The organism is Citrobacter sp. B72, assembly GCF_016894305.1.
Lineage (GTDB): Bacteria > Pseudomonadota > Gammaproteobacteria > Enterobacterales > Enterobacteriaceae > Citrobacter > Citrobacter portucalensis.
Map to the genome: position 1 here is coordinate 4829198 of NZ_CP069801.1, position 114171 is coordinate 4943368.

Here is a 114171-nt window from a genome sequence, read left to right on the forward strand (position 1 = left end):
GGAAACAACAGCCAGTTTGTCACCTTTCAGAACCAGCCACGCCCAGCCGGAGCCAAAGCGTGTTGCCGCTGCTTTTTCAAATTCAGCTTTGAAGTTGTCAACGGAGCCGAAGTCACGTTCGATAGCCGCTTTCAGGTCGCCCTGCAGCGTAGTACCGGTTTTCAGGCCTTTCCAGAACAGGCTGTGGTTAGCGTGACCGCCCGCGTTGTTACGCAGTACGGTTTTCTTGTCTGCTGGCAGTTGATCCAGTTTGGTGATCAACTCTTCAACGGACAGGCTGGCGAATTCAGGCAGGCTTTCCAGCGCAGCGTTGGCGTTATTTACGTAAGCCTGGTGGTGTTTGGTGTGGTGGATTTCCATCGTCTGCTTATCGAAGTGCGGTTCAAGGGCATCATAAGCGTACGGCAGGGATGGCAGTGTATAACTCATAATCATCTCCAGTATTGTCGGGCGGCCAGTGTTAACGCCGCGTAAGCAGTTGGGTCATTATAGTTAATTAAATGATATTGAAAATGATTATCAATGCCGTACTTTTTACAGGGTCTTCATGAATCAAAACCATTGTTAAAGATGTGAGCCGAATCACCCACTTAACGTGATGATTGCCAACATGCGCAAAAGGACGGCAATCGTTAAAAGGTTAACCACCTGCGTAATTTTTAAACTCGTTAGGTCGGAGGGGTCATTACCGACGATAAAAAATAACGAGGATTAAGTCATGAGTAACGCGATTACGATGGGTATCTTTTGGCATTTGATAGGGGCAGCCAGTGCCGCCTGTTTCTATGCCCCGTTCAAGCAAGTCAAACATTGGTCATGGGAAACGATGTGGTCGGTTGGCGGGATCGTCTCCTGGATAATCCTGCCGTGGACCATCAGCGCCATGTTACTTCCCGATTTCTGGGCCTACTTCAGCTCCTTCAGCCTCTCCACACTGGCGCCGGTATTTCTGTTTGGTGCAATGTGGGGGATTGGCAATATCAACTATGGCCTGACCATGCGCTATCTCGGTATGTCGATGGGTATCGGGATTGCGATAGGTATTACGCTGATTGTCGGCACGCTGATGACCCCGATTATCAACGGCAATTTTGATGTACTGATCAATACCTCTGGTGGCCGCATGACGCTGCTTGGCGTACTGGTCGCGCTGATTGGCGTGGGCATTGTTACCCGTGCCGGTCAGTTAAAAGAACGAAAAATGGGCATCAAAGCGGAAGATTTCAACCTGAAAAAAGGTCTGGTTCTGGCCGTCATGTGCGGTATTTTCTCCGCCGGGATGTCCTTTGCGATGAACGCGGCGAAACCGATGCACGATGCCGCCGCCGCGTTGGGCGTCGATCCGCTGTATGTCGCCCTGCCTAGCTATGTGGTCATTATGGGCGGTGGCGCGCTTGTTAACCTGGGCTTCTGCTTCATTCGTCTGGCAAAAGTGAAGAACTTGTCGATAAAAGCCGACTTCTCGTTAGCCAAACCGCTGATTATCACCAACGTGCTGCTCTCTGCGCTTGGTGGCTTGATGTGGTATCTACAATTCTTCTTCTACGCCTGGGGCCACGCACGTATTCCGGCGCAGTATGACTATGTAAGCTGGATGCTGCACATGAGCTTCTATGTTTTGTGCGGCGGGATTGTCGGTCTGGTATTGAAAGAGTGGAAAAACGCGGGTCGTCGTCCGGTCAGCGTGTTAAGCCTCGGCTGCGTAGTGATCATTGTCGCGGCAAACATTGTCGGTCTGGGAATGGCCAGCTAAGCATGCTGAGTACTGAGATGACGCCACTGGCTCGGCGTCATCCCGGTTTCCCGCGTAAATACCACCGAAAAGTAGTTACTGTCCTCAAAGCCGCAGCGCATGGAAATCTCGCTAATCATCAACCGACTATGTTTGAGCAGATACTGCGCATGGCAAACCCGCACCTGGCGGAGATACTGGTTGATGGTCATCCCGGTCTGGCTGCGAAACTGCTGGCGCAAAACGCGCTCGCTGCATTGTTCGCGCTCGCAAAACGTATCCAGTTCAAACGCATGCTCATGGCTACCGGCTAACGCGGTGATCAGTTTATCCAGCAGCGTTTCACTGGAGGTCGCCGGTAGCGTATCCGTGGCATAACGATGCCGCTTAAGGTGTGTCACCAGTTGCCCGAACAGCAGTTCAGCCATGGTAAAAGCCTGTGCATCACGTTGATTGCTTTCATGCTCAAGCTGGCTTATCACCTGTCGGGCCTGGGTCATGCCAACGCTACCGAGTCGCCAGTGCGGCTGCCTCGGCGTACCGTCAAATCCGGGGATCGCCCCTTGCCAGTCAACATTCAGCGTCAACCGCTCCGGGCAGTAGATGATATTTTGCAACACCAGGTCGTTCACGGAGGTGTAGGAGTGTTTATCTTCGGCGCGAATGTAAAACAGATCGCCACGGGTTATCCGGTACGGGCGATCGTTAAGGACATGCAGACCATTACCGCGCCAGACCATGACCAGCTCGCAAAACTCGTGGGTATGCTCAGCAAAGACATCCTGCGGATAACGGTCAGCCACGGCCACAGCCTGCTGCTCATGCGCAAAGAAGTCTGATTTCAGAAGAACCAGATGATTCGCCATCACAATATTCCCTGTCGGATGGCGGCTACGCCTTATCCGACCTACAGATTACGTGACACGTAGGCCGGATAAGGCGTAGCCACCATCCGGCGTTAAGGGACATGATTATCTGAGATTCGGCGGTAAAAAACGTTGATAGCTTTCGCGTTACTGGAGGCGGCTTGCCACAACGAGATCGCGCCCCTGACGAATATCGCGTGGTGACCACTTGAACTCACGACGAAAAAGCGTCGAAAAGTGGTTACTGTCGCCGAATCCGCAGAGATAAGCGATGTCTGTCACGCTGTCATCACTGTGGCGAAGCAGATGCCGGGCCTTGATCAGCCGCAAGCGGTTAAGGTAGCGCTGCGGCGTCAATCCGGTTTGCTGTTTGAGCTGGCGATGCAGAGTGCGCAAAGAGAGGGAAAACTTCTCGGCCAGCGCCTCCCAACACACCTCGTCAGCAAAGTTATCTTCCAGCCACGCCATCAGGAGGTTAAGCCGCGCGTCGTTATCGGTCGCTGCTTCCATCAGGCTGCTTTTACGCAGCAGTACCAGCAACTGCATAAACAGGATCTCGCGATTTGCCGCCGTTGGTGTATCCATCCCCTCACCGAGCGCTTCCATCTGCCCCACCAGTTGTCGAACCTGCTGCAACACCCCCTGATTCACCCGCCAGTGGGAGGGATACTGCCCATTCTGTTCCTGAGGTAAAAGCTGATTCAGCCCAGCCAGAAATTGAAACGCATCCGGGGAGCGATACAACACATTGGTCAGGCACAGATTGTCAGTATGTTCATATAAATGCCGGTCATGATCGCGAACGAAACACACCGTACCGCCGCTGATTGTGAAAGGCTGCCCGTTGAACACATGGATCCCCGTTCCATGTTCGACCACCACAATTTCATGAAAATCATGATGATGCTCTGGAAACGCAGGTTGAGGAAGCCGCGGTTCAATAGCCACTGGCGCTTTACCTGTCGGAAAAAAATCCACGCAATGCAATACCGTCATGATGACATCCTTCCCGATCAAATGAACATGGCTGAATAGTAATTAAGGGTTATCACCCTCACCTTAAATTTTTGACGCCAAAGTGCGTAAACACGGTTAATTCTTCAAGAAATGGCGGGAAAGATCGGGAATTGCGGAAGGCGTCACATCCGCTAAAACAGGTCCTATTAATAGAAATTGTGAACAGCGTCACGTTCACCTTTGCCATGTTGCCAGCCGCTAATTGTGGCTGTCACTGTCAAGAAGGTACGCGTTATCTGGGGTTCTTAGACTGAGTGCAATAAAACTCAGAAGGACCTCGCTATGACTTTTCGCCATTGTGTCGCAGTCGATCTCGGCGCATCCAGTGGGCGCGTAATGCTGGCGCGTTACGACAGTGAACACCGCTCCCTGACGCTACGTGAAATCCACCGCTTCATGAACTGCCTGCAAAAAACAGACGGTTTTGACACCTGGGACATCGACAGCCTGGAAAACGATATTCGTCTTGGCCTGAAAAAAGTCTGCGATGAAGGCATTCGGATAGACAGCATCGGCATTGATACCTGGGGCGTGGATTACGTTCTGATCGATAACGTCGGTCAACGTGTCGGTCTGCCGGTCTCTTACCGTGACAGCCGCACGACCGGCATTATGGCGCAGGCGATGGAACAGCCGGGTAAAGGTGAAATTTACCGCCGTAGCGGCATTCAGTTTCTGCCCTTTAACACCCTGTATCAACTGCGTGCACTGGTTGAACAGCAGCCAGAACTGCTCCCGCAGGTGGCCCATGCCCTGCTGATCCCCGACTACTTCAGCTTTCGCCTGACCGGCAAAATGAACTGGGAATACACCAACGCCACCACCACCCAGCTAGTCAATATCAATACCGACGACTGGGATGACACACTGCTGGCGTGGACCGGGGCAGACAAAGCCTGGTTTGGTCGCCCGATGCATCCTGGGAACGTGATCGGCCACTGGATTTGCCCGCAGAAAAACCAAATTCCGGTTGTCGCCGTCGCCAGTCACGACACGGCCAGCGCGGTCATTGCTTCTCCGCTGGCCGACAAAAACAGCGCCTATCTCTCTTCCGGGACCTGGTCGCTGATGGGCTTTGAGAGCAGAACACCTTATACCAACGATGCGGCGCTGGCAGCGAATATCACCAATGAAGGCGGCGCGGAAGGACGCTACCGTGTCCTGAAAAATATCATGGGGCTGTGGCTGCTCCAGCGCGTATTAAAAGAGCGCCAGATTACCGACCTGCCAACGCTTATCAGCCAAACGCAAGCGCTGCCGGCCTGCCAGTTCCTGATAAACCCGAACGACGATCGCTTTATCAACCCCGACGATATGAGTGCAGAAATTCAGGCAGCATGCCGTGAATCAGGCCAACCCGTTCCTCTGCAAAACACCGAACTGGCGCGCTGTATCTTCGACAGCCTGGCGTTGCTGTACGCCGACATCCTGCAAGAACTGGCACAACTGCGTGGTGCAGCATTTAGCCAACTGCACATTGTCGGTGGCGGCTGCCAGAACACCTTACTGAACCAGCTATGTGCGGATGCCTGCGGCATTCGCGTGATGTCCGGGCCGATTGAGGCTTCCACGCTCGGCAATATTGGCATCCAGCTGATGACGCTGGACGAGCTGAACAACGTCGATGATTTCCGTCAGGTGGTGCGCGCCAACTACGAACTGACCACCTTCATTCCCAATCCTGAAAGTGAAATTGCCCGCTACCAGGCGCAGTTTCAATCACTACGACAGACAAAGGAGCTTTGCGCATGACCACTCAACTTGAACAAGCCTGGGAACTGGCAAAACTGCGTTTCGCCGCGGTAGGCATTGATGTCGAGGCGGCCTTACGCCAGCTCGATCGTCTGCCGGTCTCCATGCACTGCTGGCAGGGCGATGATGTCGCCGGTTTCGAAAATCCGGAAGGCTCGCTCACTGGCGGTATTCAGGCTACCGGTAACTATCCGGGTAAAGCGCGTAACGCCACCGAACTGCGGGCCGATCTGGAGCAGGCGCTGAGCCTGATTCCTGGTCCAAAACGTCTGAATTTGCACGCGATCTATCTGGAATCTGATACGCCGGTTGCCCGCGACCAAATCAAACCTGAGCACTTTAAAAACTGGGTGGAGTGGGCGAAAGCGAACCAGTTAGGGCTGGATTTCAACCCATCCTGCTTCTCACACCCGCTGAGCGCCGACGGTTTCACTCTGGCGCACGCCGACGACACCATTCGCCAGTTCTGGATCGATCACTGCAAAGCCAGCCGTCGCGTCTCGGCGTATTTTGGCGAGCAGTTGGGTACACCATCGGTGATGAACATCTGGATCCCGGATGGCATGAAAGACATCACCGTTGACCGTTTAGCGCCGCGCCAGCGTCTGCTGGACGCACTGGACGAAGTGATCAGCGAGAAACTCGACCCGGCGCACCATATCGATGCCGTCGAAAGCAAGCTGTTTGGCATCGGTGCGGAAAGCTACACCGTGGGCTCTAACGAGTTCTACATGGGTTACGCCACCAGCCGCCAGACCGCACTGTGTCTGGATGCGGGCCACTTCCATCCGACTGAAGTGATCTCCGACAAAATTTCCGCCGCCATGCTGTATGTACCGCGCCTGCTGCTGCACGTCAGTCGTCCGGTGCGTTGGGACAGCGATCACGTGGTGCTGCTGGATGATGAAACTCAGGCGATTGCCAGCGAGATCGTTCGCCACAACCTGTTCGACCGCGTACACATTGGCCTCGACTTCTTCGACGCCTCCATTAACCGCATCGCCGCGTGGGTGATCGGCACTCGCAATATGAAAAAAGCCCTGCTGCGCGCGCTGTTAGAACCCACCGAGCAACTCCGTCAGCTCGAAGCCAGCGGCGACTACACCGCACGCCTGGCCCTGCTGGAAGAGCAAAAATCGCTGCCGTGGCAGGCCGTCTGGGAGATGTATTGCCAGCGCCATGACACGCCTGCGGGCAGCCAGTGGCTGGACAGCGTGCGCGCTTATGAAAAAGAGATTTTGAGCAAACGTAGCTAACCGTGACGCCAGGCTTGTAGGCCGGATAAGACGCCCCGCGTCGCCATCCGGCAAAAAATGAAACACGATTGCCGGATGGCGCTTCGCTTATCCGGCCTACGTAAAACCCGATAACGTTCGGGCAATAAACAGGAACACCGAACATGCAAAAAATTACGACTTCCTGGTTCGTCCAGGGGATGATCAAAGCCACTTCTGATGCGTGGCTGAAAGGCTGGGACGAGCGTAATGGCGGCAACCTGACGTTGCGTCTTGATGAAGCAGATATCGCGCCGTTTAGCGCCGATTTCCACGAAAAACCACGCTATATTGCGCTAAGTCAGCCGATACCGCTGCTGGCAAACACACCGTTTATCGTCACCGGTTCCGGTAAGTTTTTCCGTAACGTCCAGCTCGATCCCGCGGCAAACTTGGGCGTGGTACAAATAGACAGCGACGGTGCGGGCTACCACATCCTCTGGGGCCTGACCCACGAGGCCGTGCCGACCTCTGAACTGCCGGCTCACTTCCTCTCTCACTGCGAACGCATTAAAGCGACGAACGGTAAAGACCGCGTGATCATGCACTGCCATGCCACCAACCTGATCGCTCTGACCTACGTACTGGAAAACAACACAGCGCTGATTACCCGCAAGCTGTGGGAAGGCAGCACCGAGTGCCTGGTGGTGTTCCCGGATGGCGTTGGCATTCTCCCGTGGATGGTGCCGGGTACAGATGAAATTGGTCAGGCTACAGCCGAGGAAATGCAGAAACACTCGCTGGTACTTTGGCCGTTCCACGGCGTGTTCGGAAGCGGACCTACCCTAGACGAAGCGTTCGGTTTGATAGATACCGCAGAGAAATCCGCCGAAGTTCTGGTCAAAATCTTTTCGATGGGCGGTATGAAGCAGACCATCTCACGTGAAGAGCTGGTCGCACTTGGCAAACGCTTTGGTGTTACGCCGCTGGCAAGCGCCATAGAGCTGTACTGATACCTCCCAACTCAACGCCGGATGCGGCTTCGCTTTATCCGGCCTACAGGATTTTATTATTAAGGAGAATAATGATGAGCTTTATGTTGGCACTGCCAAAAATTAGCCTGCATGGCGCCGGCGCAATTGCCGATATGGTGAATCTCGTGGCGAATAAACAATGGGGCAAAGCGCTGATCGTCACCGATGGTCAACTGGTAAAACTGGGCCTGCTGGATAGCCTGTTTGCCGCGCTGGATAAACATCAAATGTCTTACCACTTGTTTGATGAAGTATTCCCGAACCCGACAGAAGAGCTGGTACAGAAAGGGTTTGCGGCCTATCAGGGCGCAGAATGTAACTACATCATCGCCTTCGGTGGCGGCAGCCCGATCGATACCGCCAAAGCAGTGAAAATCCTGACAGCCAACCCTGGCCCTTCTACCGCCTACTCCGGCGTGGGCAAAGTGAAAAATGCTGGCGTCCCGCTGGTCGCCATCAACACTACCGCCGGTACGGCAGCAGAGATGACCAGCAACGCGGTCATTATCGACTCTGCCCGTAAGGTCAAAGAGGTGATCATCGACCCGAATATCATCCCGGACATCGCTGTGGATGATGCCAGCGTCATGCTGGAAATCCCGGCCTCCGTCACCGCCGCAACCGGTATGGACGCCCTGACCCACGCGGTGGAAGCCTATGTTTCCGTTGGTGCTCATCCGCTCACCGACGCTAACGCACTGGAAGCGATTCGCCTGATCAACCTGTGGCTACCAAAAGCGGTCGACGACGGTCATAACCTCGAAGCTCGTGAGCAAATGGCGTTTGGTCAGTATCTGGCGGGGATGGCATTTAACAGCGCTGGTCTGGGTCTGGTGCATGCGCTGGCGCACCAGCCGGGCGCAACCCATAATCTGCCACACGGCGTCTGCAACGCCATCCTGCTGCCGGTAATCGAAAACTTTAACCGTCCGAACGCCGTGGCGCGCTTTGCCCGCGTGGCGCAGGCAATGGGCGTCGATACCCGTGACATGAGCGATGAAGCGGCAAGTATGGAGGCCATCAACGCGATTAGTGCACTCAGCAAGCGTGTTGGTATTCCTGCGGGCTTTAGTTCCCTTGGCGTGACGAAAGAGGATATTGAAGGCTGGCTGGATAAAGCGTTGGCCGATCCGTGTGCGCCATGCAACCCGCGCACCGCCAGCCGCGACGAGGTCCGAGAGCTGTATCTGGAGGCGTTATGATCCGCAAGGCCTTTGTTATGCAGGTGAATGCCGACGCGCACGTTGAATATCAACGTCGGCACAATCCCATCTGGCCAGAGCTGGAAGCGGTGCTGAAAGAGCACGGTGCCCATCACTACGCGATTTATCTCGATCAGGCGCGCAATCTGCTGTTCGCCACCGTTGAGATTGAGTCCGAAGAACGCTGGAATGCCGTTGCCAGCACCGACGTTTGCCAACGTTGGTGGAAGCATATGCGTGACGTAATGCCAGCAAACCCGGACAACAGCCCGGTTAGCGCAGAGCTAAAAGAAGTGTTTTATTTGCAATAGACTTGTAGGCCGGATAAGGCGCTAACGCGCCGCATCCGGCACAACGCAACAGAACAGTTAGTTCTGCTCAGAAACCAGAATCGCCTGGGTGTCAGGCTCCAGCGCTTTAAAAATATGCGCCCGATCGGCGGGGTAACAAATATAGTCCCCCTCGCCTAACTCCTCCGGGGCTTCCGTCAATCCTACCATCGCCTTACCCTGCGTCACGATGATGTGTTCAACCGATCCCGGTGGATGCGGCTGTGAAATACGATCCGCGCCAGGCTGCGTCAGCAGCAGATAGATATCCCGCCGCGCCCCCGGTGGGCAGGCGGCCAGTAAAATGGCCTGATAGTGGGCCTGCTCAGCCACCACCTTTGTTCCTTCGCCGCGGCGAATCACCTGCGTTTTTTGTTCCTGCGGCTCCAGCAGGCGAGCAAAGGGAATATCTAACGCCACACACAGCGACCAGAGCGTTTCCAGGCTAGGATTGCCATTGCCCGCTTCCAATTGCGAGAGTGTCGATTTTGCAATCCCTGCGCGACGGGCAATCTCTGCCAATGACAAACCGGTGCGCTGACGTTCACGCACAAGGCTTTTCGCGATCATACTGATGGGCTGGGTCATTCACGACTCCATGTTCTCTATATCGAACGATTCGTTCGACTTGTAATATTAACTGGTCGCGTTCATTATAATGGAAATTCGTTCGATATGGCTAAAACGGTATGAAACATTATTTTTCCAGTCTCAAAGGCGACACGATAAAAGCAATATTTTTAGTCTGTCTGGCCGTCGGCGTAGTCGGCATGTCATACGGCTCGTTGGCGATGGCCTACGGCTTCCCGCTGTGGGTGCCGTTTGTGCTTTCGATTACGGTACTGGCGGGTGCGTCCGAGTTTATGTTTATCGGCATCGTCGCCAGTGGCGGTAACCCACTGGCGGCTGCGGCTGCCGGCTTACTGGTCAACGCACGACACGTGCCGTTTGGCGTCACGGTGCGCGATCTGGTGGGCTCGCGGGCTGCGAGTTTCCTCGGCTGTCATATCATGAACGACGAAAGCGTAGTCTTTGGCCTGTCGCAAAAAACGCCCGAACAACGTAAAGCCGCCTTCTGGCTGTGCGGTCTGGGCGTCGCGCTTTTCTGGCCTGTTGGCACACTGATCGGCGCGGGCGTCGGCAAACTGCTCCCCGCCCCGGAAACCATCGGTCTGGATGCCGTCTTCCCTGCAATTTTATTAGCCTTAGTGGTCCCGGCCTTTAAAAACCGCACCACGCTGATTCGCGCCTGTAGCGGCGCCGGGTTGTCGCTTGCCGCCATCCCCTTTGCGCCGGTCGGTTTACCTGTTTTGCTCTCACTGTTTGGCTTACTGACGAGGAAAAAATAATGGGCAACATGACGCTGTTTATCGTCGGTATCGCCATGTTATCTCTGGGAACATATTTAATGCGTTTAGGAGGAGCGAAGCTTGGGAGCCGTTTAGCGTTCTCGGAACGCTCGCAGGCGCTGCTTTCCGACGCCGCAACGGTATTACTGTTCTCCGTTGCGCTGGCGACTACCTTTTACGAAGGCGAACACTTCGCTGGCATGGCGCGCGTGCTGGGCGTGGCTTTTGCGGTATTTCTCGCATGGCGCAAGATGCCGCTAATCGTGGTGATCGTCGCTGCCGCAGTGGTGACCGCATTGCTGCGAATGGCGGGTATAAACTAAAAAAGCGCCTCAAGGGCGCTCTTTCGACAGTACTAAGGTATCTTATTTCAGCAGTTCGGCGGTCATGTGCACGCGGTTACCGGTGTATGCCTGAGTGATTTTGTAATCGCTGGCGCCTGCACGTTCAGCCTGAGCGGCGATTTTTGCTTCAGCGCTTTCCAGCGTAGAACCGGTTGCGGTCACTGTCTGAGCAGCGAAAGAACCGAAAGAAGTAGCCAGAGCGATAACTGCGACAAAAGTTTTGATGCTTTTCATGATATAAACCCTTTAACTTAGTTGTTTGAGTAAGGCACCGTGCCTTGATGTGATAAATAATAGGCTGATACCCGAACAACTGAAAGCGGAAGGATTTGCCAGTCTTATTCAAATTATTTGAGAGATAAGATGTTACGTAATCAGGAATCACAATGGCTTGCTGGCAGCCGTAGAAAAACGCAACTGGCGGGTAATTGGTTACTTCGTCAGGGTGAACCACAAAGTAAAATTCATCTTTTACATCATGGTGTGGCTCGTGCGGTTTATCACGCGGACAACGGCGTTGAAAGGGTTAAAGAGTTCTACTTTGCCGGGGAATACTGCTTTCTGTACCTGAACTGGCTAACTAACACACCTGCCGATTACAGCCTACAAATGATCGCCGCGGGAGAAACCACTGAAATACCCTTGGCTTTGCTTGATGCGCCGGAAAATCAGGATATTAAGACTCAGCTACTGGTCCAGCAATTGATCTACAAAGAGAAAAAAGAGCAAATGCTGCTGCTCAATACCCCTGAGCAACGCTATCAGTACGTACAAACACACTTCCCGGACTGGGAGTCACAGCTCACCCAGCGCGATCTTGCCAGCTATATCGGCATTACCCCCGTTAGCCTGTCCCGTATTCGCCAGCGTCTTAACAAAGGTTAACGCCTTACGGTGATGCGTCGATTATTGTCCCGTCACTCTTTAATAGATGGCGACCACAATGAACGCATTTCTTCTTTCTCAGATGCTGGCTGGCATCAGCTTCTTACTGGATATTTCCGCTTTTCATTTTCAACGCCGGGCTATCACTTTAACGCTGCTCACCAGTTCTACGTCTCTGTTAGCTATCCATTTCTATCTTTTGGATCAACACGCTGCGGCTGGGTTAATGATCATTGCCGCATGCCGCTACGCGACAGCCATCGTCACCTTTCACCGCTGGGTGATGTGGGGATTTATGCTGGGGTCGCTGCTGTGTAGCATTTATCTTTGGCAAAATCTGTCGAGTATTTTGCCGCTGATGGGAAGCCTGCTGATGACCTTTGCGTCATTTCAAAAACGCAGCGGAAAATTACGGGGATACACCTTGTGCGGCAGCCTGTGTTGGCTGCTGAACAATGTGATTGTTGGCTCGCCAGTTGCCGTAATCATGGAACTGGCATTTTCCGGCAGTATTCTGGCCGCCTGGTGGCGTCACAGCGCGACCAGACGTTGCGGATGCGTATAGATCGTCGCCCTGCCCGGTTTGCAAAAACCCACCAGCGTCAGGTTACAACGTTCGGCAACTTCCACGGCGAGCGTTGTCGCCGCAGAAACAGCAAACAGGATCTCCACACCGCACATCGCCGATTTCTGCACCATCTCATAACTGGCACGGCTGGAGACTAATACCGCGCCCTGTTGCCAGGTATCCCCTTCGATTGCACGTCGTCCCAGCAGTTTATCCAACGCAACATGACGTCCAACATCTTCATGCCCGCCCGCCAGATGACCTGACGGCTGTACCCAGGCAGCCGCGTGCGTGCAGCCTGTCAGTTGCCCCACGGGTTGAAAATCGTTGAGATGTCGTAAAGCGTTATCAAGATTCGCCAGATCGAATGTCTGGGTAAACGGCAGCGGCTGGACCGGCTTGCCAATGTCATTGAGCTGCTCCACGCCACAAACGCCGCAACCGGTGCGACCGGCCAGCGCGCGACGACGCTCCTTCAGCCCCATAAAGCGACGGCTGGACAGTTCAACCTGCACTTCCAATCCGTTGCAGGAAGGCACTACGTCCATTCCGTAGATATCCTGCGGGGACTCAATAATGCCTTCAGAAAGTGAAAAACCCACCGCGAAGTGCTCAAGATCTTTCGGTGATGCCATCATCACCACGTGCGAAATCCCGTTGTATACCAGCGCAACAGGCACTTCTTCAGCTACCTCATCAGGCTGAGGATGTTGCAAATCCTCGCGCTTCCAGAGGGTCAACTGGCGCGATCCTGTCAGAGATGTCACATTCTTGATGTTTTCTTGAATAATCTTATTCACTTTCTTTTAACCATATTGGAACACGCATACCAACATTGTGGTATTCTTTACAAATCCCTCCTGGACGGAGGGAAATTCACCCAATTCTGGACCTTTGCGGTCCCGTCCGCAAAGAAAAATAACAACCACTTCCCTCGCGTTCGCGTTACAGAAAAGCGAAGGGAACGTGACAATGTCGAAACAAGGAGCGAACCATGCAGGTCAGCAGAAGGCAGTTCTTTAAGATCTGCGCTGGCGGTATGGCAGGCACCACGGCAGCGGCACTGGGCTTTGCACCCGGCGTAGCGCTCGCGGAAACACGGCAATATAAACTGCTGCGCACCCGCGAAACCCGTAACACCTGCACTTACTGTTCCGTTGGCTGTGGACTGTTAATGTACAGCCTCGGTGACGGCGCAAAAAACGCCAAAGCATCCATCTTCCATATCGAAGGGGACCCGGATCACCCGGTGAACCGTGGCGCATTGTGCCCGAAAGGGGCAGGACTTGTGGACTTCATCCACTCCGAAAGCCGCCTGAAATTCCCGGAATATCGCGCACCAGGCTCAGATAAGTGGCAACAGATTAGCTGGGATGAGGCATTTGACCGCATCGCTAAGCTGATGAAAGAAGACCGCGACGCTAACTACGTTGCACAAAACGCTGAAGGCGTAACCGTTAACCGCTGGCTTTCCACCGGAATGCTGTGTGCTTCCGCTTCCAGTAACGAAACCGGCTATTTAACGCAAAAATTCTCCCGCGCGCTCGGTATGCTCGCGGTCGACAACCAGGCACGCGTCTGACACGGACCAACGGTAGCAAGTCTTGCTCCAACATTTGGTCGCGGTGCGATGACCAACCACTGGGTCGACATTAAAAACGCCAACCTCGTCGTGGTGATGGGCGGTAACGCCGCTGAAGCTCACCCGGTCGGATTCCGCTGGGCGATGGAAGCCAAAATCCACAACGGCGCGAAGCTGATTGTTATCGATCCACGCTTTACGCGAACCGCTGCGGTGGCTGATTTCTATGCGCCGATTCGTTCCGGTACTGACATTGCTTTCCTGTCAGGCGTTTTGCTGTACCTGCTGAACAACGAAAAATTCAACCGCGAATATACTGAGGCCTATACCAACGCCAGCCTGATCGTGCGTGAGGATTACGGTTTCGAAGATGGCCTGTTCACCGGCTACGACGCGGACAAACGCAAGTATGACAAAACCAGCTGGAACTACGAGCTGGATGAAAAAGGCTTCGCCAAACGCGATGTCACCCTGCAACATCCGCGCTGCGTGTGGAACCTGCTGAAACAGCACGTCTCCCGCTACACGCCGGACGTCGTAGAAAACATCTGCGGTACGCCGAAGGCCGATTTCCTGAAGGTCTGTGAGTACATTGCAGAAACCAGTGCCAAAGATAAAACCGCGTCGTTCCTGTACGCCCTGGGCTGGACACAACACTCCGTGGGTGCGCAGAACATCCGTACCATGGCGATGATCCAGTTGCTGCTTGGCAACATGGGGATGGCCGGTGGTGGCGTTAACGCCCTGCGCGGTCACTCCAACATTCAGGGCCTGACCGACTTAGGCCTGCTGTCACAAAGCCTGCCAGGCTATATGACGCTGCCAAGCGAGAAACAGACTGACCTGCAAACCTACCTTGCCGCCAACACGCCAAAACCGTTGCTGGAAGGTCAGGTGAACTACTGGGGCAACTACCCGAAATTCTTCGTTTCGATGATGAAAGCCTTCTTTGGCGATAAAGCGACAGCGGAAAACAGCTGGGGCTTCGACTGGCTGCCGAAGTGGGATAAAGGGTACGACGTCCTGCAGTACTTCGAGATGATGAATCAGGGCAAAGTGAATGGCTATATCTGCCAGGGCTTTAACCCGGTCGCGTCATTCCCGAACAAAAACAAAGTTGTGGCTTCACTGTCCAAACTGAAGTTTCTGGTCACTATCGACCCGCTCAACACCGAGACCTCCACTTTCTGGCAGAACCACGGTGAGTCAAACGATGTTGATCCGTCGAAAATCCAGACCGAAGTATTCCGTCTGCCGTCCACCTGCTTCGCCGAAGAGAACGGTTCTATCGTTAACTCCGGTCGCTGGCTGCAGTGGCACTGGAAAGGCGCGGATGCCCCGGGGATTGCCGTTACCGATGGCGAAATCCTCGCCGGTATCTTCCTGCGTCTGCGCAAGATGTATGCCGAGCAAGGTGGCGCGAACCCGGAACAGGTGCTGAGCATGACCTGGAACTACTCCACCCCGCACGAACCGGCTTCGGAAGAAGTGGCGATGGAGAGTAACGGTAAAGCGCTGGCCGACATTACCGACCCGGCAACCGGTGCGGTTATCGTCAAGAAAGGCCAACAGCTTAGCTCGTTCGCCCAACTGCGTGACGATGGCACGACCTCCAGCGGCTGCTGGATTTTTGCCGGTAGCTGGACGCCGGAAGGCAACCAGATGGCACGTCGCGATAACGCCGACCCGTCAGGCCTTGGTAATACGCTGGGCTGGGCCTGGGCATGGCCGCTTAACCGACGCATTCTGTATAACCGCGCCTCCGCTGATCCGCAGGGGAATCCGTGGGATCCAAAACGTCAGATCCTGAAATGGGATGGGGCGAAGTGGAGCGGGATGGATATTCCGGACTACAGTGCCGCCGCACCTGGCAGCAACGTAGGGCCGTTCATCATGCAGCCGGAAGGGATGGGACGCCTGTTTGCTATCGATAAGATGGCGGAAGGTCCGTTCCCGGAACACTACGAGCCGTTTGAAACACCGCTGGGGACTAACCCGCTGCACCCGAACGTAATCTCTAACCCTGCCGCGCGCATCTTTAAAGGTGACGAAGAAGCACTGGGTAAAGCAGATAAGTTCCCGTACGTCGGTACAACCTACCGTCTGACCGAGCACTTCCACTACTGGACCAAGCATGCGCTGCTGAATGCCATCGCTCAGCCGGAACAGTTTGTGGAAATTGGCGAGAAGCTGGCGAATAAGCTCGGTATCTCCCACGGCGATACCGTCAAAGTCTCCTCTAATCGCGGCTACATTAAGGCCAAGGCGGTGGTGACCAAACGTATTCGCACGCTGAAGGCTAACGGTAAGGATATCGACACTATCGGTATTCCGATTCACTGGGGCTACGAAGGTGTGGCGAAAAAAGGCTTTATCGCTAACACGTTAACGCCATTCGTCGGTGATGCGAACACGCAGACGCCGGAATTTAAGTCCTTCCTCGTGAACGTGGAAAAGGTGTAACGGAGACGACCTATGGCTTATCAATCGCAAGACATCATTCGTCGTTCCGCCACTAACGGTTTCACCCCCGCGCCTCAGGCGCGGGACCATCAGGAAGAAGTGGCGAAGCTTATCGACGTCACCACCTGTATCGGCTGTAAAGCGTGTCAGGTGGCGTGTTCTGAATGGAACGACATCCGTGATGAAGTGGGCAACAACGTTGGGGTGTACGACAACCCGGCCGATTTGACCGCCAAATCCTGGACGGTGATGCGCTTCTCGGAAGTGGAACAAAACGACAAACTGGAATGGCTTATCCGCAAGGATGGCTGTATGCACTGCGCCGATCCGGGCTGCCTGAAGGCGTGTCCGGCTGAAGGCGCAATCATTCAGTATGCCAACGGTATCGTCGACTTCCAGTCTGAGCAGTGCATCGGCTGTGGCTACTGCATCGCGGGCTGCCCGTTCGACGTGCCGCGCCTCAATCCGGAAGACAACCGCGTCTACAAATGTACGTTGTGCGTTGACCGTGTTGTGGTCGGGCAAGAACCGGCCTGCGTGAAAACCTGCCCAACCGGTGCCATTCATTTCGGCACCAAAGAGTCGATGAAAACCCTGGCAGGCGAACGCGTGGCGGAGCTGAAAACGCGTGGTTACGAAAACGCGGGTCTGTACGATCCGGCGGGTGTTGGCGGTACGCACGTAATGTACGTATTGCACCATGCGGACAAGCCAAATCTGTATCACGGCCTGCCGGAGAACCCGGAGATCAGCGCTACCGTTAAGTTCTGGAAAGGCATCTGGAAACCCCTCGCAGCCGTCGGCTTTGCAGCGACATTTGCGGCCAGCATCTTCCACTACGTCGGCGTAGGCCCGAACCGTGCGGAAGAGGAAGAAGACAATCTGCATGAAAAAGACGACGAGGTGCGCAAATGAAACGACGTGACACCATCGTGCGCTACACGGCGCCGGAACGCATCAACCACTGGATCACCGCCTTCTGCTTCATTCTGGCGGCGGTGAGCGGGATGGGCTTTCTCTTCCCGTCTTTTAACTGGCTGATGCACATCATGGGCACTCCACAACTGGCGCGAATTGTGCACCCGTTTGTCGGCGTGATCATGTTTGCCTCGTTTATCATCATGTTTTTCCGTTACTGGCACCACAATCTAATCAATCGGGATGATATCTTTTGGGCGAAGAATATTCGTAAGATTGTCGTCAACGAGGAAGTAGGTGACACGGGACGTTATAACTTCGGCCAGAAATGCGTATTCTGGGCGGCGATTATCTTCCTGGTCCTGTTGCTGGTGAGCGGAGTGGTCATCTGGCGTCCGTATTTTGCGCCTGCTTTCTCAATCCCGGTGATCCGATTCGCGTTAATGCTGCATTCATTTGCCGCAGTAGCGTTAATTGTGGTTATCATGGTGCACATTTACGCCGCCCTTTGGGTGAAAGGCACCATTACCGCGATGGTGGAAGGATGGGTTACCAGTTCATGGGCGAAGAAACATCACCCGCGCTGGTACCGTGAAGTCCGCCAGAAACAGGAAAAGTCATCTGAATGAGTATTCGCATAATCCCGCAAGATGAGCTGGAGAAGAGCGAGAAACGCACGGCGGATATGATTCCGCCGTTATTATTCCCCAGACTCAAAAATTTGTATAACCGCCGCGCTGAGCGCCTGCGCGAGTTGGCCGAGAACAACCCGCTGGGCGACTACCTGCGCTTTGCCGCGCTGATCGCCCACGCGCAGGAAGTGGTGTTGTACGACCATCCGCTGCAGATGGATCTGACCGCTCGCATCAAAGAAGCGAACGATCAGGGCAAACCGCCGCTGGATATCCACGTCCTGCCGCGCGACAAGCACTGGCAAAAACTGCTGCAATCGTTAATTGCTGAGCTGAAACCAGAAATGAGCGGCCCTGCGCTTGCCGTGATCGAAAATCTGGAAAAAGCCTCAGAGCAGGAACTGGAGCTGATGGCCAGCGCGCTGTTTGCCTCTGATTTCGCCTCCGTCAGCAGCGATAAAGCGCCGTTCATTTGGGCTGCCCTATCGCTCTACTGGGCGCAGATGGCAAGCCTGATCCCCGGCAAAGCCCGTGCGGAATACGGTGAACAGCGTCAGTACTGCCCGGTGTGTGGTTCAATGCCGGTCTCCAGCATGGTGCAAATCGGTACCACTCAGGGGCTGCGCTATCTGCACTGCAACCTGTGCGAAACCGAGTGGCACGTGGTGCGCGTGAAATGCAGCAACTGCGAGCAAAGCCGTGATTTGAACTACTGGTCGCTGGATAACGAACAGGCGGCAATTAAAGCTGAAAGCTGCGGCGACTGTGGGACTTATCTGAAGATTCTCTATCAGGAAAAGGACCCTAAAGTTGAAGCCGTGGCTGACGATCTCGCTTCACTGATGCTGGACGCGCACATGGAGCAAGAGGGCTTTGCCCGCAGCTCTATCAACCCGTTCCTGTTCCCAGGTGAAGGGGAGTAAGTACTCCGCACCACCGGGCGGCGTAAGTCGCCCGGGTTATAACGTATACGGCGTGACCACGCCTGATATGCCTGCAAAATCCTTGGTATTTCGCGTAACCAGTGTAAGACGATGAATCTGCGCAGTGGCCAAAATAATGGCATCCGGCAATTTCATCCCATGCTCCTGCCTGATACTCACGCTTCGTTCAGCAATATCCTGTGAAACGCCGATCACGTTAAAAGCGCCTAGCGCAACGCGAGTACGGGCTTCCTGATGGTATTTTTTTGCGCCCACCATCACCTCCATCCATGTAATGAGGCTGATTGCATTCTGCGGCGGCCATGTTTCTATCGCTAGTTTTGCTTCATTTCTACCGCTAAACAGATCGATGAGGATGTTGGTATCAAAAAGCGCTGATCCTTTGACCATTACCATTCCTCACGGAGTTTACGCTGGTATTCAACACCATCTTCCTCACAGCCTTGCCACAGCCCAAGAGCGCGTGAAATTGTTGTTTCAGCCTGATCCTGCCTCTCAAGATACTGTTCAACGGCCTCCCGTAAGAGTTCTGCTCGCGGCAGATTGCGCTGAACCTTGAGGTCATCAAGACGTTTAATCACCTCATCTGATAAATCGAGTAAAATTCTGCCCATATCCATCCCAACCATCATACTCACATATACCTCCAGTATATCATCGGCGATTAATTTCCACACAACATACACCTGAGAAAAGCGGGAAAGTAGCCTTCACACGAGCGATTTTTACTTTTGCGAGCCACTTTCCAGAATCATAACCACCCCCATTTTTCCCATTTTCATTCTTAGTTATCCAGGTTATAACCCTGTATATCCATACAGATAAGAAGATGTGAAAATGGCACTGGAAAGCGGGATTGCACAGCTGGTTGAGGCATTTATCGCGGCGGGACGCCCTTCTTCGCGCGAGCAGAATATTGATGACCGGAGAGCAGGCTATATCGCCAGCACGGTCCTGGCCGGAGACACTGAAACCCGCGTACAAGTTGAAGATATTGAACTCGATGCCATGATGTTTCGCGTAGTTTCGCCGCGGGGCTGCACGGGAAATCTCCCCTGCGTTATCTATTATCACGGCGGCTGCTTTGTCAGCGGCGGATTTACCACTCATGATAACCAGCTAAGGCAACTCGCCTGGTACAGCGGCTGTCGGGTCATTGCGGTGCAGTATCGCCTCGCACCAGAGCACATCTTCCCGGCAGCACATAACGATGCTGAATCGGGGGCCAATATTATCTGGAAGTATGCCAAGAAACTGGGAGTAGACCGGGACAACATTACGCTGGCTGGCGACAGCGCTGGCGGGCATCTGGCGCTGGTCACCGCACTACGCCTGAAAGCTACCAGGCAATGGCAACCTGCGCAGCTTATGCTGATCTACCCGATGCTGGATGCAACCGCCAGCTTTGCGAGCTATGACCATAATGGACAGGATTACATTATCACCCGCGACACACTGCTGTCGGGCTACGAGATGTATATGCCGCAAACCGATCCATTGCATCCCGAAGTCAGCCCGCTCTGGCGCGAAGACTTCAACGGTTTACCGCCCACGCACATCATTACAGCTGAATTCGACCCACTGCGAGATGAAGGTGAGGCCCTGTATCAACGGTTTCAGGAGCAGGGCGTGGATTGCACCTGCCAACGCTATCTCGGTGTTATCCACGGATTTTTCCAGCTAGCAGGGGTGAGTCAGGCGGCACGAAGCGCAATGCGGGATGTTGCCTGGCGCGCCATAAATTCTACAGCAGTAAGACATGCTTAATTAATATAGTGTTTTCATCTTGTAAACTTAATTGCGTTGCGTTATTTTGTTTACAGGTTGAAAACCTTGTAATGGAACTACACCGTGCATGTTATCAGCCGAAAACCTTTTAACGAGGCAATGCTCATGTATCCAAATCATCAGCTTGCTCTCGCTGATTTACTGAATGTTTTGGAGAAAAAAACATTCATTCAGCCTGAAGAGATGAAGCAGTATATTCCTTCACTGGATAATTTTAAGTACAGAGATAAATGGTGGGTGATTGATGTTTCTGGTAACAGCCTAAGACTCATCTCCTACATAGATTTCAGGTCACATAAGATATTTGTCAAACATATCGTTTCCCATGCCGAATATGACAAACTGACAGCATATTATCGGGGTAATAAAGAATGAGAACGCATCGTCATATGGATGCAGCCAGCGCAAAAAAGATTGTTGATACCTTCAGCGATGCGGTAAAAACCATCCCACTGTTGGGGGAAGACCGAAATGACACTGAGTATCGCAGGGCACTTGCGCTAGTGGAGTATCTGGTCGACCACGACGATCTTGAAAACCCACTATTTGAATTGCTCTGTGCCCGAATCAGTAAATATGAAAAACATGCGCCGGAATTCAAAGCACTCAACCAACACCTGGAGAAAACACCCTCTGGCGTTTCAGTATTGCGTACGCTCATGGACCAATACAGTCTCAAAGCAGCAGACCTTGCCAACGAACTCGGTTCAAAATCGAACGTCAGCAACATCTTAAATGGTCGCAGAGCACTGACTGTAAGCCATATTAAAGCGCTTGCAGAACGCTTTAATCTTCCGGCAGACGCATTCATCGAGTAGAGAAGATACCCTCTGACCTACTCTTCCTCGTTCCCACCTTCTTCATATGCGCCAAACGGTTTTGCGGGTAGCACAATGTAGGTGCCTTCGAACACCACGCCCGGCGTGTCGTCGCCAAATACCCCGACCTGCATCTGAACGCGCGCCTTACGACCTCTTGCCAGACGGTCCAGGTCTCCGCTCAGCGAGCCCAGATCGGCGATAGCGGTAGGTTTCCCGGTGATCGGCCTGCTGTACCGTATATGCGCGTCAGCAAGGATTATCGTCCCGCCCAGATGACGCTCACGCAGCATCAGCCAGATAAGTCCCCAGCCCGTTAGCGTCGCCAGGGAAAACAAGCTACCGGCAAACAGCGTATGGTGCGGGTTCTGATTGCCCGTCTCGGGCATCGTGGTGATAAACTTCTGCCCGGTATATTGCTGAATGCGCACACCCATTTTCTCGCTTAATGGAATATGTTCGTACCAGGCTTGCTGTAGCTGTCCGCACCAGTCCCCGCGATGGAGAATGTCGTCCAGAGTCGCGATGGGTTTAATCATCAAAAAGTGACGCACCGGCGTGGTTTGCGGCGTAGTGATTTCTCCCTGGCTCACAAACCCGAGTTTGGCGAAAAATTCAACCGCATCTTCACGGGCGCTACAGGTTACGCGCTTTACCCCTTCCTGACGCGCCACAGACTCCAGGGTCATCGCCATCAGCGTGCCCAACCCTTTCTCCTGCACGGAGGGGTCAACGGCCATAAAGCGTATGGAGGCTTCGTTATCCGCATTGATATACAGACGTCCTACCGCGACCAGATTCCCCTCTTCGTCCACCACCATCTGGTGATGCGCCATCGCATCCCAGGCATCCCGTTCGGAGCCTTTAGGCTGGTGCAAAGGTTTACGCAGCATCTCCCAGCGAAACTGGTAGTAACGCTCCAATTCTTCTTCTGTTTGCGGTACTCGAAGGTGATACATCGTCGTATTCTCTCTTGTTGTCCGCGGCCACACCGGTAGCTGGTTCATACTTGTAACCAGAACGTCACGGGGCCATCATTAACTAGTGAAACCTGCATATCCGCAGCGAATCGACCGGTTTGCGTATTCATTTCCTGTTGGCGGCAACGCTCAACAAAGTACTCATACAGCGCCTCTGCACGATCGGGCGCAGCCCCTTTTGAAAACCCCGGGCGCATGCCGCGTTCGGTATCTGCCGCCAGCGTGAACTGTGAAACTACCAGCACGCTGCCCCCTGACTGCTGCACGTTAAGGTTCATTTTGCCTTCGGCATCGCTAAAGATTCGATAGCCGAGTACGCGCTCGCACAGGCGGTTCGCTTTCTGTTCGTCATCATCCCTTTCGACACCTAACAGGACCAAAAGTCCTGGGCCAATTTCACCCGTCACCTCGCCCTCCACGGTGACGCTGGCACGGGTTACGCGCTGAATTAATGCAATCATGGTTGCTCTGCTTCTTCTTGTTCTGCGGCTTGTTTAAGTTTGCGGTATTCCCCGAGAGTGACAGTTATTTCCGCGCCTAGCAAGACGATACACCAGGTCCAGTATACCCAGACGAATAAAATGGGGATCACCGCCAGGACACCGTAAATGAGCTGATAAGACGGGAACATCGTGATATAGAGCGCAAATCCTTTCTTTCCGGTTTCGAACAACACAGCGGCCACAAAGGCACCAATAACCGCATCACGGTTAGGTACACGTGTGGTCGGTACGATGCTGTAAAGCAGCCAGAAAGAGAGCCAGGAAAGCACCAGCGGGAAAATACGCAGGACGTTATCGATCACCGTGTTGAGATCGCTGGCCCAGCGCAATGACAACAGATAAGAGCTGATCGCCAGACTGGCCCCCGCCAGCAGTGGCCCCAGCGTTAAAATCATCCAGTAAACGGCGAAAGAGTAAACTTTAGGCCGAGTACGCTTGCTGCGCCAGATAGTATTCAGTGCATTATCAATGGAATACATCAGTAATAGCGCTGTCACAATCAGCCCGCACGCCCCAACGGCGGTCATTTTGTTCGAGTTGGCGACGAACTGTTCGATATAACGCTGAATGACATCTCCCGTCGCCGGGATAAAGTTTGCGAAAATGAAATGACGCAGCTGGACGCTGACGTCAGAAAACATCGGAAATGCGGCGAAAAGCGCAAAAACTACGGCAATAAGCGGCACTAATGAGAGCAATGAGACATAGGCAAGATTCCCTGCCAGCGTCGTCATGTTGTCCTCATCAATCCGCTGCCATAGTAGCTTCAGCCAGGCCCGAACAGGACGCGTATGGTGCCTGGCTTGTTGCTGAACATTTTTTAGCATAGCAACTTCGCGAAATAGTCCGGAATGGTCGTTTTATCGACAACCTGGATGCTGGTAATCCCTAACCGATTAGCCCCTTCAATATTATCGGCGTTGTCGTCGAAAAATACCGCCTCATGCGCAGAAAAACCTTCAGACTGCAGGACATGCTGGTAAATCCGCGCTTCTGGTTTACGCATGCCCAGATCCTGGGAAAGGTAAATATGGTCAGCAGCCTGACGGATTTCGGGGTATTCGTCCGGCCAAAACGTCGTGTGCAGACGGTTAGTATTCGACAAGACGACCACCCGATGCCCCTGCTCACGCAGCTTTTGCATGATGTCGATGACTTCAGGACGCAAGGCAACAAAAACAGCCTGCCAGCCGTGGGAGAACTGCTCATAGCTTAGCGGTAGCGCCATGTCATGACATAGCGCTTCGGCAAAGGCTTCATCCGTTATTTCACCTCGCTCGTGCTGGTGAAAAGCCTCTCCCATGGTGAAACTTTGCTTTAACGAAGCCAGCGGTACACGGCTCAGATCGCTCCAAGTACCTAACACGCGATTGAAGTCGATATCGACAATCACATTACCCAAATCAAAGATATAGAGCATGCCCTTCTCCTTATTCGCCGTGGATGAATAACTGTAGCGGGAAAGGAGAAGTTTGACTATGAGTCCCTGTCGGGATTATTGGCTAAGCCATCAGAATTCCTGTGTAAATTGCCAGCGCGACTCAATCACCAACGGAAGACCTGCACTGACAAACTGCGGTGTCCTATTTATCGCATTTGGCGCCTGAGTAAGCGGATTGACACATGTTGCGTCGGGCTGTTTGTCAAAAACGACCAGGCTTTGCGCACTCGATGTCATCGTCATACTCAGCTTACCTGGCCACTGTAATCTGACATTGAGACCATCATTAAAACCAAAGCAGTCATCCCACGGGCCTGATTGTGGGGGGATTTTATTACCTGTTGGTAACTCATTATTCCCGGCTTCTTCCTGCCAGTCGGCCTTAAAACATACCAGTAATTCATCTTCTTCATTCTGCTGGCCCAGTTGTTTTGCAAACCAAGGGTGCCATCCAGCAGATGCCGGAAAAGTTTCAGACATGGTGTGAATTTCAAGTCGCAGAATTAACGCATCGTCTTCAAGAGTCATCGTCTGCAGGACCTCTCCTTCCCAGGGCCAAGGAGCGCCCAGTGGCATGCGCAGTTTCAAGGTATCCGCTTTATGTTCGACAATTTCCCATGATGAATAACAGGCCATACCATGTAGAGCATGAGGCGGTTTGTTAGCAGGTAATACGTACTGTTTCTCCCCCACGGTCAATGTTGCATCGCCAAGGCGGCCTGCCCAAGGAACCATAGGAAAGCAGCCATACTGAAATGCTTTACGCTGTGGCTCCCATTGACGTAACACTTCAAAACCAAACGCCTGAACCGAGGTGATTCTGGCACCATCGCGCGGAAAAATTTGCAGACGTAGATGTCCTTTTTCCAGAAAAATAGGTTGGCCGATCGGTCCCGGCCAGGCGGTATCAAAAGCACGTTGTAATGCTTGATAATGCTCAGTATTCAATTCATTGTTCATGTTATTGCTCTCTGATATTTCGGTAAGAAGTTAAATGTTATTAGCGTCATTTTTATTGTCTGAATGTGGCTCGATAAGCCAGACGCAACTGAATGAAAGTATTGAGATAACAAACAGAAACAGTGCTACATACCACGGTTTCCCGCCTCCCAGCGCCAACAAGCTGGAGGCAATGAGCGGGCTTAACCCACCCAGAATTGCTGAAAACTGATAGGCAAAGGAAAGACCCGTATAGCGCACTCGTGTTCCGAACATACGAGTAAATAAGGTGGGTTGTACTGCAAACATCATCGTTGGCCCCAGGTTATAGCCAAGGATCATGCAGCACCAGATGATAAGTGTGCTTTTCGTATCCAGCAGCAGGAAGAATGGGAATGCAAAAAGGATGCAAAAACCAGCGCCAAATAAATACATCTTCCGTTGCCCAACGCGGTCAGAGATCCAACCAATTAATGGACAACACACAATGCCAATTGCTGAGGCGATTAGCATGCCGTTGAGTGGAATATCCCTTGATAATGCCAACTGGCTGGAAATATAGACAATACCAAAGGCATTAATGATGTTCGACGAAACGCTCTCCGCCAGCCTGGCCCCTAGCGCTAACAGAATATTCCGTGGATGCTTACGGAAAAGTTCAATCAACGGTGGTGCTGATTGTTCCTGTGAGACAGCCGTTTTTTGTTTTTTAAAATCCAGTGTTTCTTCAGTATGTAACCGTATAAACATCCCAACAATTAACATGATGGCAGATAGCCAAAAAGGGATACGCCATCCCCAGGCCAGAAACTCTTCCTGAGTCAGGAAGTGATTGCATAATGCAAACACCCCTGTCGCCAGCATTATCCCAACTGAGGCTGCCGTTTGTGGGAGCGAACCTAAAAACCCGCGCTTCGCCTCAGGCGCAGATTCAATAGTCATCAATGCAGCCCCGCCATATTCCCCACCCAGACCGAACCCCTGAACCAGGCGCAGAACCATCAATATAATCGGGGCCCAGATACCAATATCCTGGTATGTTGGAATGAAACCGATTAAAAACGTTGAGGAGCCAACTATCGCTAACGTCCAAATCAACGTTATTTTGCGACCGACTTTATCGCCAAAGTGGCCAAAAACAATGCCTCCAAGCGGACGTGACAGAAAACCCACACCAAAGGTGGCGAATGCGGCGATTAAACCAATAAAAGGATCGCTATCAGGGAAAAACAGGGGAGCAAAGACTAGCCCTGCCGCCGTTCCGAAAATAAAAAAATCGTACCATTCCATCAACGCGCCAGCGAAACTGCCCATGACAACGCGTCTCATGGCTTTGCCGGATAGCTCTTTCCCTGGTACATGTTCTATTTCAGCCATAATTTTCCTCTCCGGGTCGGCGAGAAATCTGCGCAATAAAATCACTTAAAAAGCGGCGGATTTATACGAAAAAGCGCGTCGACATGTTGCGACGCGCTTGCTTGTTATTTATCCAACTCAGCCAGTACCTCAGCGTCTTCAGCGTCAACGTTTGCACCAAGTGGTTCCCACTTAATCAACACGCATGTCAGGAAGCCGAGAAAAGGAACAATTGCCAGCCAATAGAACGCTTCTGTCTTTAATGCACCCCACAACATAGGCCAGAAAATAAGTCCGGCAATCGCCCCAGTACGCATAATTGCACGAGCAAATCCTACGCCTGTCGGGCGAATAGATGGCGGATAAGAAAGTGTGGCAATGGTCATTCCCAGGCCGCCCGGACCCGCTGAATGGAAGAAAATGATTGCGCCCAACAAACCTAAAGAAAGCCATGGGTTGGTGGTTGCTAATGCACCTAAAGCCAGTAATGCAACCGTTACGACGGCGAAACCATACATCGACTGAAGGCGAGTTCCCAAACGCTGGAGGATAAGAGAACCAATCAATCCACCTGTAATGCCACACAGGGCATTCACTACCGCAGAACCGCTAAGAGCCCCGGTTAATCCACCGCTCAGTATTCCCGCCAAAGTCAGCGGTAAATAAACACCCACGGCGTTATATTGCCAGGCTTGCATCGTCGCCACAACGCAGCCGAGAATAGTGCGTTTGCGATAACGTGAGTTAAATAAAATCCCATAGCCGCCATGAAACTTACTTTCTGTTTTTTCAGCAGAAAAATCATCGTTTTTTGGTTTGGCAGCAACGCGAGCATGAACCCCATAGCGTTTAGCCAGAATATCGCAGGCTTTATCATAACGTCCGACTCGTGCGGCCCACATTGCAGACTCACCGATGAAGAAATAACGCAGAATCATGATAATGACGGCAAAAATAGCACCAATGAAAATACCATAGCGCCATAATTGCTCTTCCGCGATACCCGACAACAACAGTGGAAGCAGCACAAGATAGACGACCGTAGTTGATACATACCAGGCCATTTGCCAGAGATTAACTGACGAACCGGTTTTCTTAGATGTTGAGCCGCGTAGTTCTGCCACCGCATTTGTTGCCAGCGGGAAATCAATACCCAAGCCAAATCCCATGATTACGCGACACACCAGCACCCACCAGATGTTCGGGGCTATCGCGACAGCTGCGGCACCTATTGTGCACAGGCCCATTCCGATGATAAATGCACGCTTTTGACCAAAGCGGTTAATCACACGGTTCGCCAGTAATCCACCAATCAGGGCGGCGACTAAAACAGAGGCGTTAACCGTCGCCGCCAGCCCCGGTGAAATACCAAATTGCAATGCGATATATTTATTACCAAAACCCACCATCGCCGCCTGATAGGCATCAATTAGAATGCCACCAAGAGCGATAAAAATGACGCCGACACTGGTGTTTACTGCTGAATGTTTATTAACAATATCAATCACGTCCTGGGGACGACCGATCGAGTAAGGTGTAGGACTGGTGATGTGACTCATCGCAGCATCCTTTTTCATTGTTGTAGGATGGCGCTACCCTTAAGCAGCGCCAGACAGAGGGTTACAGCATCAAACCTCAGCAAATTGCAGCATGACTTTTATAGAGTCATTTTGCTGCGCACGTTCAAACGCCTTATCCGCATCTTCGACAGGGAAGAGATCGGTCACCAGTTCGCTGGTGTCAAACCGCCCATCCGCAAGCCATTCAATCACGGCATCGAAGTCTTCCGGGATGTACATGCCGGAATTCAACAAATCGCGTTCAAAGCGCTGCATCATCGGAAGAGGAATTTCACGTGGGCCACTCGGTACCCCCATGCACACTACCGTTCCGCCAGCATAAACATGGGTAAATGCATCATTCAGCGTGGCCTGGGCGGCAACAACATCAATTGCCCCCGTAAAACGGACCTGTGCATCCAATTCCCCCGGAGCCCAGACTTCCGTGGCACCTAGCTTTAACGACAACGCGCGCTTGGCGGCATCAGGCTCGATGACGGTGATCTTTCCCGCGCCCATGATGCGCAATGCTTGAACGATGGATAAACCAATTGTCCCTGCACCAATCACTAATACACTTTCCAATGACGCTTTCGGCATACGGCTCACGCAATGACGCGCGCAGGCTGCGGGCTCAGCGAAAGCCAGTGCTTTTAGTGGTAACGAAGCAGGTGCAACATGGCAGTTTCGTGCAGGTACAATGTGCTGCGAGCGGGCAAAACCCGGCGCCCGGAAGCCAGCAACCTGTGGCGGCTCACACAGATTAAAGCGACCCGCTTTACAAGCACGACACTCCATGCAGGCCATAATTGGGTCGACTACGACATGATCGCCCGGCTTAACATTCGTTACTTCACTGCCCACTTCAGTTACGCGTGCCGCAATTTCATGTCCAGGCACAACCGGAGGTTTTGCAAATGGGTGTCCTCCTTTCAGTACATGCAGATCAGAGCCACATATTCCATAAAACACCGGAGCAATGCGGACTTCTTGCGGTTTAAGTTCCTGGTGCGGCAGCTCAACATATTGGGTGGTCACCTTCCCAATATCAGAAAATAGAACTTGGGTAATCTTATCCATGGTTCTTCTCCAGATTCGTTAAAATGGGTGATTAACGCTGAGAAATCCCTTCATCGACGATTTCTGCCAGGCGTTGTAAGCGTGGAACCGACACATCACGCAACATTGTTTGCGGATCTTGAGCACCAACAACCGATGCCCAAACGGCACGCCCTGCCAGGAATCCGGAAGCTCCACCCTTCATGGCGATACGGACCGCACGGCCAAAAATATCCGCATCAACACCAGAAGAGAGAATGACCCACGGCATTTTCATTTGTTCATGCAACTTTTGACACGCAGCAAGTAGGGTCTGTTCATCACCTTTGCCGCCTAATGGCATTTCAGCTTTATAGAGGTCAGCATCGGTGCAGCCGAGTTCAGCCGCTGCGGCAACGATGGCGCTTTCCCGGTCAAATTCCCAGCCACGACGAGGAGGACGAACGACCGGCTCAATGATGCTGACCAGCCCTGCGCTACGACAGCGTTGAACAAACTCAGCCACCATAGCCAAACGTTCTTCTGCGGGTTCATCTTCACGCCACAGCACTAACAACTTCATGGCTTTTGCACCCATTTCGCGGGCTTTATGCGGATCAATTGCTCTGTCAATTTCGACACTATCAACCGGAATACCATTACCCGGAACAAAATGGTCAGCCGCCACAATCAGTCCACATGAATCAGCGACTGCACCTTGAGAGACAATCTGATCGAGACAAAATTGTTTATCTGCCAGAACCGCTGAAGCGTAGGGAGACAGAATTTGTGTTGCTGCAACTTTAAAATCAGTCAATACGCTGTCGGCAACAGGTTTAGGATGTCCAGACGCTGCAAACATCAGACGCATTGCTTCACGCTGATCAACGGCCAGCATGGCAAATCCACCGCCAGGGCGAGAAATATCTTTCAGCGTGTATGGGGTATTGTGGGAAGACATAATAACTCCTGTAACTGTTTAAAATTTAGAGTGAATCTGGTCGGCCAGCCTGCTGACGAACCTGAGATAACAGCGCACTCCAGTCCTGACGGCCTCGACCGTTCTCGCTGGCACGGGTGTAATAGGTTTCTGCTGCAATGCCCATATTGAGCGGCGCACCGGTCTGACTAGCGACATCGACGGCAATACGCAGGTCTTTCAACGCGAGGTCCACCATGAATGCCGGAGAAAGGTCTCCTTTAAGTACCTTGCCAGGCCAGGTTGTCGTAAAGTGCCCCTTGCCTGCGGCAGTACCGCTCATGACCTTAATGGCCACATCAAGGCTCAAACCCAATGACTCGCAAAGAACAGCGGCTTCCGCTGACAAGGCGTTCAGCGCAATACTCATATAGTTATTGATGAGCTTTACGCGGATCCCCATACCGGGACCGCCAGCTTCCACCAGCTCATTCCCCATACACATCAGCACAGGGCGAGCACGTTCAACCTGTTCAGGCGTTCCGCCAGCAAGAATCAGCAGCGTGCCGTCAATCGCGTTAACTGACGTCCTGCCCACAGGAGCATCCATCATGCTGATGCCTTTCTCTTTCATCTCATGAATCAACTCATCGGTCTGCAATGGATGAATCGTGGACATGTCAATAACCAATGCATTGGGGGACAGGCCTTCGCTGACGCCATCTTTACCCAGCAGAACTTGCCGAACGATGTCGCCATTTGGCAGCATAGTGATTATGAATTCGGCACCTTTAGCGGCTTCAGCGGGTGTTTGAGCAGCAGTCGCACCTTTTTGTACTAATTCATTGACTGCCTGTTGGTTTACGTCGAACACACGCAAAGCATGTCCCTTTTGCAACAGATTATTAGCCATTGGGCTGCCCATCTGGCCCAAGCCCAAAAATGCAACGGTTGTCATGAATGCTCTCCTGTGTCAGGTTGACAAAATAATTACAATTAAAAACTCGTTTTCGTCTGTTTTTGAGCATATTTGTAATTTATGACTAAAAACAAGACACACGTCACTAATTTGATCATTTATGTCATTAAAATGAACAAAAGAAGACAAGATCACACAGGACTAACCAAATATGACCAGAATTGCATGTGTTGGAATCACCGTTCAGGACCGTATTTATTCTCTGAACAACCTGCCCGATGGCGGGGGGAAATATCAGTCAAATCAATATCTGGAGACAGGTGGCGGCCCGGCGGCAACAGCAGCTGTCGCCATTGCCCGGCTTGGTATTGACGTTGATTTTATAGGCCGTGTAGGCGATGACAGTTGTGGGAATACCTTGCTTAACGAGCTTCAGAGCTGGGGGGTCAATACGGCGTTCTGCCGGCAATACCCGAACTCCCGTTCATCCCAGTCCGCAATTTTGGTCGACCAGCATGGCGAACGCATTATCGTGAATTATCCAAGCCCGGATCTCGATACGGATGCAAGGTGGCTGGAGTCGATTGATTTTTCCCGTTATGACATCGTTCTGGCCGATGTACGTTGGCATGAAGGGACGTTGAAATCCTTCGAACTGGCACGTGCCGCCGGAGTTCCAACGCTGTTGGATGCCGATATGACACCACAAGATATAACCCCATTGGTGGCGCTTGCCGATCATGCCGTTTTTTCAACTCCAGGTCTGAAGAGAATGACCGGGCAAGATGATGCACAACAGGCACTTAAACTGGCCGCTGAGCAGACTAATGGTAAAGTGTACGTTACGCTTGGCGGCGAAGGGTCACTATGGATCGAAAATGGTCATATGTGTCAACAGACTGCATTTTCTGTCAATGTTGTGGATACAACCGGTGCAGGCGATGTTTTCCATGGTGCAATGGCAGCAGCTCTTGCAGAGCAAATGCCGACTGACCAGGCGATTCGCTTCGCAAGTGCGGTGGCGGCGATGAAATGCACTCAGGCGGGCGGACGAGCCGGAATTCCTAATCGTGCGCAAACCGAATCATTTTTGTCACTTTATGCGTAAAATAGCCAACAATTACGGGGAAGAAGTCCAGGAGTATTCATGAGCATCATTGAAGTCACCGGTAATCCGCGACACGATCAACTTGTTCATTACATTACAGAACGCGGCTATATGAATATCGAAGAGCTCGCACAATTGCTGGACGTGTCCACGCAAACCGTGCGCCGGGATATTCGTAAGTTAAGCGAACAGGGCTTGATCACCAGACATCATGGTGGAGCCGGACGTGTATCCAGCGTCATGAATACCGCCTTTGAACAGCGAGAGTTGTCCCTTACCCAGGAAAAAGAAGCGATTGCGGAAGCGGTTGCTGATTACCTTCCTGAACGCTGTACGGTATTTATTACCATTGGTACAACGGTGGAAGCCGTCGCACGAGCTTTGCTGAACCGTCGGGATCTTCGCATCATTACTAACAGTCTTCGTGTTGCGCAGATCTTATATAAGAATCAAGATCTTGAGGTTATGGTGCCCGGTGGAACGTTACGTGCTCATAATGGCGGTATTGTTGGCCCAGGAGCAGTGAACTTTATTGAAGGATTTAGAGCCGACTATTTGATTACCAGTATTGGTGCCATCGAGGAAGACGGCACACTATTGGAATTTGACGTTAACGAAGCGCTTGTCGCCAAAACGATGATTAAGCATGCACGTAATACGCTGTTAGTTGCTGATCATACTAAGTTTACCGCCTCAGCCGCTGTATCCATCGGTAATATGCGTAAAATTCGGGCATTTTTTACCGATTCCCAGCCACCAAATTCATTCAAGCAATTGCTTGATTTAGAAAATATTGAGCTAGTCATTGCAGAGCAGGAAACGACCTGATCTTTTAGATAAAAAAAGCCGCTGATAATCAGCGGCTTTTTTGTGCTTACCTGAAAAAGAGTGTTAATTACTCTTCTTTCGCGCCACGCATTGCACGGCGACGATCGTTTTCAGTCAGGTGACGCTTACGGATACGGATAGAGGTTGGTGTTACTTCTACCAGTTCGTCGTCATCGATGAATTCCAGAGCCTGCTCCAGAGTCATCTTAACCGGCGGAACCAGAACCGTTGCTTCGTCAGTACCAGACGCACGCATGTTAGTCAGTTTCTTACCGGTCAGGCAGTTTACAGTCAGGTCGTTAGAGCGGCTGTGAATACCGATGATCTGGCCTTCGTAAACTTCAGCACCGTGACCCAGGAACAGCTTACCGCGGTCCTGCAGGCTGAACAGTGCGAACGCAACTGCTTTACCCTGGCCGTTGGAGATCAGTACGCCGTTCTGACGCTGACCCACATCACCCGCACGAACATCGTCGTAGTGGCTGAAGGTGGAGTACAGCAGACCGGTACCGGAAGTCATGGTCATGAATTCTGAACGGAAGCCGATCAGACCACGGCTTGGGATCACGTAGTCAAGACGTACGCGGCCTTTGCCATCTGGATTCATGTTTTTCAGGTCGCCTTTACGCTCACCCAGAGCTTGCATCACAGAACCCTGATGCTGCTCTTCAACGTCCAGCGTTACGTTTTCGAACGGCTCTTGTTTACGGCCATCGATTTCGCGGAAGATTACTTTCGGACGGGAAACCGCCATTTCGAAACCTTCACGACGCATGTTTTCGATCAGAACAGATAGGTGCAGCTCACCACGACCGGATACACGGAACGCATCCGCATCTTCGGTTTCTTCAACGCGCAGCGCAACGTTGTGCACCAGCTCTTTGTTCAGGCGGTCAAGGATCTGACGAGAGGTAACATATTTACCTTCTTTACCGCAGAACGGAGAGGTGTTTACGCAGAAGAACATGGTAACGGTCGGTTCATCAACGGACAGAGCTGGCAGCGCTTCAACATTCTGCGGATCGCAGATGGTGTCGGAGATGTTCAGTTCGCCCAGACCGGTGATCGCGATGATATCGCCTGCTTCGGCAATATCACTCTCGATACGTTCCAGACCCAGATGAGTCAGAACTTTACCGACTTTACCGTTACGGGTTTTGCCTTCGCTATCAATGATAGTGATCTGCTGGTTCGGTTTAACTTTACCGCGTTTGATGCGGCCGATACCGATTACGCCAACGTAGTTGTTGTAGTCCAGCTGAGAGATTTGCATCTGCAGCGGGCCATCAAGATCTACGCTCGGAGCCGGTACACGATCAACGATAGTCTGATACAGCGGAGTCATGTCTTCAGCCATGTCTTCGTGATCCAGACCCGCGATACCGTTCAGCGCAGAAGCGTAAACGATCGGGAAGTCCAGCTGCTCGTCGGTAGCGTCGAGGTTAACGAACAGGTCAAATACCTGATCAACAACCCAGTCAGGACGCGCGCCAGGACGGTCAACTTTGTTGATAACAACAATTGGCTTCAGGCCATGGGCAAAGGCTTTTTTGGTCACGAAGCGCGTCTGCGGCATCGGACCGTCCATTGCATCCACCACCAGCAGCACAGAGTCGACCATGGACATTACACGTTCAACTTCACCACCGAAGTCGGCGTGCCCCGGGGTATCAACGATGTTGATACGGTAGTCATTCCATTTGATAGCGGTGTTTTTAGCGAGGATGGTAATCCCACGCTCTTTCTCCAAATCGTTGGAGTCCATCACGCGCTCTTGGGTTTCAGCACGTGCATCGAACGTACCGGATTGTTGGAGCAGCTTGTCTACCAGGGTCGTTTTACCATGGTCTACGTGCGCGATGATGGCGATGTTACGCAAATTTTCGATCACAACTTTGCCTCAGGCATTTTAGAAATAGCGCGTTATTGTACACGGATTAATCGCAGTACAAAACAGGATCACAAACATCCTCCGCAAACAAGTATTGCAGAGTTTCTTTGTGATCACATTCACGGAGCGTTAAAAGGGGTAATCTGACATGCTTTGCACCAATATGGTGCTTAATGTTCACATTAAAGCACTATAATGGTGCAATACAACCTTCATGGTGCAGCCCCTTTGCACGATGGTGCGCATGATAACGCCTTTTAGGGGCAATTTAAAAGTTGGCACAGATTTCGCTTTATATTTTTTATGGCGACACGGCCAATTTTTGCAGAATTGAAGACTTCGTTACCACGACGACAATGACCAATCCGGGAGAGTAAGTATGTCCGCTGAACACGTTTTGACGATGCTGAACGAACACGAAGTGAAGTTTGTTGATTTACGCTTCACTGATACCAAAGGTAAAGAACAGCACGTCACTATTCCTGCTCATCAGGTAAATGCCGAATTCTTTGAAGAAGGCAAAATGTTTGACGGCTCCTCAATCGGTGGCTGGAAAGGCATTAACGAATCAGACATGGTTCTGATGCCAGATGCGTCTACTGCTCTCATCGACCCGTTCTTTGAAGAGTCTACCCTGATCATCCGTTGCGATATCCTGGAACCAGGTACGCTGCAGGGCTACGACCGTGACCCGCGCTCCATTGCTAAACGTGCTGAAGAGTATCTGCGTTCTACCGGCATCGCAGACACCGTTCTGTTCGGACCAGAGCCAGAATTCTTCCTGTTTGACGACATCCGTTTCGGCGCAACTATTTCCGGTTCCCACGTGGCTATCGATGACATCGAAGGCGCATGGAACTCCTCCACCAAATACGAAGGTGGTAACAAAGGTCACCGTCCAGGCGTGAAAGGCGGTTACTTCCCGGTTCCTCCGGTAGATTCTTCTCAGGATATCCGTTCTACCATGTGTCTGATCATGGAAGAAATGGGCCTGGTTGTTGAAGCGCATCACCACGAAGTGGCGACTGCCGGTCAGAACGAAATCGCGACCCGCTTTAACACCATGACCAAAAAAGCGGACGAAATTCAGATCTACAAATATGTCGTTCACAACGTCGCTCACCGTTTCGGTAAAACCGCAACCTTTATGCCAAAACCAATGTTTGGCGATAACGGTTCCGGCATGCACTGCCACATGTCCCTGTCCAAGAACGGCGTAAACCTGTTCTCCGGTGACAAATATGCGGGTCTCTCTGAGCAGGCGCTGTACTACATCGGTGGCGTAATCAAGCACGCTAAAGCGATCAACGCCCTGGCTAACCCGACCACCAACTCCTACAAACGTCTGGTCCCGGGTTACGAAGCACCGGTAATGCTGGCTTACTCTGCCCGTAACCGTTCTGCGTCTATCCGTATCCCGGTAGTTGCTTCTCCGAAAGCGCGTCGTATCGAAGTGCGTTTCCCGGACCCGGCTGCTAACCCATACCTGTGCTTCGCAGCGCTGCTGATGGCTGGTCTTGACGGTATTAAGAACAAGATCCACCCGGGCGAAGCAATGGACAAAAACCTGTACGACCTGCCGCCGGAAGAAGCGAAAGAGATCCCACAGGTTGCTGGTTCTCTGGAAGAAGCACTGAAAGAACTGGATCTGGACCGCGAGTTCCTGACCGCAGGCGGCGTGTTCACCAATGAAGCGATCGATGCGTACATTGCGCTGCGTCGCGAAGAAGATGACCGCGTGCGTATGACTCCGCACCCGGTAGAGTTTGAGCTGTACTACAGCGTTTAATCGTTTGAGTTGCCGTGGAACTTTTAGCCTGCTCAGGCAGGCTTGAGATCGATGGTGAATGATAGGACGCCTGATGGCGCAAACTTATCAGGCCTGGAGGGTAACATTACCTTGTAGGCCGGATAAGGCAAAGCCGCCATCCGGCATCTATGTTTGCCAGTCATCTGTAGCCCATCCCCGGATGGGCTTTTTTCTCCACTAACAACCTGCTTTTTCGCTCTTTTTTGATGTAAAAAGCTATAATGCACTAAATTGGTGCAACACTTTTCAGGAGACTGCTGAATGGCAACCGGCACGCTGCCCGATGCTGGGCAGATCCTCAATTCTTTAATCAACAGCATCTTACTCGTCGACGATGAGCTGGCTGTACATTACGCCAACCCGGCGGCACAGCAGTTGCTCGCCCAAAGCTCTCGCAAACTGTTTGGTACACCGCTTCCCGATCTGTTGAGTTATTTCTCCTTAAACATCGGACTGATGCGAGAGAGCCTGGAAGCAGGCCAGGGCTTTACGGATAACGAAGTGACGCTTGTGATAGACAGCCACTCACATATCCTCTCTGTGACCGCTCAGAGGCTGCCTGATGGCCTTATCTTGCTGGAGATGGCCCCTATGGATAACCAGCGCCGTCTGAGTCAGGAACAGCTCCAGCACGCCCAGCAGATTGCCGCTCGCGATCTGGTGCGTGGTCTGGCACATGAAATTAAAAACCCGCTGGGCGGATTACGCGGTGCGGCGCAACTTCTCAGTAAAGCGCTTCCGGACCCGGCGCTGACCGAATATACCAAAGTCATTATTGAACAGGCGGACCGCCTGCGTAATCTGGTCGACCGTCTGCTGGGGCCACAACAGCCCGGCATGCACATCACGGAAAGTATTCACAAAGTGGCGGAACGCGTGGTGGCGCTGGTCTCGATGGAGCTGCCGGAAAACGTCACGCTAATCCGGGATTACGACCCAAGTCTGCCCGAATTACTGCACGACCCGGACCAGATCGAGCAGGTTTTGCTGAACATCGTACGCAATGCTTTGCAGGCGCTGGGACCGGAAGGCGGCGAGATCATTCTGCGCACCCGCACCGCGTTTCAGCTCACGCTACACGGCATGCGTTACCGTCTGGCGGCACGAATTGATGTAGAGGATAACGGTCCAGGTATTCCCTCGCATTTGCAGGATACGCTGTTCTACCCAATGGTTAGCGGTCGCGAAGGCGGTACCGGCCTTGGATTATCTATCGCCCGTAATTTGATTGATCAACATTCCGGCAAAATTGAATTTACCAGTTGGCCGGGTCATACCGAGTTCTCGGTTTACCTGCCTATCAGGAAATAAGGTGACGTTTATGCAACGAGGAATAGTCTGGGTCGTTGATGACGATAGTTCCATCCGTTGGGTGCTTGAACGTGCGCTCGCAGGGGCAGGGCTAAGCTGTACCACATTTGAAAGTGGTAAAGAGGTACTGGACGCGCTGGCCAGCAAAACGCCGGACGTGCTGTTGTCGGATATCCGCATGCCGGGTATGGACGGCCTGACGCTGTTAAAACAGATTAAACAGCGGCATCCGATGCTTCCGGTCATCATAATGACCGCGCACTCCGATCTGGATGCTGCCGTCAGCGCCTATCAGCAAGGAGCGTTTGATTATCTGCCCAAACCTTTTGATATTGATGAAGCGGTGGCGCTGGTCGAGCGCGCCATCAGTCACTATCAGGAACAGCAGCAGCCGCGCAATGTTCAGATTAACGGCCCCACAACCGACATCATCGGCGAAGCGCCAGCAATGCAGGACGTCTTTCGCATTATTGGTCGCCTGTCCCGGTCTTCAATCAGCGTATTGATTAATGGGGAGTCAGGAACCGGTAAAGAGCTGGTCGCCCATGCGTTGCACCGTCATAGCCCGCGCGTCAAAGCGCCATTTATCGCGCTGAACATGGCGGCAATCCCGAAAGATTTGATCGAATCTGAGCTGTTTGGCCACGAGAAAGGCGCGTTTACCGGGGCGAATACCATTCGTCAGGGGCGCTTTGAACAGGCAGACGGCGGTACGCTGTTCCTCGATGAAATCGGCGATATGCCGCTGGACGTACAAACGCGTTTACTGCGCGTATTAGCCGATGGACAGTTTTACCGTGTGGGCGGTTATGCGCCTGTGAAAGTAGATGTTCGCATCATCGCCGCCACGCATCAGAATCTTGAACTACGCGTACAGGAAGGTAAATTCCGTGAGGACTTATTCCATCGCTTGAACGTCATCCGGGTACATCTGCCGCCACTGCGCGAACGTCGGGAAGATATCCCCCGCCTGGCGCGTCATTTCCTGCAGGAGGCAGCCCGCGAACTGGGGGTGGAAGCCAAACAATTACACCCGGAAACCGAGGCTGCGCTCACCCGTCTGGCCTGGCCAGGTAACGTGCGTCAGCTTGAGAACACCTGCCGCTGGTTAACCGTCATGGCCGCCGGGCAGGAAGTACTGATTCAGGACTTACCAACCGAGCTGTTTGAAACCTCTGTGCCAGACGCACCGTCCCATATGCAGCCGGATAGTTGGGCAACGCTATTGGCACAGTGGGCGGATCGGGCATTACGCTCCGGTCATCAAAACTTGCTTTCTGAGGCCCAACCAGAGATGGAGCGTACGCTATTGACTACCGCGCTACGTCATACCCAGGGGCATAAACAGGAAGCGGCACGCTTGCTCGGTTGGGGTCGTAATACCTTGACGCGTAAGCTAAAAGAACTCGGAATGGAGTGATATATCGTCACTGTGTAAAGATTAATAATTGAGCGCAAATAGCTGCTATTTTGCGCTTTACTGTTCCGATGAGTTAAGTATGATCGTGCCCGACTAACGGGGGGAAGTCATCATGCTGGAATCAATCATTAATCTGCTGTCGAGCGGTGCGGTCGAAAGCCATACGCCACAAACTGCGGTCGCCGCAGTATTGTGCGCAGCGCTGGTTGGGCTGTTCAGCTAGCGGGTTCGCCGGGTGGCGCTTCGCTTACCCGACCTACGTATTGAGATTTTCGTAGGCACGATAAGCGAAGCGCCACCCGGAAAAGCGTTAAATCACCCGCGAGAATTGCTGCATCCGTGCTTTCTGGCGCAGATACGCATCGAAGCACATGCAAATATTACGGATCAGCAGACGGCCCTTCGGCGTGACCTGAATCCCCTTCTCATCGACATCCACCAGCCCATCCTTCGCCAGCGGTGCCAGCAGTTTCAGGTCTTCGGCAAAATAGTCAGCGAAGTTCAGATCCCATTGCTGTTCCACAGTGGCATAGTCGAGGCGGAAGTTGCAGATCAGGAGCTTAATAACATCTCGACGAATGCAGTCGTCACGGGTCAGTGCAATTCCGCGCCACAGCGCGTCCCCCTGCTCGTCTACCTGCTGATAATAGCGCTTCAGCTCTTTCTGGTTCTGCGCGTAGTTGTCACCAATCATACTGATGGCTGACACGCCCATTCCCAGCAGATCGGTATCACCCTGGGTGGTATAACCCTGGAAATTACGATGCAGCACACCCTTGCGTTGAGCAATGGCCAGTTCGTCATCCGGACGGGCAAAGTGATCCATGCCAATGAACTGATAGCCAGTTTCGGTCAGTGAAGAGATGGTTTCCTGCAGGATATCCAGCTTCTGCTGCGCGCTGGGCAGGTCGGCATCTTTAATTTTGCGCTGAGCGGCAAACAGCGTCGGCAGGTGCGCGTAGTTAAAGACACTCAGTCGATCTGGATTCAGCTCAGCAACGCGTTTCAGGGTGAAGGCGAAACTTTCTGGCGTCTGTTTTGGCAAACCATAAATCAGATCGATATTCGTTGAAGTAAAACCGATCTCACGCGCATGATTCAGCAGCGCAAAGATAAACTCCTCATCCTGCTCACGGTTCACCAGGCGCTGAACTTCTTTGTTGAAGTCCTGTACCCCCATGCTCAGGCGGTTAAAACCTTCAGCACGTAAATGATCGAGCACATCCAGCTCAATTTCACGCGGATCCACTTCGATCGAAATTTCGGCGTCGTCGTTAAAGTTAAAGTTGCTACGCAGCAGCGACATCAAACGACTGATTTGCGCTTTATTCAGATACGTTGGCGTGCCGCCGCCCCAGTGCAGCTGACTGACATGACGTCCGGCGAACAGCGGTGCGCGATGAATAATTTCTTGTTCTAAGACATCGAGGTATTGATCGGCTTTATGCTGCTGGCGAGTCACGACCTTGTTACAGCCGCAGAAGTAGCACAGCTTGTGGCAGAACGGGATGTGAACGTACAGCGAGAGAGGACGCTCAGGATAACGCGCCACGGCCTTTAGAAATGCTTCAGTGCCGTAGTCTTCAGAAAACTCCAGCGCGGTCGGGTACGAGGTATATCGTGGCCCGGAATAGTTATATTTCTGGATCAGGGCCAGGTCCCAGTCTATTAACTGCTCTGACATGCTCACTCCTTCCGATGGCGTCTCTGGCGGGTACGGCGTACCGACTTAACCCCAGTACGGGTGATAAGTCGGTTGCGCAGCCACTTCTGTCGCCGCGACAACCGCTGTAGTTTAACGAATAACCACACCAGATAACATATAACCGGAAGGGTTATAAGCAGGACGGGAAGACCCACGGTGTAAAACCGTTAGTTGCCGCCTTTCAGCAGGCGCATCATGTCTTCCTGCTTTTCTTCTTCTTCCTCTTCTTCCTCGTCATCGTAAGAAAGACCCAGCTTTTGCATCAGCTCATCGATGCGATCCAGCTTGGCATCAACCCAGGACTGATCTTCCGCGCTCAGGGTTTCTCCTGCTTCAAGACGCTCCAGCAGCGCATCCAGGCGCTCATCCGTTTCCAGTAAATCCAACTCAGCCTGTGGTGAAAGCATAGGTTTCTCACTCTTCGGTTTGTGCTGTTTGGTGACTTTTTCGGTCACGCCCAATGGAATGGGGGTTTTGCTGCCAATACGAGGATCTTTTTGCTTATTTTGGTTTCCGCCACCAGATGCGCCTTCGCTACCGGACGCACGGCTACCTGCCGCATGACCACGGTGTTTTTTCTGGCGCTTACGGTCGCGAGCTTCCTGGTTAATTTCTTCGCGTGTTTTACGACGCGCTTTTGCAGGACCTTTACCGTGTGGTGTAGAAGTTGGTTTCATCATGATTCGTCTTTGGCTGTTTTTATTCAGTATATAATTGCGCCGGAATCTAGCAGAAATAAAGAAAAAAGGCGACAGAGTAATCTGTCGCCTTTTTTCCTGACTCTCAACCCTTACGGGCTCTACAATCCCTGTTGGCTATCAACACACCCTGTTTTTCCCTTAGCCTCTAACATTCCGTGTTGTTTCCATTTCCTTTTACTAACGTCTCCGGACGTTTGTCTTCCTGACAATCCTGTGTCTTCGCCTCCTGGCGCTCCTGACCCTCATCCTGAGTCGTCTATCCTGTCAGCTTCCTCGCTATGGACGCTACTTTACCGTTTTGGTTTAAACGTACAAGTAACCTGGGTAACAATTTCTGATTTTAAGAATAGCGCCCAAATGTAACCATATGATTTATTTTAGTTCTGTCATTTTTTACTCTGTCATCTCGTATAGAAACTGTCGGCAATGTCTCACAAAGCGCGAGGTTTTTACTTACACAGCCCACTCGTCGAAAAACCAGCCTTTTGCTGGGGTTCAGGTATAATCGCTGCAAAGCCCTGATTGATGGAGAGGACTGCTTTGACTAACTTGAATTATCAACAGACGCACTTTGTGATGAGTGCGCCTGATATTCGCCACTTACCTTCCGATACCGGTATCGAAGTGGCTTTTGCTGGCCGTTCCAACGCAGGCAAATCCAGTGCGCTAAATACCCTGACGAATCAAAAAGGTCTGGCGCGTACATCTAAAACGCCGGGTCGTACTCAGCTCATCAACCTGTTTGAAGTCGTTGACGGCAAACGCCTGGTCGATTTGCCAGGATACGGTTATGCCGAAGTTCCAGAAGAAATGAAGCGTAAATGGCAACGCGCGCTGGCTGAATATCTGGAAAAGCGTCAGAGCCTGCAAGGTCTGGTAGTGCTGATGGATATTCGTCATCCGTTAAAAGATCTCGATCAACAGATGATCTTGTGGGCGGTTGAGAGCAACGTTCAGGTTCTGGTACTGCTGACTAAAGCAGATAAGCTGGCCAGCGGTGCACGCAAAGCGCAGTTGAATATGGTACGTGAAGCCGTACTGGCATTTAACGGTGATGTGCAGGTAGAAGCATTTTCATCGCTGAAAAAACTGGGTGTGGACAAACTGCGGCAAAAACTGGATAGCTGGTTTAGTGAACTGGCACCGGTTGAAGAGGTGCAGGAAGGGGAATAACCCACCGATATGCCGGATGACGCCGCTGCGCGTCTTATCCGGCCTACAGCATGTGCAAAACTTTTCTTTCGCACAATAAAAAACGCCCCAGTCATTACTGACTGGGGCTGCTAAAATATTCAGCCAAATCCGATTACGTGAAGTAAAAGGTCTGAAAGATAGAACATCTTACCTCTGTACCCTACGAGAATAACTTTACTCTTTTTTGAGCAGCTCAGAAAGCACTTTTTGTAATTTTTTTTCATTCCTTACATAGGGAATTCTAATGGACATCACAAAAAGCTCTCTCTTATGTTGCTTAGTTACGAAAAAGGCGCGTTATTAAGTAAACCCTTAGTGCGCCTGATCCCAGTTTTCACCACTCCCGACTTCCACCAGCAACGGCACGTCAATCTGAGTCTCGTTTTCCATCAGTTGGTGGATCTTTTTGGAGACGCTTTCCAGATCATCTTTGTGCACTTCAAACACCAGTTCATCGTGTACCTGCATGATCATGCGCACGCGCGGTTGCTCGGTTTGCAGCCATCCATCCACGGCAATCATGGCTCGTTTGATAATGTCTGCGGCAGTTCCCTGCATCGGGGCGTTAATAGCCGCACGTTCAGCACCAGCGCGACGAGCACCATTACTGGATTTAATATCCGGTAAATAGAGACGGCGACCTTCCAGCGTTTCTACATAGCCTTGCTCTTTCGCCTGCGCGCGGGTGCGTTCCATGTATTCCAACACACCAGGGTAGCGTTCAAAGTAGAGATCCATGTACTTCTGTGCTTCTTTGCGCGGAATATTCAACTGGCGCGCCAAACCAAAGGCGCTCATCCCGTAGATCAAACCGAAGTTAATGGCTTTAGCGCTGCGACGTTGCTCGCTGGTCACAGAATCAAGCGGTAAACCAAAGACTTCTGCCGCCGTTGCGCGGTGAATGTCTTTCCCTTCGGCAAACGCGGTAAGCAGACCTTTATCACGTGAAAGGTGCGCCATGATACGCAGTTCAATCTGTGAGTAGTCCGCAGAGACAATCACGTAGTCTTCTGGCGCAATGAACGCCTGACGAATACGACGACCTTCGTCATTACGTACCGGGATGTTTTGCAGGTTTGGATCCGTTGAAGACAAGCGCCCGGTGGCGGTAACCGCCTGATGGTAGGAGGTGTGCACGCGCCCGGTTTTCTTGTTAATCATCAACGGAAGCTTATCCGTATAGGTCGACTTCAGTTTTGCTAAACCACGATATTCCAGGATCACTTTCGGTAACGGATAATCCAGCGCGAGCTCTTCCAGTACCTCTTCCGACGTTGATGGCGCGCCGCCAGGGGTTTTCTTCAACGGCTTAATACCCTGCTTTTCAAACAGGATAGTTTGCAGTTGCTTAGTGGAAGAGAGGTTAAACGCTTCTCCGGCGATCTCGTGCGCTTTTTGCTCCAGCTCATTCAAACGCAGCGTCAGCTCTTCTGAATGCTTGTGCAGAACAGCCGGATCGATTTTCACACCGTTGCGCTCAACGCGAGACAAAACCGGCACCAGCGGCATATCGATATTTTCAAAGACGTTCAACGGCCCTTTATGCTGCTGCAATTCTGGCCACATCTTCAGATGCAGCTGTAGCGTAACGTCGGCGTCTTCCGCAGCGTAACGACCAGCCTCTTCCAGTGCTATCTGGTTAAAGGTCAGCTGGTTTTTGCCTTTTCCGGCGATCTCTTCAAAGGTGATGGTTTTATGTTTCAGCCAGCGGTCCGACAGGCTGTCCATATCGTGTCGTCCAGCGACGCTGTTAAGAATGTAGGATTCGAGCATGGTGTCAAAGGTGATGCCGCGCAGCTCGATGCCATAGTTCGCCAGGATGCCGCGATCGTACTTCAGGTTTTGCCCGACTTTGTGCGCGTTCTCATCTTCCAGCAGCGGCTTTAGCAGCTCCAGCGCACGGTCGCGCGCGATCTGGTCAGGGGCATCCAGGTAATCGTGGGCAACAGGAACATACGCCGCCACACCCGGTTCAATGGCAAAAGACAGGCCAACCAGATTCGCGGAAATGTTGTCCAGGCTGTCAGTTTCAGTATCGAAGGCAAAGACTGGTGCTTTTTTCAGCTTAGCGATCCACGCTTCCAGCGTCGCTTCGTCCAGAATCGTCACATAGTTTTCATACGAAAGAACCGTGGCCGGCTCCTCAGGCGTTTCATTGACGACAATAGTTTCTTGCGGTTTTGCCGCCGGCTTCGTCCCTTTCGCCTGTAGCCATTTACCCGCTTCAACGTCGGTAACCCAACGTTTAAATTCATACTGTTTAAACAGGCCAAGCAGTTCTTCTGCAGCGGGCTGACGCACTTCAAGCTGCTCACAGGTCAATTCCAGCTCAACATCCGTTTTGATGGTAGCCAATTGATAAGAGAGGTACGCCACCTCTTTGTTCTGCTCAAGTTTGCCTGCCATGGTTTTCGCACCACGGAAGGTCAGCCCCGCTATTTTGTCTGATTCGGCATAGAGGGTATCCAGTCCACCCAGCCCCTGCAGTAGTGCCTGAGCGGTTTTTTCGCCTACGCCTGGAACGCCAGGAATGTTATCTGAGGAATCCCCCATCAGCGCCAGGAAATCGATGATCAGTTCCGGCGGGACGCCGTACTTATTCACCACTTCCTCCGGGCCGAGGATCGTATTGGTCATGGTGTTGATTAGGGTGATATTCGGCGTCACCAACTGAGCCATATCTTTATCACCGGTACTAATCAGCACCGGGCGACCGATCTTCTCTGCTTCCCGCGCCAGCGTACCGATAACATCGTCCGCCTCCACGCCAGAAACAGCCAACAGTGGCAACCCCATCGCCTTTACCATCGCATGCAGAGGTTCAATCTGCGCACGCAGATCGTCCGGCATCGGTGGGCGGTGAGACTTATAATGTTCGAATAATTCATCACGGAAGGTTTTACCCTTGGCGTCGAATACCACCGCTGCATGGGTTGGTTGATATTGCAGAATCAAGCTACGCAGCATGTTGAGGACACCGTACATCGCGCCCGTAGGTTCTCCTGCGCTGTTAGTCAGCGGTGGGAACGCGTGGTATGCGCGATACAGGTAAGATGAGCCATCTACAAGGATAAGTGGGTTTTCTGGGATCTGAACCATAATGTCCGTGCCTGTTTATCAGATTATGGGTAAAGGATGCCACAGACAGGATGAAAACATGAGTTTTTCGCCGCATTTGTCGAAAAACTTTTGCAGATCTTCTGCTTTGCTCGCAAAGACAGCTGTGGATAACTTTGTGAATAAATAATTTTCAGCTCTTTAAATATAGCAAGGCAATTAATGCTCCATTTTATTTATACAACAATTTCAATTGGTTAAATAAACTCACGGCATTTTATTCCATTTTTACAGCTTATATCCTGATGTGGATAGATATTCTCTTTTTTTCTATTCAGGGAAGATCCATCATTTGGTTCGTTTTCTGATAAAATCAGCCCCTTGCGCCTCTTTCGCGCACTGTCTATGGCTAACCTTTTGAATAATTTAATTATGACGAGAATACTCGCTGCGATAACGCTGTTGCTGAGTATCGTATTGACCATATTGGTCACGATTTTTTGTTCTGTGCCGATCATCCTTGCCGGGGTTGTGAAACTCCTTTTGCCCATTCCTGTCGTCTGGCGCAAGGTTTCTGTCTTCTGTAATTTCATGATGTACTGCTGGTGTGAAGGTCTTGCGCTACTGCTGCACCTTAATCCACGGCTGAAGTGGGATGTTGAAGGACTGGAAGGTCTTAGCAAGAAAAACTGGTATCTGCTCATTTGTAATCATTACAGCTGGGCCGATATCGTTGTGCTTTGCGTTCTGTTCCGTAAGCACATCCCGATGAATAAATATTTCCTCAAGCAACAGCTGGCCTGGGTGCCCTTTATTGGCCTGGCTTGCTGGGCGCTGGATATGCCGTTTATGAAACGCTATTCACGTGGCTATCTGCTTCGCCATCCGGAACGCCGTGGTAAAGATGTCGAAACAACCCGTCGTTCCTGCGAGAAGTTTCGCGTACACCCGACAACCATTGTGAATTTTGTCGAAGGTTCGCGCTTTACCAAAGATAAACGTGAGCAAACCCGCTCACCCTATCAAAACCTGCTCCCACCCAAGGCGGCAGGTATTGCGATGGCATTAAACGTACTGGGGTCACAGTTCGATAAAATGTTGAACGTCACGTTATGCTATCCGGAAAACAGCAGTCGGCCTTTCTACGACATGCTGAGCGGTAAGCTAACGAGGATTGTCGTGCGGGTGAATCTGGAGCCAATCCATGAAGAGTTACACGGTGATTACGTGAACGATAAGGCATTCAAGCGCCGCTTTCAGCTGTGGTTGAATACGCTGTGGAGTGAGAAAGACGCGCAGCTCGACGCGATTAAAGCTGCAAATAAAAAAGCCGGTCAGTGACCGGCTTTTACTTTTACTTCTGACCGACCAGGTATTTCACGGTATCCGCATACTGTTGTACAAAGATATCCATGCTGCTGGTATCCATGCCCTGCGGGTTGACCTGATATTTGCCATTCACGAACATCGCCGGAACGCCCTGCAGCTGTAAATCAGCCGCTGCTTTTTCCTGCTGTGCCACGAGAGATTTCACTACGAAGCTGTTCCATGCCGCATCATAGTCTTCGCCTTTAATACCCGCATCGACAAACACTTTACGGATATCAGCAACAGACTGAACGGTCTGGGTTTTCTGAACCCCTTCAAACAGCGGAACAGTGACCTGATCTTCAACGCCCAGCGCCATTGCAACCGCCCATGCCTGCGTCAGATCTTTGCCCAACGGCCCGAGAAACTCGACGTGGTACTTGGTCATCTTGGTGCCTTCCGGCAGTTTTTTCTTCACGTTATCAGATACATGAAGCACTTCTTCAAACTGATAGCAGTGCGGGCAGTAGAAGGAGAAGAACTCCAACACTTGCGGTTCACCCGCAACAGGCTTCTCCAGGGTGATGTATTGTTTACCATCCTGGAACTGCGCTGCAGATGCGCTAAAAGCTAAGACCATACCAGCCAGCGCCAGCCATATTTTTTTCATGTTCAAGTTTCTCCGATTAATACATTGGCGTTAATTGTAAGGGGGGCTCTTGCAGAATTTTTGCCTGCTCAATAAAGGTCGCGGTCTGACGATGCCAGTAATCTTCCCCGGTTAACCACGGGAAGTTTTTTGGGAACGCAGGGTCAGCCCAACGTCGAATCAGCCAGGCAAGATAATAAACTAAACGCATAGCGCGTAAAGGTTCTATCAGTCCGATTTCAGAGATGTCGAACTCACTAAACTCTTCATAAGCCTCGATAATGGTTTCTAGCTGCATGCGTTGTTCAGCTTTATCACCATTGAGAAGCATCCATAAATCCTGAATAGCCGGACCATTGCGGGCATCATCTAAATCGACAAACATCGGGCCATCGCGCCACAGAATATTACCGGCATGACAATCACCGTGCAGGCGTAACGTAGTAAAACGAGTATGCCAGCGTTCGGTAACCACCGCGATAAGCGCATCCGTTGCCTTCAGGAAAGCCGCTTTTTGCCCTGATGGGATAAGCTGTGCGTGTTCAAAAACTTTACGCGGCTCAGTCAGGTATTCTTCAAGGCCAATCGTCGGTCGGAAGGTAAAAGTACGCTTGCATCCGGTCTGGTGCATACGCCCGAGATAGCGCCCCACCGCCTCCATCTGATCGATGTTGTCAGCTTCAAACTGTCGTCCACCGACGCTGGGGAAGATCGCATAATGGAAACCCTGATGGCTTAACAGCGTTTGGCCGTTCAGTACCAACGGCGCAGCTACCGGGACTTCATCGCTTACCAGTTCCTGAGCAAACTGGTGCTCTTCCTGGATCTGATCGACAGACCAGCGTTCAGGGCGATAAAACTTAACAACAAAGCGTCGACGGTCTTCGTCCTGGAATTGATAGACACGGTTTTCATAGCTGTTAAGCGGGGTAAGCCCGGAGTCCACCCGGATCCCCTGCTCAAACAGTGCATCCATGATGGTATCCGGGTGTAGCGTCTGGAAATTAAAAGCGTTGTCGTTCATCCCATCATCCGGAAAATACTACGAATGATTCAGGATATCATTTCGCAGCGCTTTCGGTGGCGGCGATTACAAGCTTTTACTCTTTAATTACACCACGAGCGCGGAGTAGTGCGGTTTTAAAATCTTCTTCATAATCTTTCTGAATACCTGGGATGACAGCATCCTTCGCTGAGTCTCGCATTTTCAGGTGATAGATCAGAATGTCATCAGTTAAATCCGCCAGTTCGCCGTCAAAACCTGACTCTTGCGCCAGTTTCTGCAAAAATTGCATCAGGTTAAGATCGGGTTCCTTCTGCCAGGCAGGCTGGAGGAGTTCAATAACTTCATTCAGACGTTTACATTTCATGGTTGTGCTCCTTAGGCTCAATACAGATACGTTAGCAGGGTCAATCCCACATTAAAAGAGGCGATATCAGTGATTCTGGATAGTGCAATAACAGGGGTTGTGCTGGCTGGCGGTAAGGCCAGACGGATGGGTGGAACCGATAAAGGTCTGCTTGAACTGGACGGTAAACCTCTTTGGCGGCATGTGGCCGACATTCTCGCTTTGCAGGTCGAAATCGTGGTGGTTAATGCCAATCGCCACCGGGATATATACCAGCAAAGCGGCCTGAAAGTTATTCCCGATTCCTTGGCCGATTTCCCTGGCCCACTGGCCGGGATGCTATCGGTATTCCTGCAGCAAACGGGGGAGTGGTTTCTGTTTTGCCCGTGCGATATGCCCTATATTCCTCACAATCTGGTCGCTCGTTTAAAAGAACAACGCAAAGCTGCACCGGTTGTCTGGGTGCATGATGGGGAAAGAGATCACCCAACCATTGCGTTGATGCACCGCTCGATGCAGCCTTTGCTGCAGGATTATCTTCAGTCCGGTGAACGACGTGTCATGGTCTTTATGCGTCTGGCTGGTGGTCATGCTGTCGATTTCAGCGATCATAAAGATGCGTTCGTAAACGTGAACACCCCCGAAGAGCTTGCAAAATGGCAGGATAAATCATGATCCCATTACTCGCCATTGCGGCATGGAGCGGCACGGGAAAAACCACGCTGCTCAAAAAGTTGATCCCGGAGCTACGTGCCAGAGGTATACGTCCCGGATTGATTAAACATACTCATCACAATATGGATGTCGACAAGCCCGGTAAAGATAGTTATGAACTGCGCAAAGCCGGTGCAGCACAAACGCTGGTCGCCAGCCAGCAACGTTGGGCGTTAATGGTAGAGACGCCGGAAGAGCCCGAACTGGATTTAGCGTACTTGGTAAGCAGGATGGATGCTTCAACGTTGGATATGGTGTTGGTTGAGGGTTTTAAGCATGAGCCTGTTGCTAAGATCGTGCTTTTTCGCGACGGTTGCGGGCATAGCCCTGAAGAATTGGCGATAGACGAATATGTTATCGCGGTTGCCAGTGATGTTCCGCTGGCGGTAGATGTTCCATTATTAGATATCAACGACATACAGCAACTTGCTGATTTTGTTACGCAATGGATAAGATGGTAACCGTGTTGTTATGATGTGCCTGATGCGCTGCGCTTATCAGGCCTACAAAATACGTTCAGCCCGGCCCCTGCAGGCCGGATAAGGCGGTACGCCGCATCCGGCGGTTTTCATCCCGCACAGACGCAAAAAAGCCCATCCGTCAGGATGGGCTTCTTCACTTTAATTAATGCCTGGCAGTTTATGGCGGGCGCCCTGCCCGCCACCCTCCGGGCCGTTGCTGCGCAACGTTTAAATCCGCTCCCGGCGGATTTGTCCTGGGCAGGAGAGCGCTCACCGACAGACAACAGATAAAACAAAAGGCCCAGTCTTTCGACTGAGCCTTTCGTTTTTATTTGATGCCTGGCAGTTCCCTACTCTCGCATGGGGAGACCCCACACTACCATCGGCGCTACGGCGTTTCACTTCTGAGTTCGGCATGGGGTCAGGTGGGACCACCGCGCTACAGCCGCCAGGCAAATTCTGTTTATCAACACACCTCCTGGGCATGTCGATGTTATCTGTATCAGGCTGAAAATATCTCTCTTCGCCAAAACATCTTCGGCGTTGTAAGGTTAAGCCTCACGGTTCATTAGTATCGGTTAGCTCAATGTATCGCTACACTTACACACCCGACCTATCAACGTCGTCGTCTTCAACGTTCCTTCAGGACCCTTAAAGGGTCAGGGAGAACTCATCTCGGGGCAAGTTTCGTGCTTAGATGCTTTCAGCACTTATCTCTTCCGCATTTAGCTACCGGGCAATGCCATTGGCATGACAACCCGAACACCAGTGATGCGTCCACTCCGGTCCTCTCGTACTAGGAGCAGCCCCCCTCAATTCTCCAGCGCCCACGGCAGATAGGGACCGAACTGTCTCACGACGTTCTAAACCCAGCTCGCGTACCACTTTAAATGGCGAACAGCCATACCCTTGGGACCTACTTCAGCCCCAGGATGTGATGAGCCGACATCGAGGTGCCAAACACCGCCGTCGATATGAACTCTTGGGCGGTATCAGCCTGTTATCCCCGGAGTACCTTTTATCCGTTGAGCGATGGCCCTTCCATTCAGAACCACCGGATCACTAAGACCTGCTTTCGCACCTGCTCGAGCCGTCACTCTCGCAGTCAAGCTAGCTTATGCCTTTGCACTAACCTCCTGATGTCCGACCAGGATTAGCTAACCTTCGTGCTCCTCCGTTACTCTTTAGGAGGAGACCGCCCCAGTCAAACTACCCACCAGACACTGTCCGCAACCCGGATTACGGGTCTACGTTAGAACACCAGCCATTAAAGGGTGGTATTTCAAGGATGGCTCCATGCAGACTGGCGTCCACACTTCAAAGCCTCCCACCTATCCTACACATCAAGGACCAGTGTTCAGTGTCAAGCTATAGTAAAGGTTCACGGGGTCTTTCCGTCTTGCCGCGGGTACACTGCATCTTCACAGCGAGTTCAATTTCACTGAGTCTCGGGTGGAGACAGCCTGGCCATCATTACGCCATTCGTGCAGGTCGGAACTTACCCGACAAGGAATTTCGCTACCTTAGGACCGTTATAGTTACGGCCGCCGTTTACCGGGGCTTCGATCAAGAGCTTCTCCTTACGGATAACCCCATCAATTAACCTTCCGGCACCGGGCAGGCGTCACACCGTATACGTCCACTTTCGTGTTTGCACAGTGCTGTGTTTTTAATAAACAGTTGCAGCCAGCTGGTATCTTCGACTGATTTCAGCTCCATGGGTAAACCACTTCACCTACATATCAGCGTGCCTTCTCCCGAAGTTACGGCACCATTTTGCCTAGTTCCTTCACCCGAGTTCTCTCAAGCGCCTTGGTATTCTCTACCTGACCACCTGTGTCGGTTTGGGGTACGATTTCGTGTTACCTGATGCTTAGAGGCTTTTCCTGGAAGCAGGGCATTTGTTACTTCAGCACCGTAGTGCCTCGTCATCACACCTCAGCGTTAATAAGGTACCGGATTTACCTGGAACCTCCGCCTACATGCTTAAACCGGGACAACCGTCGCCCGGCTAACATAGCCTTCTCCGTCCCCCCTTCGCAGTAACACCAAGTACAGGAATATTAACCTGTTTCCCATCGACTACGCCTTTCGGCCTCGCCTTAGGGGTCGACTCACCCTGCCCCGATTAACGTTGGACAGGAACCCTTGGTCTTCCGGCGTGCGGGTTTTTCACCCGCATTATCGTTACTTATGTCAGCATTCGCACTTCTGATACCTCCAGCATGCCTCACGACACACCTTCAACGGCTTACAGAACGCTCCCCTACCCAACAACACATAGTGTCGCTGCCGCAGCTTCGGTGCATGGTTTAGCCCCGTTACATCTTCCGCGCAGGCCGACTCGACCAGTGAGCTATTACGCTTTCTTTAAATGATGGCTGCTTCTAAGCCAACATCCTGGCTGTCTGTGCCTTCCCACATCGTTTCCCACTTAACCATGACTTTGGGACCTTAGCTGGCGGTCTGGGTTGTTTCCCTCTTCACGACGGACGTTAGCACCCGCCGTGTGTCTCCCGTGATAACATTCTTCGGTATTCGCAGTTTGCATCGGGTTGGTAAGTCGGGATGACCCCCTAGCCGAAACAGTGCTCTACCCCCGAAGATGAATTCACGAGGCGCTACCTAAATAGCTTTCGGGGAGAACCAGCTATCTCCCGGTTTGATTGGCCTTTCACCCCCAGCCACAAGTCATCCGCTAATTTTTCAACATTAGTCGGTTCGGTCCTCCAGTTAGTGTTACCCAACCTTCAACCTGCCCATGGCTAGATCACCGGGTTTCGGGTCTATACCCTGCAACTTAACGCCCAGTTAAGACTCGGTTTCCCTTCGGCTCCCCTATTCGGTTAACCTTGCTACAGAATATAAGTCGCTGACCCATTATACAAAAGGTACGCAGTCACACCCCAAAGGGTGCTCCCACTGCTTGTACGTACACGGTTTCAGGTTCTTTTTCACTCCCCTCGCCGGGGTTCTTTTCGCCTTTCCCTCACGGTACTGGTTCACTATCGGTCAGTCAGGAGTATTTAGCCTTGGAGGATGGTCCCCCCATATTCAGACAGGATACCACGTGTCCCGCCCTACTCTTCGAGTTCACAACACATGCACTTTTGTGTACGGGACTTTCACCCTGTATCGTGCGACTTTCCAGACGCTTCCACTAACACACATGCTGATTCAGACTCTGGGCTGCTCCCCGTTCGCTCGCCGCTACTGGGGGAATCTCGGTTGATTTCTTTTCCTCGGGGTACTTAGATGTTTCAGTTCCCCCGGTTCGCTTCATTACGCTATGTATTCACGTAATGATAGTGTGTCGAAACACACTGGGTTTCCCCATTCGGAAATCGCCGGTTATAACGGTTCATATCACCTTACCGACGCTTATCGCAGATTAGCACGTCCTTCATCGCCTCTGACTGCCAGGGCATCCACCGTGTACGCTTAGTCGCTTAACCTCACAACCCGAAGATGTTTCTTTCGATTCATCATCGACTTGCAAAAATTTGAGAGACTCGAACACACCATTTTTCATTTCTTATTACGGAGAAATGAAACAGTGTGTCGTTTCAATTTTCAGCTTGATCCAGATTTTTAAAGAGCAAAACTTCGCAGTGAACCTTTTCAGGTACACTCTGAAGTTTTCTTGTGTTTTTGCAGTAAGAGATGGTGGAGCTATGCGGGATCGAACCGCAGACCTCCTGCGTGCAAGGCAGGCGCTCTCCCAGCTGAGCTATAACCCCATCGTAGAATGCTAATCTCTGTACCCTAATTCGTTTCCGGGCAAGGCGCGGTGGTGCGAAGCATACTGAAGTATGCGAGCATCGCCGTAACACAGCACGGAGGCGAATTTGGTAGGCCTGAGTGGACTTGAACCACCGACCTCACCCTTATCAGGGGTGCGCTCTAACCACCTGAGCTACAAGCCTGCAGAGATTTTCTTACTGCTAATTTTCATCAGACAATCTGTGTGAGCACTGCAAAGGTCGGTTCTTTAAGGTAAGGAGGTGATCCAACCGCAGGTTCCCCTACGGTTACCTTGTTACGACTTCACCCCAGTCATGAATCACAAAGTGGTAAGCGCCCTCCCGAAGGTTAAGCTACCTACTTCTTTTGCAACCCACTCCCATGGTGTGACGGGCGGTGTGTACAAGGCCCGGGAACGTATTCACCGTGGCATTCTGATCCACGATTACTAGCGATTCCGACTTCATGGAGTCGAGTTGCAGACTCCAATCCGGACTACGACATACTTTATGAGGTCCGCTTGCTCTCGCGAGGTCGCTTCTCTTTGTATATGCCATTGTAGCACGTGTGTAGCCCTACTCGTAAGGGCCATGATGACTTGACGTCATCCCCACCTTCCTCCAGTTTATCACTGGCAGTCTCCTTTGAGTTCCCGGCCTAACCGCTGGCAACAAAGGATAAGGGTTGCGCTCGTTGCGGGACTTAACCCAACATTTCACAACACGAGCTGACGACAGCCATGCAGCACCTGTCTCAGAGTTCCCGAAGGCACCAAAGCATCTCTGCTAAGTTCTCTGGATGTCAAGAGTAGGTAAGGTTCTTCGCGTTGCATCGAATTAAACCACATGCTCCACCGCTTGTGCGGGCCCCCGTCAATTCATTTGAGTTTTAACCTTGCGGCCGTACTCCCCAGGCGGTCGACTTAACGCGTTAGCTCCGGAAGCCACGCCTCAAGGGCACAACCTCCAAGTCGACATCGTTTACGGCGTGGACTACCAGGGTATCTAATCCTGTTTGCTCCCCACGCTTTCGCACCTGAGCGTCAGTCTTTGTCCAGGGGGCCGCCTTCGCCACCGGTATTCCTCCAGATCTCTACGCATTTCACCGCTACACCTGGAATTCTACCCCCCTCTACAAGACTCTAGCCTGCCAGTTTCGGATGCAGTTCCCAGGTTGAGCCCGGGGATTTCACATCCGACTTGACAGACCGCCTGCGTGCGCTTTACGCCCAGTAATTCCGATTAACGCTTGCACCCTCCGTATTACCGCGGCTGCTGGCACGGAGTTAGCCGGTGCTTCTTCTGCGAGTAACGTCAATCGCTGCGGTTATTAACCACAACGCCTTCCTCCTCGCTGAAAGTACTTTACAACCCGAAGGCCTTCTTCATACACGCGGCATGGCTGCATCAGGCTTGCGCCCATTGTGCAATATTCCCCACTGCTGCCTCCCGTAGGAGTCTGGACCGTGTCTCAGTTCCAGTGTGGCTGGTCATCCTCTCAGACCAGCTAGGGATCGTCGCCTAGGTGAGCCGTTACCCCACCTACTAGCTAATCCCATCTGGGCACATCCGATGGCAAGAGGCCCGAAGGTCCCCCTCTTTGGTCTTGCGACGTTATGCGGTATTAGCTACCGTTTCCAGTAGTTATCCCCCTCCATCGGGCAGTTTCCCAGACATTACTCACCCGTCCGCCACTCGTCACCCAAGGAGCAAGCTCCTCTGTGCTACCGTTCGACTTGCATGTGTTAGGCCTGCCGCCAGCGTTCAATCTGAGCCATGATCAAACTCTTCAATTTAAAAGTTTGATGCTCAATGAATTAAACTTCGTAATGAATTACGTGTTCACTCGTTGAGACTTGGTATTCATTTTTCGTCTTGCGACGTTAAGAATCCGTATCTTCGAGTGCCCACACAGATTGTCTGATAAATTGTTAAAGAGCAGTGCCGCTTCGCTTTTTCTCAGCGGCGCGGGGTGTGCATATTACGCCATCCCGCTACGAAGTCAAGCATTTAATTTCGCTTTCTTCGCCGGAGTTCTCAGTGGAACTCCGCTGACCCGGCGGCTTGTAATCCGTTGTTCCGTGTCAGTGGAGGCGCATTATAGGGAGTTATTTCAGGCTGACAAGGGGAAATTTAAAATAATCTTCCGAGTGCGTATTTTTTATTCTTTGCGCTTATTTTAACAACGCTTTGTTGGTTAATTGGGCTATTTCTCGCGCGAATCTCGCAACCTGTTCCCAATCGGTATACACCACTTCTTTATTCGTATCCGTTTCACCGCCTGACATCTTCATTATCAGTTGGATCATAACGCGGTCATACCAGCGATAGCGTGGATACAGCAAAGCACCCGCAATGACTGCGCTGTGGTCTGGTCGCCACGGCGAACTCATCAAGAACTTACGCGCATAGCTGTTGGTTTGCGGCGTACGTTTCTCCGGTTTACGGGCAACCAGGTTTACGGAGTAGAACGCGCTCGGCATCGAATTCAGCCGTGTGGCATTCTTTTTCACAAACTCCTGAAAAGCAGCATGGTAATGACCGTAGCGAATCGAGGCGCCAATTACCACGCTGTCATAATTTTGCCAGTCCGGCTCCGCGGTACGATGCAAATTAACAACATCTGCCCAAACGCCCAGCTCTTTGAGTTCAGAAGCCAGATACTCAGCGATTTCACGCGTTTGTCCGTCCCGGGAAGAAAAAAGAATCAGTGTTTTCACGTGTTACTCCATTATTCACGCCAGAAGGTAGGGGTAAAGAGCACCAGCAGAGTAAAGACCTCCAGACGACCAAACAGCATATTGGCAATCAGGATCCACTTCGCCACAGGGTTCATACTGGCAAAGTTGTCGGCGACAACCCCCAGTCCAGGCCCCAGGTTATTCAACGTTGCCACAACAGAGGCAAACGCGGAGAAGTCATCAACACCGGTCGCAATAATCGCCAGCATACTGATAATAAAGACCAGCGCATAGGCAGAGAAGAATCCCCATACGGCTTCAAGAATTCGCTCCGGCAACGCACGGTTACCCAGTTTGATACTGTAAACCGCATTCGGATGGACCAGTCGTTTCAATTCGCGGTTACCCTGCTTAAACAGCAGCAGGATACGAATCACCTTCAAGCCACCGCCCGTCGACCCGGCACAGCCGCCGATAAAAGCAGAACACAGCAACAGCACTGGCAGGAACAGGGGCCAGCGGGCAATACTGTCCGTGGTAAATCCGGCGGTCGTCGCCATCGATACCACCTGGAAAAAGGCCTGGTTGATCGTCGTGAGCGCCGAGCCATAGGTATTGTGTATCCATAGCACCAGCGTACAGACAGCCACCAGCGTCAACTGCACGCCGATAAACATGCGGAATTCCGGATCCCGCCAGTAGACCTTCAGACTACGCCCACTTAATAAAGAGAAGTGCAGACCATAGTTACAACCGGAGATCAGCAAGAAGATAGCAATGATGGTGTTAATCGTGGGACTGTCGAAATACCCCACGCTGGCATCGTGTGTGGAAAAACCACCGATGGCGATTGTGGCAAAACTGTGCCCAATGGCGTCAAACGCGGGCATCCCGGCAAACCATAGCGCCAGCGCGCACGCCACCGTCAGTAATACATAGATTAGCCACAGCGTTTTCGCCGTTTCGGCAATACGCGGGCGCATTTTATTATCTTTCAGCGGCCCCGGCATTTCTGCACGATAGAGCTGCATCCCACCAACACCAAGAATAGGCAGGATAGCCACCGCCAGCACGATGATCCCCATCCCACCGAACCATTGCAGCATCTGGCGATAAAAGAGAATCGCGTGTGGCAATGAATCCAGCCCCACCAGCGTCGTCGCACCTGTAGTGGTTAATCCGGAAAAGGATTCAAAAAAAGCGTCGGTTATCGTCAGGTTAGGGCTTTCAGCAAAGATGAACGGTAGCGCACCCACACTGCCCAGAACGGTCCAGAACAAAACGACAATCAGAAATCCTTCACGCGATTTCAGCTCACCCTTCTCTTTACGGTTTGGCCACCACAGCATGGAGCCGATCGCCAGAGCAACGAAGAAAGTTTGGGTGAATGCACGCCCAGCCCCATCGCGGTAGATGAGCGCTACCAGTCCGGGGATAATCATTGTCCCCGAGAATAAGATGACCAGTAGTCCAACGATTCGGGTGATGGCGCGAAAATGCATCTCTGCCGCTTCCTTAGTTCTTTAAAATGAGGTGGGGATTATTCTTCAATCGCTAACAATTGCAATGAACCACGACTAAAATCCGCCAGTTTTGCCGAAAACTCATCCACTTTGGCAAAAGGAAGCGCCACCCTGAGCCGAACAAAAGCCTGGTAATCACTGGCAACGACTTTACCGTCAAACTGCCCCAGCAAGGCTTCAATGCCTGCCAGCTGACCGTACTCACACTGCAAAGTATATTCGGTTAATGGCGTCTTGCGCTGTGTCGTTAACTGGCGCAACGCCTGATTCACACCGCCACCGTAGGCTTTTACCAACCCTCCAGTACCGAGAAGGATACCGCCGTAGTAGCGCACGACTACAGCGGTAATCTCACCGACGCCGCTCCCCATCAGCTGCGCGAGCATCGGTTTACCTGCCGTACCCGCCGGTTCGCCATCGTCTGAAAATCCCAGCTGCTGCGAGTCATTGGGCGCACCCGCCACCCATGCCACACAATGGTGTCGGGCGTCCGGGTGTTCCGCTTTGACTGACTCAACAAACGCTTTTGCCGCTTCTACGCCGTCCGTATGGGCGAGCAGCGTAATGAAGCGGCTTTTTTTGATCTCTTCGACGACGCTAACCGGCGCCGCAGGGATTAACCAACTGTCCATTACGCCAGTTTCAAATCCCGCGTCATGTTTTCGATATTGTTTTCGTGGACCACCACGTTGTCTTCAATACGAATACCGCCGAACGGTTTCAGTGCTTCAATTTTCTGCCAGTTGAAGTGCTTGCTGAACTGCCCTTCACGCCACGGCGCCAGCAGAGATTCAATGAAGTAAATGCCCGGTTCGATGGTCAGAACCATGCCCGGTTGCAGTACGCGGGTGCAACGCAGGTAAGGATATTTCGACGGTGCGGCCAGATGAGTACCGCTGTCGTCCTGCATAAAGCCAGCGACATCATGTACCTGCAGACCCAGCGGGTGACCGATACCGTGCGGCATAAACGGCCCGGTAAGATCGTTTTCCACCATCGCCTCTTCACTCATATCGGTGATGATTTGATGCTTACGCAGCAGCTTCGCGATGCGCTGATGGAACTGAATGTGATAATCCACGTAGCTGGTGCCTGCTTTCATGGTGGCAATCAGCGCCAGCTCTTCGTCGTTAACGTCTTTCACCAGATGCGCATAGTCATTGTCGCTTTTCGCCGACCAGGTACGCGTCAGATCTGCCGCATAACCGTTGTATTCCGCACCAGCATCGAGCAGGAAGCTGCGGATTTCAGACGGTGCCTGATGATCCAGCTTGGTGTAATGAAGAACCGAAGCATGCTCGTTAAGCGCCACGATGTTGCTATATGGCACGTCTGTGTCGCGGTGACCGGTGGCAGTCAGGTAAGCGAGGTTGATGTCAAACTCGCTCATTCCGGAACGGAACGCTTCTTCTGCGGCACGGTGTCCATTTACCGCCATTTTCTGCGCTTCGCGCATACAGGCCAGTTCGTAATCCGTTTTATAGGCGCGGTAATAATGCAGGTAGTCGATCACCCCTTTCGGGTTGATGTTGCTGGCCGCGATGTCCAGTTGCAGCGCACGTTCCGGAACCGGGCCGATGTAACCGATATTGCCGCGAGCAGCAGGCAGTTGGCTACCGATACCATCCGCTTTCGGCAGCGCGATGATCTCGATTTCTTCCGTCCAGAAAGAGGTTGGTAGCGGCTCAACGTTGTGCCAGTAATCGACCGGCAGGTAGAACCACAGTTTCGGCTTGTTTACGCCATCCACCAGCAACCAGCAGTTAGGAACCTGTGTTACAGGCACCCAGGCTTTAAATTGTGGATTGACCTTAAACGGATATGGATGATCGTCGAGAAAGACGTTAACAAGTTCGCCAGAGTGAATAAGTAACGCATCCAGTTTGAAGCGTTCCAGCGCGTCGCGCGTCCGTTCCTGTAAGGTAACGATATGATTTTTATAGAGTGCGGCCAGCGATTCCATTTTCTATCCTTCTGTTTTTTGACCTCAAGTCTCCGCATCTTAGCACATCGCTTTGTGAGTGCGTGATTTCTGCCGAGCGTGATCGAATCGTCATTTCTTTAATCATTTATTTGCATTTTATTAACATAAAACACACACTTCGATTCATCTGGTATGACCAGATCACCTTGCGGATTCAGGAGACTGACATGCTTTACAAAGGCGACACCCTGTACCTCGACTGGCTGGAAGATGGCATCGCCGAACTGGTGTTCGATGCCCCTGGTTCGGTCAATAAACTCGACACGGCCACCGTTGCCAGCCTGGGCCATGCGCTTGATGTGCTGGAAAAACAACCGAATTTAAAAGGACTGCTGCTGCGTTCTAACAAAGCAGCCTTTATTGTTGGTGCCGATATCACCGAATTCCTTTCACTGTTCCTCGTGCCTGAAGAACAACTGAGCCAGTGGCTGCATTTTGCCAACAGCGTCTTTAATCGCCTCGAAGATCTGCCTGTTCCGACCCTCTCCGCGGTAAACGGCTACGCGCTGGGTGGCGGCTGCGAGTGTGTTCTGGCAACCGATTATCGTCTGGCAACGCCGGACCTGCGCATTGGCCTGCCGGAAACCAAGCTGGGCATTATGCCGGGCTTTGGCGGCTCTGTGCGTATGCCACGTATGCTGGGTGCGGACAGCGCGCTGGAAATTATTGCGGCAGGTAAGGATGTTGGTGCTGAGCAGGCGCTAAAAATCGGCCTGGTCGATGGCGTAGTGAAGCAAGACAAACTGCTTGATGGCGCGATAGCGGTATTACGTCAGGCGATTAACGGCGACCTCGACTGGAAGGCCAAACGTCAGCCGAAGCTGGAGCCGTTGAAACTCAGCAAAATTGAAGCGGCTATGAGCTTTACCATCGCTAAAGGCATGGTGGCACAGACGGCAGGGAAGCATTATCCCGCGCCGATTACCGCGGTAAAAACCATTGAAGCAGCGGCCCGTTTTGGCCGTGAAGAAGCGCTGAATCTGGAAAATAAAAGCTTTGTTCCACTGGCGCACACCAGTGAAGCTCGCGCGCTGGTTGGGATCTTCCTTAACGATCAGTTCGTCAAAGCCAAAGCCAAAAAACTCACCAAAAATATTGAAGCACCGAAGCAAGCTGCGGTGCTGGGCGCGGGCATTATGGGCGGCGGCATCGCTTACCAGTCAGCCTGGAAAGGCGTGCCGGTTGTCATGAAAGATATCAATGACAAATCATTAACGCTGGGCATGACCGAAGCGGCCAAGCTGCTGAACAAACAGCTTGAGCGCGGCAAAATTGACGGTCTGAAAATGGCGGGCGTGATTTCCACTATTCATCCAACCCTCGACTATAGCGGTTTTGAGCGTGTGGACGTGGTGGTTGAAGCTGTCGTGGAAAACCCGAAAGTGAAAAAAGCGGTACTGGCAGAAACCGAAGATCAGGTACGCCCGGACACCGTACTGGCTTCAAATACCTCCACCATCCCAATCAACGAGCTGGCCAGCGCGCTCAAGCGCCCGGAAAACTTCTGTGGGATGCACTTCTTTAACCCAGTACACCGCATGCCACTGGTTGAGATCATTCGCGGCGAGAAAAGCTCGGATGAAACCATCGCCAAAGTTGTCGCCTGGGCAAGCCAGATGGGCAAAACCCCAATTGTGGTCAACGACTGCCCCGGTTTCTTCGTGAACCGCGTGCTGTTCCCGTATTTTGCCGGTTTCAGCCAGCTGCTGCGTGATGGGGCGGATTTCCGCAAAGTCGACAAAGTCATGGAAAAACAGTTTGGCTGGCCGATGGGCCCGGCCTATCTGCTGGACGTGGTGGGAATTGATACCGCACATCACGCGCAGGCAGTGATGTCCGCAGGCTTCCCTCAGCGTATGCAGAAAGATTATCGCGACGCGATAGACGCCCTGTTTGATGCGAACCGTTTCGGACAGAAAAACGGTCTTGGATTCTGGCGTTATAAAGAAGACAACAAGGGCAAGCCGAAGAAAGAAGAGGATGCCACCGTTGACGATCTGCTGGCAGAAGTCAGCCAGCCGAAACGCGACTTCAGTGATGAAGAGATTATCGCTCGCATGATGATCCCAATGGTCAACGAAGTGGTGCGTTGTCTGGAAGAAGGCATTATCGCCAGCCCGGCAGAAGCCGATATGGCGCTGGTTTATGGCCTGGGCTTCCCTCCGTTCCATGGTGGCGCGTTCCGCTGGTTGGATACGCTCGGCAGCGCGAAGTATCTCGATATGGCCCAGCAGTATCAGCACCTCGGAGCACTGTATGAAGTTCCGGCTGGTCTGCGTGATAAGGCGCACCATAACGAACCGTATTATCCCCAGGTTGAGCCTGCCCGCCCGGTTGGCAGCCTGAAAACGGCTTAAGGAGTCACAATGGAACAGGTTGTAATTGTTGATGCGATCCGTACCCCGATGGGCCGTTCGAAAGGGGGCGCGTTTCGTAACGTGCGGGCAGAAGATCTCTCCGCACACTTAATGCGTAGCCTGCTGGCGCGAAATCCTGCGCTGGAGCCATCCGCGCTTGATGATATTTACTGGGGCTGTGTGCAGCAAACGCTGGAGCAGGGTTTCAACATCGCCCGTAACGCCGCGCTGCTGGCGGAAGTTCCGCACTCCGTTCCAGCCGTCACGGTCAACCGCCTGTGCGGTTCATCAATGCAGGCGCTGCACGACGCGGCACGCATGATCATGACCGGCGATGCTCAGGCGTGCTTGATTGGCGGCGTGGAGCATATGGGCCATGTACCAATGAGCCACGGCGTTGATTTCCATCCGGGCATGAGCCGCAACGTGGCAAAAGCCGCGGGAATGATGGGTCTGACTGCGGAAATGCTCTCTCGCATGCACGGCATCAGCCGTGAAATGCAGGATGCTTTCGCCGCACGTTCACATGCTCGCGCCTGGGCTGCAACACAGTCTGGCGCATTTAAAAACGAAATCATCCCGACCGGCGGCCATGATGCCGACGGCGTACTGAAGCAGTTTAACTACGATGAGGTTATCCGTCCGGAGACAACCGTTGAAGCGCTCTCCACCCTGCGCCCGGCGTTCGATCCGGTTAGCGGAACGGTCACTGCCGGTACCTCCTCCGCGCTCTCCGACGGCGCAGCGGCGATGCTGGTCATGAGCGAAAGCCGCGCCCGTGAGCTGGGTCTGACGCCGCGTGCCCGTATTCGTTCGATGGCTGTTGTTGGTTGCGACCCTTCAATTATGGGTTATGGTCCGGTTCCGGCCTCAAAACTGGCGCTGAAAAAAGCGGGACTCTCCACCAGCGATATCGGTTTGTTTGAGATGAACGAAGCCTTTGCCGCTCAGATCCTGCCGTGCATTAAAGATCTGGGGCTGATGGAGCAGATCGATGAGAAGATCAACCTCAACGGCGGGGCGATCGCTTTGGGCCATCCGTTGGGTTGCTCTGGGGCGCGTATCAGCACCACCCTGCTCAATCTGATGGAACGCAAAGACGTACAGTTTGGCCTGGCGACGATGTGTATCGGGTTAGGCCAGGGCATCGCAACGGTATTTGAGCGAGTTTAATCAAAGCATGTGACTTATTGTAGGCCGGGCAAGCGAAGCGCCCCCGGCGACTATGCCGGATGGCGACGCTGATGCGTCTTATCCGGCCTACAACACAAATGCCATTGTAAAACAATTTAGTTGCCGTTCTTCCCGCCTGTCAGGGGCGGGTTTTTTATTTCTCTGAACTACCACGTACCACTAACTGCACCGGCAACAGCAGATTCTCTTCCTGATTTTCTTCCAGCAATAAACGCAGCGCTTCACGCCCCAATTGTTGTTTATCAACCGCAATGGTGGTGAGTGGTGGATGTGACCAGGCCGCAGCATCGATATCATCAAACCCAACCAGCGCAAGATCTTCCGGGATACGTATACCCTGCTGCGCACACACCCGTTGAACAACCAGCGCTGCCGCATCGTTATAGGCAAAAATAGCGTCGGGCGGCTCTGGCAGACTGAGCAATTCATTCACCGCCTCCACCAAAGATTGCTCGGTATCCAGCAGCGGCGGCGCAATGGCTTCATACTCTGGCGGCATTAGCAAACGGGCCTCATACAATGCCTGACGGTAACCCTTCTCGCGCTGACGGATGCTGTAGTGCGCAAGCGTGCTGGCAAGAAAAGCAATACGGCTGCGACCTTGTGCAATCAAATGTTGTGTAGCCAGATAACCGCCCTGGGTGTTGTCCGGATTCACGCAAGGCAGGTCCGGCGCCCAGAGATCCACCAGCACCAACGGCAGCTTCATCTGTTGCAGCAAACCAAGTAATTCAGGCTCAAAAAATCCGGCACAGATCAGTGCATCAGGCTGGTGCAGCAGCACCTGCTCACTTACTGCATCGCCTGGGCCAATGGAGAGAAAGCTCAGCGCAATACCATGGTCACGACAATTATCTTCTATCCCCAGCAGCAGTTGAGAATAAAATGGCAATGCCCGGCTGATATTGTGCTGGCGGTGAAGCAAAAACAGGACGCGTTTGATCTTGTCAGTGCGCAGACGGGAAAAATCATAACCCTGCTGCTGCGCCACAGAAATAATGCGCAGCCGGGTGTCTTCACGCAGCCCCGGCTGCCCTTTTAGGGCGCGGGAAACTGCACCAACTGAAACACCACAAGCTTCGGCAATATCTCTGATACGTACAGGTTTCGTCATTTCACTCTCATTGATTCTACTATGGCTTGTTGCGCCCCCAGCCAGGCCGCGCCGCGTACGCCGCTGCTGTCGCCGTGACGGGCCCGAACTATCGGTGTGCGGCACTGCTTACCAAATACGTACTGCGCCACTCGCGCCTGTAAACCCGAATACAGTAAATCGATATTGGATACCCCGCCCCCCAACACAATGACATCGGGATCGAGCGTATTCACCACGCTTGCCAACGCACGCGCCAGTTGATCGCAATAGCGTTCCCATACAAAGCAGGCATCCGCATCACCCGATTCTACCTGTTGCATAATTTGTGGCACACCCACATGCTGCGCGGTGTGATTCATATACTGACGTTCCAGACCGCTACCGGAAATAAAACTTTCAATACAGTTCAACTGTCCGCAATAGCATGTCACTCCAGTCCCGTCCTGAGATTCGTGGTAGCGCGGCAATGCATTATGCCCCCACTCTCCTGCGCAGGCGTTAGGTCCAGAGATCAAGCGGTTATCGATGCATAGTCCACCGCCGCAACCGGTACCGAGGATCACGCCAAATACCACGCTATGCCCGTGTCCGCTACCGTCCATCGCTTCCGACAAGGTAAAGCAGTTGGCATCATTGGTAACCGGCACTGGCATTCCTGATGCTCGCTCAAGGTCTTGCGCAAAGGCCTGTTGATTCAGCACCAGGATGTTGGAGTTCTTAATTAACCCCTCGCTATCCACCGCACCGGGCACCCCAACGCCAACCGAGAAAGGCTGATTAACGACCAGTCTGGCCTTAGCAATCATCTCCGTCACGGCCTGGAAAAAATCACCGTAACTCTGCTTTGGTGTCGCGCATCGCTCGCGGTAAACAATTTCACCCGCGTTATCAATCACCACCGCTTCGATTTTAGTCCCGCCAATATCCAGTCCGAGTCTCATGGTCTTCCTCGTTTGCGCCTTGCAATTTGATTGCGTCTAGTTTGCCAATTTTGTTTACTAAACAAAAAGAGACCTGTCACAAAAGCTAAATTTTGTGATTAATAGATAGTAAAAACATGTTTACTAAAAAACGTGGTGAAAAAGAGAAACAACGAGACCGGGCTTGCACCCTGTTAGAAGAAGTAAGGTTGGTGAGGAATGCGCCGGAAGGACTCCGGCGCACAGCGCTTAAATGAACGCGAAAGCGTCGCCAAACAAGCGATCTTCACGCGCACTGCGTTCATTACAGAACAGATCGCGCGCGATTTTGGCCATTTCGAAACGACCAGCGATGTAGATATCATGCTCCGCCAGGGTACCGTAATCCTGCAATACTGCCGTTAACACGGTTCCCGTACGACCACGCCAGCCGTCTTCAGGCTGTTCCACCACCGGCTCAACGCGCAGATTCGGGTGGTTCACAGACAGCGCTTCCAGCTCGGAGAGATCGTAGAGATGCTTCTCCTCGCGACCACCCCAGTAAATGGTGATATCGCGATTTGGATTACGCGCCAGCGCGGTAAGCAGAATAGAACGCACGTAAGAGAAACCTGTACCACCGGCAATCAGGATCAGCGGGCGCTCGTCTTCATCTCGCAGCCAGGCTTCGCCATGCGGAATGTCGACCTTGATTTCCCGGTCTTTCAGAATACGGTCCATCACAGCCATGGCGTAAAGATTTAGCTCAGAGGCGCCAACATGCAGCTCAATGAATCCTTGCTCGTCCGGCGTTGATGCCATGGAGAACGGACGCTTATCCCTTTCATCCATCACGACCATTAAATACTGGCCAGCACGAAAGGAAAATGCCGCGTCTGGCACTAAACGAACGCGATATACGGTGTCAGTGATAGCTTCTACCGAGGTCACTTTACAGCTTAAGGTTGTCATGCGCTCTCTCTGTCGGATCAATAGGCAAAACGATCGCGCCTCAGGCGCTTTTGCCGTCATTAAAGATGGCCAGTTCATCCCAAATTGCGTCAATGCGCGCAGTCACTTCAGGATCCTTTTTAATCGGACGTCCCCATTCGCGTTGGGTTTCGCCCGGCCATTTATTTGTGGCATCCAGCCCCATTTTTGAACCAAGGCCGGAAACCGGCGAGGCAAAGTCCAGGTAATCAATTGGCGTATTCTCTACCAGTACCGTATCCCGGGCCGGGTCCATACGGGTAGTAATTGCCCAAATCACATCATTCCAGTCGCGTGCGTTGACGTCATCATCGCAAACAATAACAAATTTGGTGTACATAAACTGACGCAAAAACGACCAAACACCCATCATGACGCGTTTGGCATGGCCAGCGTACTGTTTTTTCATCGTCACGACGGCCAGGCGATAAGAACAGCCTTCCGGAGGTAGATAAAAATCGACGATTTCCGGGAACTGCTTTTGCAGAATAGGCACGAAGACTTCGTTCAGCGCCACGCCGAGCACCGCGGGTTCATCTGGCGGGCGTCCGGTATAGGTAGAGTGATAAATTGCATCTTCACGCTGGGTAATGTGCGTGACGGTAAAGACCGGGAAGCTATCTACTTCGTTGTAGTAGCCGGTATGATCGCCATACGGCCCTTCCGGAGCCAGCTCGCCCGGTTCAATGTACCCTTCCAGCACGATTTCTGCGCTGGCAGGCACTTCCAGATCGTTGGAAATACATTTAACCACTTCGGTCTTGGTTCCGCGCAACAGCCCGGCAAATGCGTACTCGGATAATGTATCAGGGACCGGCGTCACGGCCCCCAGAATGGTCGCAGGATCTGCTCCTAACGCCACAGAAACCGGGAAGCGTTCGCCCGGATGCGCTGCGCACCACTCCTGGTAATCAAGCGCGCCGCCGCGATGGGACAGCCAGCGCATAATGAGCTTGTTTTTGCCAATCAGCTGCTGACGATAGATGCCCAGATTCTGCCGCTCTTTATGCGGACCACGCGTCACGGTGAGCCCCCAGGTAATCAGCGGCGCGGCATCTTCCGGCCAGCAGGTCATAATCGGAATGCGGTTTAAATCAACGTCATCGCCCGAGTAGATTTTTTGCTGACAAGGTGCACCGCGCAACCGCTTAGTCGGCATGTTCAACACCTGCTTAAACTGCGGCAGCTTATCAAACAGATCGCGGAATCCTTTCGGTGGCTCTGGCTCTTTCAAAAACGCCAACAGTTTACCGACTTCTCGTAGCGCCGAGACATCTTCTTGTCCCATCCCCATCGCAACACGCTTTGGTGTGCCAAACAGGTTACACAGCACCGGCATTGAATAGCCTTTCGGATTCTCAAACAGTAACGCAGGCCCACCGGCACGCAGAGTGCGATCGGCAATTTCAGTAATTTCCAGATGGGGATCCACCTCAAGCGAAATGCGTTTGAGCTCGCCCTGCTGTTCAAGCAGCGTCAGGAAGTCGCGTAAATCGTGATATTTCATGGCGTCTATTGTGGCCTCTTCGTAAGCGCTTCATTATACGGCGTTCATCATTGTGATGCTGTATTTTTGTTAAATTAGCGTGAACTCTGGCGATACATATAAGCCCCGGGCATATATACCCATTGGGTTTCAGCCTGCGTTGAGGTGGGTATAATTAACTTAACGCATGGCTTTTGCTATGCTTGCGCTCAGAACAAGCGGATAAGAGTTATTATGCAATCCTGGTATTTACTGTACTGCAAACGTGGGCAACTTCAGAGAGCCCAGGAACACCTGGAAAGACAGGCGGTGAACTGCCTGACGCCTATGATCACCCTGGAAAAAATAGTGCGCGGTAAACGTACCACAGTCAGTGAACCACTATTCCCTAATTACATGTTTGTCGAGTTCGACCCGGAAGTGATCCACACCACCACTATCAATGCCACGCGTGGTGTCAGCCATTTCGTCCGTTTTGGCGCGACGCCTGCGACCGTCCCTTCTCCCGTTATTCACCAGCTTTCTATCTACAAGCCTGAAGGTATTGTGGACCCGCAAACTCCTCAGCCAGGGGACAGCGTGATTATTACTGAAGGGGCATTTGAGGGGCTAAAAGCGATCTTCACCGAACCGGATGGCGAAGCGCGTTCCATGCTACTGCTTAACCTGTTGAATAAAGAAGTTAAGCAGAGCGTGAAAAATACCGGTTTTCGAAAAATTTAAGCCGTTTAGAAGGTCACTTCGAACAACGTTCGGACGTTAGCATCAATGGTTGCTGACAGCCATTGAGGATCTTCTCCGCGCCAGTGGGCAATACGCTCAAGAATATGTGGCAGGTGCGCCGGTTCATTGCGCCGTGACGTCGGTTTAGGCGTTAAGTCGCGAGGAAGTAGGTAAGGCGCATCGGTTTCGATCAGTAGTCTTTCTACCGGAATAAACGGCAGCAGTTCCCGCAGTTCCATCCCACGGCGCTCATCACAGACCCAGCCGGTAATACCAATATAAAGCCCTCGGTCCACACAATCCTGCATCTCCTGCCGCGTTCCGGTAAAACAGTGCAGCACCGCGCCCGGGAGACTATCCAGCCACGGCTCCAGCAACGTCAGAAAACGCTCATGGGCATCCCGACAATGCATGAAAACCGGCATCTGCAGTTCAGCGGCAATGCGCAGTTGTGCCTCAAAAGCACGTTCCTGCTCCTGTGGCGTGGAGAAATTGCGATTGAAATCCAGACCGCACTCGCCAATAGCGACCACCTCAGACTGGTTTGCCAGCGCGATAATCTCGTCTTCCGTTGAGGATTGCCATTGGCTACTGTCATGCGGGTGCACGCCAGCCGTGGACCAGCAATGCGGATAATGTTGCGCCAACTTCAGCGCCTGCTGGCTTTCGTGCAGGTTTGTTCCGGTCAGAAGCATACCGTTTACGCCCGCAGCAAAGGCGCGCGCCACAACATCATCCCTGTCTTTCGCAAATTGTGAACTGGTTAAATTAACGCCAATATCAAACATGCTACCTCCCATATGACAACCGCCCTGACGGGCGGTTGAATTTACTCTTCTGTTTTCTCGGTGGCTTCGGCTTCTTTTGCTTCTTCAGCCTCGTTGTCCTCATCTCGCGTACGTCGCTTACCGACATAGAAACGAGAGAAGAAAACGCCCACTTCAAACAGGCAGTACATCGGTATCGCCAACAACGTTTGCGAGAAGACATCTGGCGGGGTCAGTAACATCCCGACGACGAATGCTCCCACCACAACGTAAGGTCGTTTCTTACGTAAATCTTCAGGTGTCGTAATGCCCATCCAGCATAGCAGCACAATGGCGACAGGGACCTCAAAAGAGACACCGAAAGCCATAAATAGCGCCATTACGAAGCTGAGATAGCTGGCAATGTCCGTCGATACCTGCACGCCTTGCGGAGCCGTGTTAGCCAGAAAACCAAACGCCAACGGGAAGACGACAAAATAGGCGAATGCCATGCCGATGTAGAACAACAACGAGCTGGAGACCAGCAGCGGCACAACCAGGCGACGTTCATGTTTGTACAAAGCAGGCGCAATAAATGCCCATACCTGGTAGAGGATCACTGGCGCTGACAGGATCAGCGACACCATGAAGGTTAACTTTATAGGGGTAAAGAACGGTGAGGCCACATCGGTGGCGATCATCGTTGCACCCTGCGGCATCTGTTTAATCAGCGGTGCCGCAACCATATGGTAAATGTCGTTGGCAAAGTAAACCAACGCCAGAAAGATCACGATAACCGCAATAATGCAGTTCAGGAGTCGCTTACGCAGCTCGATAAGATGCGTAATGAGCGGTTGGGTATCTTCTACAGCCATGTTTACGGTTTATCACTCGACGAGGGGGAGGATTCGACAACAGGTGCGGCAGCTTTCTTTTCTGCATCCATCAACGTGGCGGAAGTGTTTTCCGTCTGCTCTGGCGTTTTAGCACCCGTGGATTCCGGTTTTTGCTCCGGCGAACTGGCCTGGTTTTCAGCGGCGGCAGGGGTTACCCCTTCTCGCTGCGCTTCACCTTCTTTCACCACCGGATTATGGATAGTGTGCGCTTCATCGCTCGCTTTCTCAGGATCGTGCACGCTGTAAGAACGCTTCATCGATTCCGCCGCTTCACGCAGCTCATCCATTGACGCTTTCAGCTCCGGGGTCAGATTTGTCAGGCTCGCTTTCTCTACTTTCTTCAGGCTGTCCTGAAACTCCTGAAGCTTAAGCTCCTGGGTCAGTTCATTCTGAACAGTAGTTGCAAGGGAACGCAAAGCGCGAACCCAGCCAGCAACCGTTTTTACCGCTACAGGTAATCGTTGCGGCCCCAGAACAATGAGGCCGATCACGAACACCAATAACAGTTCGCTAAAACCGATATCAAACACGGATTATACCTGCTCTTTATCTTGGCTTTTGGCGTCTTCCTTTTTCACTTCACCCTGCTTATCGGTGATGGATTTAGCAGTAAAATCAGCGTCCTGGCTGGTTTTATCTTGCTTAGGCTCATCATCACCCATCGCTTTTTTGAAGCCTTTGATCGACGCGCCAAGATCGGAACCGATGGAGCCGAGTTTCTTGGTGCCAAATAGCAGTACAACGATGACGGCAATGATCAACAACTGCCAAATACTGATACCACCCATACATGTTCCTCTGTCATAGATGATGAATTAATAAGGCCGTAGTATACGTTACACGACCTGCCTTGGGCGATGAAAAATTCAGCGCATTTTGCGCCAGCCGATCAACCAGGCTATGACGCCTCCCGCCATTAACCAGCCCGGCATAAGCCCCCACTCAGGGCGGCTTACCAGCAGGAATGTTCCACTTAGCAACAATGTTGCGCCAATGCCCAATAAATAACGGGATTGTCCCTGGCGTACATGATTCGCGTGAAGCTCGCGGGCAATCTTATCAACACTGTGCTGTAAATATTTGCCCTGGCGCAAACTGTCATACACCAGTTCAGGTATTTCTGGCATTTTTTCGACCCAGAACGGTGCTTTTTCTTTAAATGCCCTAACGAGCGCCGGAATACCGACCTGATCTTTAATCCAGGATTCGAGGAATGGCTTAGCCGTTTTCCACAAATCTAACTGCGGGTAGAGTTGTCGTCCGACACCTTCAACGTACAGCAGCGTCTTCTGGAGCAATACCAGTTGAGGCTGAACTTCCATATTGAAGCGGCGCGCAGTGTTGAACAGATTCAACAGCACGTGACCAAAGGAAATCTCCGCCAGCGGCTTTTCAAAAATCGGCTCGCACACGGTACGAATGGCAAATTCAAACTCTTCCACGTTGGTATCCGGTGGAACCCAACCAGAATCTACGTGCAGTTCAGCAACTTTGCGGTAATCGCGGTTAAAGAACGCAATGAAGTTTTCAGCCAGGTAACGCTTATCTTCTTTGTTTAAAGAGCCCACAATCCCACAATCAATACCAATGTATTTCGGGTTTTCAGGGTGCTCATAACTGACAAAAATGTTCCCGGGATGCATATCCGCATGGAAAAAGCTGTCGCGGAATACCTGAGTAAAGAAGACCTGAACACCACGCTCGGCCAACAGTTTCATATTGGTGCCGTTCTTCTCAAGCGTGGTGACATCTGAAACCGGGATACCATAAATGCGCTCCATCACCATCATGTTCTGACTGCAGTAGTCGGAATACACTTCCGGGATGTACAGCATCGGACTATCTTCAAAATTACGTCGTAGCTGAATGGCGTTCGCCGATTCGCGCAGCAGATTCAGTTCATCGATCAACGTTTTTTCATATTCACGGACGACTTCTGTTGGTCGCAGGCGACGCCCATCTGGCAGCAGACGAGGAACCCAACGAGCCAGGCGGTAGATCAGTTTTAAATCCGCTTTGATGACCGGAAGTATGTCCGGGCGAATAACTTTGATCACCACCTCTTTGCCATTCGATTTCAACCGCGCAGTGTGGACCTGAGCAACAGACGCAGATGCCAGTGGCGTGATTTCAAAATCATCAAACCATTCCTCAACGGGCAGCCCGCCCATGGCCTCTTCGATTTGTTTTTTCGCTCTAAGGCCATCGAACGGGGCAACCCGATCCTGCAATAGCGCAAGCTGATCGGCGATGTGCGGAGGGAAAAGGTCACGACGGGTAGAGAGCATTTGCCCAAACTTGATCCACACCGGGCCGAGTTCCTGTAAAGCCAGTCTCAGCCTTTCTCCCAGCGGTTTGTCTTTATGTCGGTTGGGCATCCAGAACAACGAGTAACGCCACAACCGAAGCGGCAGCGTGATTCGCATTTTGGGGATGAGTTCATCAAGACCGTAGCTTAAAAAAGTGCGAATGATGAAATAAAGGCGCCGTACTTCACCTGGCGTCATTTGGCCTCCAGTTTTTCCAGCCGTTTGGCCAGAGATTCAACCGCGCGCTCAACGGCTGCCGTTTCTTCAGCAAACCATGCAACCTCTAGTGGACCAGGAGCCATGCGCCACTCTTCAGTGATCGCTTCGGCGACATAGCGCTGCTGGCGCTGAAAGTTATGGCACAGGAACTTCGCTCCACCACGCAAGACTTTGCTGACCCCTTCCGCGACGATATCGCCGGTATAGGGTGCTAACAGTTCTGCAGGATCCAACTCCGCCAGATCGGCCAGCGCAACAAAGTTCTGTACTACCTGGATATCGCCCTGGACTTCCAGCTCACCGCTGCGGATAAGCGTGGTGAGTTGCTGTCGATCACGCAATTTCGGTAACACACTGGCATATGTGATTACGGTGCAATCGGCTTCGCCTTCCCATGCCCCCAGCACATCGACCTGGCGCTCGCTAAATACCAGGACTAACGGTGTTGAAAATCCTTTGAGATCAACACGCAGCACCTTACCCTGTAAACGCGTTCGGGCTGACTTCAGCGCAGGAGAACGGTACAGAAAGGTGTTGAGCAGATTTTCAACGCCTGCGGTTACTAAGGGTTTTAAAGGCATCCCCACTCTCCTGTCAGAACTTGTAACCACGATGCAGCGCAACGACACCTGCTGTCAGGTTGTAGTAATCAACGCTTTCGAACCCGGCATCTTGCATCATTGCTTTTAAGGTGTCCTGATCGGGATGCATACGGATGGACTCCGCCAAATAACGGTAGCTGTCCGCATCGCTTGCTACCATTGAACCTATGCGCGGCAGAACATGGAAAGAGTATGCGTCGTAGGCTTTGCTCAACGGTTCGATGATGGGTTTGGAGAATTCCAGCACCAGTAGACGTCCGCCTGGCTTCAATACGCGGTACATGGAGCGTAATGCTTTGTCTTTATCCGTTACGTTGCGCAGACCGAAAGAGATGGTGATGCAGTCAAACGTGTTGTCAGGGAAAGGTAATGCTTCCGCATTCGCCTGAACGTACTCAACGTTACCTACCACGCCAATATTACGCAGCTTTTCGCGACCCATTTTGAGCATTGAGTCATTGATATCCGCCAGCACAACTTTGCCGGTTTCACCAACCATGCGAGAGAATTTCGCCGTCAGATCGCCGGTACCGCCTGCTAAATCGAGAACGGTTTGCCCGCGACGCACGCCACTGCAATCAATGGTGAAGCGTTTCCACAAACGATGAATGCCAAATGACATTAAGTCATTCATAACGTCATATTTAGACGCCACAGAATGAAAAACGTGGGCCACCATGTCAGCTTTCTGCTCTTTAGCGACGGTCTGAAAGCCAAAGTGCGTCGTTTCTTGTGAATTATCCACCATCTCAGTGCCTGCTCATCCAAAAAATGTTCGAGAAGTGTAACAGATTGGGCCAATTTGCCCTACCCTTCTGCCGGGTTCAACTACCCCAAATGGACTAGTTTGATTGCTGATTTACCGCTTCATCATCGTGGTAAGATGCATCTTGTTGCGTCTCAGGGACCGAGCGCAAGCGGTATTCTTCATCCTGTGTAGTAGCTTGTTCAGCCAGCTCAGGATTAATCTCGCGCTTAATTTCCACGCCTAAACTACGAAACGCTTCTGCCTGCGACAGGACGTTTCCACGACCGGAAGAGAGTTTTTTCATCGCCTGTCGGTAGTTGTCCTGGGCTTTGTCCAGGCTTTGACCTATTGCCGACATATCATCCACAAACAACCGCATCTTGTCATAAAGTTTGCTGGCCCGATCGGCAATTTGTTGCGCATTACGACTCTGATGCTCGTAGCGCCACAGGTTGGCGATCGTGCGCAATGCCACCAACAGCGTGGTAGGGCTCACCAGCATAATGTTATTTCTAAGCGCTTCGGTAATCAGTTCGGGCTGTCTGTCGAGCGCCAGCAAAAAAGCGGGCTCAACGGGGATAAACATCAACACATAGTCAAGCGTACGCAGCCCAGGAAGCTGCTGATAATCTTTGCGCCCCAGTAGTCGAATATGGTTGCGCACCGAGGCGATGTGCTCCTGCAATGCACTTTCGCGGGTGTATTCGTCTTCTGCGTTAAAATAGCGCTCATAGGCGACCAGCGTCATTTTCGCATCGATCACCACATCTTTACCCTGCGGTAGCCGAACGATGACATCAGGCTGCATTCGCGAACGGGCGTCGTTTTCGATGCTGACCTGGGTTTCATATTCATAACCTTCACGCAGACCAGAGGCTTCGAGTACCCGCGTGAGTACGACCTCTCCCCAGTTACCCTGCGTTTTGTTATCGCCTTTTAATGCCCGCGTCAGGTTTACCGCTTCCTGCGCCATCTGCGCATTCAGTTGCTGGAGATTACGAATTTCGTGTGCCAGGGTATGGCGTTCTTGTGCCTCTTTACCAAAGCTATCCTGAACCTGGCGACGAAAACCGTCCAGTTGTTCACGAAGCGGCGCAAGCAGGCTGTTCAGACTTTGGCGATTTTGCTCATCAACACGGCGGTTGCTGTGCTCAAAAATACGATTCGCCAGATTTTCAAACTGTTCGCTCAGACGCTGTTCGCTGTTGATCATCTGGCGGATTTTATCTTCCGCATGCTGTTGCGTTGCTTCCAGCCGGGTAGTGACTTCACGGAGATCGGCTTCCAGAGAGGTGTTGATACTGTGCAGACTGCGTAATTCGTTATTGAGTAGTTCGCACTCATCACGCCAGTGAGCTTCCTGCGAGAGCTGCTGGCGAGCGGCGCTTAGCGCAATATCCAGTTCACGTCGCTCTTCGATGAGGTCGGCACGGATTTGATCGGCGCGTGCTTTCGTCGCCAGCCACCCTACCAGTAGCCCTGCGGCTAACGCCAATATGGCACTCATCATAATTGAAATATCCACAACGCCCCCTTACAGCAACGACTTACCCGCTCAAAATAGAATTGTGCTGTATAAACGTCCAGTTTAAAAGGAATTTCCTGCGAGGCACTACGCAAAATAAAAAGGCCGAACGCGTCGGCCTTTTTGAATAGAAGGGAGAATTACAGTAAACGACGCGCGGCTTCTACCACGATTTTCACCGCGTGGCTTTCCGTTTGTTTCATCGTTTCCGCATTAGGGATCTCTTGCTGAGTACGGTTCACGATAACACCTGCGACCATACCGGCACGCAGACCCTGGCTTGCGCACATGGTCAGCAGCGTAGCAGATTCCATTTCGTAGTTCATGACGCCCATAGACTGCCACTCTTCCATTGAGCCTTTGAAACGGCTCACGACGCGACCAGAGAAGGTGTCATAACGCTCCTGGCCTGGGTAGAAGGTGTCAGAAGACGCAGTAACACCCACGTGAGTGGTGGCGCCGATAGATTTCGCCGCTTCCACCAGCGCGGTGGTGCACTCGAAGTCCGCAACAGCCGGGAATTCCATTGGTGCGAAGTGTAGGCTTGCACCGTCCAGACGAACAGATGCAGTGGTAACCAGTACATCACCCACGTTGATATGCGGCTGGATAGCGCCAGTCGTACCGATACGCAGGAAGGTACGAATGCCCAGCTGTGCCAGTTCTTCTACGGCAATAGAGGTGGACGGGCCGCCGATACCGGTAGAGCAAACGATCACGGCTTTACCATCCAGCTCAGCACGCCAGGTGGTGAACTCGCGATGAGATGCCAGCTTAACCGGCTTATCCATCAGCGCGGCGATCTTTTCCACACGCTCCGGGTCGCCAGGGACGATAGCAAGCGTAGCCCCTTGTAAATCGTTCTTAGTGAGGCCGAGATGAAAAACATCAGACTTAGACATAAAAACTCCTCTGTGAATCGGTTTTGTCAGAAGAAGCAAAAACACACTTTACCGAAGGCATAAACATATTTTCGTGACAGTCATCACTATGATGTAAATCAATTGCATTCGATTACCATTAAATAGTGATCTTTATCACATAAACGATGCGATATAAGTAAGCCCTGCACAAAAGATAGACCGTTTAAGGCAATGTGGTTCGTTGCATGTGTCTATAGTTAACAATGCGCTTTTTTGCTGAATATTTAAGGGTACGGAGAATACCATGACAACACGACAATCTGGCTTTGCACCTGCTGTATCTCCACCGACGTCTACCACGGTTCACACCCCGGATAATGCAATTATCGCCGGTGTAACGTCCATACCTTCACAAGGCGATGATATGCCAGCGTATCACGCACGACCAAAACAGACTGATGGCCTGCTGCCCGTAGTCATTGTCGTGCAGGAGATTTTTGGTATTCATGAGCACATTCGTGACGTTTGCCGTCGTCTGGCTCTGGAAGGGTATCTGGCTATCGCACCAGAACTCTATTTTCGCGAAGGCGATCCCAATGACTTTGCCGATATCCCTACGCTGCTTAGTGGCCTTGTCGCCAAAGTGCCTGACTCTCAGGTACTGGCCGATCTGGACCACGTCGCTAGCTGGGCCTCCCGCAACGGAGGAGATGCGCACCAGTTGATGATCACCGGATTTTGCTGGGGTGGACGCATCACCTGGCTGTATGCCGCACATAATCCGCAGTTAAAAGCGGCCGTGGCGTGGTATGGCAAACTGGTGGGTGACAAAACCCTCAACTCGCCAAAACATCCCGTTGATATCGCAACCGATCTTAACGCCCCCGTTTTGGGGCTTTATGGCGGCCAGGACACCAGCATTCCGCAAGATACCGTTGAAACAATGCGCCAGGCGCTACGCGCCGCCAATGCTAAAGCGGAAATCGTGGTCTATCCCGATGCCGGACATGCGTTCAACGCCGATTATCGCCCGAGCTATCACGAAGAGTCCGCGAAAGACGGTTGGCAGAGAATGCTGGAGTGGTTCGTGCAATACGGTGGGAAGAAATAAACGTTAATTGCCCGGTGGCAGCGACGCCTGACCGGGCCTACAACTATTGCGATTTCCTGTAACCCGGGTAAGCACCAGCGCTTCCCGGGCACCGAATTACGCCTGACGCAGATTCTGCGCCGCTTTGACCATGTTCGCCAGCGCGGCACGGGTTTCCGGCCAGCCGCGGGTTTTCAGGCCGCAGTCCGGGTTCACCCACAGACGTTCTGCTGGAATGCGCTGCTCGGCTTTCTTCAACAGGGCTTCAATCCACTCCACGCTCGGAACGTTCGGCGAGTGAATATCGTATACACCCGGCCCGATTTCATTCGGATAGTCGAACTCTTCAAACGATTCCAGCAACTCCATATCAGAGCGCGAGGTTTCAATGGTGATCACGTCCGCATCCAGCGCCGCAATGGAGTCCATGATGTCGTTGAACTCGCAATAACACATGTGGGTGTGGATCTGGGTTTCATCCTTCGCTACCGCCGCGTTAATGCGGAAGGCCTCCACTCCCCACTCCAGATACGCCGCCCAGTCGCTGCGACGCAGTGGTAAACCTTCGCGCAGTGCCGGTTCATCAATCTGGATGATGCCGATACCCGCCGCTTCCAGATCCGCCACTTCATCACGCAGCGCCAGCGCGATCTGCTTCGCGATGGTTTCACGCGTCACGTCTTCACGCGGGAATGACCAGCAGAGAATGGTCACCGGACCGGTCAGCATGCCTTTTACCGGTTTGTCGGTCAGCGACTGGGCATATTTCGCCCACTCCACGGTGATCGCTTCCGGGCGGCTGACGTCGCCAATCACCACCGGCGGCTTCACGCAGCGAGAGCCGTAGCTCTGCACCCAACCGTTCTGGGTAAAGACGAAGCCGTCCAGGTGTTCGCCAAAGTATTCGACCATGTCATTACGCTCGGCTTCACCGTGTACCAGCACGTCGAGACCAAGACGTTCCTGTTCAACAATCGCCTGTTTAATATGTTCCGCAATTCCAGTGCGATAGTTACCAGCATCCAGGTTGCCCTTTTTGAAGTCCAGGCGCAGGCCGCGAATTTCTGTGGTTTGCGGGAATGAACCGATAGTCGTAGTCGGCCATGCCGGCAGATTAAAGCGGGCACGTTGCGCCTCGGCACGAACCGGATAAGCGTTAGCGCGCTGGCTGTCCTGGGCGGTGATTGCCGCCAGACGTTTTTCCACTGTGGCGTTGTGTACGCGGGTAGAGTGACGACGAGCCTGAATCGGTGCGCTCCACTCGACAATTGCTGCCGTATCACCGCTATTCAACGCATCGCGCAGCAGCGCCAGCTCGCCGCACTTTTGCAACGCGAAGGCAAACCAGATCTTCACTTCTGCATCAAGGCGGGTTTCCACACTGAGATCGATTGGGCTATGCAGCAGGGAGCAGGAAGAAGCCACCCACAGGTTACGTTTCCCGACGATATCTTTGATTTGTGCGTATTTTTCGCTGAGATCGGCACGCCAGACGTTGCGGCCGTTCACCAGCCCCGCTGACAGCAGCCAGTCGGCTGGCAGACGCGTGTGCAGCTCGGCTGCATCATCTTTGCCGTGCACGAAGTCAACGTGCAGCCCCTGTACCGGCAGGGCGGTAATGGTATCCAGGTTTGGCGTTACGCCTTCGAAGTAAGTGGTCAGTAGCAGCTTCACCTGACCCGTCAGCACGTCATAAGCAGGTTTGAAGGCGTCCAGCCACGCTTGCGGCAGCTCCAGTACCAGCGCGGGTTCATCAATTTGCACCCACTCAATACCGCGTTTCGCCAGCTCGCCCAGCACCTGCTGGTAAACCGGCAGAATGTCGTTCAACAGGCTCAGGCGGTCAAACTGTTCGCCTTTCACTTTACCCAACCAAAGGTAGGTTACCGGCCCCAGCAGCACAGGCTTCACCTTGTGACCGAGCGCCAGCGCTTCGTCCACTTCATCCAGCAGTTGGGTCCAGGTCAGTTTAAACTGCTGACCTTTAGTGAACTCTGGCACCATGTAGTGATAGTTGGTGTTAAACCATTTGGTCATTTCTGCCGCCGCCGCGGGTTCACCCGTTGGTGCGCGGCCACGGCCAATGCGGAATAAGGTATCGATATCGACCGAGCCGTCTTTATTTTGATGGCGAGCCGGAACGTTGCCGAGCAGCAGGCTGGTAGTCAGCACGTGATCGTACCAGGCAAAATCACCCACCGGCAGCAGGTCAACGCCCGCCTGCTTCTGCTGATCCCAGTGGCGGGCACGCAGCTCGCGGCCAACGGTCAGCAAATCTTCACGGGAAGAATTTCCCGCCCAGTAGCTTTCTTGCGCTTTCTTCAACTCGCGACGCAGGCCAACGCGAGGGAAACCGAGGGTGTGATTCAATATTGTCATTTTTCTTCCTCTAATTATATGTAAATCCTATGGATTTTGAATTTAGGGAAGGCGGCAAGTTTACTCATCCCCAGGAGCTTACTGAAGTAAGTGACTGGGGTGGGGAAACGAAGCCAACGCACCATAAATTTAAAAGACGAAGGATTTTAGCCGTCCAGATGTTTACACATCCATAATTGGCGGTTACTGTATATTCCTCAAGCGCAATTTGTTCATGCCGAAGTGAAGGACTTTCATGATCGAGATTAAACACCTGAAAACGCTCCAGGCGTTGCGGAATAGTGGTTCTCTGGCAGCCGCAGCGGCGACGTTGCATCAGACCCAATCCGCCCTTTCTCACCAGTTCAGCGATCTGGAGCAGCGCCTTGGCTTTCGACTTTTTATCCGTAAAAGCCAGCCTCTGCGCTTTACGCCGCAGGGAGAAATCCTGCTGCAGTTAGCCAATCAGGTGTTGCCGCAAATTGGTCGTGCGCTGCAGGCCTGCAACGAACCGCAGCAAACCCGGCTGCGAATCGCGATTGAATGTCACAGTTGTATTCAATGGCTGACGCCCGCGCTGGAGAATTTTCGTGCCAACTGGCCGCAGGTGGAGATGGACTTTAAATCCGGCGTGACGTTCGATCCGCAACCAGCGCTACAGCAGGATGAGCTGGATCTGGTGTTAACCTCCGACATCCTGCCGCGCAGCGGATTGCACTACTCACCGATGTTTGATTTTGAAGTCCGCCTGGTACTGGCGCCTGACCATCCGTTGGCCAGCAAAACACAAATCACACCGGAAGATTTGGCCAGCGAGACGCTGCTCATTTACCCGGTACAGCGGACTCGACTGGATGTATGGCGGCATTTCCTGCAGCCTGCAGGCGTTAGTCCGTCGCTGAAAAGCGTGGATAACACCTTGCTGCTGATTCAGATGGTTGCAGCCAGAATGGGTATCGCGGCATTACCGCACTGGGTGGTGGAGAGTTTTGAACGCCAGGGCCTGGTAGTGACCAAAACCCTGGGTGATGGATTGTGGAGCCGACTGTACGCCGCCGTGCGTGATGGCGAGCAGCGACAGCCGGTCACAGAAGCGTTTATTCGCTCAGCGCGGAATCACGCCTGCGATCACCTACCGTTTGTACGGAGTGCGGAACGACCCACTTTCGATGTACCCACAGTGAAGCCACTATCACAGCCGCACCAATGATGAAGCTTGGCCAGTGAGGTTGTTGATGCCAGATAGCCAGGTTAACCAGCAGTCCGGCAGGGACATGCATATTGTTCATGATGCCCAGCGTGCCCGCATCCACCTGGGTCGCGCCGTAGTTCCACATAAAGTAACCAATGCCGGACGCCGCCACGCCAAGAAAGACCAGAATTCCCCACTGTAGCGTGGTTGCAGGCATTTTCTGCGCATTGCCCAGCATGAACCAGGCCACGACAGCCACCATAAAGGCGCCCATATAAAACCAGGCAAAGGCGTTGTGCTGCGGCATTGGCCGCGTCTCCATCAGACGTTTATAGCCCACCATACCAATGGCAAAGCTGATATTGGACAACTGCACCAGCAGCAGACCGGTCCAGAAGTGGCTGGTCACCTGATCGTAACGAATGATCCCCGCGCCAATCACCGCCAGTAACGCACTAAAGGCGTAACTCCAGCGCAGACGACGTCCGCTCATCAGATCATAAATCAGCGTAATGTAGAGCGGCGTCAGCACGGTAAAGAGCAGCAGTTCTGAAACCGTCAGGTACAGATAGGCGTGAAAACTCAGCATGTACATAATGCCAAGCTGCATGGCCCCCACCAGCATATACAGCCCGATCGTTTTTACGCTGTGCCCACGAGTACGTAGAAACGGCAGGAACACCAACGCCGCCAGCCCAACGCGCACCAGCACCGCAAAATAGCTATCGACATGACCGGCAAGGTACTCGCCAAACAGGCTAAAGGAAAAGGCCCACAGAATTGTGGTAATGATGAGTAACGCCACAATGGATGTCTCTTAACAAAAGGTACACCCATTGTAGCGGAGTTTTTAGTTGACAACTGGTCAGCTAACGAACAGAAGGTTACTGCAAAAACAGTTCACGCAGATAGTGTGGCACGGCATCGTCGGCATTAAGACCAATGACTTCCAGTTCCGGGTGCAGATCCTTCAGGCGCTGGTGGGCGTTGCCCATGATGCAGCCTTTACCTGCCATGGAGAGCATTTCCGCATCGTTCATCCCATCGCCAAAGGCGATGCAGTCTTTCAGGCTGTAGCCCATCGCTTTTGCTACCGCTTCCAGCGCATGACCTTTCGATACGCCGCCAGCCATGACTTCCAGACAGGTAAGCGTAGAGAAGCTGACGTTGACGCGATCGCCCCAGCGGGCGTTGATCGCCTGCTCCAGCGGCAGTAGCCTTTCGTGAGAGTCGGTGGTGAAGAACACTTTGCTGACGCCCTCAGGCTCCAGTAATGCAGGTTCAAACAGTGAATAGTTAAACACCGCTTCTTTGAAGAAACGCATTTCGTCCGGACGATGGCGATTCATAAACCACTCATCATCACGATATACGTTGGTCACGATGTCCGGGTTTGCATTCACTACGCCAAACAGGTCGCTGGCAATATCGCGATCCAGGTTATGGGAAAACACCAGATTCCCGTCAGAATCATGCACGCGCGCGCCGTTGGACGTGATCATGTAGGTTTTAATGCCGAGGTTATCGCGAATTTGCCCCACATCAACATGATGACGGCCAGTCGCAAACACGAAGTTAACGCCGCGAGCGGTCAATAACTTCAGCGTCTCTTTGGCATAAGGGGACAGAGTATGGTCGGGAGAAAGCAGCGTACCGTCTAAATCAGACGCAACAACCTGATACATAAGAAAATTCAACCTCTAGGCAAAGCGGGTTCCGCTGGATGAGTTATGCTTGTCGAAAAATTCGACAATAGCGTTAAGCGCGACTGAGCGCATGGCGTCCTTTTCAAAAAGGATCTCATGGTACGCGCCTTTGATGACAAGCGGCTGCCCCCCTTCTACAGGATGGCCTGCTGCGGCGCGGAGTTCACAAAAACGATCGTGCATGCGGTTATCTACCACACGCTCTTCTTCAGCCTGAATCAGCAGCGTCGGCGTCGCATCATCCCCGGCGCCAGCCAAAACCTGTTCGCCAGCCAGAATCCCTTCACGTACCCAGTGATAGGTGGGACCGCCAACGCGCAACCGCGGCTCATCAGCATAAAAGCGCAGATTGCGCCGATAGCGCTGTCGACTATGGGTTAACGCATTCATACCGAACGGCAGCGCCCGCCAGCGCCCGGTTCCCATCGCATAGCCTTCGCGGATCCGCGGATGCCCTTCGGCCCAGTCCAGTATATGGCGCACCATCCAGTCGGGAAAGCGCATCACAATACCAAACATCGGTGCGCAAAGCGCGATGGCATCACACTGATTCGGGTGGCGTTGCAGGAATAACGTGGCAATCGCCCCGCCCATTGAATGCGCCAGGATATAGCGTTTTCTCCACGGGCCGGGTAGCACTTCCTGCTGCCAGAAGGCGGTTAGATCGTCGACATAATCATTAAAGTTATCGACATGACCGCGGTGCGGATCCGAAAGCATACGCCCGGAACGCCCCTGGCCACGGTGATCGATAATGAGAACGTCAAAACCAGAATGAAACAGGTCATACGCCAGTTCAGCGTATTTCACGTAGCTTTCAATGCGTCCAGGACAGACGACGATGACGCGATCGTTTTTTTCTGCATGAAAACGAACAAAATGTACGGGAATATCATCCACGCCCGTAAATTCCGCTTCTTCCCGCTGACGCCAGAAATCTGTCAGTGGCCCCATGGAAAAAGCAGCAAACGCGTTTTCTCTTGTTTCCCAGTCTTTTTGCTGCTGAAACATCGGGTATCCAGCCTCGCTGACCAAGTAAAATCGTTTTTTTCGCCGTCACTGACACAACCTAACGGCAGTAGCGTATTGTGGCATAAAAATAGACAATCCGGGAGTTTCTCATGACCTTTGAATGGTGGTTCGCCTACCTGCTGACCTCTATTATTTTGAGCTTGTCCCCAGGCTCTGGCGCTATCAATACCATGACCACCGCCATCAGCCACGGATATCGCGGTGCCAGCGCGTCGATTGCGGGTTTGCAGACCGGGTTGGGTATTCATATCGTTCTGGTTGGCGTAGGACTGGGAACGCTATTTTCACGTTCGGTGATCGCATTTGAGGTGCTGAAGTGGGCGGGAGCGGCCTATCTGATTTGGCTGGGTATTCAGCAATGGCGCGCGGCGGGTGCTATCGATCTGAATACCATGGCGAATACGCAATCGCGCAGCCGGCTGTTCAAACGCGCGGTCTTTGTTAATCTGACCAATCCCAAGAGCATAGTTTTTCTTGCCGCTCTGTTCCCGCAGTTCATCCTGCCGCAGGAACCGCAGTTGATGCAGTACGTGGTGCTTGGCGTCACGACCATCGTGGTCGATATCATTGTGATGATCGGTTACGCGACGTTGGCCACGCGCATTGCTGGCTGGATTAAAGGGCCAAAGCAAATGAAGGCGCTCAACAAAGTGTTTGGCTCGCTGTTTATGCTGATAGGCGCCCTGCTGGCATCGGCAAGGCATGCCTAGCAAATGGAACGTCGCTCGCAATGAAATGCTATCTGTAAGAGCCTCTGAACATGGCTTTTCGTACTTCGCCGCAAAGGGAGAAAAGCCTTTTATCCTGTACTGTTAGACGTTGATTGCTAATGCCAGAATGCTGCCATATTCACCACTCACGGATGATTAACGATGGCGGAAGTAACAACACCACATGACGCAGTATTTAAAACCTTCCTCTCCCGCGTGGAAACCGCGCGGGACTTTATCGAACTTCATCTTCCTCCCTCGTTAATCAAAATATGCAAACTGGAAACGCTCCGTCTGGAATCAGGCAGTTTTGTGGAGGACGATCTGCGTCCCTATTTCAGCGATATTCTCTACTCACTGGAAACCACCAGCGGACATGGCTATGTACATGTGCTCATTGAGCATCAAAGCTCACCGGATAAGCACATGTCATTTCGCCTGATGCGCTACGCTATCGCAGCGATGCAGCGTCATCTTGAGGCTGGAAACGACACTCTGCCGCTGGTTATTCCAGTGCTCTTTTACCATGGCAAGCAAAGCCCATGGCAAGGCTCAATGAACTGGCTGGATCACTTTGAGGATTCTGGAACCGCCCTTCAACTTTACAGCACACCATTTCCGTTGGTGGATGTGACGGTTATTCCAGATGATGAGATCATGCAGCATCGCAGTATGGCAGCGCTGACATTAGTACAAAAACACATTCGCCAGCGCGACATGGCGCAGTTGCTGGATAAACTTACCCGCCTGTTTATGCTGGAGAAGATGAGCGGACAACAAATAACCGTGCTGGTAAACTACATGGTGCAAGCAGGGAATACACAAGATGTTCAGACATTATTGTATAAGCTGGCACAGCGGGTGCCGCAGCATGGAGAAAAACTGATGACAATGGCGGATCAACTAAAGCAGATAGGCCGTGAAGAAGGGAGGCGCATTGCCCTTACTGATGTAGCAAAAGCGATGCTCAAGCGAGGTCTTGATACCGACGCGATTATGGAAATGACCGGCCTTTCGAAGGATGAGCTACAGAAGCTTGCGCAATAAGCCGCATACCGCCTGGGACTCCCAGGCGGGCAACAAACTTAGCGCGAAATAATCAGATGGATACCGAAGCCTGCGAACAGCGCGCCGGCAAAACCATCAATCCACTTCGCCAGACGCTGATAGCCACGACGCATTTTCGGGAGCGCAAACAGGCTGGCGACCACGGTAAACCACGCCAACGTTTCCACGATAATCAGAGCAAAGATCCCCCAACGCGCGCCCGTTCCCACGTTGTCGCCAACGAACAATGAGAAGACGGAGCCAAAATAGATAATGGCTTTAGGGTTCGCCAGGTTGGTCAGCAGACCTTTCAAAAAGCTGCGTCCGCTCTGCGCCAGCTCCACCTGCGGAGTGGGCGCGGCAACATCCTGTTTTTTAAACGCGCCGCGCAGCATCTGATAACCCATCCAGCACAGATACAGCCCCCCGCCTACCATAATAATGGTATGCAGCCAGGCCATTTTTTCGATAATCAGATGCAGGCCGAGCAGTGCCACGCCAGCCCAGACCATGACGCCGCAGGTAATGCCCAGCACGCCCATCATAGCTTCTTTGCGCGAACGGCTAACCGCAGTTTGAGAAACAAAAAAGAAATCGGGACCGGGGCTCATCAGCGCAACGATATGCACCAACGCAACGGTGAAAAATAGCGTTAACATAAAAATGACTCGGGGGAATAGTTCAGTGAGTCACCATCCTGGCACTTTTTTGCCCGGCTGACTACTCTTCGTCGTCACCATCAACGTGTGCGCGAATAAGCGCCATAAACTCTTTACCGAAACGCTCAAGTTTACGCATCCCCACACCGTTGACGCTCAGCATTTCGCTCGCTGAAACCGGCATCTGTTCGGCCATTTCAATCAGCGTGGCGTCGTTGAACACCACGTACGGCGGGATGTTCTCTTCGTCGGCAATGGCTTTACGCAGCTTACGCAATTTGGCGAACAGTTTGCGGTCGTAGTTACCACCGAAGGATTTCTGCATCGCACGCGGTTTCAGCGCCACAATACGCGGTACAGCAAGCTGTAACGCAACGTCACCGCGCAACACCGGACGCGCGGCTTCGGTTAGCTGTAACGCGGAGTGATGAGCAATATTCTGCGTCACCAGGCCCAGGTGAATAAGCTGGCGAATAACGCTCACCCAGTGTTCGTGGCTTTGCTCGCGACCAATGCCATAGACCGGCAGTTTGTCATGAGCCAGTTCGCGAATACGCTGGTTATTCGCTCCGCGCAACACTTCCACGACATACCCCATGCCGAAGCGTTGGTTAACACGGTAAATCGTCGACAGCGCTTTGCGCGCATCCATGAGTCCATCATACTGTTTTGGCGGGTCAAGACAGATATCGCAGTTACCACACGGCTCCTGACGCCCTTCGCCAAAATAGTTCAGCAGCACAAGACGACGACAGGTTTGCGCCTCGGCAAACGCCCCCATCGCATTGAGCTTATGCCGTTCGATATCCAGTAGTTGCCCAGCGGGTTTCTCTTCGAGGCAACGGCGTAGCCATGCCATATCAGCCGGATCGTAAAACAGCATCGCTTCCGCGGGCAGGCCATCACGCCCGGCGCGGCCGGTTTCCTGGTAATAGGATTCGATATTGCGCGGAATATCGAAATGCACCACGAAGCGTACGTTCGGTTTGTTGATCCCCATACCGAACGCCACGGTCGCCACTACGATTTGCAGGTCATCACGCTGGAATTTCTCCTGCACCTCGGCGCGTACGGCGTTTTCCAGCCCGGCATGATAAGCCCCGGCGCTGATGCCACGGCTTTGCAGACGCGCGGCGGTGTCTTCGACTTTGGCGCGACTGTTACAATAGATAATGCCAGACTTACCGCGCTGCTCTTGCACGTAGCGCATCAGCTGATCGAGCGGCTTAAACTTCTCCATCAGCATGTAGCGAATGTTCGGGCGGTCAAAGCTGCTGATCTGAATTAACGGATCGTTCAGTCCCAGCAGACGCACAATGTCCAGCCGGGTTGTCTCATCCGCGGTCGCGGTCAGCGCTACGAACGGCAGCGTCGGGAAACGCTGACGTAACTGGCCCAGCGCAGCGTACTCGGGGCGGAAATCATGCCCCCACTGCGAAATACAGTGCGCTTCATCAACCGCCAGCAGCACCGGATTCCAGTGCGCCAGATGCTCAAGGAAGTTATCCAGCATCAGGCGTTCGGGCGCAATATACAGTAAGCGAATCTGCCCGCTGCGACAGCCCGCCATCACCTCAAGCTGTTGTTCACGACTTTGAGTAGAATTCAGGCACGCCGCCGCCACGCCGTTGGCTAGCAGTTGATCGACCTGATCTTTCATCAGGGAAATCAGCGGGGAAACAACAACGGTGAGTCCGTTTAGCAATAATGCGGGAATTTGATAGCACAGGGATTTACCGCCGCCGGTCGGCATAACGACCAGGCAGTCGCGACCAGAGAGCACGGTATCAATGATTTCTTCCTGACCGGGGCGAAACTGTTGGTAGCCAAAGGTTTCCTGCAAAACCTGTTTAGCGCCCATTTCCAGATTCAACACTTCCGCCTGCGCCACATTAACCCCATTCGCCCGAAATAAAAACAGGCGCTATTTTCAGCGCCTGAGAGAGAAACTGCAATGATTAAAATACTCTCAATACTTATCAGAAGATATCGTTGAGCATCACGCCCACACCGACACGCGTCTGATTGAAGTTGTAGTCAATCAGCGATTCACCGTAACCACTGTAGACCTGAGTGTATAGACGCACATGCTTCGTGATGGGGTAACTGGCCCCCAGCTCTGCGCCGCCGTAGCCGGTATTCCAGTTGTACTGGCCTTTCACGCTGATAACCGCGTCACCCAGGTGATACCCCATTTTCAGCTGATAGTAGCCCATGTATTTAGTGATATCAGGGTTATCGTCGGTGCTACCAATCACGTACCACGGCTTAACTTCCACCAGCCAGTTACCATTTTCAGCCATCAGACGGGTATAAAGACGGTTCCAGCTACGTGACGTGGGATCGGAACGGCCGTTGGAGTCATGGTTATAACCCATTTCGACATCACGAAGCGTCCAACCGGCAAAGCGATAGTCGGTGGCGAAACCGAGGAACAATTGCGGTTCGTAGTTGGTTTCGCGAAACGGTGAAGACTCTTCACTGTTCGAAAGCTGCCACCAGGACTTCTGGGTATAGGAACCGCCAAGTACCGAGTTTGGGCCTAATATCCCGCGCCAGAGCGGAAACGCCAGGCTTAGCTGAAACTTAACTTCATCTTTGCGCGCATTTTCGGACCAGCTATAACTGCTGATCGCCTCTTTGTTCATGTCGCTGGTATTGGTGTAAATAAGATAGTTGGTGTCATAAGGATAAAGCGTGAAAGGGTTGTCATGTTCCTGCAGCATATTGGCGATAATACTGCCACGAACCGCCGGTGCATCATGAATCTCTTTCACTGTCGCTTCCTGCGCATAAGCGGTCAACGGCAGCATAATTGCTGGTAGTAACCATCCCAGAATCGCCCGCATCGGTAATGTTCTCCTGAACCAAAATATTGATGAATTGTATAATTATCTGGCAAGTATTCTACATACTTAGCTAGTTCCTCGTTAGTTATCCCGTCCTAAAGTAGAAAACAACAAATAATAAGCATAATATCAACATTTCATTAACCACCAAGATGTAGGGATCGTATGTCTGCCGTACTTACTGCTGAGGAAGCGCTGAAGTTAGTGGGTGAAATGTTTGTCTATCATATGCCGTTTAACCGGGCGCTGGGACTGGAGCTCGAACGCTATGAGAAAGAATTTGCTCAATTAGCCTTTAATAACCAACCGATGATGGTCGGCAACTGGGCGCAAAGCATTCTGCATGGCGGCGTGATCGCCTCGGCGCTGGACGTCGCCGCCGGGCTGGTATGCGTTGGGAGTACGCTGACCCGCCATGAAACGATCAGCGAGGACGAACTGCGTCAGCGGATGTCACGCATGGGTACAATCGATTTGCGTGTTGATTATCTGCGCCCCGGAAGAGGGAATCGCTTTACCGCCACCAGTAGCCTGCTGCGGGCGGGTAATAAAGTCGCTGTTGCGCGCGTGGAATTGCATAACGAAGAACAGCTTTATATTGCCAGCGCAACCGCCACTTATATGGTGGGGTAAGTGCCTAAAAAAAGGTAAACTGCTGTTACATTTCTGCAATGAGTTTTCCCGATGGATGCTAAACAAACGCGGCAGGGCGTGCTACTCGCTCTTGCTGCTTATTTTATTTGGGGTATCGCTCCCGCCTACTTCAAGCTGATTTACTATGTCCCGGCGGATGAGATCCTGACGCACCGTGTCATCTGGTCATTTTTCTTTATGGTGGTACTGATGAGCATCAGCCGCCAGTGGTCAGGCGTCAAAACGCTGCTACAAACGCCAAAGAAGATCTTCCTGCTGGCGCTCTCTGCAGTGCTCATCGGCGGAAACTGGCTGCTGTTCATTTGGGCGGTCAATAATCACCATATGCTGGAAGCCAGCCTCGGCTATTTTATTAACCCACTGGTGAATATTGTGCTGGGAATGCTATTCCTCGGTGAGCGCTTTCGTCGCATGCAGTGGCTGGCGGTACTGTTAGCCGCCTGCGGCGTGCTGGTACAGCTGTGGACCTTCGGATCGCTGCCAATAATCGCGCTGGGACTGGCGTTCAGCTTTGCGTTCTATGGGCTGGTGCGCAAGAAGATTGCCGTCGAAGCACAAACCGGCATGCTGATCGAAACCCTGTGGCTTTTACCTGTCGCCGCCATCTATCTGTTTGGCATTGCGGACAGCTCAACCAGCCATATGGGGCAAAACCCCATCTCGCTCAACCTGCTGCTGATTGCCGCGGGTGTCGTGACCACCATTCCGCTTCTGTGCTTTACCGGCGCGGCAACCCGCCTGCGTCTGTCCACGCTGGGATTCTTCCAGTATATCGGGCCTACGCTGATGTTCCTGCTGGCCGTCACCTTCTATGGTGAAGTTCCGGGAACGGATAAAATGGTCACGTTTGCGTTTATCTGGGTGGCGCTGGCGATTTTCGTGATGGATGCGATTTATACGCAACGACGGGTTCGTCGGAGCTAGGGGAGTGCCGGATGGCGCTTCGCTTATCCGGCCTACAAAAGCACATCGCCGTAGGCCGGATAAAGTACAGTGATTACAGCCAGTTCTTGCGCTTAAAGTACAGATACGGCGCCAAACCCGCGAGCATCATAAAGACAATCGCGCCCGGGTAACCGAAGCTCCAGTGCAATTCCGGCATAAACTCAAAGTTCATCCCGTAGCTGGAAGCCACCAGCGTCGGCGGCAGGAATACCACAGAAACCACCGAGAAGATCTTGATGATGCGGTTCTGCTCGATGTTGATAAAACCCATCGCCGCCTGCATCAGGAAGTTAACCTTCTGGAACAGCGATTCATTATGCGGCAGCAGTGACTCGATATCGCGCAGGATCTCACGCGCCTGCTCCAGCTGACTGCCCGGCAAACGCGCTTTACGCACCAGGAAGTTCAGCGCGCGCTGGGTATCCATCAGACACAGACGTACCTTCCAGCCGATATCTTCCAGTTCCGCCAACGTCGACAGCGCTTCGTCATACTCATCGCCCTGACGCCCTTCCATGATCACACGGCTGAGTTTTTCCAGGTCGCTGTAGATGTTTTCGATTTCATCTGCCAGCTGTTCAATTTTGGTTTCGAACAGGTCGAGCAACAGCTCGTAAGCGTTACCATCCACCATCGCCTGGTTACGCGCACGCATGCGGTACAGGCGGAAGGCCGGCAGTTCGCGCTCGCGCAGAGTAAACAGGCGGCCTTCGCGAATGGTAAATGCGACGGTTGAGTTACCCGCGTGATCGTCGGCGTCTTCGTAAAAGAAGAAGGAGTGGATGTGCAGACCGTCTTCGTCTTCAAAAAAACGTGCGGATGCTTCGATGTCTTCCAGTTCAGGGCGCGTAGCCAGATTCTGGCCCAAGTCCTTTTGCACACGGTTTCGTTCTTCGTCATCCGGCTCGACTAAATCGACCCAAACCGAACTGGCCAGGTGTTCGATCTCGTCTGCCTCAAGGCGAGTTAAACGATTGTTTTCCAGTTGAAATGCGCTCAGCATGACCGGGACTCCCAATGCAAAAAATTATCGGACAGTTCGGAGGGCACACAGAAACAAATTGGGTTTCAGACCATTAAACAGCCTGACTCAGCGCGACGGGAAAAAACAGAAGGTCGCTGACAACCGCGAAGGCTATCAGCAAAAAGGGATAGCCTTAGGAGTTGATCCTGGATGACAGGATAATGAGCCAGTATCTACTGGGTGTGTCCAAGGCGAATGTCCTCTTAGCGTAATCGTGCGCGCATGTTACGCCAGCAAAATTTTGACGTCAACACGCAACGGATGGCGAAAAAGTAATAATTTCCCCTTATACAGAAAGGTTAGCAGAGGGGAATTATTTATCTATGATTTCAGAATATTAACCGACAGATAGCCGGATGGCGGCTTCGCCTTATCCGGCCTACAAATCAAAATATTACGTTCCGCGTAGGCCTGATAAGCGCAGCGACATCAGGCGATCATACCGTTTCCAGTCTGGCGTAGGCGGCAACCAGCCATTTGATCCCCTGCCCCTGGAACGCGACCTGCAAACGACTGTGTTCGCCGCTTCCTTCCAGGTTGACGATAGTGCCCTCGCCAAATTTAGCGTGGCGCACTCGCTGGCCGAGCTTATAGCCGGTATCATTTTCCGCCATTGGCGTACCCATCCGCTGATGGCTCACCGGTCGGCTGACAGTGGCGCGCAGGCGAACCTCTTCAACGCACGCTTCCGGCAGTTCGCCGATAAAGCGCGACGGACGATGGTAAACCTCTTTGCCGTACAGACGACGCGTTTCGGCGTAGGTCAGCGTCAGCTTTTGCATCGCGCGGGTCACACCTACGTAAGCCAGACGGCGCTCTTCTTCGAGGCGACCACCTTCGTCCAGCGACATCTGGCTGGGGAACATACCTTCTTCCATCCCGACGATAAACACCTGCGGGAACTCCAGACCTTTCGCCGAGTGCAGCGTCATCAGCTGTACCGCATCCTGCCAGGTATCCGCCTGCCCTTCGCCCGCTTCCAGCGCGGCGTGAGACAGGAACGCCTGCAGCGGCATTAAGTCTTCGTCTTCTTCGTTGTAGCTGAACTGGCGCGTTGCCGTCACCAGTTCGTCTAAGTTTTCGATACGCGTCTGGCCTTTCTCGCCTTTTTCCTGCTCGTACATCATGCGCAGGCCGGAGTCTTTAATCACCCGGTCAGTCTGCACGTGCAGCGGCATATCGGCGGTCTCCTGCGCCAGTGCGTCAATCAGCTCCATAAAGCGCTGTAAGGCGCTGGCGGCGCGACCCGCGAGGGCTTTTTCCTGCAACAGCTCACGACAGGCCTGCCACAACGTTAGCTGGCGGTCACGGGAGGTCTGACGCACCACATCTAAAGTACGATCGCCAATCCCGCGGGTGGGTGTATTCACCACACGTTCAAATGCGGCGTCGTCATTGCGGTTGGCGATCAAGCGCAGGTAAGAGAGCGCATCTTTGATTTCCTGGCGTTCGAAGAAACGCATCCCGCCATAAATCCGATACGGCATGCTGGCCTGTAACAACGCCTCTTCCAGTACGCGCGACTGGGCGTTGCTGCGATACAGAATGGCGCATTGCTCCAGCGCACCACCGTTGTCCTGCCAGGTTTTGATGCGATTGACCACGAAGCGCGCTTCATCGAGTTCGTTGAACGCGCAATACAGCGAGATCGGTTCGCCGTCGACGCCATCGGTCCACAGCTTTTTACCCAGACGCCCGTTGTTGTTTTCAATCAGGGCGTTGGCCGCGCTGAGGATATTGTTAGTCGAGCGGTAGTTCTGCTCCAGGCGAATAGTTTCTGCGCCGGGGAAATCAGTGAGGAAGCGCTGGATGTTCTCCACCTGCGCTCCGCGCCAGCCATAGATCGACTGATCGTCATCGCCGACGATCATTACCTTGCCGGTATCGCCCGCCAGCAGGCGGATCCACGCGTACTGAATGTTGTTGGTATCCTGAAATTCGTCCACCAGGATATTGGTAAAACGTTCGCGGTAGTGCTGCAGGATATGCGGTTTGTTGAGCCACAGCTCGTGGGCGCGCAGCAGCAGCTCGGCGAAATCCACCAGCCCCGCGCGGTCACACGCTTCCTGGTAAGCCTGATACACTTTCTGCCAGGTTTGCTCAACCGGGTTGCCGTAGCTTTGCAGATGATGCGGACGCAGCCCTTCGTCTTTCTGGCTGTTGATGAACCACATCGCCTGACGCGGCGGCCACTGCTTCTCATCAAGGTTCATCGCCTTGATCAGACGCTTGAGCAAACGCAGTTGGTCTTCACTGTCGAGGATCTGAAAATCCTGCGGCAGGTTCGCATCCATATGGTGCGCGCGCAGCAGACGGTGGGCCAGACCGTGGAATGTCCCCACCCACATACCGCCCTGGCTGGTTCCCATGATCTGGCCGATACGGTGGCGCATTTCCGCCGCCGCTTTGTTGGTAAAGGTCACCGCCATAATGGAGTACGGCGAGTTGTTCTCAACCGTCAGTAACCAGGCGATACGGTGCACCAGCACGCGCGTTTTACCACTCCCCGCGCCTGCCAGAACCAGCATGTTGCTGCGTGGCGCGGCCACCGCTTCACGCTGTTTATCATTAAGGCTGTCGAGCAGGTAAGAAACGTCCATTGGCACCGCCGCGTAAAAGTAGGTAAGGCGGATAAGCGTAGCGCCATCCGCCAAAAAGCTGGGTATATATACAGAGTTCTGCTGGTGATTATATCAGCGAGGTCAGAGATGCCAACTGTGAAATTTCGATATGCGGCAGCAAACGACTGTCTGCGGTTTGCATCAGGTCGGCATTTTCCGGTTTGATCCAGCAGGCCTGCATACCACAACGGATGGCGCCCGCGACGTCCGTCGTCAGGTCATCACCCACGTGCAGAATCTCACCCACAGGCATTTTCAGTTTTTCCGCCGCCAAGGTGTACATGTCGCTAAAGGGTTTTGATCGCCCGTCGGGACCGGCGCGCAGCACAAACTCAAAGTAATCACCCAGGCCAAACAGTTCCGGCTGCGCGTTACCGTTGGTGATCGCCACCAGCGGCCATTTGCGAGCTAGCGCCTTCAGCGTGTCATGCGTCGTCTGCGGGACTTCAATGCGGCTACGCCATTTGGCAAAATTCATCATCGCCGCATTCGCCCCCATTCTGGCTTCTGCCGCTGACAACCCCGCCTCCAGCATAGCGCGCTCTACGGCACGGTGACGCCATTGGGTAACATCGTGGTAGATTTCCGGCTCGGCGTCGCGTACGGCCTGGCGTAAGCGCTGTAGGTCGCTATTTTGCAGCGAATTCAACGCCGGATGGTAATTCTGTACAAACGCGAGCGCTTCCTGCTCGGTGCGTGTGATAACGGGACGGTTATCGTAAAGGGTATCATCAAGGTCAAAGGTGAGCGCAGAAATGCGCCCCAAAGGCCGGTAAAAACGCATTATTTCCCCCGTTTGGCGCGCGGATGCGCCGCATCGTACACTGAAGCCAGGTGTTGAAAATCAAGATGGGTATAGATTTGGGTCGTGGAGAGATTGGCATGCCCCAATAACTCCTGCACTCCGCGCAGATCGCCGCTCGACTCAAGCATATGCGTCGCAAAGGAGTGACGCAATTTGTGGGGATGTACGTGGCTGTTCAGCCCCTGCTTGATACCCCATTCAGCAAATCGTTTCTGCACGTTACGCGCCGAGATACGTTTGCCCAGTTTGGACAGAAATAGCGCATCGTCATCGCTGCCAAATAGCCCGCGTAGATCCAGCCAGTGCTCAATCCACGCCACCGCGTTGCGGCCAATCGGCAGACGACGCTCTTTACTGCCCTTACCCATCACCCACACTTCGCCGGTGTCGAGGTCGAGATGTTTAATATCCAGCCCAACCAACTCAGATAAACGCAGACCCGCGCCGTACATCACTTCCAGCATTGCTCTATCGCGCACAGCAAGGGGATCGTTGAGATCGATATCCAGCAGACGATTAACATCGTCGACATCGATATTTTTAGGGAGATGACGCGGTGCTTTCGGCGCGGAAACGCTTTTTGCCGGATTAGCTTTCAGCTCGCCCTGATTAACCAGCCAATCGAAGAAACTGCGTAACGCGGAGAGACGCAGTGCCAGACTCGCCGGCCCCAGTCCTTTACGACGGCTGCGAACAGCAAAACTACGTACCATCGCAGCATCACATTGTTGCCAGCTTTGCAGACCGGTCTCTCCGGATAACGCAATGATGGCATCAAGCTGACGCTGATAATTAAGCAATGTGACCGGGCTAAGCTGACGCTCAACGCCCAGATAGCGCAAAAAGCGCGCCACATCCTGAGAAAGGGGTGAATCGGTCATACGCGTTCAATCCAGCGCTCCAGCAGTTCCGGCAACATCAGCGAGATTTCCTGCAGCAATTGCGTGCCTTGCCCCTGCTGGTAATGATTAACGTCACGGCTGCTAAACAGCATCACGCCCAGAGAGCCATCTTGCCCGAGCATCGACATCGCTACCGAGCCTATGGCTTTCGCCTCCGGCATCATGACCAGCAATTCCGGACCATTGAGCGGCCCAAGATAGTGCTGTGACTGACCCAGACGCTGGATACGCAGCGGTTCAAAAGCCTGACGGCTTAATGCCAGATGGGTGAATTTTGATGGCGCGCCAAGTCGCCAGCGATCCGGGAACAGACGAACCGTCGCTCCGGCCAGCCCTAACTCACGCGCCCAGCGATGAAATCGCATCAGCATGTCGTCAAGACTGCTGGCCGACACCAGCCGCCCTTGCAGATTTAACAGACGATAGAACAGGCTTTCATTGGCGTTGGCTTGTTCCATCAACAACGCCATGTTCTCTTCCAGCACGTTAATATGATTACGTGCCCGCGCCATATGCCATTCCACTAAAGAGACCGTGCCCCGCACTGGGTGCGGAACTCGCATCGCTTCAACGGCCTGGGCATTACGGATAAAAAACTCAGGATTACGTTGCAGGTAATCGACGACCGCCCGGTCGTCCAGCTCCATGAGCGTTTCCTGTAGTTCTTCCCCTGGTTGCTTCATAAGTGAATAAATCCGTCGTAGACATGTGCCGCCGGGCCAGTCATATACAGCGGATGACCCGGACCTTTCCAGGCGATATCAAGTCGACCGCCCGGTAATTCCACCCTCACTTCTTCTGCCAGCAGACCCTGCTGGATACCGACCGCAACGGCAGCGCACGCACCGCTGCCGCAGGCCTGCGTTTCACCCGCGCCGCGCTCATAGACGCGCAGTCGGATATGTTCGCGTTTTACCACCTGCATAAATCCGATATTGGCGCGTTCAGGGAAGCGTTCGTGGCTTTCCAGAACCGGTCCCAGTGTTTCTACCGTGGCCGTATCAACATCATCAACCTGAATCACGCAGTGCGGGTTCCCCATTGAAACCACGCCGCACAATACTGTCTGTTCGGCCGCGCGCATAATATAGGTCTTCTCTGCTTTGTTAGCGCGAAAAGGAACCTGCGAGGGTTCAAAATTGGGTTCGCCCATATTCACCCGCACCAGCTCGTCGTCGGTTACGGTTAATACCATACGACCATTCGCGGTACTGACGCGAATATCACGTTTATTAGTCAGCCCTTTCAGGCGAACAAAACGGGCAAAACAGCGGGCGCCATTGCCACACTGTGACACTTCACTGCCGTCGGCATTAAAAATACGGTAGTGGAAATCCAGCTCCGGATCATACGGAGGCTCAACCACCAGCAGTTGATCAAATCCAACGCCGAGATGTCTGTCGGCCAGGCGGCGGATCAGCTCTGGTGAGAAAAAGACATTCTGCGTTACCGCGTCGACGACCATAAAATCGTTGCCAAGGCCATGCATTTTAGAGAATTGCATCATTCACTCCGTTCACGCGGGTACAGAAATGTAAAATCTATTCCTGCCGTTAGTAATTCACCTGAGAAGGCCCATCACTAATCCCACGATCGTTTTTCTCAGGCGTGGTGGATTGCGATTGCGGCTGAACGCTCTTGGTCGGAGGCGGCGCGGTTTTATCAGCTGGCGGGAAATAGAGCGGGCCTTTTAACCCACAGCCCGTCAGGCTGAACAGAGTAAAAATGACAGCGAGTGGCTTTAACACGTTTTTCATTATGGATTGCCTGTAAAGTTCATGCTTTCTGTTTTCTATCATCGCAGGAGAAGGCGTAAAAGCAAGAGTTTGGCTAAAAACTGCATCGCGATTTATTCCACGTTATACTGCGGGCATCACGAAAAATAGGATAAGAAAATGAACGACAGTGAATTTCATCGCCTTGCTGACACCCTGTGGATGACCATTGAAGAACGTCTGGATGACTGGGATGGCGACAGCGATATCGATTGTGAGATCAACGGCGGCGTGCTGACCATCAGCTTCGAAAACGGCAGCAAAATTATCATTAACCGTCAGGAGCCGCTGCACCAGGTGTGGCTGGCGACCAAACAGGGCGGCTACCACTTTGACCTGAAAGGCGACGAGTGGATCTGCGACCGGAGCGGCGAAACGTTCTGGGATCTGTTGGAACAGGCGGCAACGCAGCAGGCGGGTGAAGAGGTGAGCTTCCGTTGATTTATTTGCCGGATGCGCTTTGCTTATCCGGCCTACTGTAGGCCCGGTAAACATAGCGCCACCGGGCAAGTTAACTCACGAGAAATACTGCTGTAACAGCGGCGTGTCGTTGTCCTGACTGGCTGGCGGGACAGCGCTAATCGGCTGGGTGCGGAACGGAATCACCTGCGCGCGCCCGTCGGTTTTCACAATCTGATAGAACTGCGGCAGGTTAAAGTTGATGAAGCTGGAGCCGTAGGTAAAACGATCGTGCGACGATGAGTAGAAACGGCTGACGTCGCGTACCAACTCCTCTTTGCTACCTTCGCAGTGGTGATACACCTCGGCCCGATTGCTTTCGTCCAGAATGTAGATATTAAAGCCCTGCTCATCACCCGTTTCTTCGAAAAAGAACTGAATAATCCCTTCGCTGGCAAAACCGTCGACCACCGACGGCAGTTTCACATGGTTGGTCTCAACCTGGACGGAAAGCCCGTGCAGTTTGTTATGTGAAATTGCGCCATAGAATTCAATTGCGTTTTCCAGCTTCTGTACCGAAACGTTCAGGCGCTCGAAGAACAATCCCCACGTCTGGCCGGAAACACGCAGCGCTTTGAAACGTCCGGTTTCCTGACGGGTGCTGGAGAGGCGTAATTCGATGCACTCAGACACCAGTTGCTGGACGCGGGTGCGAATTAAACCGCGCAGATGCTGGCTATAGCAGAAGACCTCGACGCTATCTGGCGGCGCGGCATCCTGGTGCATTTTGCCCAGAATCGTTTTTAACGCTTCAATCATCGCCTGCTCGCCGTTGAAGTGCAGCGTACGCACTTCATTCCACGAGTTGCGGTACAGCAGGTCGACGCTTCCTACCAGGCAATTTTGCTCTTCGCCAAAGCTGAAGACGTCCAGCTTACGGAAATCAAAATGTACCACCTGATTGCGAAACGCTGCCGTTGGGTCATATTCGAGGTTAACGATGATCGCCAGATGGCGAATTTCGCATGGGCTATAGAGCGCTTTCGGCGTTGGCGCAGGCAGTCGCAGCGGGAAGTGGTGCGACACGTCGGCGACCATTTCCTGCAGCTTCGGCAAATCAACAATGCCGTTGCCCTTAATAAACAAATGCGTACGCGAGGTCAGCAGGCCATTGAACCAGGCCCACGCCACCAGCTTGTTGAGATAGCGGTTATATTCCAGCGGCTGATGGCTGATGATCGAGTCCATGTTAGGCGCGCGGTTGTAGAGATACCAACCTGAACGGTTGGCACGACCCGGCGGTACATGGATAAAGGTCAGATTCGGTTCCGAGAGATCCGGAGATATCTGCGGGTTCACCAGCGTGACTTTACCCGGCAACGCTTCAAACGCGGCATACAGCTTACGGGTCAGCACGCCGATATCCTGCGGGCTGGCGCTGACGCTGAGGTTATTGCGCCGCGCAAAGCGGATCAGGTTACGATAGCTCTGCATCATCGCATCGAGCAGTTCGTTATGTGCTTCGCGTACCTGGTCAATCTTCCAGTTAGCGCGGTTATCCAGCATGGTCAGACGGGCGTCATCCCAGCCCCACTCTTTCACTAACTGACTTAATACTTCACGACGCCAGCCCACGCAGGCGCGCTCACGGCTCAGTTTCTCACACACTTTTAAGTAGAAACATCGACGCACTAAATCCAGGCGCGTCGGATCTTCGATCGCCGTGAGGTACTCGGTAACGCGCTCCAGCATCATGCAGTAAGGATCGAGACCAAAAGAGACGATCTCGCCGTCATGCAGGCGCTGTTTAATATCTTTCGCCAACAGGCGTGGATTTGGGTATTCCCAGGAATAGGCTTCCAGCAGCAGCGTTTTCAGCACCGCTTTGTACGGGGAGTCGATACTCTTGTACAACTGCCAGAGGCTGGCGCCAAAGTACTCTTCGGCGGAAAGCGAACTGAGCCCGCCGAGATCTAGCCATTCGTTTGGCGTTAACACCCCCTGTGCGTAGAGCGTCATGACGTAATCGTCGTAATGCTCTTCTTCGTCGCCCGGCACCATATTCCACAGAATACGTTTACCCGCGAGGCGCACAGCGGTGCGATAGAATTCATCAAGCAACAGGATATGCTGCGTCGAGCCACAGTCTTCACCACCCAGACTGCCGCTTTCATTGTGACGGAAACGGTTTTCATCAATCAGGAAGAAACTGACTTCAACGCCCAGCGAAGCGGCCCAGCTTTCCAGCAGGCTACATTTTCGCTGCAGCAGCTGGCGCTCTTCGCTATCCAGCCAGGATTGATGGCAGACCCAGATATCAAGGTCAGAGGAACAGCTTTGCCCTACCGAAGAGGTGCTACCCATTGAGTAAACGCCGGTGATCGGCAGTTCGCCCTTGGGAGGATCCTGCGGCGACATACCGCGGTACAGTTCCAGTTCGTTCAGGTAGTGGCGTTGGGTTTCATCAGGCGTGTAAAAGCATATGCCTTTGGGAACGTTACCATCGAGGTAACCCGGCATCAGCGGATGGTGGTAGTGCAATAATGTCGGCAGCAGACTGTATACCTGCTGGAAGGCAGGTCCCATGGCAGCAAGCGCGCGATCCACACGCAGTTGATTTATGGCATCCAGTCTCTGTTTCAGAGTCTCAATATAGAGGTACAAGACGTATCGCCTGATGTTGCTATCCGTCATGTTGTCGATTGCCGCGGCGCAAGCGCTCACAATAATCGCCATCAATTCGGATAAACCGTATGTCAAAAATAACCGTTACCTGTTTTTCGCCCATATTTTTTTATGCTGTTCAGCCGAAAAAATGGTCTAAAACGTGATCAATTTAACACCTTGCTCATTGACCGTAAAGAAAGATGCGCTACATACAAGTGTAGCACCGTTCGTTACGTGTAAATTCCTTCATACGGTCGGGAGGTTTCTCGTCATTATTCACTGCCAGTGATGATGCAGCGCCTTTTCCTCTCACTTACGTTTGAGCGTAACGCTGACATCCCTTTGATAAGGATGTTAGGATGGTCAATGATTGATAATGACGGTAACAAGCATGTTAGACAATGTTTTGAGAATTGCCACACGCCAAAGCCCCCTTGCGCTCTGGCAGGCACATTATGTCAAAGACGCCTTAATGGCAAACCACCCCGGTCTGATCGTGGAACTGGTTCCTATGGTAACCCGTGGCGATGTGATCCTTGATACCCCGCTGGCGAAGGTTGGGGGGAAAGGGTTGTTTGTTAAAGAACTGGAAGTCGCGCTGCTGGAAAAACGCGCCGATATCGCTGTGCATTCCATGAAGGATGTGCCGGTTGAATTCCCTGACGGTCTTGGACTGGTCACCATTTGTGAGCGAGAGGATCCGCGTGATGCTTTCGTCTCAAATAAGTACAACTCGCTGGATGAACTCCCCGCAGGCAGCATCGTCGGGACATCCAGTTTGCGCCGCCAGTGCCAGTTGGCGAAGCGTCGCCCGGATCTCGTCATCCGTTCGCTGCGCGGCAACGTAGGCACGCGCCTCAGCAAACTGGATAACGGCGATTATGACGCCATTATTCTGGCGGTCGCCGGATTAAAACGTTTAGGTCTTGAGTCGCGAGTCCGCACCGCTCTGCCGCCGGAAGTCTCCCTGCCCGCTGTCGGGCAAGGCGCAGTAGGCATAGAATGTCGACTGGATGATATGCGCACTCAGGCGCTGTTAGCGCCGCTCAACCATGAAGAGACCGCGCTACGCGTCAAAGCAGAACGCGCCATGAACACCCGCCTGGAAGGGGGATGTCAGGTACCTATTGGTAGCTATGCCGAAATCATCGACGGTGAGATTTGGCTACGTGCGCTGGTCGGCGCGCCAGACGGTTCACAGATGGTATGCGGAGAACGTCGCGGCGCCACACAAGATGCCGAACAGATGGGCATCTCTCTGGCAGAAGAACTGCTGGAGAACGGTGCGCGCGCAATTCTGGCGGAAGTTTATAACGGAGAAGCCCCCGCATGAGTATTCTGGTCACCCGCCCGTCTCCCGCAGGGGAAGAGTTAGTGAGCCGACTGCGCACACTGGGGCAGGTAGCCTGGAGTTTTCCGCTCATCGAGTTTTCACCTGGTCGGGAACTGGCAACGGTTGCTTCCCGACTGTCGGCGCTGACGGAGAACGATCTGGTCTTCGCTCTCTCGCAGCACGCCGTCACCTTTGCAGATGCCGAGCTTCGCCAGCAAGAGAAAAGCTGGCCATCCCTTCCGCGTTATTTTGCCATTGGCCGTACAACGGCGCTGGCGCTGCATACTGTTAGCGGCTTCAATATTCACTACCCTCTGGATCGGGAAATTAGCGAAGTCTTGCTACAATTACCTGAATTACAAAATATTGCGGGAAAACGCGCGCTTATATTACGCGGCAACGGTGGCCGGGAGCTGATAGGTGAAACCCTGACGACACGCGGAGCCGATGTCGATTTTTGTGAATGTTATCAACGCAGTGCAAAACATTACGATGGTGCGGAAGAAGCGATGCGCTGGCAATCCCGTGGCGTAACCACGGTGGTTGTCACCAGCGGAGAGATGCTACAACAGCTCTGGTCGCTCATTCCGCAGTGGTATCGTGAGCACTGGTTACTACGCTGTCGGCTGTTGGTCGTCAGTGAGCGTCTGGCGCACCTCGCCCGGGAACTGGGCTGGCAAGATATTAAGGTCGCTGATAACGCCGACAACGATGCGCTACTACGCGCATTACAATAACTCTCATAATGGGATGCCATAATGACGGAACAAGAAAAATCCTCCGCCGTGGTTGAAGAGACCAGGGAGGCCGTGGAAACCACGTCACAGCCAGTCAATACTGAAAAAAAGAGTAAGAACAGCACGGCGCTGATTCTGAGCGCTGTGGCGATTGCTATTGCGCTGGCTGCAGGCGTTGGGCTGTACGGCTGGGGGAAACAACAGGCAACAACACAAACGGCAACCAGCGATGCGCTGGCGAACCAGCTGACGGCGCTGCAAAAAGCGCAGGAAAGCCAAAAAGCTGAGCTGGAAGGCATTATTAAACATCAGGCAACGCAGCTGGATGAAGCCTCACGTCAGCAGGCCGCGCTGGTCAAACAGCTTGATGAAGTCCAGCAAAAAGTCGCCACCATCTCCGGCAGCGATGCTGGCACATGGCTGCTGGCGCAGGCTGATTTTCTGGTGAAACTGGCCGGTCGTAAATTATGGAGCGATCAGGACGTCACCACCGCCGCGGCGCTGTTGAAAAGCGCCGACGCCAGTCTGGCAGATATGAACGACCCGAGCTTAATTACCGCGCGACGTGCGATTACTGACGACATCGCGAGCCTCTCCGCGGTGACTCAGGTCGACTATGACGGCATTATCCTGAAAGTGAATCAGCTCTCTAATCAGATTGATAACCTGCGTCTGGCCGACAACGACACCGACGATTCACCAATGGACTCCGACAGCAGTGAGCTTTCCAGCTCGATTAGCGAATGGCGCGTCAATCTGCAAAAAAGCTGGCAGAACTTTATGGACAGCTTCATCACTATTCGTCGTCGTGATGAAACCGCCGTCCCGCTGCTGGCACCGAACCAGGACGTTTACTTACGAGAGAACATCCGTTCTCGTCTGTTAGTGGCCGCACAGGCCGTGCCGCGTCACCAGGAAGAGACATACCGCCAGGCGCTGGAAAATGTCTCCACATGGGTGCGTGCTTACTACGACACCGACGATGCAGCGACCAAAGCGTTCCTTGAAGAAGTAGACCAACTGAGCCAGCAAAGCATCAGTATGGATGTTCCGGAAACGCTGCAGAGCCAGGCTATTCTCGACAAGTTAATGCAGACCCGCGTACGTAATTTACTGGCGCAGCCTGCCACAGCACCGGTAGCAGCAGCGCCAGCGCCTTCGACAGACGCTCCGGCAACCGCGCCGCAAGGAGAATAATGATGCTAAAAGTATTGTTGCTCTTTGTGCTGTTGATCGCCGGGATCGTCGTCGGTCCGATGATAGCTGGTCATCAGGGTTACGTGCTGATCCAGACGGATAACTACAATATCGAAACCAGCGTGACGGGCCTGGTGATCATCCTGATCGTCGCCATGGTCGTCCTGTTTGCGATTGAATGGCTGTTGCGCCGAATCTTCCGCACCGGCGCACATACCCGTGGGTGGTTTGTGGGTCGTAAGCGCCGTCGCGCCCGTAAGCAGACCGAACAGGCCCTACTCAAACTGGCAGAAGGTGACTATCAGCAGGTTGAGAAGCTGATGTCGAAAAATGCCGATCATGCAGAACAGCCGGTAGTGAATTACCTGCTGGCGGCAGAAGCGGCTCAGCAGCGCGGTGACGAAGCGCGCGCCAACCAACACCTTGAGCGTGCTGCCGAACTGGCCGGAAATGATACGATCCCGGTAGAAATCGCTCGCGTTCGCCTGCAACTGGCGCGTAATGAAAATCACGCCGCACGCCACAGCGTAGACAAACTGCTGGAAGTGACGCCGCGCCATCCGGAAGTGCTGCGTCTGGCTGAGCAGGCCTACATACGCACCGGCGCATGGAGTTCCTTGCTGGATATCATCCCATCCATGGCAAAAGCGCATGTGGGTGATGACGAGCACCGCGCCATGCTGGAACAACAGGCATGGGTTGGCTTGATGGATCAAGTCCGCGCCGATCAGGGCAGCGAGGGGCTGCGTGCATGGTGGAAAAACCAGAGCCGTAAAACCCGTCATCAGGTTGCTTTGCAGGTAGCAATGGCTGAACATCTGATTGAGTGTGACGATCACGATACGGCGCAGCAGGTCATCATTGATGGTTTGAAACGTCAGTACGATGACCGCCTGGTGCTGCCGATCCCGCGTCTGAAAACCAATAATCCGGAACAGATAGAAAAAGTGCTGCGCCAGCAGATTAAAGCCGTGGGCGATCGCCCGTTGCTGTGGAGTACGCTGGGTCAGTCGTTAATGAAGCATGGGGAATGGCAGGAAGCTACGCTCGCCTTCCGTGCCGCTCTCAAACAGCGCCCGGATGCCTATGACTACGCCTGGCTTGCTGACGCGCTGGACAGACTGCACCAGCCGGAAGAAGCCGCCACCATGCGCCGTGATGGCCTGATGTTGACGCTGCAGAACAACAATCCCCCGCAGTAACTCCTGAATGCCCGGTGGCGCTTTCGCTTACCGGGCCTACATATTTTTCAATCGTATAAACAAAATCCTTCGAGAAGTCGCTCGAAGGATTTTGTTTATGCATAAAAAAACGCCCGCTCGGTAAGGAGCAGGCGTTAAACAGGTCTGTATGACAACATAAATGGGTGCTTCACTCAACGTTATGTCCATGGTGTTTGATGAGGCCTGAGCGACATCTGTCTGTGGACGATAAGCACCGTAAACGGCTCTGCATCATTCCTGAGTTTATGAGGCCAGATGGCGAACATAAGAGATGGAATGAGCATCTACCCGCATATTATTGCACAACGCATGCCACGATTGCACTGCAAAAACCAGGTATTCGGACTTTTTAAGACTTCAGGAAATTCGCAGATGCGAAGGCTAAGAAGGGAAATCAGAAAACAAAAAACCCCGCCGAAGCGGGGTTCAAAATTGGTCGGCGAGAGAGGATTCGAACCTCCGACCCACTGGTCCCAAACCAGTTGCGCTACCAAGCTGCGCTACTCGCCGTTTTACTGCTTTTTGAATTTTTAGTTCAATTCTTTAAGTCGTGGTGCGAGGGGGGGGACTCGAACCCCCACATCCTAAGGACACTAACACCTGAAGCTAGCGCGTCTACCAATTCCGCCACCTTCGCATTTCACAACTTTAAATTAATGGGGTGGCTAATGGGATTCGAACCCACGACAACTGGAATCACAATCCAGGGCTCTACCAACTGAGCTATAGCCACCACTGCAAATCTTTTACGCGGTATTAAAACCACCGCAGCTCTGGCACCCTACTAAATGGTGCGCCCGACAGGATTCGAACCTGAGACCTCTGCCTCCGGAGGGCAGCGCTCTATCCAGCTGAGCTACGGGCGCTTAGCGCCGTTGCGGGGCTGGATATTACGGAGGTCTCGGTCTTCTGTCTAGTGCTTTTTTAAAATAAATTATCGTTTGGTCATGGTTTGTGCGTTTTGTCGCTTATTCCCGCAATTTATGGGCTGTGCCATGACGATTCAGACCAAAAACCTTATAAATGAGCGTCACGGCCAGTAAGAAACCCATGCCAACAAAAAGCGACATTCGGGTATCTTCATTAAAGTACATGCCAATTAATACGCAAATCAGGAACGCCATCGTCAAATAATTCGCCCACGGGAACAGAATGGAGCGGAATGGATGACTGGCAATCGCCGCTTTATGCGCCTGACGGAAACGCAGCTGGCTTATCAGGATCACAAACCACGGCACCATCCCCGGCAACACGCTGGCGCTATAGACATAAACAAACACGCGCTGCGGGTTAGGAATGATGTAGTTCAGGCATGAGCCAATCAGCAGGATCGCGATAGAAATAGCCACTCCGGCAACCGGCACGCCATGGCGTGATACTTTTCCAACAACGGCAGGAAGCTGGCGATTCTTTGCCAGCGCGTAGAGCATACGCCCACAGCTGTACATGCCGCTGTTACAGCCAGACAGCGCCGCCGTCAGTACCACAAAGTTAATAATCCCTGCCGCAGCAGTAATACCAATCTTGGCAAAGGTGAGAACAAACGGGCTACCGTTGCTGCCAATCTCATTCCACGGGAAAATAGTGACGATGACAAAAATCGCACCAACGTAGAAAATCAGAATGCGCCACAGCACTTTACCCACCGCGCTACGCAGCGTGACCTGTGGATTCTTCGCTTCTCCTGCAGTGATGCCGATCAGCTCCACGCCCTGGTAAGACGCCACAACAATACACAATGCCGTCAGGAAGCCCTTCCAGCCCCCAGCAAAGAAGCCGCCGTGCTCGGTCAGGTTGCCAAAACCAATCGCCTGGCCGCCATTGCCAAAGCCGAAGAAAATCACCCCAACCCCAATGACGATCATCACAATGATGGTGGTCACTTTGATCATGGCAAACCAGAACTCAATTTCACCATACAGGCGAACCGCAGCGAGGTTTGCCAACGCAACCAGTCCGACCGCGATCAGTGCGGGTATCCATTGCGCCATTTCCGGGAACCAGAACTGCACATACACCCCGATGGCGGTAATCTCTGAGATCCCCACAGCCATCCACATAAACCAGTATGACCAGGCGGTGAGATAGCCAAAGAAGGGGCTCATATAACGGTGAGCGTAAACAGCGAATGAACCTGCAACCGGCTCGAGGAATAACATCTCCCCCATAGAACGCATAATGAAAAACACGAACAGCCCGGCGACGATATACGCCAGCAGAACCGAAGGTCCCGCCCATTTAAGGGTACTGGCGGCCCCCATAAATAGCCCAACGCCAATAGTGCCCCCAAGGGCAATTAATTCGATGTGACGAGCCTCCAGCCCACGCTGTAGCTCAGGTTTGTTCTCAGCCATAAATCCTCTTGATGTGTTTGCATGCTGTCCGGTATTACCGGTTCTCGTTATGGGTACATCTTGTTATGCCATAACAGGCCATGCGGCACCGACCGCTTTACGGTTGGCGCCAAAAACACCACGGCACTGCAATGATTGTTGCGAATGGTTTCCTAAAATCGCTTAAATGGCAATTAAAGCATTCAAAAAATGAATAGATTGTGCGAGAAAGCAGCGATTATGTTGTGAATAAGTAGCGTAATTAGCAGATCACGCTACTTATCAGAGGAGAGAGAGCGTCAGAGGTTGCCGGTATAGTGCCAGCGGAGATAGCGTAATAAGCGAAGTTGTCGAGTAATACGGCTCGGCTGCGACAATAAGCGATACAGCCACTCCAGCCCCAGATTTTGCCAGATTTTAGGCGCACGCTTAACGTGACCGGTAAAGACGTCGTAGGTGCCCCCTACGCCCATATACAGCGCGTCAGGGTGAGTCTTGCGGCAATCACGCATAAAGATCTCTTGTTTTGGCGAGCCCATCGCCACCGTCACAATTTGCGCACCGCTGGCGTGAATACGCTCAAACAACGTCTGACGCTGCTCTGGGGTAAAATAACCGTCCTGACTACCCACAATGTTCACGCGCCACTGCGCACGTAGTTTTGCTTCTGTTTGTGCCAGAACTTCAGGCTTGCCGCCAACCAGGAAAACTGGCGTTCCGTTTTGCCCAGCTCGCGCCATCAGCGCTTCCCAAAGGTCAGCTCCGGCCACGCGTGAAACCTGCGCCTGTGGGAATTTTTTGCGCACCGAACGCACCACGCTAATCCCATCCGCATACTTGAACTCCGCGGCGTTGATCAGCTCCCTCACTTCAGGGTTATCTTCTGCTGTCAGCATCTTCTCAGCGTTAATAGCCACCAGCGTTCCTGACCTGAGGTGTCCTTCGGCAAACAGGTAATTCAGCGCATGTTGCATATCGCGCCAGCCAATCAGTTGTAATCCGCGCAGCGAATACAGCGGCGCAGTTGTGTTATCTGTCATTACGATCCTTCAATCTGTGTCCGGGGCAGCGATTTGATTCGTTTATGAATGAGTCCCGCGCTATCAAACAGCCAGAACAACAATTTTGCCACCAGTAGGCAAACGCCGAAAATCACGAGGAAAAAGACCACTCGTGAGACAAACGAATCCAGCCCTTCACGTGCCAACACGATCATATTGAAAATGGCGCCAAAACAGAAACTGTGCAAAATCGCCGCCTTATAGCGATTGGTTTCTCGGTTACCTAGCTCATACAGCCAGTCGAACCACTTGATGATGAGCCCAACAACAATCGCGCCTAATGGTATAAACAGCGCCCCGCCCATCACCACCAGTGAACCAATTAACGTCGGCGAAATCGCCAGTCCTGAGTGGTTGTTCAACACTTCCCAGGTAAAGTAGTTCGCTGAGTTGAGTACAATACTCGGCCGCCCAGGCCACAGCCAGGAGGGAATAAAGACGTAGAAGTCACGGACGATCGGCGCCAGCCCCTGGAACTCAATATTGTGGTAATTCTGCAGCAATAGCGCCAGGTTCTCCCACGGTGAGAAGGTGTCGCGCGTAAGGTACAGGAACGTATAGAACGCCTCATCGCCGCTAACGCTCATTCCGTAGCGCTTCAACGCCAGCCAGAACATCCCGACAATGCCCAACACGCCTGCAGCGGCCAACATCCACAGCGAAATCCAGCCGCGAATAATGCCGATAAACAAGAAGATGGCAAACGCGATAATGATATTGGCGCGCGTCCCACCCACAATCATATAGGTCAGCAAACCAAACGCGACGGTACTCACGAGGAAGAACACCCACGCTTTGCTGTCCTGACGCAGGAAATAAACCACCAGCATTGCCGGAATGAAGAAGTAGAAGAAACGCTTCAGAGCGACGCCAGAGACTTCACTGGAAAAAATCTGGCTATAGGATTGCAGTCTGAACAGCAGGAATCCGTTGTGCATAAAGAAGATGCCCACGCTCACCAGCGCAATCGCCATCAGGGTAACCCAGGTCAAATGGGCTTCAACGCGATTGATGGTAAACAGCGGCCTGCGCGGCTTATCATCTACTCGTTTGCGCAAGCGCGTTTTATACGTCACGTAGTAGACGGCATAGAAACAGGCGGCTGACAGCAAGGCCTGTAGAAGGATCTCCGGCGGAGCCACTGCCACATCAAAGCGGAACACCAGGATGCTGGTTAACGGGAATCCGAAGAAGAACGTCAGCAAGAACAACAATGAGAAGAAAACATTGAAGTTAAAACGCACGCGGCGGAACTCAAACCAGGTCAGCGTGGCGATAAACAAGGTGGAGAGCAGCCAGACCACCAGAAGACCGCTGAATTGCATCAGGCTCATACGGTTTCTCCTGAAGCAATGCGCAGCGCATTGTGCCACGGCTGCAGATAATTCGGGCTAAAGAAGGTAATAGTATTTTTATCTACCGATGCCAACTGGCGCTGCGCTTCACGTACGACGCCTTCATTGAGATCATCAGTGGTAAATAACACCGGAAGATTTTGTTCCACCATATCCTGCCAGAAGGGATTTTCACGGTTGAGCACGCATGGGATACCCGCCTGGATCAGCAAACACAGGGTACCGATTCCCTGTTGACGGGCAAAAATAAAGTAACCCAAATCACACTGCCGCAATAATGTTAGATAGGCATCAAATTCCAGCTTTTCACTCAAAATTTGCAGATTATCTGCGCTAAATAACGCCAGGCCAGCCTGGCGAACCTCGTCGATATAGGCCGCATTATTGGCGGGATAACCCATCGGCACAATCACATTCACCGTGTCACCAAACTGCTGATGGACGGCACGAAGCGCGGCAACATGCTCATTGCTGCGATCGCCAGAGTTGCCAACCAGCACCGTCATCTTGCCGCTGCGCTGGCAATCATTGCTCATGTTATTGAGTGAAGGATCCATTCGCGTTGGGAAATAGAGCAACTCACCCCGCACACGGGGATGTTGCTCGGCGAAATAACGTAAATCGCCCCGTGTGGCAAACACGCAGCCCACACGATTCTGCGCCATGCGGCGAATCGGGTAAAACAGGCGGAATTTCAGTCCACTGGAGACTTCGTATAAATCAGCGCCCCAGATATGCCAGTAAAACTGCGCCGGTTTAATCCCGCCACTCAGCAGCGCCAGCCACAGGCTGGTGTTGAACTGACCGTGGAAGAAGAAACGCTGTTGGCGATCCGCTTTTGCTTTCGCGATCACAGCGTCAGCAAGCGCCTTTTTCCCGCTGTAGAAGCTTAGCGATAACGCCGGGCAGCTCTCACTGAGTCCCGCATCCTGACCGGCAACCATAAACGTGCGCGCATGCTCGCTCGTCGCGGCCAGCGAGTCGTTGAAAAACCGCAACACGGTTTGGTTATGGTGAGGGATATCCGATCCCAGAACGTGAATCAGTACAGTCATGCCCGCCTACGCCAGAGTAAAAACACGCCACAACAAAGAGAAAAATAGACGATGTACGTTGCCATATAAGCCTGTGCCGCTCCCAGCGCACCGTGTGCAGGGATCAGCCAGTGAGCAAACACCGTCAATAACATGAACTGGCTAATTTCAGCCAAAATATAAAACCGCAGCGATGCTTTCGCGATCACCAGATACCCAAAGACATACGCCCCAACTTTCAGTACATCGCCGACCAGTTGCCAGGCAAACAGATCGCGCATGGCGGTGAATTTTGCGGAGAAAAGCAGCCAGATCGCAAAATCACGCAGCAACCAAACAGTAAAGCTCGCTGCGGCAACCGCCGGTAACACGAACTTCAGCGACTTAACCACCTCGCGCGTAATGTCGCGCTTTTCGGTCAGTCGAGACAACGTCGGAAGCAAGTAAACGCTGAATGAGGCGGTAATGAATTGCAGATAAGCATCAGAGATACTGCTTACTCCCTGCCAAATCCCCACATCATCCCAACTGTACTGCGCCGCCAGCAGGTTTCGCATCATCACGTATGCCACAGGCAGCGTTACGGAGGTAATCAGCGCCATCAGGGTAAACTTGCTTAGCTGTCCAGCCAGGCCGTTATCCCACGAGGGTTTCAGGTAATGCAGGGGAATTGCCCCACGCTTAATCAGCATAATAGCGGCGGGGATAACGACCAACGCGGGCACTAACGCCAGACCCAGCAAAGCGCCTTCATACCCTCCCAGGCGATAACAGCCATAATAAGCCACCACGCCTACCAGGCTACCCACAATCAACGACAGCGCGTTACCCGCCGCATCGCGAAAGCCCTTCATCAACGCCAGCAGCAGGTTCGCCCAGGCAATACCCATCTGCACCAGCGCAACCAGTCTTACCAGCCCCTGATAATGAGTATGGCCAAACAATCCCTGACTGATTGGCGCGGCCGCCAGCAGAAAAATCACCGCCATCAGCGTAGAGAATCCCAGCACCATCGCGGAAGATGTACCGACTACCTTACGGAGCCGGGTCGGATCGTCATGGTGCTGCGCAACATATTTCGTGACGCCGTTGAAAATGCCGGCCCCCGCCAGGACACCAAGCACGGTGACCATCTGGCGGAAGTTACCCGCCTGCCCCACGCCTGCCGGGCCAAACGACACCGCCAGCAGCTTCACGACCAGCAAACCTGCACCAATTTTTACCAGCGTACTGGCTGCCGTCCATAAGGACGCTTTAGCAAGCGACATATCAGGCGAAGTAGTTGAGTAAGGTCGAAATGACCGTTCGCTGGTTTACTGGCGACAGGTTGTAAAACAGCGGCAAGCGCAGCAGACGCTCGCTCTCTTTAGTGGTGAAACGATCAACACCGGCAAATACGCCGAATTTATCGCCAGCCGGACAATCATGTAGCGGGATATAGTGGAACACCGCCATAATTTCAGCTTCTTTCAAGAAGTTAATCAACGCCGTGCGATCGTCGATATCGCGCAGCTTGATATAAAACATATGGGCATTCTGCACGCAGTTTTCCGGGACAGAAGGCAGATCAATGCGTCCGGCACGCGCCAGCGGTTCGAGAGCATCATAGTAGTTCTGCCACAGCGCCAGACGCTGCTGGTTAATACGGTCAGCCGCTTCCAGTTGTGCCCACAGATAGGCAGCCTGCAGATCGGACATCAGATAGCTGGAGCCAATATCACGCCAGGTATACTTATCCACCTGACCGCGGAAAAACTGGCTGCGGTTAGTTCCTTTTTCACGGATGATCTCTGCACGTTCGACTAATTTTTTATCATTAATCAGCGTCGCACCACCTTCACCGCCTGCGGTATAGTTTTTGGTCTCATGGAAGCTAAAGCAACCGATGTGACCAATCGTCCCCAGCGCCCGACCTTTGTAAGTCGACATGACGCCCTGGGCCGCATCTTCCACGACAAACAGGTTATGTTTGGTCGCCAGCGCCATGATGGTATCCATTTCACAGGCTACGCCCGCGTAATGCACCGGAACGATAGCGCGGGTCTTGTCGGTGATCGCCGCTTCAATCAGCGTTTCGTCAATGTTCATGGTATCCGGGCGGATATCAACAAAGACAATTTTCGCGCCGCGCAGCACGAAAGCATTGGCCGTGGAGACAAACGTATAGCTCGGCATAATGACTTCATCGCCAGGCTGGATATCCAGCAGCAATGCCGCCATCTCAAGCGATGCGGTGCAGGAAGGCGTCAGCAATACTTTCTCGCTGCCAAAATGCTGTTCCA

General features: G+C 52.7%; 107 protein-coding genes, 6 tRNA genes, 3 rRNA genes and 1 pseudogene (2 of these 117 only partly in view). 41 read left to right on the plus strand and 76 right to left on the minus strand.

Annotation, left to right across the window (positions count from 1 at the left end):
• Positions 1-429, minus strand: partial view of a superoxide dismutase [Mn] gene (gene sodA, locus JQN59_RS23090; RefSeq protein ID WP_003825239.1) — the 5' portion only. The gene continues 192 nt to the left of window position 1, outside the view; only the first 429 of its 621 coding nucleotides appear in the window; it begins with the start codon at positions 427-429; its stop codon lies beyond the left edge, outside the window.
• A gap of 289 nt (positions 430-718) precedes the next feature.
• Here sodA and rhaT point away from each other — a divergent pair, with 289 nt between their 5' ends.
• Entirely contained in the window at positions 719-1753 is a 1035-nt protein-coding gene (gene rhaT, locus JQN59_RS23095; RefSeq protein WP_003825242.1) for an L-rhamnose/proton symporter RhaT, read from the plus strand.
• Here rhaT and rhaR read toward each other — a convergent pair.
• On the minus strand, positions 1750-2598 hold the full coding sequence (rhaR, locus tag JQN59_RS23100) for an HTH-type transcriptional activator RhaR (RefSeq protein ID WP_149607381.1): 849 nt from the start codon (positions 2596-2598) through the stop codon (positions 1750-1752). The two genes, rhaT and rhaR, sit on opposite strands and share 4 nt — an antisense overlap.
• 147 nt (positions 2599-2745) lie before the next feature.
• Positions 2746-3594, minus strand: a complete 849-nt coding sequence (gene rhaS / locus JQN59_RS23105; protein ID WP_149607380.1) for an HTH-type transcriptional activator RhaS — start codon at positions 3592-3594, stop codon at positions 2746-2748.
• A gap of 303 nt (positions 3595-3897) precedes the next feature.
• Between rhaS and rhaB the strand changes: the two genes are divergently transcribed.
• From rhaB to rhaM, 5 genes are all read left to right on the plus strand, one after another.
• A complete protein-coding gene (gene rhaB / locus JQN59_RS23110; RefSeq protein ID WP_149607379.1) occupies positions 3898-5367 on the plus strand; it encodes a rhamnulokinase in 1470 nt (489 codons plus the stop codon).
• A complete protein-coding gene (gene rhaA / locus JQN59_RS23115; RefSeq protein WP_008787011.1) occupies positions 5364-6623 on the plus strand; it encodes an L-rhamnose isomerase in 1260 nt (419 codons plus the stop codon). Before rhaB ends, rhaA begins: the two co-directional genes overlap by 4 nt.
• A gap of 143 nt (positions 6624-6766) precedes the next feature.
• On the plus strand, positions 6767-7594 hold the full coding sequence (rhaD, locus tag JQN59_RS23120; protein ID WP_149607378.1) for a rhamnulose-1-phosphate aldolase: 828 nt from the start codon (positions 6767-6769) through the stop codon (positions 7592-7594).
• Between the two features lie 74 nt (positions 7595-7668).
• Positions 7669-8817, plus strand: a complete 1149-nt coding sequence (gene fucO / locus JQN59_RS23125; protein WP_149607393.1) for a lactaldehyde reductase — start codon at positions 7669-7671, stop codon at positions 8815-8817.
• Positions 8814-9128 (plus strand): L-rhamnose mutarotase, encoded by a 315-nt coding sequence (gene rhaM, locus JQN59_RS23130; RefSeq protein WP_003825253.1) that lies wholly within the window; start codon positions 8814-8816, stop codon positions 9126-9128. The genes fucO and rhaM overlap by 4 nt, the downstream gene beginning before the upstream one ends.
• Positions 9129-9185: 57 nt before the next feature.
• Here the strand turns inward: rhaM and JQN59_RS23135 are convergent, their stop codons facing one another.
• Positions 9186-9734, minus strand: coding sequence for a helix-turn-helix domain-containing protein (locus JQN59_RS23135; RefSeq protein ID WP_003825255.1), 549 nt, complete (start codon positions 9732-9734; stop codon positions 9186-9188).
• A gap of 101 nt (positions 9735-9835) precedes the next feature.
• On the opposite strand from JQN59_RS23135, the gene JQN59_RS23140 reads away from it, so the two are divergent.
• Together JQN59_RS23140 and JQN59_RS23145 are read left to right on the plus strand one after the other, a co-directional pair.
• Positions 9836-10495, plus strand: a complete 660-nt coding sequence (locus tag JQN59_RS23140; RefSeq protein WP_048215195.1) for an AzlC family ABC transporter permease — start codon at positions 9836-9838, stop codon at positions 10493-10495.
• On the plus strand, positions 10495-10818 hold the full coding sequence (locus JQN59_RS23145; RefSeq protein ID WP_003825260.1) for an AzlD domain-containing protein: 324 nt from the start codon (positions 10495-10497) through the stop codon (positions 10816-10818). Before JQN59_RS23140 ends, JQN59_RS23145 begins: the two co-directional genes overlap by 1 nt.
• A 42-nt stretch (positions 10819-10860) precedes the next feature.
• On the opposite strand, the gene JQN59_RS23150 is transcribed toward JQN59_RS23145, so the two are convergent.
• A complete protein-coding gene (locus tag JQN59_RS23150) occupies positions 10861-11073 on the minus strand; it encodes a DUF1471 domain-containing protein (protein ID WP_003825262.1) in 213 nt (70 codons plus the stop codon).
• 129 nt (positions 11074-11202) lie between these two features.
• Between JQN59_RS23150 and JQN59_RS23155 the strand changes: the two genes are divergently transcribed.
• Together JQN59_RS23155 and JQN59_RS23160 are read left to right on the plus strand one after the other, a co-directional pair.
• Positions 11203-11724, plus strand: a complete 522-nt coding sequence (locus JQN59_RS23155; protein WP_032945571.1) for a Crp/Fnr family transcriptional regulator — start codon at positions 11203-11205, stop codon at positions 11722-11724.
• A 58-nt stretch (positions 11725-11782) separates the two neighbouring features.
• Entirely contained in the window at positions 11783-12289 is a 507-nt protein-coding gene (locus JQN59_RS23160) for a YgjV family protein (protein ID WP_032945569.1), read from the plus strand.
• Here the strand turns inward: JQN59_RS23160 and fdhD are convergent.
• Positions 12256-13092, minus strand: coding sequence for a formate dehydrogenase accessory sulfurtransferase FdhD (gene fdhD / locus JQN59_RS23165; RefSeq protein ID WP_149607377.1), 837 nt, complete (start codon positions 13090-13092; stop codon positions 12256-12258). The two genes, JQN59_RS23160 and fdhD, sit on opposite strands and share 34 nt — an antisense overlap.
• A gap of 194 nt (positions 13093-13286) precedes the next feature.
• On the opposite strand from fdhD, the gene fdnG reads away from it, so the two are divergent.
• Genes fdnG through fdhE form a run of 4 tightly spaced genes read left to right on the plus strand, consistent with a single transcriptional unit; the run spans position 13287 to position 18810 of the window.
• Complete coding sequence (fdnG, locus tag JQN59_RS23170; protein WP_100247862.1) at positions 13287-16337, plus strand: formate dehydrogenase-N subunit alpha; 3051 nt, start codon at positions 13287-13289, stop codon at positions 16335-16337.
• A 12-nt stretch (positions 16338-16349) separates the two neighbouring features.
• The gene (gene fdoH, locus JQN59_RS23175; protein WP_003825273.1) at positions 16350-17252 is read left to right on the plus strand and encodes a formate dehydrogenase O subunit beta; all 903 of its coding nucleotides are present in this window, start codon (positions 16350-16352) and stop codon (positions 17250-17252) included.
• The gene (gene fdoI, locus JQN59_RS23180; RefSeq protein WP_003028686.1) at positions 17249-17884 is read left to right on the plus strand and encodes a formate dehydrogenase cytochrome b556 subunit; all 636 of its coding nucleotides are present in this window, start codon (positions 17249-17251) and stop codon (positions 17882-17884) included. Before fdoH ends, fdoI begins: the two co-directional genes overlap by 4 nt.
• Positions 17881-18810: a formate dehydrogenase accessory protein FdhE gene (fdhE, locus tag JQN59_RS23185; RefSeq protein ID WP_003028685.1), complete on the plus strand. Its 930-nt coding sequence runs from the start codon at positions 17881-17883 to the stop codon at positions 18808-18810. Before fdoI ends, fdhE begins: the two co-directional genes overlap by 4 nt.
• A gap of 36 nt (positions 18811-18846) precedes the next feature.
• On the opposite strand, the gene JQN59_RS23190 is transcribed toward fdhE, so the two are convergent.
• Both JQN59_RS23190 and JQN59_RS23195 read right to left on the minus strand, forming a co-directional pair.
• On the minus strand, positions 18847-19221 hold the full coding sequence (locus JQN59_RS23190; RefSeq protein WP_020996118.1) for a type II toxin-antitoxin system VapC family toxin: 375 nt from the start codon (positions 19219-19221) through the stop codon (positions 18847-18849).
• A complete protein-coding gene (locus tag JQN59_RS23195) occupies positions 19221-19463 on the minus strand; it encodes a CopG family transcriptional regulator (RefSeq protein ID WP_020996119.1) in 243 nt (80 codons plus the stop codon). Before JQN59_RS23195 ends, JQN59_RS23190 begins: the two co-directional genes overlap by 1 nt.
• Positions 19464-19668: 205 nt before the next feature.
• On the opposite strand from JQN59_RS23195, the gene JQN59_RS23200 reads away from it, so the two are divergent.
• The 3 genes from JQN59_RS23200 (at position 19669) to JQN59_RS23210 (ending at position 21437) form a co-directional block, all read left to right on the plus strand.
• The gene (locus JQN59_RS23200) at positions 19669-20598 is read left to right on the plus strand and encodes an alpha/beta hydrolase (protein ID WP_111466282.1); all 930 of its coding nucleotides are present in this window, start codon (positions 19669-19671) and stop codon (positions 20596-20598) included.
• A gap of 84 nt (positions 20599-20682) precedes the next feature.
• A complete protein-coding gene (locus JQN59_RS23205) occupies positions 20683-20994 on the plus strand; it encodes a type II toxin-antitoxin system HigB family toxin (RefSeq protein ID WP_048215202.1) in 312 nt (103 codons plus the stop codon).
• Entirely contained in the window at positions 20991-21437 is a 447-nt protein-coding gene (locus JQN59_RS23210; RefSeq protein ID WP_048215203.1) for a helix-turn-helix domain-containing protein, read from the plus strand. The genes JQN59_RS23205 and JQN59_RS23210 overlap by 4 nt, the downstream gene beginning before the upstream one ends.
• Before the next feature lie 17 nt (positions 21438-21454).
• On the opposite strand, the gene fabY is transcribed toward JQN59_RS23210, so the two are convergent.
• From fabY to yihU, 10 genes are all read right to left on the minus strand, one after another.
• Complete coding sequence (gene fabY / locus JQN59_RS23215; protein WP_003825286.1) at positions 21455-22396, minus strand: fatty acid biosynthesis protein FabY; 942 nt, start codon at positions 22394-22396, stop codon at positions 21455-21457.
• 44 nt (positions 22397-22440) lie between these two features.
• Positions 22441-22878, minus strand: a complete 438-nt coding sequence (gene dtd / locus JQN59_RS23220; RefSeq protein ID WP_003825289.1) for a D-aminoacyl-tRNA deacylase — start codon at positions 22876-22878, stop codon at positions 22441-22443.
• Complete coding sequence (locus JQN59_RS23225) at positions 22875-23747, minus strand: virulence factor BrkB family protein (RefSeq protein WP_008786998.1); 873 nt, start codon at positions 23745-23747, stop codon at positions 22875-22877. Before JQN59_RS23225 ends, dtd begins: the two co-directional genes overlap by 4 nt.
• Entirely contained in the window at positions 23741-24340 is a 600-nt protein-coding gene (gene yihX, locus JQN59_RS23230) for a glucose-1-phosphatase (protein ID WP_008786997.1), read from the minus strand. Before yihX ends, JQN59_RS23225 begins: the two co-directional genes overlap by 7 nt.
• 90 nt (positions 24341-24430) lie before the next feature.
• The gene (locus JQN59_RS23235) at positions 24431-25321 is read right to left on the minus strand and encodes an aldose epimerase family protein (RefSeq protein ID WP_149607376.1); all 891 of its coding nucleotides are present in this window, start codon (positions 25319-25321) and stop codon (positions 24431-24433) included.
• 30 nt (positions 25322-25351) lie between these two features.
• A complete protein-coding gene (locus tag JQN59_RS23240; RefSeq protein ID WP_020996120.1) occupies positions 25352-26677 on the minus strand; it encodes an MFS transporter in 1326 nt (441 codons plus the stop codon).
• A gap of 104 nt (positions 26678-26781) precedes the next feature.
• Positions 26782-28215 carry an MFS transporter gene (locus tag JQN59_RS23245; protein WP_008786994.1) on the minus strand — a complete coding sequence of 478 codons (1434 nt, stop codon included), beginning with the start codon at positions 28213-28215 and terminating at the stop codon, positions 26782-26784.
• Positions 28216-28284: 69 nt separating this feature from the next.
• Positions 28285-29295 carry a zinc-dependent alcohol dehydrogenase gene (locus JQN59_RS23250; RefSeq protein WP_008786993.1) on the minus strand — a complete coding sequence of 337 codons (1011 nt, stop codon included), beginning with the start codon at positions 29293-29295 and terminating at the stop codon, positions 28285-28287.
• Between the two features lie 31 nt (positions 29296-29326).
• A complete protein-coding gene (locus JQN59_RS23255; protein WP_008786992.1) occupies positions 29327-30214 on the minus strand; it encodes an aldolase in 888 nt (295 codons plus the stop codon).
• Positions 30215-30239: 25 nt separating this feature from the next.
• Complete coding sequence (yihU, locus tag JQN59_RS23260; protein WP_008786991.1) at positions 30240-31130, minus strand: sulfolactaldehyde 3-reductase; 891 nt, start codon at positions 31128-31130, stop codon at positions 30240-30242.
• A 172-nt stretch (positions 31131-31302) separates the two neighbouring features.
• Here yihU and JQN59_RS23265 point away from each other — a divergent pair, with 172 nt between their 5' ends.
• Together JQN59_RS23265 and JQN59_RS23270 are read left to right on the plus strand one after the other, a co-directional pair.
• Positions 31303-32199, plus strand: coding sequence for a sugar kinase (locus tag JQN59_RS23265; RefSeq protein WP_008786990.1), 897 nt, complete (start codon positions 31303-31305; stop codon positions 32197-32199).
• Positions 32200-32238: 39 nt separating this feature from the next.
• A complete protein-coding gene (locus tag JQN59_RS23270) occupies positions 32239-33027 on the plus strand; it encodes a DeoR/GlpR family DNA-binding transcription regulator (RefSeq protein ID WP_008786989.1) in 789 nt (262 codons plus the stop codon).
• 67 nt (positions 33028-33094) lie between these two features.
• Here JQN59_RS23270 and typA read toward each other — a convergent pair whose 3' ends face one another.
• Complete coding sequence (gene typA / locus JQN59_RS23275) at positions 33095-34918, minus strand: ribosome-dependent GTPase TypA (protein WP_008786988.1); 1824 nt, start codon at positions 34916-34918, stop codon at positions 33095-33097.
• Positions 34919-35297: 379 nt separating this feature from the next.
• Here typA and glnA point away from each other — a divergent pair, with 379 nt between their 5' ends.
• From glnA to JQN59_RS23295, 4 genes are all read left to right on the plus strand, one after another.
• On the plus strand, positions 35298-36707 hold the full coding sequence (glnA, locus tag JQN59_RS23280; RefSeq protein WP_008786987.1) for a glutamate--ammonia ligase: 1410 nt from the start codon (positions 35298-35300) through the stop codon (positions 36705-36707).
• A gap of 282 nt (positions 36708-36989) precedes the next feature.
• A complete protein-coding gene (glnL, locus tag JQN59_RS23285) occupies positions 36990-38039 on the plus strand; it encodes a nitrogen regulation protein NR(II) (RefSeq protein ID WP_008786986.1) in 1050 nt (349 codons plus the stop codon).
• A gap of 10 nt (positions 38040-38049) precedes the next feature.
• A complete protein-coding gene (gene glnG / locus JQN59_RS23290) occupies positions 38050-39459 on the plus strand; it encodes a nitrogen regulation protein NR(I) (RefSeq protein WP_003825317.1) in 1410 nt (469 codons plus the stop codon).
• 112 nt (positions 39460-39571) lie between these two features.
• Complete coding sequence (locus JQN59_RS23295) at positions 39572-39682, plus strand: YshB family small membrane protein (RefSeq protein ID WP_020996121.1); 111 nt, start codon at positions 39572-39574, stop codon at positions 39680-39682.
• Positions 39683-39769: 87 nt separating this feature from the next.
• Here the strand turns inward: JQN59_RS23295 and hemN are convergent, their stop codons facing one another.
• The 3 genes and pseudogenes from hemN to JQN59_RS27060 form a co-directional block, all read right to left on the minus strand.
• Positions 39770-41143 (minus strand): oxygen-independent coproporphyrinogen III oxidase, encoded by a 1374-nt coding sequence (hemN, locus tag JQN59_RS23300; RefSeq protein ID WP_100271694.1) that lies wholly within the window; start codon positions 41141-41143, stop codon positions 39770-39772.
• A gap of 188 nt (positions 41144-41331) precedes the next feature.
• Positions 41332-41844 carry a Der GTPase-activating protein YihI gene (gene yihI, locus JQN59_RS23305; protein WP_149607374.1) on the minus strand — a complete coding sequence of 171 codons (513 nt, stop codon included), beginning with the start codon at positions 41842-41844 and terminating at the stop codon, positions 41332-41334.
• A gap of 166 nt (positions 41845-42010) precedes the next feature.
• Positions 42011-42196: pseudogene (locus JQN59_RS27060) on the minus strand (hypothetical protein).
• 209 nt (positions 42197-42405) lie between these two features.
• On the opposite strand from JQN59_RS27060, the gene yihA reads away from it, so the two are divergent.
• Positions 42406-43038, plus strand: a complete 633-nt coding sequence (yihA, locus tag JQN59_RS23310; RefSeq protein ID WP_008786982.1) for a ribosome biogenesis GTP-binding protein YihA/YsxC — start codon at positions 42406-42408, stop codon at positions 43036-43038.
• A 119-nt stretch (positions 43039-43157) separates the two neighbouring features.
• Here yihA and JQN59_RS27285 read toward each other — a convergent pair whose 3' ends face one another.
• From JQN59_RS27285 to JQN59_RS27065, 3 genes are all read right to left on the minus strand, one after another.
• Complete coding sequence (locus JQN59_RS27285; RefSeq protein WP_071892919.1) at positions 43158-43205, minus strand: spot 42 RNA, inhibition of DNA synthesis; 48 nt, start codon at positions 43203-43205, stop codon at positions 43158-43160.
• Between the two features lie 166 nt (positions 43206-43371).
• Entirely contained in the window at positions 43372-46158 is a 2787-nt protein-coding gene (gene polA, locus JQN59_RS23315; RefSeq protein WP_149607373.1) for a DNA polymerase I, read from the minus strand.
• Between the two features lie 215 nt (positions 46159-46373).
• On the minus strand, positions 46374-46709 hold the full coding sequence (locus tag JQN59_RS27065) for a hypothetical protein (protein ID WP_230320052.1): 336 nt from the start codon (positions 46707-46709) through the stop codon (positions 46374-46376).
• Between JQN59_RS27065 and JQN59_RS23320 the strand changes: the two genes are divergently transcribed.
• Positions 46603-47457, plus strand: a complete 855-nt coding sequence (locus tag JQN59_RS23320) for an acyltransferase (RefSeq protein ID WP_230320050.1) — start codon at positions 46603-46605, stop codon at positions 47455-47457. The genes JQN59_RS27065 and JQN59_RS23320 overlap by 107 nt on opposite strands.
• A gap of 13 nt (positions 47458-47470) precedes the next feature.
• Here JQN59_RS23320 and dsbA read toward each other — a convergent pair whose 3' ends face one another.
• From dsbA to JQN59_RS23335, 3 genes are all read right to left on the minus strand, one after another.
• Entirely contained in the window at positions 47471-48094 is a 624-nt protein-coding gene (gene dsbA, locus JQN59_RS23325) for a thiol:disulfide interchange protein DsbA (RefSeq protein ID WP_003028621.1), read from the minus strand.
• Between the two features lie 16 nt (positions 48095-48110).
• The gene (locus tag JQN59_RS23330) at positions 48111-49097 is read right to left on the minus strand and encodes a serine/threonine protein kinase (RefSeq protein WP_149607372.1); all 987 of its coding nucleotides are present in this window, start codon (positions 49095-49097) and stop codon (positions 48111-48113) included.
• Positions 49098-49173: 76 nt separating this feature from the next.
• Positions 49174-49443: a YihD family protein gene (locus JQN59_RS23335; RefSeq protein WP_003028616.1), complete on the minus strand. Its 270-nt coding sequence runs from the start codon at positions 49441-49443 to the stop codon at positions 49174-49176.
• A gap of 126 nt (positions 49444-49569) precedes the next feature.
• On the opposite strand from JQN59_RS23335, the gene mobA reads away from it, so the two are divergent.
• Positions 49570-50097 (plus strand): molybdenum cofactor guanylyltransferase MobA, encoded by a 528-nt coding sequence (gene mobA / locus JQN59_RS23340; protein WP_442781404.1) that lies wholly within the window; start codon positions 49570-49572, stop codon positions 50095-50097.
• Entirely contained in the window at positions 50094-50597 is a 504-nt protein-coding gene (gene mobB / locus JQN59_RS23345; RefSeq protein WP_005121858.1) for a molybdopterin-guanine dinucleotide biosynthesis protein MobB, read from the plus strand. The genes mobA and mobB overlap by 4 nt, the downstream gene beginning before the upstream one ends.
• Positions 50598-50934: 337 nt before the next feature.
• Here mobB and rrf read toward each other — a convergent pair.
• From rrf to pepQ, 9 genes are all read right to left on the minus strand, one after another.
• Positions 50935-51050: ribosomal RNA gene (gene rrf, locus JQN59_RS23350) — 5S ribosomal RNA — on the minus strand.
• Between the two features lie 94 nt (positions 51051-51144).
• Positions 51145-54052 (minus strand): 23S ribosomal RNA (locus tag JQN59_RS23355).
• 209 nt (positions 54053-54261) lie between these two features.
• Positions 54262-54337, minus strand: a tRNA-Ala gene (locus JQN59_RS23360).
• A gap of 109 nt (positions 54338-54446) precedes the next feature.
• Positions 54447-54523: transfer RNA gene (locus JQN59_RS23365), tRNA-Ile, on the minus strand.
• A 71-nt stretch (positions 54524-54594) separates the two neighbouring features.
• A 16S ribosomal RNA gene (locus JQN59_RS23370) occupies positions 54595-56136 on the minus strand.
• The 16S, 23S and 5S rRNA genes sit together here with 2 tRNA genes alongside, the layout of an rRNA operon.
• Before the next feature lie 378 nt (positions 56137-56514).
• On the minus strand, positions 56515-57060 hold the full coding sequence (gene hemG, locus JQN59_RS23375) for a menaquinone-dependent protoporphyrinogen IX dehydrogenase (protein WP_149608244.1): 546 nt from the start codon (positions 57058-57060) through the stop codon (positions 56515-56517).
• Between the two features lie 11 nt (positions 57061-57071).
• Positions 57072-58523 carry a Trk system potassium transporter TrkH gene (gene trkH / locus JQN59_RS23380; protein ID WP_003017848.1) on the minus strand — a complete coding sequence of 484 codons (1452 nt, stop codon included), beginning with the start codon at positions 58521-58523 and terminating at the stop codon, positions 57072-57074.
• A gap of 38 nt (positions 58524-58561) precedes the next feature.
• Entirely contained in the window at positions 58562-59176 is a 615-nt protein-coding gene (locus JQN59_RS23385; protein WP_003017851.1) for an IMPACT family protein, read from the minus strand.
• On the minus strand, positions 59176-60507 hold the full coding sequence (gene pepQ / locus JQN59_RS23390) for a Xaa-Pro dipeptidase (RefSeq protein WP_032950648.1): 1332 nt from the start codon (positions 60505-60507) through the stop codon (positions 59176-59178). The genes JQN59_RS23385 and pepQ overlap by 1 nt, the downstream gene beginning before the upstream one ends.
• 188 nt (positions 60508-60695) lie before the next feature.
• On the opposite strand from pepQ, the gene fadB reads away from it, so the two are divergent.
• Positions 60696-62885: a fatty acid oxidation complex subunit alpha FadB gene (fadB, locus tag JQN59_RS23395; RefSeq protein ID WP_149608245.1), complete on the plus strand. Its 2190-nt coding sequence runs from the start codon at positions 60696-60698 to the stop codon at positions 62883-62885.
• Positions 62886-62894: 9 nt separating this feature from the next.
• Entirely contained in the window at positions 62895-64058 is a 1164-nt protein-coding gene (fadA, locus tag JQN59_RS23400; protein ID WP_003828895.1) for an acetyl-CoA C-acyltransferase FadA, read from the plus strand.
• 154 nt (positions 64059-64212) lie between these two features.
• On the opposite strand, the gene JQN59_RS23405 is transcribed toward fadA, so the two are convergent.
• The 4 genes from JQN59_RS23405 to ubiD all read right to left on the minus strand — a co-directional run bounded on the left by JQN59_RS23405 (position 64213) and on the right by ubiD (position 68580).
• Positions 64213-65193 carry a LacI family DNA-binding transcriptional regulator gene (locus JQN59_RS23405; RefSeq protein ID WP_149608246.1) on the minus strand — a complete coding sequence of 327 codons (981 nt, stop codon included), beginning with the start codon at positions 65191-65193 and terminating at the stop codon, positions 64213-64215.
• Positions 65190-66116, minus strand: a complete 927-nt coding sequence (locus tag JQN59_RS23410; RefSeq protein ID WP_149608247.1) for an ROK family protein — start codon at positions 66114-66116, stop codon at positions 65190-65192. The genes JQN59_RS23405 and JQN59_RS23410 overlap by 4 nt, the downstream gene beginning before the upstream one ends.
• A gap of 228 nt (positions 66117-66344) precedes the next feature.
• Positions 66345-67046: an NAD(P)H-flavin reductase gene (fre, locus tag JQN59_RS23415; RefSeq protein ID WP_003828903.1), complete on the minus strand. Its 702-nt coding sequence runs from the start codon at positions 67044-67046 to the stop codon at positions 66345-66347.
• A gap of 40 nt (positions 67047-67086) precedes the next feature.
• Positions 67087-68580 (minus strand): 4-hydroxy-3-polyprenylbenzoate decarboxylase, encoded by a 1494-nt coding sequence (ubiD, locus tag JQN59_RS23420; RefSeq protein ID WP_003828905.1) that lies wholly within the window; start codon positions 68578-68580, stop codon positions 67087-67089.
• 204 nt (positions 68581-68784) lie between these two features.
• Between ubiD and rfaH the strand changes: the two genes are divergently transcribed.
• Positions 68785-69273: a transcription/translation regulatory transformer protein RfaH gene (gene rfaH, locus JQN59_RS23425; RefSeq protein ID WP_003017881.1), complete on the plus strand. Its 489-nt coding sequence runs from the start codon at positions 68785-68787 to the stop codon at positions 69271-69273.
• 5 nt (positions 69274-69278) lie between these two features.
• On the opposite strand, the gene tatD is transcribed toward rfaH, so the two are convergent.
• The 9 genes from tatD to udp form a co-directional block, all read right to left on the minus strand.
• Positions 69279-70061, minus strand: coding sequence for a 3'-5' ssDNA/RNA exonuclease TatD (gene tatD / locus JQN59_RS23430; RefSeq protein ID WP_032945714.1), 783 nt, complete (start codon positions 70059-70061; stop codon positions 69279-69281).
• A 41-nt stretch (positions 70062-70102) separates the two neighbouring features.
• Positions 70103-70894, minus strand: a complete 792-nt coding sequence (gene tatC, locus JQN59_RS23435) for a Sec-independent protein translocase subunit TatC (protein WP_003828911.1) — start codon at positions 70892-70894, stop codon at positions 70103-70105.
• Between the two features lie 2 nt (positions 70895-70896).
• Positions 70897-71445 carry a Sec-independent protein translocase protein TatB gene (gene tatB / locus JQN59_RS23440; RefSeq protein ID WP_048227528.1) on the minus strand — a complete coding sequence of 183 codons (549 nt, stop codon included), beginning with the start codon at positions 71443-71445 and terminating at the stop codon, positions 70897-70899.
• Between the two features lie 3 nt (positions 71446-71448).
• Complete coding sequence (tatA, locus tag JQN59_RS23445; protein WP_003017888.1) at positions 71449-71703, minus strand: Sec-independent protein translocase subunit TatA; 255 nt, start codon at positions 71701-71703, stop codon at positions 71449-71451.
• Positions 71704-71781: 78 nt separating this feature from the next.
• Positions 71782-73422, minus strand: a complete 1641-nt coding sequence (gene ubiB, locus JQN59_RS23450; RefSeq protein WP_003828916.1) for a ubiquinone biosynthesis regulatory protein kinase UbiB — start codon at positions 73420-73422, stop codon at positions 71782-71784.
• Complete coding sequence (gene ubiJ, locus JQN59_RS23455) at positions 73419-74024, minus strand: ubiquinone biosynthesis protein UbiJ (RefSeq protein ID WP_003828918.1); 606 nt, start codon at positions 74022-74024, stop codon at positions 73419-73421. Before ubiJ ends, ubiB begins: the two co-directional genes overlap by 4 nt.
• A gap of 13 nt (positions 74025-74037) precedes the next feature.
• Positions 74038-74793, minus strand: coding sequence for a bifunctional demethylmenaquinone methyltransferase/2-methoxy-6-polyprenyl-1,4-benzoquinol methylase UbiE (gene ubiE, locus JQN59_RS23460; RefSeq protein WP_003017897.1), 756 nt, complete (start codon positions 74791-74793; stop codon positions 74038-74040).
• Between the two features lie 94 nt (positions 74794-74887).
• On the minus strand, positions 74888-76318 hold the full coding sequence (gene rmuC, locus JQN59_RS23465; RefSeq protein ID WP_149608248.1) for a DNA recombination protein RmuC: 1431 nt from the start codon (positions 76316-76318) through the stop codon (positions 74888-74890).
• Between the two features lie 140 nt (positions 76319-76458).
• A complete protein-coding gene (gene udp / locus JQN59_RS23470) occupies positions 76459-77220 on the minus strand; it encodes a uridine phosphorylase (protein WP_003828923.1) in 762 nt (253 codons plus the stop codon).
• Positions 77221-77485: 265 nt separating this feature from the next.
• Here udp and JQN59_RS23475 point away from each other — a divergent pair, with 265 nt between their 5' ends.
• Complete coding sequence (locus tag JQN59_RS23475) at positions 77486-78292, plus strand: dienelactone hydrolase family protein (protein ID WP_003828924.1); 807 nt, start codon at positions 77486-77488, stop codon at positions 78290-78292.
• Between the two features lie 96 nt (positions 78293-78388).
• Here JQN59_RS23475 and metE read toward each other — a convergent pair whose 3' ends face one another.
• On the minus strand, positions 78389-80650 hold the full coding sequence (gene metE, locus JQN59_RS23480) for a 5-methyltetrahydropteroyltriglutamate--homocysteine S-methyltransferase (protein WP_149608249.1): 2262 nt from the start codon (positions 80648-80650) through the stop codon (positions 78389-78391).
• A 235-nt stretch (positions 80651-80885) separates the two neighbouring features.
• Here metE and metR point away from each other — a divergent pair, with 235 nt between their 5' ends.
• Entirely contained in the window at positions 80886-81839 is a 954-nt protein-coding gene (metR, locus tag JQN59_RS23485) for an HTH-type transcriptional regulator MetR (RefSeq protein ID WP_071445972.1), read from the plus strand.
• On the opposite strand, the gene JQN59_RS23490 is transcribed toward metR, so the two are convergent.
• The 3 genes from JQN59_RS23490 to pldB all read right to left on the minus strand — a co-directional run bounded on the left by JQN59_RS23490 (position 81727) and on the right by pldB (position 84538).
• Complete coding sequence (locus tag JQN59_RS23490) at positions 81727-82626, minus strand: carboxylate/amino acid/amine transporter (protein ID WP_008787092.1); 900 nt, start codon at positions 82624-82626, stop codon at positions 81727-81729. The genes metR and JQN59_RS23490 overlap by 113 nt on opposite strands.
• A 79-nt stretch (positions 82627-82705) precedes the next feature.
• The gene (gene yigL, locus JQN59_RS23495; protein WP_008787091.1) at positions 82706-83506 is read right to left on the minus strand and encodes a sugar/pyridoxal phosphate phosphatase YigL; all 801 of its coding nucleotides are present in this window, start codon (positions 83504-83506) and stop codon (positions 82706-82708) included.
• Positions 83507-83521: 15 nt separating this feature from the next.
• A complete protein-coding gene (pldB, locus tag JQN59_RS23500) occupies positions 83522-84538 on the minus strand; it encodes a lysophospholipase L2 (RefSeq protein WP_003017911.1) in 1017 nt (338 codons plus the stop codon).
• A 110-nt stretch (positions 84539-84648) separates the two neighbouring features.
• Between pldB and rhtB the strand changes: the two genes are divergently transcribed.
• Together rhtB and JQN59_RS23510 are read left to right on the plus strand one after the other, a co-directional pair.
• Positions 84649-85269, plus strand: coding sequence for a homoserine/homoserine lactone efflux protein (gene rhtB / locus JQN59_RS23505; RefSeq protein ID WP_003828938.1), 621 nt, complete (start codon positions 84649-84651; stop codon positions 85267-85269).
• A 162-nt stretch (positions 85270-85431) separates the two neighbouring features.
• Positions 85432-86316, plus strand: coding sequence for an Rpn family recombination-promoting nuclease/putative transposase (locus JQN59_RS23510; RefSeq protein ID WP_008787090.1), 885 nt, complete (start codon positions 85432-85434; stop codon positions 86314-86316).
• A 38-nt stretch (positions 86317-86354) separates the two neighbouring features.
• Here JQN59_RS23510 and rhtC read toward each other — a convergent pair whose 3' ends face one another.
• The 3 genes from rhtC to pldA all read right to left on the minus strand — a co-directional run bounded on the left by rhtC (position 86355) and on the right by pldA (position 89824).
• Complete coding sequence (rhtC, locus tag JQN59_RS23515) at positions 86355-86975, minus strand: threonine export protein RhtC (protein WP_003828942.1); 621 nt, start codon at positions 86973-86975, stop codon at positions 86355-86357.
• Between the two features lie 61 nt (positions 86976-87036).
• Positions 87037-88866 (minus strand): ATP-dependent DNA helicase RecQ, encoded by a 1830-nt coding sequence (gene recQ, locus JQN59_RS23520; protein WP_149608250.1) that lies wholly within the window; start codon positions 88864-88866, stop codon positions 87037-87039.
• An 88-nt stretch (positions 88867-88954) separates the two neighbouring features.
• Positions 88955-89824, minus strand: a complete 870-nt coding sequence (pldA, locus tag JQN59_RS23525; RefSeq protein WP_003828947.1) for a phospholipase A — start codon at positions 89822-89824, stop codon at positions 88955-88957.
• Between the two features lie 165 nt (positions 89825-89989).
• Between pldA and yigI the strand changes: the two genes are divergently transcribed.
• Both yigI and rarD read left to right on the plus strand, forming a co-directional pair.
• Positions 89990-90457 carry an acyl-CoA thioesterase YigI gene (gene yigI, locus JQN59_RS23530; protein ID WP_003017917.1) on the plus strand — a complete coding sequence of 156 codons (468 nt, stop codon included), beginning with the start codon at positions 89990-89992 and terminating at the stop codon, positions 90455-90457.
• A 51-nt stretch (positions 90458-90508) separates the two neighbouring features.
• On the plus strand, positions 90509-91402 hold the full coding sequence (rarD, locus tag JQN59_RS23535; protein ID WP_048215218.1) for an EamA family transporter RarD: 894 nt from the start codon (positions 90509-90511) through the stop codon (positions 91400-91402).
• A 73-nt stretch (positions 91403-91475) separates the two neighbouring features.
• On the opposite strand, the gene corA is transcribed toward rarD, so the two are convergent.
• From corA to lptM, 8 genes are all read right to left on the minus strand, one after another.
• A complete protein-coding gene (gene corA, locus JQN59_RS23540) occupies positions 91476-92426 on the minus strand; it encodes a magnesium/cobalt transporter CorA (protein WP_003017920.1) in 951 nt (316 codons plus the stop codon).
• A 154-nt stretch (positions 92427-92580) separates the two neighbouring features.
• Positions 92581-92637 (minus strand): YsgD/CorL family protein, encoded by a 57-nt coding sequence (gene ysgD / locus JQN59_RS27070; RefSeq protein WP_212723238.1) that lies wholly within the window; start codon positions 92635-92637, stop codon positions 92581-92583.
• A 247-nt stretch (positions 92638-92884) separates the two neighbouring features.
• Positions 92885-95047, minus strand: coding sequence for a DNA helicase II (gene uvrD, locus JQN59_RS23545; RefSeq protein WP_003828957.1), 2163 nt, complete (start codon positions 95045-95047; stop codon positions 92885-92887).
• A gap of 88 nt (positions 95048-95135) precedes the next feature.
• Positions 95136-95852: a 5-amino-6-(5-phospho-D-ribitylamino)uracil phosphatase YigB gene (yigB, locus tag JQN59_RS23550; protein WP_032945701.1), complete on the minus strand. Its 717-nt coding sequence runs from the start codon at positions 95850-95852 to the stop codon at positions 95136-95138.
• Positions 95852-96754 carry a tyrosine recombinase XerC gene (gene xerC / locus JQN59_RS23555; protein ID WP_048227524.1) on the minus strand — a complete coding sequence of 301 codons (903 nt, stop codon included), beginning with the start codon at positions 96752-96754 and terminating at the stop codon, positions 95852-95854. The genes yigB and xerC overlap by 1 nt, the downstream gene beginning before the upstream one ends.
• Positions 96751-97458 carry a DUF484 domain-containing protein gene (locus tag JQN59_RS23560; protein ID WP_008787084.1) on the minus strand — a complete coding sequence of 236 codons (708 nt, stop codon included), beginning with the start codon at positions 97456-97458 and terminating at the stop codon, positions 96751-96753. The genes xerC and JQN59_RS23560 overlap by 4 nt, the downstream gene beginning before the upstream one ends.
• A complete protein-coding gene (gene dapF / locus JQN59_RS23565) occupies positions 97455-98279 on the minus strand; it encodes a diaminopimelate epimerase (protein WP_003017933.1) in 825 nt (274 codons plus the stop codon). Before dapF ends, JQN59_RS23560 begins: the two co-directional genes overlap by 4 nt.
• A gap of 49 nt (positions 98280-98328) precedes the next feature.
• Positions 98329-98532 carry an LPS translocon maturation chaperone LptM gene (gene lptM / locus JQN59_RS23570; protein WP_003017937.1) on the minus strand — a complete coding sequence of 68 codons (204 nt, stop codon included), beginning with the start codon at positions 98530-98532 and terminating at the stop codon, positions 98329-98331.
• A 138-nt stretch (positions 98533-98670) separates the two neighbouring features.
• Between lptM and cyaY the strand changes: the two genes are divergently transcribed.
• On the plus strand, positions 98671-98991 hold the full coding sequence (gene cyaY / locus JQN59_RS23575; RefSeq protein WP_003828967.1) for an iron donor protein CyaY: 321 nt from the start codon (positions 98671-98673) through the stop codon (positions 98989-98991).
• A gap of 75 nt (positions 98992-99066) precedes the next feature.
• Here the strand turns inward: cyaY and cyaA are convergent, their stop codons facing one another.
• Positions 99067-101613 carry a class I adenylate cyclase gene (gene cyaA / locus JQN59_RS23580; RefSeq protein ID WP_032934207.1) on the minus strand — a complete coding sequence of 849 codons (2547 nt, stop codon included), beginning with the start codon at positions 101611-101613 and terminating at the stop codon, positions 99067-99069.
• Positions 101614-102007: 394 nt separating this feature from the next.
• On the opposite strand from cyaA, the gene hemC reads away from it, so the two are divergent.
• The 4 genes from hemC to hemY are packed head-to-tail and all read left to right on the plus strand — an operon-like array spanning position 102008 to position 106085.
• Complete coding sequence (gene hemC, locus JQN59_RS23585; RefSeq protein WP_003828972.1) at positions 102008-102949, plus strand: hydroxymethylbilane synthase; 942 nt, start codon at positions 102008-102010, stop codon at positions 102947-102949.
• Positions 102946-103686: a uroporphyrinogen-III synthase gene (hemD, locus tag JQN59_RS23590; protein WP_149608251.1), complete on the plus strand. Its 741-nt coding sequence runs from the start codon at positions 102946-102948 to the stop codon at positions 103684-103686. Before hemC ends, hemD begins: the two co-directional genes overlap by 4 nt.
• Positions 103687-103707: 21 nt before the next feature.
• Positions 103708-104883 (plus strand): uroporphyrinogen-III C-methyltransferase, encoded by a 1176-nt coding sequence (gene hemX / locus JQN59_RS23595; RefSeq protein ID WP_149608252.1) that lies wholly within the window; start codon positions 103708-103710, stop codon positions 104881-104883.
• 2 nt (positions 104884-104885) lie between these two features.
• The gene (gene hemY, locus JQN59_RS23600) at positions 104886-106085 is read left to right on the plus strand and encodes a protoheme IX biogenesis protein HemY (RefSeq protein ID WP_048215221.1); all 1200 of its coding nucleotides are present in this window, start codon (positions 104886-104888) and stop codon (positions 106083-106085) included.
• A gap of 454 nt (positions 106086-106539) precedes the next feature.
• Here hemY and JQN59_RS23605 read toward each other — a convergent pair.
• From JQN59_RS23605 to rffA, 10 genes are all read right to left on the minus strand, one after another.
• Positions 106540-106616 (minus strand) — tRNA-Pro (locus JQN59_RS23605).
• A gap of 41 nt (positions 106617-106657) precedes the next feature.
• A tRNA-Leu gene (locus JQN59_RS23610) sits at positions 106658-106743 on the minus strand.
• A 20-nt stretch (positions 106744-106763) separates the two neighbouring features.
• Positions 106764-106839 (minus strand) — tRNA-His (locus JQN59_RS23615).
• 56 nt (positions 106840-106895) lie between these two features.
• Positions 106896-106972 (minus strand) — tRNA-Arg (locus JQN59_RS23620).
• 102 nt (positions 106973-107074) lie between these two features.
• Positions 107075-108460, minus strand: coding sequence for a bifunctional threonine/serine APC transporter ThrP (gene thrP / locus JQN59_RS23625; RefSeq protein ID WP_003828980.1), 1386 nt, complete (start codon positions 108458-108460; stop codon positions 107075-107077).
• Between the two features lie 278 nt (positions 108461-108738).
• On the minus strand, positions 108739-109479 hold the full coding sequence (wecG, locus tag JQN59_RS23630) for a lipopolysaccharide N-acetylmannosaminouronosyltransferase (protein ID WP_071446058.1): 741 nt from the start codon (positions 109477-109479) through the stop codon (positions 108739-108741).
• The gene (gene wzyE, locus JQN59_RS23635; protein WP_149608253.1) at positions 109479-110834 is read right to left on the minus strand and encodes an ECA oligosaccharide polymerase; all 1356 of its coding nucleotides are present in this window, start codon (positions 110832-110834) and stop codon (positions 109479-109481) included. Before wzyE ends, wecG begins: the two co-directional genes overlap by 1 nt.
• Entirely contained in the window at positions 110831-111910 is a 1080-nt protein-coding gene (locus JQN59_RS23640) for a TDP-N-acetylfucosamine:lipid II N-acetylfucosaminyltransferase (RefSeq protein WP_048227521.1), read from the minus strand. Before JQN59_RS23640 ends, wzyE begins: the two co-directional genes overlap by 4 nt.
• Positions 111907-113157, minus strand: a complete 1251-nt coding sequence (gene wzxE, locus JQN59_RS23645; protein WP_003017971.1) for a lipid III flippase WzxE — start codon at positions 113155-113157, stop codon at positions 111907-111909. The genes JQN59_RS23640 and wzxE overlap by 4 nt, the downstream gene beginning before the upstream one ends.
• A 1-nt stretch (position 113158) precedes the next feature.
• Positions 113159-114171: the 3' portion of a dTDP-4-amino-4,6-dideoxygalactose transaminase gene (rffA, locus tag JQN59_RS23650; protein ID WP_032945690.1), read on the minus strand. 118 nt of this gene lie beyond the right edge of the window; only the last 1013 of its 1131 coding nucleotides appear in the window; its start codon lies beyond the right edge, outside the window; it ends in the stop codon at positions 113159-113161.

What these genes read in the sequence shown, in the direction of transcription:
- JQN59_RS23145 (WP_003825260.1), top strand. Translation starts at nt 10,495, where the DNA reads ATGGGCAACATGACGCTGTTTATCGTCGGTATCGCCATGTTATCTCTG.
- mobB (WP_005121858.1), top strand. Translation starts at nt 50,094, where the DNA reads ATGATCCCATTACTCGCCATTGCGGCATGGAGCGGCACGGGAAAAACC.
- JQN59_RS23330 (WP_149607372.1), bottom strand. Translation starts at nt 49,097, where the DNA reads ATGAACGACAACGCTTTTAATTTCCAGACGCTACACCCGGATACCATC.
- yigI (WP_003017917.1), top strand. Translation starts at nt 89,990, where the DNA reads ATGTCTGCCGTACTTACTGCTGAGGAAGCGCTGAAGTTAGTGGGTGAA.
- trkH (WP_003017848.1), bottom strand. Translation starts at nt 58,523, where the DNA reads ATGCATTTTCGCGCCATCACCCGAATCGTTGGACTACTGGTCATCTTA.
- thrP (WP_003828980.1), bottom strand. Translation starts at nt 108,460, where the DNA reads ATGGCTGAGAACAAACCTGAGCTACAGCGTGGGCTGGAGGCTCGTCAC.
- rhaA (WP_008787011.1), top strand. Translation starts at nt 5,364, where the DNA reads ATGACCACTCAACTTGAACAAGCCTGGGAACTGGCAAAACTGCGTTTC.
- JQN59_RS23270 (WP_008786989.1), top strand. Translation starts at nt 32,239, where the DNA reads ATGAGCATCATTGAAGTCACCGGTAATCCGCGACACGATCAACTTGTT.
- JQN59_RS27065 (WP_230320052.1), bottom strand. Translation starts at nt 46,709, where the DNA reads ATGAAATTACAGAAGACAGAAACCTTGCGCCAGACGACAGGAATGGGC.
- glnA (WP_008786987.1), top strand. Translation starts at nt 35,298, where the DNA reads ATGTCCGCTGAACACGTTTTGACGATGCTGAACGAACACGAAGTGAAG.
- yigL (WP_008787091.1), bottom strand. Translation starts at nt 83,506, where the DNA reads ATGTATCAGGTTGTTGCGTCTGATTTAGACGGTACGCTGCTTTCTCCC.
- hemC (WP_003828972.1), top strand. Translation starts at nt 102,008, where the DNA reads ATGTTAGACAATGTTTTGAGAATTGCCACACGCCAAAGCCCCCTTGCG.
- rhaD (WP_149607378.1), top strand. Translation starts at nt 6,767, where the DNA reads ATGCAAAAAATTACGACTTCCTGGTTCGTCCAGGGGATGATCAAAGCC.
- ubiJ (WP_003828918.1), bottom strand. Translation starts at nt 74,024, where the DNA reads ATGCCTTTAAAACCCTTAGTAACCGCAGGCGTTGAAAATCTGCTCAAC.
- rhaT (WP_003825242.1), top strand. Translation starts at nt 719, where the DNA reads ATGAGTAACGCGATTACGATGGGTATCTTTTGGCATTTGATAGGGGCA.
- fdoH (WP_003825273.1), top strand. Translation starts at nt 16,350, where the DNA reads ATGGCTTATCAATCGCAAGACATCATTCGTCGTTCCGCCACTAACGGT.
- dsbA (WP_003028621.1), bottom strand. Translation starts at nt 48,094, where the DNA reads ATGAAAAAAATATGGCTGGCGCTGGCTGGTATGGTCTTAGCTTTTAGC.
- lptM (WP_003017937.1), bottom strand. Translation starts at nt 98,532, where the DNA reads ATGAAAAACGTGTTAAAGCCACTCGCTGTCATTTTTACTCTGTTCAGC.
- fabY (WP_003825286.1), bottom strand. Translation starts at nt 22,396, where the DNA reads ATGTATCACCTTCGAGTACCGCAAACAGAAGAAGAATTGGAGCGTTAC.
- yihX (WP_008786997.1), bottom strand. Translation starts at nt 24,340, where the DNA reads ATGCTCTATATCTTTGATTTGGGTAATGTGATTGTCGATATCGACTTC.
- yigB (WP_032945701.1), bottom strand. Translation starts at nt 95,852, where the DNA reads ATGCGTTTTTACCGGCCTTTGGGGCGCATTTCTGCGCTCACCTTTGAC.
- fucO (WP_149607393.1), top strand. Translation starts at nt 7,669, where the DNA reads ATGAGCTTTATGTTGGCACTGCCAAAAATTAGCCTGCATGGCGCCGGC.
- JQN59_RS23210 (WP_048215203.1), top strand. Translation starts at nt 20,991, where the DNA reads ATGAGAACGCATCGTCATATGGATGCAGCCAGCGCAAAAAAGATTGTT.
- JQN59_RS23560 (WP_008787084.1), bottom strand. Translation starts at nt 97,458, where the DNA reads ATGAAGCAACCAGGGGAAGAACTACAGGAAACGCTCATGGAGCTGGAC.
- JQN59_RS23265 (WP_008786990.1), top strand. Translation starts at nt 31,303, where the DNA reads ATGACCAGAATTGCATGTGTTGGAATCACCGTTCAGGACCGTATTTAT.
- rhaS (WP_149607380.1), bottom strand. Translation starts at nt 3,594, where the DNA reads ATGACGGTATTGCATTGCGTGGATTTTTTTCCGACAGGTAAAGCGCCA.
- rarD (WP_048215218.1), top strand. Translation starts at nt 90,509, where the DNA reads ATGGATGCTAAACAAACGCGGCAGGGCGTGCTACTCGCTCTTGCTGCT.
- glnG (WP_003825317.1), top strand. Translation starts at nt 38,050, where the DNA reads ATGCAACGAGGAATAGTCTGGGTCGTTGATGACGATAGTTCCATCCGT.
- JQN59_RS23155 (WP_032945571.1), top strand. Translation starts at nt 11,203, where the DNA reads ATGTTACGTAATCAGGAATCACAATGGCTTGCTGGCAGCCGTAGAAAA.
- fadA (WP_003828895.1), top strand. Translation starts at nt 62,895, where the DNA reads ATGGAACAGGTTGTAATTGTTGATGCGATCCGTACCCCGATGGGCCGT.
- pepQ (WP_032950648.1), bottom strand. Translation starts at nt 60,507, where the DNA reads ATGGAATCGCTGGCCGCACTCTATAAAAATCATATCGTTACCTTACAG.
- rhaB (WP_149607379.1), top strand. Translation starts at nt 3,898, where the DNA reads ATGACTTTTCGCCATTGTGTCGCAGTCGATCTCGGCGCATCCAGTGGG.
- uvrD (WP_003828957.1), bottom strand. Translation starts at nt 95,047, where the DNA reads ATGGACGTTTCTTACCTGCTCGACAGCCTTAATGATAAACAGCGTGAA.
- pldA (WP_003828947.1), bottom strand. Translation starts at nt 89,824, where the DNA reads ATGCGGGCGATTCTGGGATGGTTACTACCAGCAATTATGCTGCCGTTG.
- JQN59_RS23640 (WP_048227521.1), bottom strand. Translation starts at nt 111,910, where the DNA reads ATGACTGTACTGATTCACGTTCTGGGATCGGATATCCCTCACCATAAC.
- JQN59_RS23510 (WP_008787090.1), top strand. Translation starts at nt 85,432, where the DNA reads ATGGCGGAAGTAACAACACCACATGACGCAGTATTTAAAACCTTCCTC.
- JQN59_RS23140 (WP_048215195.1), top strand. Translation starts at nt 9,836, where the DNA reads ATGAAACATTATTTTTCCAGTCTCAAAGGCGACACGATAAAAGCAATA.
- JQN59_RS23385 (WP_003017851.1), bottom strand. Translation starts at nt 59,176, where the DNA reads ATGGACAGTTGGTTAATCCCTGCGGCGCCGGTTAGCGTCGTCGAAGAG.
- ubiE (WP_003017897.1), bottom strand. Translation starts at nt 74,793, where the DNA reads ATGGTGGATAATTCACAAGAAACGACGCACTTTGGCTTTCAGACCGTC.
- mobA (WP_442781404.1), top strand. Translation starts at nt 49,570, where the DNA reads ATGGGTGGAACCGATAAAGGTCTGCTTGAACTGGACGGTAAACCTCTT.
- JQN59_RS23245 (WP_008786994.1), bottom strand. Translation starts at nt 28,215, where the DNA reads ATGAGTCACATCACCAGTCCTACACCTTACTCGATCGGTCGTCCCCAG.
- JQN59_RS23410 (WP_149608247.1), bottom strand. Translation starts at nt 66,116, where the DNA reads ATGAGACTCGGACTGGATATTGGCGGGACTAAAATCGAAGCGGTGGTG.
- JQN59_RS23240 (WP_020996120.1), bottom strand. Translation starts at nt 26,677, where the DNA reads ATGGCTGAAATAGAACATGTACCAGGGAAAGAGCTATCCGGCAAAGCC.
- yihU (WP_008786991.1), bottom strand. Translation starts at nt 31,130, where the DNA reads ATGACAACCGTTGCATTTTTGGGCTTGGGCCAGATGGGCAGCCCAATG.
- JQN59_RS23475 (WP_003828924.1), top strand. Translation starts at nt 77,486, where the DNA reads ATGACAACACGACAATCTGGCTTTGCACCTGCTGTATCTCCACCGACG.
- rhaR (WP_149607381.1), bottom strand. Translation starts at nt 2,598, where the DNA reads ATGGCGAATCATCTGGTTCTTCTGAAATCAGACTTCTTTGCGCATGAG.
- hemD (WP_149608251.1), top strand. Translation starts at nt 102,946, where the DNA reads ATGAGTATTCTGGTCACCCGCCCGTCTCCCGCAGGGGAAGAGTTAGTG.
- JQN59_RS23250 (WP_008786993.1), bottom strand. Translation starts at nt 29,295, where the DNA reads ATGGATAAGATTACCCAAGTTCTATTTTCTGATATTGGGAAGGTGACC.
- fadB (WP_149608245.1), top strand. Translation starts at nt 60,696, where the DNA reads ATGCTTTACAAAGGCGACACCCTGTACCTCGACTGGCTGGAAGATGGC.
- JQN59_RS23150 (WP_003825262.1), bottom strand. Translation starts at nt 11,073, where the DNA reads ATGAAAAGCATCAAAACTTTTGTCGCAGTTATCGCTCTGGCTACTTCT.
- JQN59_RS23255 (WP_008786992.1), bottom strand. Translation starts at nt 30,214, where the DNA reads ATGTCTTCCCACAATACCCCATACACGCTGAAAGATATTTCTCGCCCT.
- rhtC (WP_003828942.1), bottom strand. Translation starts at nt 86,975, where the DNA reads ATGTTAACGCTATTTTTCACCGTTGCGTTGGTGCATATCGTTGCGCTG.
- JQN59_RS23200 (WP_111466282.1), top strand. Translation starts at nt 19,669, where the DNA reads ATGGCACTGGAAAGCGGGATTGCACAGCTGGTTGAGGCATTTATCGCG.
- cyaY (WP_003828967.1), top strand. Translation starts at nt 98,671, where the DNA reads ATGAACGACAGTGAATTTCATCGCCTTGCTGACACCCTGTGGATGACC.
- udp (WP_003828923.1), bottom strand. Translation starts at nt 77,220, where the DNA reads ATGTCTAAGTCTGATGTTTTTCATCTCGGCCTCACTAAGAACGATTTA.
- dapF (WP_003017933.1), bottom strand. Translation starts at nt 98,279, where the DNA reads ATGCAATTCTCTAAAATGCATGGCCTTGGCAACGATTTTATGGTCGTC.
- fdhE (WP_003028685.1), top strand. Translation starts at nt 17,881, where the DNA reads ATGAGTATTCGCATAATCCCGCAAGATGAGCTGGAGAAGAGCGAGAAA.
- JQN59_RS23405 (WP_149608246.1), bottom strand. Translation starts at nt 65,193, where the DNA reads ATGACGAAACCTGTACGTATCAGAGATATTGCCGAAGCTTGTGGTGTT.
- wzxE (WP_003017971.1), bottom strand. Translation starts at nt 113,157, where the DNA reads ATGTCGCTTGCTAAAGCGTCCTTATGGACGGCAGCCAGTACGCTGGTA.
- dtd (WP_003825289.1), bottom strand. Translation starts at nt 22,878, where the DNA reads ATGATTGCATTAATTCAGCGCGTAACCCGTGCCAGCGTCACCGTGGAG.
- tatA (WP_003017888.1), bottom strand. Translation starts at nt 71,703, where the DNA reads ATGGGTGGTATCAGTATTTGGCAGTTGTTGATCATTGCCGTCATCGTT.
- rfaH (WP_003017881.1), top strand. Translation starts at nt 68,785, where the DNA reads ATGCAATCCTGGTATTTACTGTACTGCAAACGTGGGCAACTTCAGAGA.
- wzyE (WP_149608253.1), bottom strand. Translation starts at nt 110,834, where the DNA reads ATGAGCCTGATGCAATTCAGCGGTCTTCTGGTGGTCTGGCTGCTCTCC.
- glnL (WP_008786986.1), top strand. Translation starts at nt 36,990, where the DNA reads ATGGCAACCGGCACGCTGCCCGATGCTGGGCAGATCCTCAATTCTTTA.
- yihI (WP_149607374.1), bottom strand. Translation starts at nt 41,844, where the DNA reads ATGATGAAACCAACTTCTACACCACACGGTAAAGGTCCTGCAAAAGCG.
- ubiB (WP_003828916.1), bottom strand. Translation starts at nt 73,422, where the DNA reads ATGACGCCAGGTGAAGTACGGCGCCTTTATTTCATCATTCGCACTTTT.
- hemX (WP_149608252.1), top strand. Translation starts at nt 103,708, where the DNA reads ATGACGGAACAAGAAAAATCCTCCGCCGTGGTTGAAGAGACCAGGGAG.
- tatD (WP_032945714.1), bottom strand. Translation starts at nt 70,061, where the DNA reads ATGTTTGATATTGGCGTTAATTTAACCAGTTCACAATTTGCGAAAGAC.
- pldB (WP_003017911.1), bottom strand. Translation starts at nt 84,538, where the DNA reads ATGTTTCAGCAGCAAAAAGACTGGGAAACAAGAGAAAACGCGTTTGCT.
- polA (WP_149607373.1), bottom strand. Translation starts at nt 46,158, where the DNA reads ATGGTTCAGATCCCAGAAAACCCACTTATCCTTGTAGATGGCTCATCT.
- xerC (WP_048227524.1), bottom strand. Translation starts at nt 96,754, where the DNA reads ATGACCGATTCACCCCTTTCTCAGGATGTGGCGCGCTTTTTGCGCTAT.
- JQN59_RS23195 (WP_020996119.1), bottom strand. Translation starts at nt 19,463, where the DNA reads ATGATGGTTGGGATGGATATGGGCAGAATTTTACTCGATTTATCAGAT.
- JQN59_RS23190 (WP_020996118.1), bottom strand. Translation starts at nt 19,221, where the DNA reads ATGGTCAAAGGATCAGCGCTTTTTGATACCAACATCCTCATCGATCTG.
- JQN59_RS23235 (WP_149607376.1), bottom strand. Translation starts at nt 25,321, where the DNA reads ATGAACAATGAATTGAATACTGAGCATTATCAAGCATTACAACGTGCT.
- JQN59_RS23295 (WP_020996121.1), top strand. Translation starts at nt 39,572, where the DNA reads ATGCTGGAATCAATCATTAATCTGCTGTCGAGCGGTGCGGTCGAAAGC.
- corA (WP_003017920.1), bottom strand. Translation starts at nt 92,426, where the DNA reads ATGCTGAGCGCATTTCAACTGGAAAACAATCGTTTAACTCGCCTTGAG.
- tatC (WP_003828911.1), bottom strand. Translation starts at nt 70,894, where the DNA reads ATGGCTGTAGAAGATACCCAACCGCTCATTACGCATCTTATCGAGCTG.
- wecG (WP_071446058.1), bottom strand. Translation starts at nt 109,479, where the DNA reads ATGACAGATAACACAACTGCGCCGCTGTATTCGCTGCGCGGATTACAA.
- metE (WP_149608249.1), bottom strand. Translation starts at nt 80,650, where the DNA reads ATGACAATATTGAATCACACCCTCGGTTTCCCTCGCGTTGGCCTGCGT.
- rhaM (WP_003825253.1), top strand. Translation starts at nt 8,814, where the DNA reads ATGATCCGCAAGGCCTTTGTTATGCAGGTGAATGCCGACGCGCACGTT.
- hemN (WP_100271694.1), bottom strand. Translation starts at nt 41,143, where the DNA reads ATGTCAGAGCAGTTAATAGACTGGGACCTGGCCCTGATCCAGAAATAT.
- rhtB (WP_003828938.1), top strand. Translation starts at nt 84,649, where the DNA reads ATGACCTTTGAATGGTGGTTCGCCTACCTGCTGACCTCTATTATTTTG.
- fdoI (WP_003028686.1), top strand. Translation starts at nt 17,249, where the DNA reads ATGAAACGACGTGACACCATCGTGCGCTACACGGCGCCGGAACGCATC.
- hemY (WP_048215221.1), top strand. Translation starts at nt 104,886, where the DNA reads ATGCTAAAAGTATTGTTGCTCTTTGTGCTGTTGATCGCCGGGATCGTC.
- JQN59_RS23160 (WP_032945569.1), top strand. Translation starts at nt 11,783, where the DNA reads ATGAACGCATTTCTTCTTTCTCAGATGCTGGCTGGCATCAGCTTCTTA.
- fre (WP_003828903.1), bottom strand. Translation starts at nt 67,046, where the DNA reads ATGACAACCTTAAGCTGTAAAGTGACCTCGGTAGAAGCTATCACTGAC.
- JQN59_RS23225 (WP_008786998.1), bottom strand. Translation starts at nt 23,747, where the DNA reads ATGCTAAAAAATGTTCAGCAACAAGCCAGGCACCATACGCGTCCTGTT.
- JQN59_RS23335 (WP_003028616.1), bottom strand. Translation starts at nt 49,443, where the DNA reads ATGAAATGTAAACGTCTGAATGAAGTTATTGAACTCCTCCAGCCTGCC.
- metR (WP_071445972.1), top strand. Translation starts at nt 80,886, where the DNA reads ATGATCGAGATTAAACACCTGAAAACGCTCCAGGCGTTGCGGAATAGT.
- JQN59_RS23135 (WP_003825255.1), bottom strand. Translation starts at nt 9,734, where the DNA reads ATGACCCAGCCCATCAGTATGATCGCGAAAAGCCTTGTGCGTGAACGT.